Source organism: Micromonospora reichwaldensis (genome assembly GCF_031845925.1).
Lineage (GTDB): Bacteria > Actinomycetota > Actinomycetes > Mycobacteriales > Micromonosporaceae > Micromonospora > Micromonospora reichwaldensis.
Genome location: NZ_JAVRFL010000016.1, coordinates 1 through 113,094, shown reverse-complemented (window position 1 = coordinate 113,094; position 113,094 = coordinate 1). Strand labels below are relative to the sequence as shown.

The 113,094-nt window shown below is 72.9% G+C and carries 104 protein-coding genes (1 of these 104 only partly in view); 36 read left to right on the top strand and 68 right to left on the bottom strand.

Annotated features, from left to right (window positions below; translation table 11 throughout):
* From RM555_RS15785 to RM555_RS15765, 5 genes are all read right to left on the bottom strand, one after another.
* Positions 1-35, bottom strand: the 5' portion of a protein-coding gene (locus tag RM555_RS15785) for a LamG domain-containing protein (protein WP_311412480.1). 3,433 nt of this gene lie to the left of the window's left edge; only the first 35 of its 3,468 coding nucleotides appear in the window; it begins with the start codon at positions 33-35; its stop codon lies off the left edge, out of view.
* Between the two features lie 113 nt (positions 36-148).
* Positions 149-3,289 carry a DNRLRE domain-containing protein gene (locus RM555_RS15780; protein WP_311412446.1) on the bottom strand — a complete coding sequence of 1,047 codons (3,141 nt, stop codon included), beginning with the start codon at positions 3,287-3,289 and terminating at the stop codon, positions 149-151.
* 1,000 nt (positions 3,290-4,289) lie between these two features.
* Positions 4,290-5,255, bottom strand: coding sequence for a golvesin C-terminal-like domain-containing protein (locus RM555_RS15775; RefSeq protein WP_311412445.1), 966 nt, complete (start codon positions 5,253-5,255; stop codon positions 4,290-4,292).
* The gene (locus RM555_RS15770) at positions 5,255-5,419 is read right to left on the bottom strand and encodes a hypothetical protein (protein ID WP_165947736.1); all 165 of its coding nucleotides are present in this window, start codon (positions 5,417-5,419) and stop codon (positions 5,255-5,257) included. Before RM555_RS15770 ends, RM555_RS15775 begins: the two co-directional genes overlap by 1 nt.
* Before the next feature lie 177 nt (positions 5,420-5,596).
* Positions 5,597-6,385 (bottom strand): aldo/keto reductase, encoded by a 789-nt coding sequence (locus tag RM555_RS15765; protein ID WP_311412444.1) that lies wholly within the window; start codon positions 6,383-6,385, stop codon positions 5,597-5,599.
* Positions 6,386-6,478: 93 nt separating this feature from the next.
* Here RM555_RS15765 and RM555_RS15760 point away from each other — a divergent pair, with 93 nt between their 5' ends.
* The gene (locus tag RM555_RS15760; protein WP_311412443.1) at positions 6,479-7,540 is read left to right on the top strand and encodes a DNA polymerase ligase N-terminal domain-containing protein; all 1,062 of its coding nucleotides are present in this window, start codon (positions 6,479-6,481) and stop codon (positions 7,538-7,540) included.
* Between the two features lie 16 nt (positions 7,541-7,556).
* A complete protein-coding gene (locus tag RM555_RS15755) occupies positions 7,557-8,750 on the top strand; it encodes a threonine synthase (protein WP_311412442.1) in 1,194 nt (397 codons plus the stop codon).
* 64 nt (positions 8,751-8,814) lie between these two features.
* Here RM555_RS15755 and RM555_RS15750 read toward each other — a convergent pair whose 3' ends face one another.
* The 3 genes from RM555_RS15750 to RM555_RS15740 all read right to left on the bottom strand — a co-directional run bounded on the left by RM555_RS15750 (position 8,815) and on the right by RM555_RS15740 (position 11,778).
* A complete protein-coding gene (locus RM555_RS15750) occupies positions 8,815-10,611 on the bottom strand; it encodes a glycoside hydrolase family 15 protein (RefSeq protein WP_311412441.1) in 1,797 nt (598 codons plus the stop codon).
* A 45-nt stretch (positions 10,612-10,656) separates the two neighbouring features.
* Complete coding sequence (locus tag RM555_RS15745) at positions 10,657-11,049, bottom strand: cupin domain-containing protein (protein ID WP_121399025.1); 393 nt, start codon at positions 11,047-11,049, stop codon at positions 10,657-10,659.
* A gap of 243 nt (positions 11,050-11,292) precedes the next feature.
* Positions 11,293-11,778, bottom strand: a complete 486-nt coding sequence (locus RM555_RS15740; protein WP_311412440.1) for a septum formation initiator — start codon at positions 11,776-11,778, stop codon at positions 11,293-11,295.
* 102 nt (positions 11,779-11,880) lie between these two features.
* On the opposite strand from RM555_RS15740, the gene RM555_RS15735 reads away from it, so the two are divergent.
* The 4 genes from RM555_RS15735 to RM555_RS15720 all read left to right on the top strand — a co-directional run bounded on the left by RM555_RS15735 (position 11,881) and on the right by RM555_RS15720 (position 15,767).
* Positions 11,881-12,576 (top strand): response regulator transcription factor, encoded by a 696-nt coding sequence (locus RM555_RS15735; RefSeq protein ID WP_151453606.1) that lies wholly within the window; start codon positions 11,881-11,883, stop codon positions 12,574-12,576.
* Positions 12,573-13,850 (top strand): sensor histidine kinase, encoded by a 1,278-nt coding sequence (locus RM555_RS15730; protein WP_132233814.1) that lies wholly within the window; start codon positions 12,573-12,575, stop codon positions 13,848-13,850. Before RM555_RS15735 ends, RM555_RS15730 begins: the two co-directional genes overlap by 4 nt.
* 114 nt (positions 13,851-13,964) lie before the next feature.
* Positions 13,965-14,504 (top strand): PepSY domain-containing protein, encoded by a 540-nt coding sequence (locus RM555_RS15725; RefSeq protein WP_311412439.1) that lies wholly within the window; start codon positions 13,965-13,967, stop codon positions 14,502-14,504.
* Between the two features lie 159 nt (positions 14,505-14,663).
* A complete protein-coding gene (locus RM555_RS15720; protein ID WP_311412438.1) occupies positions 14,664-15,767 on the top strand; it encodes a beta family protein in 1,104 nt (367 codons plus the stop codon).
* A gap of 43 nt (positions 15,768-15,810) precedes the next feature.
* Here the strand turns inward: RM555_RS15720 and RM555_RS15715 are convergent, their stop codons facing one another.
* Together RM555_RS15715 and RM555_RS15710 are read right to left on the bottom strand one after the other, a co-directional pair.
* Positions 15,811-16,092, bottom strand: a complete 282-nt coding sequence (locus tag RM555_RS15715) for an adhesin (protein WP_132233810.1) — start codon at positions 16,090-16,092, stop codon at positions 15,811-15,813.
* Between the two features lie 180 nt (positions 16,093-16,272).
* On the bottom strand, positions 16,273-17,346 hold the full coding sequence (locus RM555_RS15710; protein WP_311412437.1) for an NAD(P)-binding domain-containing protein: 1,074 nt from the start codon (positions 17,344-17,346) through the stop codon (positions 16,273-16,275).
* Positions 17,347-17,480: 134 nt separating this feature from the next.
* On the opposite strand from RM555_RS15710, the gene dacB reads away from it, so the two are divergent.
* Positions 17,481-19,064, top strand: a complete 1,584-nt coding sequence (gene dacB / locus RM555_RS15705) for a D-alanyl-D-alanine carboxypeptidase/D-alanyl-D-alanine endopeptidase (RefSeq protein ID WP_311412436.1) — start codon at positions 17,481-17,483, stop codon at positions 19,062-19,064.
* Between the two features lie 38 nt (positions 19,065-19,102).
* Here dacB and RM555_RS15700 read toward each other — a convergent pair whose 3' ends face one another.
* From RM555_RS15700 to RM555_RS15680, 5 genes are all read right to left on the bottom strand, one after another.
* Positions 19,103-19,429, bottom strand: a complete 327-nt coding sequence (locus RM555_RS15700; RefSeq protein ID WP_311412435.1) for a hypothetical protein — start codon at positions 19,427-19,429, stop codon at positions 19,103-19,105.
* A gap of 161 nt (positions 19,430-19,590) precedes the next feature.
* Positions 19,591-19,935 (bottom strand): DUF1330 domain-containing protein, encoded by a 345-nt coding sequence (locus RM555_RS15695; protein ID WP_311412434.1) that lies wholly within the window; start codon positions 19,933-19,935, stop codon positions 19,591-19,593.
* A 115-nt stretch (positions 19,936-20,050) separates the two neighbouring features.
* Positions 20,051-20,482 carry a nitroreductase family deazaflavin-dependent oxidoreductase gene (locus RM555_RS15690; RefSeq protein WP_311412433.1) on the bottom strand — a complete coding sequence of 144 codons (432 nt, stop codon included), beginning with the start codon at positions 20,480-20,482 and terminating at the stop codon, positions 20,051-20,053.
* Positions 20,483-20,580: 98 nt separating this feature from the next.
* Complete coding sequence (locus tag RM555_RS15685) at positions 20,581-21,540, bottom strand: hypothetical protein (RefSeq protein WP_311412432.1); 960 nt, start codon at positions 21,538-21,540, stop codon at positions 20,581-20,583.
* A 201-nt stretch (positions 21,541-21,741) separates the two neighbouring features.
* Positions 21,742-22,335 carry a pentapeptide repeat-containing protein gene (locus tag RM555_RS15680; RefSeq protein ID WP_311412431.1) on the bottom strand — a complete coding sequence of 198 codons (594 nt, stop codon included), beginning with the start codon at positions 22,333-22,335 and terminating at the stop codon, positions 21,742-21,744.
* Positions 22,336-22,414: 79 nt separating this feature from the next.
* Here RM555_RS15680 and RM555_RS15675 point away from each other — a divergent pair, with 79 nt between their 5' ends.
* Complete coding sequence (locus RM555_RS15675) at positions 22,415-23,647, top strand: serine hydrolase domain-containing protein (RefSeq protein ID WP_311412430.1); 1,233 nt, start codon at positions 22,415-22,417, stop codon at positions 23,645-23,647.
* Positions 23,648-23,713: 66 nt separating this feature from the next.
* Here the strand turns inward: RM555_RS15675 and RM555_RS15670 are convergent, their stop codons facing one another.
* Positions 23,714-24,592 carry a hypothetical protein gene (locus RM555_RS15670; protein WP_311412429.1) on the bottom strand — a complete coding sequence of 293 codons (879 nt, stop codon included), beginning with the start codon at positions 24,590-24,592 and terminating at the stop codon, positions 23,714-23,716.
* Positions 24,593-24,772: 180 nt separating this feature from the next.
* Between RM555_RS15670 and RM555_RS15665 the strand changes: the two genes are divergently transcribed.
* Positions 24,773-25,414, top strand: a complete 642-nt coding sequence (locus tag RM555_RS15665; RefSeq protein ID WP_311412428.1) for an NAD(P)-dependent oxidoreductase — start codon at positions 24,773-24,775, stop codon at positions 25,412-25,414.
* Between the two features lie 47 nt (positions 25,415-25,461).
* Here RM555_RS15665 and RM555_RS15660 read toward each other — a convergent pair whose 3' ends face one another.
* A complete protein-coding gene (locus tag RM555_RS15660; protein WP_311412427.1) occupies positions 25,462-25,926 on the bottom strand; it encodes a PPOX class F420-dependent oxidoreductase in 465 nt (154 codons plus the stop codon).
* Positions 25,927-26,035: 109 nt separating this feature from the next.
* Positions 26,036-26,677, bottom strand: a complete 642-nt coding sequence (locus RM555_RS15655; protein WP_311412426.1) for a DUF6642 family protein — start codon at positions 26,675-26,677, stop codon at positions 26,036-26,038.
* Positions 26,678-26,982: 305 nt separating this feature from the next.
* On the opposite strand from RM555_RS15655, the gene RM555_RS15650 reads away from it, so the two are divergent.
* Complete coding sequence (locus tag RM555_RS15650) at positions 26,983-27,771, top strand: D-Ala-D-Ala carboxypeptidase family metallohydrolase (protein ID WP_311412425.1); 789 nt, start codon at positions 26,983-26,985, stop codon at positions 27,769-27,771.
* Between the two features lie 189 nt (positions 27,772-27,960).
* Here the strand turns inward: RM555_RS15650 and RM555_RS15645 are convergent, their stop codons facing one another.
* The 3 genes from RM555_RS15645 to RM555_RS15635 all read right to left on the bottom strand — a co-directional run bounded on the left by RM555_RS15645 (position 27,961) and on the right by RM555_RS15635 (position 30,437).
* The gene (locus RM555_RS15645; protein WP_311412424.1) at positions 27,961-28,395 is read right to left on the bottom strand and encodes a hypothetical protein; all 435 of its coding nucleotides are present in this window, start codon (positions 28,393-28,395) and stop codon (positions 27,961-27,963) included.
* Positions 28,396-28,494: 99 nt separating this feature from the next.
* Positions 28,495-29,205: a response regulator transcription factor gene (locus RM555_RS15640; RefSeq protein ID WP_311412479.1), complete on the bottom strand. Its 711-nt coding sequence runs from the start codon at positions 29,203-29,205 to the stop codon at positions 28,495-28,497.
* A complete protein-coding gene (locus RM555_RS15635; protein WP_311412423.1) occupies positions 29,184-30,437 on the bottom strand; it encodes a sensor histidine kinase in 1,254 nt (417 codons plus the stop codon). Before RM555_RS15635 ends, RM555_RS15640 begins: the two co-directional genes overlap by 22 nt.
* A gap of 133 nt (positions 30,438-30,570) precedes the next feature.
* On the opposite strand from RM555_RS15635, the gene RM555_RS15630 reads away from it, so the two are divergent.
* From RM555_RS15630 to RM555_RS15615, 4 genes are read left to right on the top strand one after another with little or no spacing between them, the layout of a single operon-like run.
* Positions 30,571-31,467, top strand: coding sequence for an ABC transporter ATP-binding protein (locus RM555_RS15630; protein ID WP_311412422.1), 897 nt, complete (start codon positions 30,571-30,573; stop codon positions 31,465-31,467).
* Entirely contained in the window at positions 31,464-32,261 is a 798-nt protein-coding gene (locus RM555_RS15625) for an ABC-2 transporter permease (protein ID WP_311412421.1), read from the top strand. The genes RM555_RS15630 and RM555_RS15625 overlap by 4 nt, the downstream gene beginning before the upstream one ends.
* A gap of 2 nt (positions 32,262-32,263) precedes the next feature.
* On the top strand, positions 32,264-33,007 hold the full coding sequence (locus tag RM555_RS15620) for a YqeB family protein (protein ID WP_311412420.1): 744 nt from the start codon (positions 32,264-32,266) through the stop codon (positions 33,005-33,007).
* 39 nt (positions 33,008-33,046) lie between these two features.
* Positions 33,047-33,589: an SOUL family heme-binding protein gene (locus RM555_RS15615; protein WP_311412419.1), complete on the top strand. Its 543-nt coding sequence runs from the start codon at positions 33,047-33,049 to the stop codon at positions 33,587-33,589.
* A gap of 51 nt (positions 33,590-33,640) precedes the next feature.
* Here the strand turns inward: RM555_RS15615 and RM555_RS15610 are convergent, their stop codons facing one another.
* The 5 genes from RM555_RS15610 to RM555_RS15590 are packed head-to-tail and all read right to left on the bottom strand — an operon-like array spanning position 33,641 to position 37,753.
* Positions 33,641-34,324 (bottom strand): 4Fe-4S single cluster domain-containing protein, encoded by a 684-nt coding sequence (locus RM555_RS15610; RefSeq protein WP_311412418.1) that lies wholly within the window; start codon positions 34,322-34,324, stop codon positions 33,641-33,643.
* Positions 34,317-35,429 (bottom strand): ComEA family DNA-binding protein, encoded by a 1,113-nt coding sequence (locus RM555_RS15605; protein ID WP_311412417.1) that lies wholly within the window; start codon positions 35,427-35,429, stop codon positions 34,317-34,319. Before RM555_RS15605 ends, RM555_RS15610 begins: the two co-directional genes overlap by 8 nt.
* Complete coding sequence (locus tag RM555_RS15600; protein ID WP_132233770.1) at positions 35,413-35,625, bottom strand: DUF2997 domain-containing protein; 213 nt, start codon at positions 35,623-35,625, stop codon at positions 35,413-35,415. The genes RM555_RS15605 and RM555_RS15600 overlap by 17 nt, the downstream gene beginning before the upstream one ends.
* Positions 35,625-36,077: a hypothetical protein gene (locus tag RM555_RS15595; RefSeq protein ID WP_311412416.1), complete on the bottom strand. Its 453-nt coding sequence runs from the start codon at positions 36,075-36,077 to the stop codon at positions 35,625-35,627. Before RM555_RS15595 ends, RM555_RS15600 begins: the two co-directional genes overlap by 1 nt.
* A 32-nt stretch (positions 36,078-36,109) precedes the next feature.
* Entirely contained in the window at positions 36,110-37,753 is a 1,644-nt protein-coding gene (locus RM555_RS15590) for an AAA family ATPase (protein ID WP_311412415.1), read from the bottom strand.
* Positions 37,754-37,897: 144 nt separating this feature from the next.
* On the opposite strand from RM555_RS15590, the gene RM555_RS15585 reads away from it, so the two are divergent.
* Entirely contained in the window at positions 37,898-38,830 is a 933-nt protein-coding gene (locus tag RM555_RS15585) for a ParA family protein (protein ID WP_311412414.1), read from the top strand.
* A complete protein-coding gene (locus tag RM555_RS15580; RefSeq protein WP_311412413.1) occupies positions 38,827-39,273 on the top strand; it encodes a Rho termination factor N-terminal domain-containing protein in 447 nt (148 codons plus the stop codon). Before RM555_RS15585 ends, RM555_RS15580 begins: the two co-directional genes overlap by 4 nt.
* Before the next feature lie 242 nt (positions 39,274-39,515).
* Here RM555_RS15580 and RM555_RS15575 read toward each other — a convergent pair whose 3' ends face one another.
* Positions 39,516-41,519 carry an endo-1,4-beta-xylanase gene (locus RM555_RS15575; protein WP_311412412.1) on the bottom strand — a complete coding sequence of 668 codons (2,004 nt, stop codon included), beginning with the start codon at positions 41,517-41,519 and terminating at the stop codon, positions 39,516-39,518.
* A 288-nt stretch (positions 41,520-41,807) separates the two neighbouring features.
* Between RM555_RS15575 and RM555_RS15570 the strand changes: the two genes are divergently transcribed.
* Entirely contained in the window at positions 41,808-42,347 is a 540-nt protein-coding gene (locus RM555_RS15570; RefSeq protein ID WP_311412411.1) for a DUF1697 domain-containing protein, read from the top strand.
* Between the two features lie 85 nt (positions 42,348-42,432).
* On the opposite strand, the gene RM555_RS15565 is transcribed toward RM555_RS15570, so the two are convergent.
* Both RM555_RS15565 and RM555_RS15560 read right to left on the bottom strand, forming a co-directional pair.
* Positions 42,433-43,407, bottom strand: a complete 975-nt coding sequence (locus tag RM555_RS15565) for an MBL fold metallo-hydrolase (protein WP_311412410.1) — start codon at positions 43,405-43,407, stop codon at positions 42,433-42,435.
* A gap of 154 nt (positions 43,408-43,561) precedes the next feature.
* Entirely contained in the window at positions 43,562-44,485 is a 924-nt protein-coding gene (locus RM555_RS15560) for a serine hydrolase (RefSeq protein ID WP_311412409.1), read from the bottom strand.
* A gap of 411 nt (positions 44,486-44,896) precedes the next feature.
* Here RM555_RS15560 and RM555_RS15555 point away from each other — a divergent pair, with 411 nt between their 5' ends.
* The 4 genes from RM555_RS15555 (at position 44,897) to RM555_RS15540 (ending at position 48,666) form a co-directional block, all read left to right on the top strand.
* Positions 44,897-45,853, top strand: coding sequence for a LysR family transcriptional regulator (locus tag RM555_RS15555; RefSeq protein ID WP_311412408.1), 957 nt, complete (start codon positions 44,897-44,899; stop codon positions 45,851-45,853).
* Positions 45,854-46,223: 370 nt separating this feature from the next.
* Positions 46,224-46,778 (top strand): NADPH-dependent FMN reductase, encoded by a 555-nt coding sequence (locus tag RM555_RS15550; RefSeq protein ID WP_311412407.1) that lies wholly within the window; start codon positions 46,224-46,226, stop codon positions 46,776-46,778.
* A gap of 29 nt (positions 46,779-46,807) precedes the next feature.
* Positions 46,808-47,818 carry an ATP-binding cassette domain-containing protein gene (locus RM555_RS15545; protein ID WP_311412406.1) on the top strand — a complete coding sequence of 337 codons (1,011 nt, stop codon included), beginning with the start codon at positions 46,808-46,810 and terminating at the stop codon, positions 47,816-47,818.
* Positions 47,815-48,666, top strand: coding sequence for an ABC transporter permease (locus RM555_RS15540; RefSeq protein ID WP_311412405.1), 852 nt, complete (start codon positions 47,815-47,817; stop codon positions 48,664-48,666). The genes RM555_RS15545 and RM555_RS15540 overlap by 4 nt, the downstream gene beginning before the upstream one ends.
* 60 nt (positions 48,667-48,726) lie before the next feature.
* Here RM555_RS15540 and RM555_RS15535 read toward each other — a convergent pair whose 3' ends face one another.
* The 6 genes from RM555_RS15535 to RM555_RS15510 all read right to left on the bottom strand — a co-directional run bounded on the left by RM555_RS15535 (position 48,727) and on the right by RM555_RS15510 (position 55,538).
* Positions 48,727-50,034, bottom strand: coding sequence for a hypothetical protein (locus RM555_RS15535; RefSeq protein ID WP_311412404.1), 1,308 nt, complete (start codon positions 50,032-50,034; stop codon positions 48,727-48,729).
* Positions 50,031-50,555 (bottom strand): SigE family RNA polymerase sigma factor, encoded by a 525-nt coding sequence (locus tag RM555_RS15530; RefSeq protein WP_132233744.1) that lies wholly within the window; start codon positions 50,553-50,555, stop codon positions 50,031-50,033. The genes RM555_RS15535 and RM555_RS15530 overlap by 4 nt, the downstream gene beginning before the upstream one ends.
* Before the next feature lie 94 nt (positions 50,556-50,649).
* The gene (locus RM555_RS15525; protein ID WP_311412403.1) at positions 50,650-54,048 is read right to left on the bottom strand and encodes an ATP-binding protein; all 3,399 of its coding nucleotides are present in this window, start codon (positions 54,046-54,048) and stop codon (positions 50,650-50,652) included.
* Between the two features lie 128 nt (positions 54,049-54,176).
* Positions 54,177-54,578 carry a hypothetical protein gene (locus RM555_RS15520; protein ID WP_225852145.1) on the bottom strand — a complete coding sequence of 134 codons (402 nt, stop codon included), beginning with the start codon at positions 54,576-54,578 and terminating at the stop codon, positions 54,177-54,179.
* Complete coding sequence (locus RM555_RS15515; protein WP_132233740.1) at positions 54,575-54,835, bottom strand: hypothetical protein; 261 nt, start codon at positions 54,833-54,835, stop codon at positions 54,575-54,577. Before RM555_RS15515 ends, RM555_RS15520 begins: the two co-directional genes overlap by 4 nt.
* A gap of 16 nt (positions 54,836-54,851) precedes the next feature.
* A complete protein-coding gene (locus RM555_RS15510) occupies positions 54,852-55,538 on the bottom strand; it encodes a hypothetical protein (protein WP_311412402.1) in 687 nt (228 codons plus the stop codon).
* A gap of 213 nt (positions 55,539-55,751) precedes the next feature.
* Here RM555_RS15510 and RM555_RS15505 point away from each other — a divergent pair, with 213 nt between their 5' ends.
* Positions 55,752-56,651 (top strand): cellulose binding domain-containing protein, encoded by a 900-nt coding sequence (locus RM555_RS15505; protein ID WP_311412401.1) that lies wholly within the window; start codon positions 55,752-55,754, stop codon positions 56,649-56,651.
* A gap of 62 nt (positions 56,652-56,713) precedes the next feature.
* Here RM555_RS15505 and RM555_RS15500 read toward each other — a convergent pair whose 3' ends face one another.
* From RM555_RS15500 to RM555_RS15490, 3 genes are all read right to left on the bottom strand, one after another.
* Complete coding sequence (locus tag RM555_RS15500) at positions 56,714-57,619, bottom strand: hypothetical protein (RefSeq protein WP_311412400.1); 906 nt, start codon at positions 57,617-57,619, stop codon at positions 56,714-56,716.
* Positions 57,620-57,861: 242 nt separating this feature from the next.
* On the bottom strand, positions 57,862-59,238 hold the full coding sequence (locus tag RM555_RS15495; protein WP_311412399.1) for a M23 family metallopeptidase: 1,377 nt from the start codon (positions 59,236-59,238) through the stop codon (positions 57,862-57,864).
* A gap of 123 nt (positions 59,239-59,361) precedes the next feature.
* The gene (locus tag RM555_RS15490; protein WP_311412398.1) at positions 59,362-60,687 is read right to left on the bottom strand and encodes an AAA family ATPase; all 1,326 of its coding nucleotides are present in this window, start codon (positions 60,685-60,687) and stop codon (positions 59,362-59,364) included.
* Between the two features lie 55 nt (positions 60,688-60,742).
* Between RM555_RS15490 and RM555_RS15485 the strand changes: the two genes are divergently transcribed.
* Genes RM555_RS15485 through RM555_RS15475 form a run of 3 tightly spaced genes read left to right on the top strand, consistent with a single transcriptional unit; the run spans position 60,743 to position 62,892 of the window.
* Positions 60,743-61,027 (top strand): hypothetical protein, encoded by a 285-nt coding sequence (locus RM555_RS15485; RefSeq protein ID WP_311412397.1) that lies wholly within the window; start codon positions 60,743-60,745, stop codon positions 61,025-61,027.
* Between the two features lie 33 nt (positions 61,028-61,060).
* Positions 61,061-62,233: a sensor histidine kinase gene (locus tag RM555_RS15480; protein WP_311412396.1), complete on the top strand. Its 1,173-nt coding sequence runs from the start codon at positions 61,061-61,063 to the stop codon at positions 62,231-62,233.
* Entirely contained in the window at positions 62,230-62,892 is a 663-nt protein-coding gene (locus RM555_RS15475; RefSeq protein WP_311412395.1) for a response regulator transcription factor, read from the top strand. Before RM555_RS15480 ends, RM555_RS15475 begins: the two co-directional genes overlap by 4 nt.
* A gap of 51 nt (positions 62,893-62,943) precedes the next feature.
* Here the strand turns inward: RM555_RS15475 and RM555_RS15470 are convergent, their stop codons facing one another.
* Positions 62,944-63,291 carry a DUF6223 family protein gene (locus tag RM555_RS15470; protein WP_311412394.1) on the bottom strand — a complete coding sequence of 116 codons (348 nt, stop codon included), beginning with the start codon at positions 63,289-63,291 and terminating at the stop codon, positions 62,944-62,946.
* 223 nt (positions 63,292-63,514) lie between these two features.
* Between RM555_RS15470 and RM555_RS15465 the strand changes: the two genes are divergently transcribed.
* A complete protein-coding gene (locus tag RM555_RS15465; RefSeq protein WP_311412393.1) occupies positions 63,515-63,835 on the top strand; it encodes a GYD domain-containing protein in 321 nt (106 codons plus the stop codon).
* A gap of 85 nt (positions 63,836-63,920) precedes the next feature.
* Here RM555_RS15465 and RM555_RS15460 read toward each other — a convergent pair whose 3' ends face one another.
* A complete protein-coding gene (locus RM555_RS15460; protein WP_311412392.1) occupies positions 63,921-65,648 on the bottom strand; it encodes an HNH endonuclease in 1,728 nt (575 codons plus the stop codon).
* A gap of 159 nt (positions 65,649-65,807) precedes the next feature.
* Here RM555_RS15460 and RM555_RS15455 point away from each other — a divergent pair, with 159 nt between their 5' ends.
* The 3 genes from RM555_RS15455 to tmk are packed head-to-tail and all read left to right on the top strand — an operon-like array spanning position 65,808 to position 68,714.
* Positions 65,808-66,611, top strand: a complete 804-nt coding sequence (locus RM555_RS15455; RefSeq protein ID WP_311412391.1) for a DNA glycosylase family protein — start codon at positions 65,808-65,810, stop codon at positions 66,609-66,611.
* Positions 66,544-68,058 carry a B12-binding domain-containing radical SAM protein gene (locus RM555_RS15450; protein ID WP_396888783.1) on the top strand — a complete coding sequence of 505 codons (1,515 nt, stop codon included), beginning with the start codon at positions 66,544-66,546 and terminating at the stop codon, positions 68,056-68,058. The genes RM555_RS15455 and RM555_RS15450 overlap by 68 nt, the downstream gene beginning before the upstream one ends.
* Positions 68,055-68,714, top strand: a complete 660-nt coding sequence (gene tmk, locus RM555_RS15445; protein WP_311412390.1) for a dTMP kinase — start codon at positions 68,055-68,057, stop codon at positions 68,712-68,714. Before RM555_RS15450 ends, tmk begins: the two co-directional genes overlap by 4 nt.
* Here tmk and RM555_RS15440 read toward each other — a convergent pair.
* The 5 genes from RM555_RS15440 to RM555_RS15420 form a co-directional block, all read right to left on the bottom strand.
* Entirely contained in the window at positions 68,672-69,229 is a 558-nt protein-coding gene (locus tag RM555_RS15440) for a class IV adenylate cyclase (protein WP_311412389.1), read from the bottom strand. The genes tmk and RM555_RS15440 overlap by 43 nt on opposite strands.
* A 203-nt stretch (positions 69,230-69,432) precedes the next feature.
* Positions 69,433-70,266, bottom strand: coding sequence for a peptidase (locus tag RM555_RS15435; RefSeq protein ID WP_311412388.1), 834 nt, complete (start codon positions 70,264-70,266; stop codon positions 69,433-69,435).
* Positions 70,263-71,573 (bottom strand): VWA domain-containing protein, encoded by a 1,311-nt coding sequence (locus RM555_RS15430; protein ID WP_311412477.1) that lies wholly within the window; start codon positions 71,571-71,573, stop codon positions 70,263-70,265. Before RM555_RS15430 ends, RM555_RS15435 begins: the two co-directional genes overlap by 4 nt.
* Positions 71,574-71,622: 49 nt before the next feature.
* Positions 71,623-72,804: an FAD-binding oxidoreductase gene (locus tag RM555_RS15425; protein ID WP_311412387.1), complete on the bottom strand. Its 1,182-nt coding sequence runs from the start codon at positions 72,802-72,804 to the stop codon at positions 71,623-71,625.
* Positions 72,801-73,094: a cell division protein SepF gene (locus RM555_RS15420; RefSeq protein WP_311412386.1), complete on the bottom strand. Its 294-nt coding sequence runs from the start codon at positions 73,092-73,094 to the stop codon at positions 72,801-72,803. Before RM555_RS15420 ends, RM555_RS15425 begins: the two co-directional genes overlap by 4 nt.
* Positions 73,095-73,541: 447 nt before the next feature.
* On the opposite strand from RM555_RS15420, the gene RM555_RS15415 reads away from it, so the two are divergent.
* Positions 73,542-75,017 carry a helix-turn-helix domain-containing protein gene (locus tag RM555_RS15415; protein ID WP_311412385.1) on the top strand — a complete coding sequence of 492 codons (1,476 nt, stop codon included), beginning with the start codon at positions 73,542-73,544 and terminating at the stop codon, positions 75,015-75,017.
* On the top strand, positions 75,014-75,937 hold the full coding sequence (locus tag RM555_RS15410) for an aminoglycoside phosphotransferase family protein (protein WP_311412384.1): 924 nt from the start codon (positions 75,014-75,016) through the stop codon (positions 75,935-75,937). Before RM555_RS15415 ends, RM555_RS15410 begins: the two co-directional genes overlap by 4 nt.
* A 677-nt stretch (positions 75,938-76,614) precedes the next feature.
* On the opposite strand, the gene RM555_RS15405 is transcribed toward RM555_RS15410, so the two are convergent.
* Positions 76,615-80,592 (bottom strand): NACHT domain-containing protein, encoded by a 3,978-nt coding sequence (locus tag RM555_RS15405; protein ID WP_396888782.1) that lies wholly within the window; start codon positions 80,590-80,592, stop codon positions 76,615-76,617.
* Positions 80,593-81,101: 509 nt separating this feature from the next.
* On the opposite strand from RM555_RS15405, the gene RM555_RS15400 reads away from it, so the two are divergent.
* A complete protein-coding gene (locus tag RM555_RS15400; RefSeq protein WP_311412382.1) occupies positions 81,102-84,176 on the top strand; it encodes a DUF3427 domain-containing protein in 3,075 nt (1,024 codons plus the stop codon).
* 10 nt (positions 84,177-84,186) lie between these two features.
* Here RM555_RS15400 and RM555_RS15395 read toward each other — a convergent pair whose 3' ends face one another.
* The 6 genes from RM555_RS15395 to RM555_RS15370 form a co-directional block, all read right to left on the bottom strand.
* Complete coding sequence (locus RM555_RS15395) at positions 84,187-85,005, bottom strand: hypothetical protein (protein WP_311412381.1); 819 nt, start codon at positions 85,003-85,005, stop codon at positions 84,187-84,189.
* Entirely contained in the window at positions 85,002-86,012 is a 1,011-nt protein-coding gene (locus RM555_RS15390; RefSeq protein WP_311412380.1) for a helix-turn-helix domain-containing protein, read from the bottom strand. Before RM555_RS15390 ends, RM555_RS15395 begins: the two co-directional genes overlap by 4 nt.
* A 61-nt stretch (positions 86,013-86,073) precedes the next feature.
* Positions 86,074-86,379, bottom strand: coding sequence for a helix-turn-helix domain-containing protein (locus tag RM555_RS15385; protein WP_311412379.1), 306 nt, complete (start codon positions 86,377-86,379; stop codon positions 86,074-86,076).
* A gap of 47 nt (positions 86,380-86,426) precedes the next feature.
* Entirely contained in the window at positions 86,427-92,039 is a 5,613-nt protein-coding gene (locus RM555_RS15380) for an AAA domain-containing protein (protein WP_311412378.1), read from the bottom strand.
* A gap of 415 nt (positions 92,040-92,454) precedes the next feature.
* Positions 92,455-93,660, bottom strand: coding sequence for an aminoglycoside phosphotransferase family protein (locus tag RM555_RS15375; RefSeq protein ID WP_311412377.1), 1,206 nt, complete (start codon positions 93,658-93,660; stop codon positions 92,455-92,457).
* Between the two features lie 40 nt (positions 93,661-93,700).
* Complete coding sequence (locus tag RM555_RS15370; RefSeq protein ID WP_311412376.1) at positions 93,701-94,930, bottom strand: multidrug effflux MFS transporter; 1,230 nt, start codon at positions 94,928-94,930, stop codon at positions 93,701-93,703.
* A 133-nt stretch (positions 94,931-95,063) separates the two neighbouring features.
* Here RM555_RS15370 and RM555_RS15365 point away from each other — a divergent pair, with 133 nt between their 5' ends.
* Both RM555_RS15365 and RM555_RS15360 read left to right on the top strand, forming a co-directional pair.
* Positions 95,064-95,453 carry a MarR family winged helix-turn-helix transcriptional regulator gene (locus RM555_RS15365; RefSeq protein ID WP_311412476.1) on the top strand — a complete coding sequence of 130 codons (390 nt, stop codon included), beginning with the start codon at positions 95,064-95,066 and terminating at the stop codon, positions 95,451-95,453.
* Between the two features lie 44 nt (positions 95,454-95,497).
* Positions 95,498-95,974, top strand: coding sequence for a VOC family protein (locus RM555_RS15360; protein ID WP_311412375.1), 477 nt, complete (start codon positions 95,498-95,500; stop codon positions 95,972-95,974).
* A gap of 4 nt (positions 95,975-95,978) precedes the next feature.
* Here the strand turns inward: RM555_RS15360 and RM555_RS15355 are convergent, their stop codons facing one another.
* From RM555_RS15355 to RM555_RS15340, 4 genes are all read right to left on the bottom strand, one after another.
* Positions 95,979-96,467 (bottom strand): WapI family immunity protein, encoded by a 489-nt coding sequence (locus tag RM555_RS15355; protein ID WP_311412374.1) that lies wholly within the window; start codon positions 96,465-96,467, stop codon positions 95,979-95,981.
* Between the two features lie 95 nt (positions 96,468-96,562).
* Entirely contained in the window at positions 96,563-96,982 is a 420-nt protein-coding gene (gene yidD, locus RM555_RS15350) for a membrane protein insertion efficiency factor YidD (protein ID WP_311412475.1), read from the bottom strand.
* A gap of 71 nt (positions 96,983-97,053) precedes the next feature.
* Positions 97,054-98,199, bottom strand: a complete 1,146-nt coding sequence (locus RM555_RS15345; protein ID WP_311412373.1) for a hypothetical protein — start codon at positions 98,197-98,199, stop codon at positions 97,054-97,056.
* A gap of 291 nt (positions 98,200-98,490) precedes the next feature.
* The gene (locus RM555_RS15340; protein ID WP_311412372.1) at positions 98,491-100,869 is read right to left on the bottom strand and encodes an acylase; all 2,379 of its coding nucleotides are present in this window, start codon (positions 100,867-100,869) and stop codon (positions 98,491-98,493) included.
* Between the two features lie 172 nt (positions 100,870-101,041).
* On the opposite strand from RM555_RS15340, the gene RM555_RS15335 reads away from it, so the two are divergent.
* Entirely contained in the window at positions 101,042-102,589 is a 1,548-nt protein-coding gene (locus tag RM555_RS15335) for a gluconokinase (RefSeq protein ID WP_311412371.1), read from the top strand.
* 68 nt (positions 102,590-102,657) lie between these two features.
* Here RM555_RS15335 and RM555_RS15330 read toward each other — a convergent pair whose 3' ends face one another.
* From RM555_RS15330 to RM555_RS15280, 11 genes are all read right to left on the bottom strand, one after another.
* Positions 102,658-102,942, bottom strand: a complete 285-nt coding sequence (locus RM555_RS15330) for a putative quinol monooxygenase (protein ID WP_132233662.1) — start codon at positions 102,940-102,942, stop codon at positions 102,658-102,660.
* 26 nt (positions 102,943-102,968) lie between these two features.
* Positions 102,969-103,727 (bottom strand): MerR family transcriptional regulator, encoded by a 759-nt coding sequence (locus tag RM555_RS15325; RefSeq protein ID WP_311412370.1) that lies wholly within the window; start codon positions 103,725-103,727, stop codon positions 102,969-102,971.
* Between the two features lie 49 nt (positions 103,728-103,776).
* Positions 103,777-105,243, bottom strand: coding sequence for a hypothetical protein (locus RM555_RS15320; RefSeq protein ID WP_311412369.1), 1,467 nt, complete (start codon positions 105,241-105,243; stop codon positions 103,777-103,779).
* Positions 105,244-105,298: 55 nt separating this feature from the next.
* On the bottom strand, positions 105,299-106,408 hold the full coding sequence (locus RM555_RS15315; RefSeq protein WP_311412368.1) for a hypothetical protein: 1,110 nt from the start codon (positions 106,406-106,408) through the stop codon (positions 105,299-105,301).
* Between the two features lie 103 nt (positions 106,409-106,511).
* On the bottom strand, positions 106,512-106,931 hold the full coding sequence (locus RM555_RS15310; protein ID WP_311412367.1) for a hypothetical protein: 420 nt from the start codon (positions 106,929-106,931) through the stop codon (positions 106,512-106,514).
* Positions 106,932-107,042: 111 nt separating this feature from the next.
* Entirely contained in the window at positions 107,043-107,216 is a 174-nt protein-coding gene (locus RM555_RS15305) for a hypothetical protein (RefSeq protein WP_192581430.1), read from the bottom strand.
* 8 nt (positions 107,217-107,224) lie between these two features.
* Positions 107,225-107,458 carry a zinc-ribbon domain-containing protein gene (locus tag RM555_RS15300; RefSeq protein WP_311412366.1) on the bottom strand — a complete coding sequence of 78 codons (234 nt, stop codon included), beginning with the start codon at positions 107,456-107,458 and terminating at the stop codon, positions 107,225-107,227.
* A 92-nt stretch (positions 107,459-107,550) separates the two neighbouring features.
* On the bottom strand, positions 107,551-108,429 hold the full coding sequence (locus RM555_RS15295; protein ID WP_311412365.1) for an SRPBCC family protein: 879 nt from the start codon (positions 108,427-108,429) through the stop codon (positions 107,551-107,553).
* A complete protein-coding gene (locus tag RM555_RS15290) occupies positions 108,422-108,979 on the bottom strand; it encodes a helix-turn-helix domain-containing protein (RefSeq protein ID WP_311412364.1) in 558 nt (185 codons plus the stop codon). The genes RM555_RS15295 and RM555_RS15290 overlap by 8 nt, the downstream gene beginning before the upstream one ends.
* 87 nt (positions 108,980-109,066) lie before the next feature.
* On the bottom strand, positions 109,067-110,410 hold the full coding sequence (locus tag RM555_RS15285) for a class I SAM-dependent methyltransferase (RefSeq protein WP_311412363.1): 1,344 nt from the start codon (positions 110,408-110,410) through the stop codon (positions 109,067-109,069).
* A complete protein-coding gene (locus RM555_RS15280; protein ID WP_311412362.1) occupies positions 110,407-111,807 on the bottom strand; it encodes an FAD-binding oxidoreductase in 1,401 nt (466 codons plus the stop codon). Before RM555_RS15280 ends, RM555_RS15285 begins: the two co-directional genes overlap by 4 nt.
* Positions 111,808-111,916: 109 nt before the next feature.
* On the opposite strand from RM555_RS15280, the gene RM555_RS15275 reads away from it, so the two are divergent.
* Positions 111,917-112,201, top strand: a complete 285-nt coding sequence (locus RM555_RS15275; RefSeq protein WP_132233640.1) for a DUF427 domain-containing protein — start codon at positions 111,917-111,919, stop codon at positions 112,199-112,201.
* A gap of 65 nt (positions 112,202-112,266) precedes the next feature.
* Here RM555_RS15275 and RM555_RS15270 read toward each other — a convergent pair whose 3' ends face one another.
* Entirely contained in the window at positions 112,267-112,731 is a 465-nt protein-coding gene (locus tag RM555_RS15270; protein ID WP_311412361.1) for a hypothetical protein, read from the bottom strand.
* Between the last annotated feature and the right edge of the window lie 363 nt (positions 112,732-113,094).

Sequence of the window (113,094 nt, the reverse complement as noted above, 5' to 3'; positions counted from 1 at the left end):
GGTTGCTGCGGCTCGACGAACGCCCCGGCGGACATCAGCCCGGCCAGGCCGAGCGTGAGGCCGAGCGTGAAGAGCCGGCCCCGCTTTCTCCTACGACTGGCCACCCTCAGGTCCTCCCCCGTTGAGCTGTGCGAATCCATGTGTGTCATCAGCTGACCGCCACCCCGAACGTGCTCTGGCCGGTGGGCAGGCCGCCCTGGCCTGGTTGCAGCGTGATGCTCGGAACGCGGTTACCGGCGGCGAGGTCGGCCCAGGTGAAGCCGTACACCGCGTCGAGGCCGTAGGGCGTGCCGACGTACAGGCGCTGCGCGGTCGCGCCGAGCGAGGTGCCGACGAGTTCCTGCGCCCGTACGGAGCCCGGCATGCTCGCGCCACCGCGCTCCAGGGTGATCGGGGTACCGATCGGGTTGGCCAGGGCGGGGAAGATCCGTACCCGGCCGGAGTCGGCCGTCGTCTCCCCGGCGTCGTCACCCGGTGCGCCGATCGCGATGAACATCGTCGCGTTGGTGCCCTCGCTGGCCGGTGCGGTGTTCGTCACCGCGACCTTCTCGCCGAGGTAGTTGCCGTCCTTCGACGCGTAGGTGATCGCCGGCAGTTCCGCGGCGGCGTTGGCGGCGGTGATGTGGAAGCGGTGCACCAGGCCGGCGTCCGTCTCCAGCTTTCCGGTCGCCGCGACGGTGATGTCCTCCCCCGGCACGCCGACGACCAGCAGCGAGTCCCGCTGCCCGGTCGGCGATCCGACCGGACGGTACGGCACCAGGGCGATGGACTTGCCGAAGTTGTCGTCCGCCTGGGAGACGTTGGAGACGTTCGCCCCGTTCAGGATCGCCGCGTCCTGGGTCAATCCGGCGGCGAGGGTGGGCAACCCGTTGGTCAGGGTGTGGCCGAAGACGTTCACCGAGCCGGCGAAGGTCTCCGTGCCGATCGACTCGCCCGGGGAGCTGACCGCCCAGTGGTGCTTGGACGCGGCGACGGCGTAGCCGGTGCGGTCGTCGATCTCCGCCGTGTCGGGGATCCCGTTGCCCTGGCTGAGCATGAGATTCAGGTTGCCCCGCAGGTAGTGCACGGTGCCGGCGAGAGCGCCGGTGGGCAGGCCCTCGCCGGGCGCCCCGATCACCAGGTACGGCTCGCCGCTGGCGGTTCGGCTGCCGGCCACGGCCTGGCCGAACCAGTCGTTGGCCTCGGCCGCGTCCGGGACGTTCGTGGAGTCCTGGTGGTAGACCAGGGACGTCTGTGTCTGCGCTAGGCCCGCCGGTGAGCCGAACAGCACGTAGACGGCACCGGCATAGGGCTGGCCGCTGATGTTCTGGAACGGCACGCCGACCGCGAGGTCCGTACACCCGTCGTTGTTGGCGTCGTAGGCGGAGATGGACATGCCGAACCGGTCGCCCGCCTCGGCCGAGCCCGGCACCTTGGCGGCGCCCTCGTGCAGGCTGTGCACGGTCGCGCTGCCGCCGTACGTCACGTGGATCCGGCCGGCGCGGACGGCACCGCCCACCACGGCCTCCGGGTCGGCGACCGCGATGTCGGTCGTGCCGTCGCCGTTGAAGTCGCTGTCGGTGCCGCCGGTGCAGCCGGTGACGGGGGCGGCGGTGGTGTACACCTGCATCTCGCAGAACGAGGACCAGACGTCACTGCCGGCGACGCCGTCGGCAGCCTTGACCCGCCAGCGGTAGATGCCGCCGTCGACGAAGGCACCCGCCGGGACGGTCGTCGCGGCGGTGGCGCCGGAGGCGACGTTGCTGAAGGTGGCGGAGCCGATCGCCACGTCGGCGTTCATCGCCCACCACTCGAAGGTGACCGTCATCGCGGTGTTGTCGGCGTCGGCGACGGTCGCCTTGAGCTGCGGGGTCAGGGTGTTGACCTGCGGACGGGCCGAGCCGGTCGCGCAGCTGGTGGCCGGGACGGTGACCCGGGAGGTGACGGTCGGCCAGGAGTTGTACGTGACCGACGCCTTCGGGTCCTCGGTCGCCGCGGCGCCCTCCCGGGACCGGAACTGCTTGAACCCGGCGGGGACCGTCTCGTCGGTGGCCCGGACACCCATGCCGGCGCGGGTCTTGTTCGCGCTGGCCGCGCGCTGGAAGAAGCTCTTGCCGTCGATGTTCGCCCACGCGTCGGCGCAGCTGGTCGAGCCGTGCGTGGCGGTCGACGTCGCCTCGAAGTGGTCCCAGGACGGCTGGTTGGTGAACGTCGTGGTGTAGGTCGACGCGCCGGTGGACCAGATCTCCCAGGACGTGGGCGTGCAGGTGTGCGACCAGAAGTTGAAGAACGACACGGTGGCGGCGGTGATCTGCTTTCCGGCGAGGACCGTGGTGTCCCAGGTGAGGAACGAGCGGGTCAGCGTGGCCGGCGTGGTCGCCAGCAGGCCGATCTGCAGGTCCGGTTCCTGGTTCTGGTCGGTGGTCACCGTCTGCCGGACGTACGTGTCGAACGTGGTGGTCAGCGGGTTGACCGTCGGGTCGATGGTCACCGGGAAGGTGGTGGACTCGCTGGCCAGCCAGCGGGCGTCCGGCGTGAGCGTGAGTTCGACGCCGCCACCCCGCCGGGCGAGGTCGGTACGCACCGGCCTGCGCTGGGCCGGAGCACCGGTGATGGTCTTCTTCGCGTCCCACATCAACGGGGCCGGGATCCGGGCGGTCTGCTTTCCGGAACGGCCGGTCAGGGTCACCGCGCCGTCCGCACCCCGCGCCGACGACGCCACGCCGGGGCCGGTGAACGGGAAGCTGATCCGCTCGACCTGGGCGACGGCGGACCGCGTCTTGACGACGAGGAACTGCTCGAAGCCGAGCCGGGTGGCCTCGACGACCAGGTCCACGCCCGGCCGGGCGTCCACGTAGGTGGCCCGGTTGCCGGTCAGCACCGGCGTGGGCAACGCCCCCGACCAGCCCATCGCGACCCGGTCGTCGCCGGTCCCGACGGCGGCCAGTTCGTGCTCGCCGGCTCCGGCCGGCCCGGAGATCTTCAGGTCGTTGGGGTGCGCGACGGGCGCGACCGCGCCGTCGGGAGCCGCCTTGAGGGTGAGGTCGACGGACACCCATCCGCCGTCCCGCTTGAACCGCTGTATCCCGGCGGCGATCTCCGCCCGGAACTGCCCGTCCGGTAGCGCGAAGACCTCGGCCGTCTCTGAGGTGAGGCTCTTGACCTGCACCGGCTTACCGCTTTCGCGTGCCGTGCGCAGGGACACCGCCTCATCCGATTTGCCCTGAACGCCACCTGTCACGCCGTCCGGGCCGGCGGCGAGAAGCTCCGCCGGCTCTCCGGAGATACCAAACAACGCGACCGCTGTCATGACCGCGACGCCTGCCGCAAGGCATGAACGAACGGTGGCCGTCATCCGACGGTCCACGAACCCTCCCCCGTGTGTATCCATCTGTGCGAGCCGGGACTCTATGAACCACATGGCAGAGAGCACAAGTCCGGTCACAAACTGTAAGGACGCATGCTGGCGAAGCGGACATCTCCTCGATGGATCACCACGCTGTGCGACCGCGATTCAGGGGTCAGCCGGTCCGGCGTGGAGTCTCCCGGACCCACGCGCATCGCCGGGCCGGCGCCGCCCGCGCCGGCGCAGGGCCGATGGATGTACGGAAACCAGCAGCTTAAGCCCAATGGTCGGCTGATTGGCCAATCAGGATTCGAAACGACCGAGCACCACTGCGGACAGCACGCCCGGCCCTTTCGACTTCCTTCTATTTAACCGAAGGTGACCGTCGGCCCTCGAAAGTCGGCCATCCCCCGATCAACCCCCGCGCGAGCCGCACGGGTGCCCGTCCGTCGCCATTCGGACGGAACGACACAGCGGACGCGGGAAAGGGACGTCGAACCGACCTGAAACGTTTTCAGCTTGGCCGTCGACGGGCTCGACCCCTACTCAGGGGGCCGAGGCCGGCCGACGAGACAGCCTTCGGAAGCGACCGGGAGGCGATTCTCGGCGCAATCCCCGGATGTCGCTCGGGACACTTCTCCCCACCCCGTCCACTCACACCGGAACAGCTGCCGGAATTCCCCCACGACAGGGTGCGCCACGGTCCCCGGAATGGCACCGCGACCATGGCACGGTCGCACTCCCGCGCGCCGCGGGGAACGACGAACCGACAGGTCGGAGCCGAAGTGAGGCGGACGGCACCGGCCACCGTGGAGGCTACGGTGATCGCCGTCGCCCTCGTCGGCCACGCTTACGCGACCCGGGCCGGCAGGGCGACCGCCCCTCGGCACCCCGCCCCTCAAGACGTGCGTACGGCGGCTCCCCGTCCCCCGGGAGCCGCCGTACGCGAGGGGTCGTCGGCCCGTCAGACCCGGGTGAGCCGGACGGCGTCGGCGATGACGAGGCCGGCGGCGGAACTCCACCGGCTGACCGCGACCCGGTTGGCGTCCCCGGCCGGCAGCGTGAACGTGCCGAGGGAACGCCACTGCCCGCCGGTCGCCGCCTGGTTGACGATGACCGTCCGGTTGCCGGTGGTGGTGGCCACGATGTACGGCGTCGCGGTGTTGTAGCCGGAGACCGCCGGCCACCAGGCGTCGACCCGGTAGTTCGCGGTCGCCGGCACGTTGAACTTGTACCAGGCGGCGTCGCTGGCGGCGACGGGCTGGGCGAAGCGGTAGTCGGTCCCGTAGCGCTGGGCCGAGTACGCCGAGGTGCCCCAGCTGGCGCTGGCGGTGAAGCGTCCGGCGGTGGAGTTGTCCACCACGGAACTCCAGGTGTTGCCGCCGCCCGCCATCTTCGCGGCGACGTCGGCGCGCATCGTGTTCAGGTCGATGAAGGACGGGTCGATCTTGCCGCTGGTGCTCGTCTCGCGGTGGCCCCGGGCGTAGCTGGCGTCCTTGCCCAGCCGCTTGAGCACGGCGGCGGTGGCGGCGATCGACGCGTTGTACTGCGCCGCCGTCATCTCCTGGTTCACGCCGTTGTAGTCGATCTCCCACCCGATCATCAGGGTGTTGCCGTCGCCGGCGGGGATCGGCCCGCTGCCCCGGCTGACGCCCGCGTGGTTGCAGCGCCCGGCGGAGATGACGTGGAAGACGCCGTGGTAGTCGACGAGGGCCTGGCAGAGCGGGCCGGGCAGGTCGGACCGGCCGTTGATGCAGACGTTGAGCGCCGGGTGCGGGTTGCTGGCGCTGGAGGTGGCGGCGGTGTGGTGCCAGAGCACACCGATCGGGTCGAACGAGCCGGGACGCATGCGGTTGACCCAGTCGCCGTGGGTGACGACCTGGACGCCCGCTCCCCGCAGGACGTCCACCAGCCAGGGAATGGTGGCCATCAGGACTCCCCGAGCAGGTCGGCGAGGCACTCGGCCTTCGGCGCGGCGAGCGGCGCGGCGCTCGCCGTGGCGGGCTTGGCGGCTACGGCCACCGCGGTGGCCACCAGGGCCGACATGCCCAGCACCCCGCGTCGGGGGAGGCGGGCGGGTCGTGACGCGTTCATGGCGCTCCTTCAGACAAGGGCGGAGGGGTTCCGACTCATCGATGAACTGGTGACGCGCACGGTATATCGTCACGAGCATCTATGTCGATACCCTTCATCGCCCCTATTCAGGCTGAAGGAATTTGGCAAAGACGGACCCCGGACCGGGCCTTCGCTCCGGGTGCCGGAAGGGGTTCGTCAGGGGTTGCCGAGAGCGTCGATGTCGCGCATCTCCTCGGCGGTCAGCGAGAAGCGGAAGATGTCGGCGTTGACGCGGATCCGCTCCGGGGTCACCGACTTGGGGATGACCACGATCTCGTGGTCGACGTGCCAGCGGAGCACCACCTGGGCCGGGGAGACGTCGTGCGCGGCGGCGATGCGGGTCAGCACCGGGTGGGCGAGGTCGCTGGTCTTGAACGGGCTGTAACCCTCCAGCACCACTCCCCGGTCCCGGTGCTCCTTGTGCCGCTGCCGGTCGTACAACGAGGGGCTCCACCGGATCTGGTTGACGGCCGGGTTCTCCTCGGTCGCCTGGATCAGCTCGTCGAGCTGGCCGGTGCCGTAGTTGCTCACCCCCACCGCGCGCGCGAGCCCCTCGTCCCGGGCGGCGAGCAGCTCGCGCCAGACGGGGATGTTGTCCGCCGGGTTCTCCGGCGGCCAGTGGATCAGCCACAGGTCGACGTGGTCGGTGCCGAGCGCGGTCAGGCTGGCCTCGAGCGTCTCCCGCTCCCGTCCGACCCGGTCCGGCGGCAGCTTGGTGGTGACGAAGACGTCCTCGCGGCGCAGCCCGCTCTCCTGGACCGCCCGGCCGACCTCCTCCTCGTTGCCGTACATCGTGGCGGTGTCGACGTGGCGGTAGCCGGCGTCGAGCGCGGCGAGCACCGCGTCGTACCCGGCCTGGCCGGTGGCCTGCCAGGTGCCGAAGCCGAGCAGGGGCATCCGCACCTCGCCCGGGAGCGCAACGGTGGGCTGGTCCTCGTGGTCCATGCCGCCGTCTACCCGTGATGACCCACGACATGCCCGGGCGACCGGACACCCGGGCGGCCGGCGGGCCGGCGCGGATTGCCGGAGAATGCGGAGGTGGCTGACCCGCTGGAGGAGTACCGGCGCAGACGGGACGCGGCGCGCACCCCGGAGCCGGTGCCGAAGCGCCCCCCGGGAAGGAAGCGGCCCGCCGACGGCACGGCCCGGTTCGTGATCCAGCAGCACCACGCCCGGAGCCTGCACTGGGACCTGCGCCTGGAGCACGAGGGGGTGCTGGCCTCCTGGGCGGTGCCGCGCGGGCTGCCCCGCGACACCGGCCGCAACCACCTCGCCGTGCACACCGAGGACCACCCGATGGAATACCTCGACTTCCACGGCGAGATCCCGGCCGGCGAGTACGGGGGCGGACGGATGACCGTCCACGACCGGGGCACGTACCACTGCGAGAAGTGGCGCGACGACGAGGTGATCGTCGTGCTGGACGGCGAGCGCACCTCCGGGCGGTACGTCCTCTTCGCCACCGGCGGCAGGAGCGGGCGGGACTGGATGGTCCGGCGCACCGACCCGCCACCGGAGGGCTGGACGAGCATGCCGGAGCTGGTCCGCCCGATGCACCCCACCCGGGCGGCCAAGCTGCCGGCGGACGAGCCGGAGTGGGGCTACGAGCTGCGCTGGGACGGGGTGCGTGCGGTCGCGTACGTCTCGGGTGGGCGGCTGCGGCTGCTCGCGGAGGACGACGAGGACGTCTCCGGGACGTACCCCTGGCTGCGGGAGCTGGCCGAGGAGCTGGCGCCCACGGAGGCCGTGCTGGACGGCGTCCTGGTGCGCATCGACCGGGCCGGCCGGGTGCGGCCGGCGCGCGGCGGACGCCGGACCCCCGACGCCCAGTACCTGATCTTCGATCTGCTCTGGATGGAGGGCGTGACCAGCCTCGACCTGCCCTACGCGCAGCGCCGGGAGCTGCTCGACGGCTTGGCGCTCGCCGGCCCGCACTGGCAGACTCCGCCGTGGTTCCCCGGTGCCGGCCGGGAGGCGCTGCGGACCGGGCGGGAGCAGGGGCTGCCCGGGGTGGTGGCGAAGCGCCTGGACTCGGTCTACGAGCCGGGCGGGCGCAGCCGGCGCTGGCTGAGCATCGACGCGAGCCGAGACACGAGCTGAGACGGCGAGGAGCATCGTGTACCTGACGCACCTGGAGTGCCCGCGCTGCGGGCGGGAGCACGACGCCACCAAGCTGACCAACCTCTGCGACTGCGGATCCCCGCTACTGGCCCGCTACGACCTGGCGGCGGTGGCGAAGGTGCTCACCCCGGAACGGTTCCCCCTGCGCCCGGCCGACCTGTGGCGCTACCGCGAGCTGCTGCCGGTGGCCGACCCCCGGCACGAGACCACGCTGGGCGAGGGCTGGACGCCGCTGCTGCGCACCCCGACCTACGGCGCGGAGATCGGCGTCGCGGACCTGCTGGTCAAGGACGAGGGGCTGACCCCGACCGGCTCGTTCAAGGCGCGCGGCGCGGCGGTGGGCGTCAGCCGGGCCCGCGAGCTGGGCGTCACGCGCATCGCCATGCCCACCAACGGCAACGCGGGCGCGGCCTGGGCCACCTACGCCGCGCGGGCCGGGCTGGGCGCGACCATCGTCATGCCGCTGGACGCGCCGGCCATCTGCCGGCGCGAGTGCGTGGCCGCCGGGGCCGACCTACGCCTGGTCGACGGGCTGATCGGCGACGCCGGGCGGCACGTCGCGGGGCTGGTCGCCGGCTCCGGCGGCGCGATCTTCGACGCCGGCACGCTGCGGGAGCCGTACCGGCTCGAGGGCAAGAAGACGATGGGGTACGAGATCGTCGAGCAGCTCGGCTGGCAGGTGCCCGACGTGATCATCTATCCCACCGGCGGCGGGGTCGGCCTGATCGGCATCCACAAGGCGCTGCACGAGCTGCGCGAGCTGGGCTGGATCGAGGACAAGCTGCCCCGCCTGGTCGCGGTGCAGTCGACGGGCTGCGCGCCGATCGTCCGCGCCTTCGCCGCCGGTGAGCAGCGGGCGCGGCCCTGGGCCGACGCGCACACCGTGGCGTTCGGCATCACCGTGCCCGCCCCGCTCGGCGACGAGCTGATCCTCGACGCGCTGCGCGCCAGCGCCGGCACCGCGATCGCCGTGGACGACGCCGAGATCCTGGCCGACCTGCGGAACTTCGCCGCCCGCGAAGGGCTGCTGCTCTGCCCGGAGGGGGCCGCCTGCCTGACCGCCGCCCGGCACCTGCGCGCCGGCGGCTGGATCCGGGCCGGCGAACGCGTGGTGGTGCTCAACACCGGGGCCGGCGTGAAGTACCCGGAGACGGTGGACGTCACCGACGTCCCGGTCCTCCCCGCCTGAGGTGTAAGGAGGGGACCCTTCCTATACAAATAGCGATAGTAGGGGGCCCTTCCTTTCACCCTCGTCAGTCCGTGGTGGGGTCGGTCAGCCGCCAGGCGGCGCTGACCAGGCCGATGTGCGACAGCGCCTGCGGGGTGTTGCCGACCTGCGCGCCGGTACGCGGGTCGATCTGCTCGCTGAACAGGCCGATGTCGTTGGCGTGCCCGAGCAGCCGCTCGAAGAGCGCCTCGGCCCGGCCCTGCTCACCGGCCAGGACCAGGCACTCCACCAGCCAGAACGAGCAGGGCAGGAAGCCCGCCGGGTCGGTGTCCCAGCGGCGGACGAGTCCCTCCCCGGCGCCCAGCCCGCTCTCGACGGCCTCGATGGTCGCGCGCATCCGCGGGTCGGTCGCCGGCAGGAACCCCACCAGCGGCAGCAGCAGCACGGAGGCGTCCAGCTCCGGCGAGCCGAACGCGCCGCCGTACGCGCCGGTCCGCTCGTGCCAGCCGTCGCGCAGCACGGTGGTGCGGATCTCGTCGCGGATCCTCGCCCACCGCCGGGCGTCGGCCCGGCCGCCGAGCCGGGGCGCGAGCCGCACCGCCCGGTCCAGCGCCACCCAGCAGAGCACCTTCGACGTGAGGTAGTGCCGGTCGGTGTCCCGGGTCTCCCAGATGCCCCGGTCGGGCAGGTGCCAGGTGGCGGCGACCTGCTCGGCCAGGCCGAGCACCATCTCGCGCAGTTCCGTGTCGAGCGCCTCCCCCAGGTGGTCGCGCAGCTGCCAGACCGCCGAGAGCACCTCGCCCGGCACGTCGAGCTGGCGCTGCCGCCAGGCGTCGTTGCCGACCCGCACCGGCAGGCTGCCGCCGTAGCCGCGCAGGTGGGCGCACTCGTGCTCGGAAACGTCCCGCTCCCCCTCCAGGCCGAAGAGCACGGGCACGGGATCGGGGCCGACCCGGCCGATCGAGCGGGCCGCCCAGGCGAAGAGCCGGGACGCCTCGGACGGGCAGGCGGCCACCCAGAGGGCGCGCAGCGTCATGGCGAAGTCGCGCAACCACGAGTAGCGGTAGTCGTAGTTGTGGTCGCCGCCGATCCGCTCCGGCAGCGACGTGGTCAGGGCCGCGGCCACCGCGCCACTGCGGGCGTACGTGAGGCCGGTCAGCACGGTCGCGCTGTGCCGGACCTGCTCCCGGTAGCGGCCGTCGTAGTGGTGCGACTCGCGGTAGGCCTGCCACGCCTGCACCGTCTCGGCGAGCGCGGCCACCGGCTCCAGCCGGGCCGGCACCGTCCCGTACGCCTGCCCGTACGCCACGTCGAAGCCGACCACCTGCCCGGCGGAGACCTCGAACTCCTGCCGGACCCGGTCCCGGTCGACGTGCGGCGGCACCCCGTCGGTGTGCAGGACCAGCACCACCGGGCCGGCCGCGGCCAGCACCCCGCCGTCGGGCTGCCCGTGCAGGTACGGGGTGAGCAGGCCGTACTCCGGGCGGGGGCGGAAGTCGAGCGACATCCGCACCCGCCCGGCCAGTCCCTCCACGACCCGCAGCAGCACCGCCGGGGAGTTCATCCCCAGTTGGTGGCCACGGGCGCCGAACTCGGCGGCGAGCGCGTCGGTGACCGCGACGCTCCCCTCCGGCGTGTGATGCACGGTGCGCAGCACCAGCGTGTCGGCCACGTACGCCCGCTCCACCCGGTGCCCGGGAAGCCCGGCGGCGGTGGGCGCCAGCCGGAAGTGCCCGGCCTCCGGGTCGAGCACGCGGCCGAAGACCGACGGGGAGTCGAACCGGTCCGGGCACCACCAGTCGATCGAGCCGTCCCGACCGACCAGGGCACCCGATCGGCAGTCGGAGAGGAACCCGTAGTCGGAGATCGCCAGTTGGTCCACCCGCTGCGGGTACCCCGTTGCGGCCGCCTCAGGCGGCACCGACGGTCAGGAGGTGGGCGGCTCGTCCTCGCCGGCGGCCTCGGCCGCGTCGGCCTCCTCCTTGGTCCGGTGCACCGCCTGGTCGGCGTGCTCGGGCGGGCCGTAGACCGTGTAGAGCACCAGCGGGTTGGGGCCGGTGTTGACGAAGTTGTGCTTCGTGCCGGCCGGCACCACCACCAGGTCGCCCTGCACGACCTCGCGCTTCTCCCCCGCCACCTGCGCCTCGCCCGTACCGCTGACGAAGGTCAGGATCTGGTCGATGTCCTCGTGGACCTCCTCGCCGATCTCGCCACCCGGCGGAATCGTCATGATCACCAGCTGGGTGTGCTCACCGGTCCACAGCACCCGCCGGAAGTCCGGGCTCTTCTCGGCGACGGTCGCGATAGTGAAATGCTCCATGCCGACGCACATACCCGCTGCGGCCCGACGCCACGCCGGGACTCGCAGATGGTGGAATTCGCCACTCCTCGGGGGTTTCGATCCCCGATGGACGGGGATCGAGGGAGTAGCCGGCGCACGATGGCCGGTCGAGCCAGGTCCCCGCCGGCGTACCGCCGTACGGCTGCGGTGGTGGGAGACGGCCAGAGCGCGGCGACGTTCCGATCCCCGGGATCCGAACGGCGCCGCGCGCTCGTGTCCGGCTCAGTCGTCGTCCTCGACCGACACCGGCTCCAGCCCCACGCAGCGCAGCTTCAGCTCGAACTCCCCGGACGGGCCGGCGAAGGCGACCTCCACGTCGTCGTCCGGCCCCGGCTCCGCGTCCGAGACCCGGTAGCCCGGCGCGGGCGTCCAGGAGACCAGCCGTACCCCGCCCGGGCCGCACTCGACCACCGCGCTGCCACCCGTCGTGGCGAAGGCCCGACGTGCTCCCGCCGGGGTCGAGCCCGTCGCTCCCGGCGACGGCGGCCCGCCGGTCCCGCCCGCCGCCGGGGACGACGGTCCGCCGGCCCCGGGGACGGTGGGCCCGGGCGAGGCCAGGGCGCGCTCGATCTCCTCCTGGCTGAGCACCCCGCCGGGGGTGCCGGCGATGCTCTCCCCCACCCACCGGATCGCGGCCACCCCGATCAGGGTGGCGAGGGCGGCGGTGGCCAGCCACCCGGCGACGGCGAGGAACGAACGGCGGCGCATGCCCCGAGTCTGACCGATCCGAGGTTGGGACGAGCACCGGACGAGGCTAAGGGAGGGTTAACGTCCGGGCCGGCGCGCCGCGTGGCGGCTAGCCTGCCACCTGTGGCCCGCCTGCTGCTCATCGAGGACGACCTGACGATCCGTACGCCGCTGCTGCGGGCACTGCGCGAGCGGGGGCACGCGGTGGCCGCCGCCTCGACGGCGATGACCGGCCTGCGCGACGCGCTGGACGACCGGCCCGACCTGGTGGTGCTCGACCTGGGACTGCCCGATCTGGACGGCCGCGAGCTGCTGCGGATGCTCCGCGCGGTCAGCGCCGTGCCGGTGATCGTCGCCACCGCCCGCGACGACGAGACCGAGATCGTCGGGGTGCTCGACGCCGGGGCGGACGACTACGTGGTGAAGCCGTTCACGGCCGCGCAGCTCGACGCGCGGATCCGGGCGGTGCTCCGGCGCGGGAGCGGGTCCGCCCCGGAGGAGGACCCGGCGCTGGTGGTGGGCGGGCTGCGGGTCGACCCGCGGTCGCGGCAGGTCACCCTGGACGGCGCGCCCGTCGAGCTGACCCCGCGCGAGTTCGACCTGCTGCACCACCTCGCGGGCCGGCCCGGCCAGGTGGTCACCAAGCGGGAGCTGCTCGCCGAGGTGTGGCGGGTCCCGTACGGCGGCGCCGACAAGACCGTGGACGTGCACCTGTCCTGGCTGCGGCGCAAGCTCGGGGAGAGCGCGCAGGCGCCCCGCTACCTGCACACCGTGCGGGGCGTCGGGGTCCGGCTCGAAGCGCCGGGGAGCGCCGGATGAGGGCCCGGTTGGCGCTGCTGGTCGCCGCGGTCAGCGTGCTCACCCTGGTCGCCTTCCTGGTGCCGCTGGCGCTGCTGGTGCGTACGGTCGCGGCGGACCGGGCCACCGTGCGGGCCACGGCCGACGCGCAGAGCCTCGTCACCGTCGTCGGCACCGCCGACACCGCGACGATCCGGCTGACGGTCGACCAGCTGGCCACGGAGTCCGCGCGGCCGGTGACGGTGTTCCTGCCCGACGGCACGGTGCTCGGCGCCCCGGCCCCCCGTACGGCCGCCGTGGCGCTGGCGGAGCGGGGGCAGAGCCTCACCGCCGAGTCCGGGCGGGGTCGGGAGGTGGTGATCGCCGTGCAGGGGCGTCCGGACGGCACCGGCGTGATCCGTACGGTGGTCCCGCCCGCCGAGCTGACCGCCGGGGTGACCCGCTCCTGGCTGGTCCTGGCCCTGCTCGGCGTGCTGCTGGTGCTGATCGGGCTGGCCGTCGCCGACCGGCTGGCCCGCACCCTGGTCCGGCCGATCGGTGAACTCTCGGCGGTGTCGCACCGGCTGGCGAACGCGGAACTGGCGGCGCGCGTCACGCCCGCCGGGCCGCGCGAGCTGCGCGAGGTGGCCGGCGCCCTCAACCACCTCGCCGGCCGGATCCAGGTGCTGCTGGTGCAGGAGCGGGAGGAGGTCGCGGACCTCTCGCACCGCCTGCGTACGCCGCTGACGGCGCTCCGCCTGGAGGCCGAGGCGCTGCGCGACCCGGAGGACGCCGCCCGGGTGACCGCGGCCGTGGACGGGCTGGAGCGGGCGGTCACGGGCCTGATCCGACAGGCCCGGTGGCGGGTGCCGACGGCCGGGGCGGCCAGCGCCGACGCGGCGGCCGTGGTGGCCGAGCGGGTGGCGTTCTGGTCGGTGCTGGCCGAGGACACCGGGCGTGCCGTGACGCTCGACCTGGCGCCGGGACCGCTGCCGGTGGGCGTGCCCGCCGACGAGCTGGCGGCGGCGGTGGACGCCCTGCTCGGCAACGTCTTCGCGCACACCCCGGACGGCACCGCGTTCGCCGTCCGGCTGACGGCGGAGGAGGCGGGCCGGGCGGCGCTGGTCGTGGCGGACGAGGGTCCGGGGATGCCGCCCGGCACGATCGGCCGGGGCGCGAGCACCGCCGGCTCGACCGGCCTGGGCCTGGACATCGCCCGCCGCGCCGCCCAGTCCAGCGGTGGCCGCCTCACCCTGCATGCCGCGCCCTCCGGGGGCGCCGAGGTACGCCTCGAACTGGGCCCACCCCCGTCCTGACCCGTCCTCCGGTCCGGCCCGGACAGGCTTAACCCGGCCTTAGCGTTCGGGCAGCGTGGCGCTATCCGGGCGGGCGCGATCCTGGGAACCAGCAACCGAGGAAGGGTGAACGAGATGAAGCGCAAGTCCCTGATGCTGGCGTCGCTCGGAGGCGCGGCCGTGCTCGTCGTGACCGGTGCGACCTTCGGCGTCGCGGCGGCCGACAACGGCGCGGCCCGGGCGACCACCCTGGCCGCCGCCACCACCGCCCCGACGACCCCGGCCGCGCCGGGCACCCCGAGCGGCACCGGGAGCAGCGCCCCGGCGACGAGCAGCGCCCCGACCACCAGCGGCACCCCGGCGGTGCCCGGCTCCCCGTCGGGCAGTGGTGCGCCGACCACCGGCGACGACGCGGTGAGCGAGCAGCGGGCCGGCGAGATCGCGCTGGCCCGGGCGGGCGGCGGCAAGATCGTCGAGGTCGAGCGCGAGGACGAGGACGGCCGGGCCGTGTGGAGCGTCGAGATCGTGGCCGGGCAGACCGAGCACGAGATCGACGTCGACCGGGGCGATGGCACGGTGGTCAAGGCCGAGCAGGAGCCGGTCGACGACGACGATGACGACGACGACCGGGACGACGACGATGACGACTCGGACGACGACGGCGACGACGACTGACCCGTCGCCGGTAGCGCCGCCGTCCCGCAGTGCGGGGCGGCGGCGTCGTCGTTGCGGGCTGCACGGCGACGGTCTGCGCCGCCGGATGCGGCCCGCCCCGGCAGGCGGGACGGGCCGGTCGGCCCTGTGACCGACACCGATGTCTGGCTACATTGGGGTATGGTGCCCGCCCACGAGGGCCGGGCGGCGGAACCGGTCTACCGCCCCATCCTCGCCAACCGGCGGGGCGAGCTGGAGGCGCTCGGTCATCTCGACGACGTCGTCGCCCCCCTGCTCGCCCCGGTCCTCCAGGTGTCCGTCCTCGACCAGTTCACGCTGGACGTGCTCCGTCGGCTGCCCGACGGGCTGCTCACGGCCGTCGACGTCACCGGCCTGCCCGACGCCCCGGAGGCCGAGCTGGTCCGTTGGGGCGTACCGCTGGTGCCGGTGATCGGGCTCGCGGACAGTGACCGGCGCCTGGTGGCGCACGGTGCCGCCGCCCGGGCCCACGCCCAGCGGGCGGTCGTCCGGCTGCGGGTCGGCCACGATCGCGCCGGCCCGGACGCGGCCACGGCGGCGGCGGAACGGGTCTGGCGGCTCACCGGCCTGGTGCCCGAGCAGTGCGACCTGCTCCTCGACGCGGGCGACGTGTGCTGCCGGGCCGACGTACGGGTGGCCGAGCCCCGGGTCCGCCGGTTGTCGGAGTGGGCCCGCCGGCACGCCTGGTGCTCCGTGAGCGTGGCGGCGGGCGGGATGCCCCCGGCGGTGTCCGCCCTGCCCACCGACGAACCGGTGCGCGTCGACCGCTGGGACTGGCAGCTCTGGCAGCGGCTGGCCGACCTCGGCGTCGGGTACGGCGACTACGGCGTCGGCTCCGCGGTGCCCGGCGCCGACCAGGCGGGAGACCGGCTGCCCACGGTCCGCTACACCACCGACGGCGCCTGGTGGGTGTACCGCTGGTCGCGGCGGGGCGGACGCGGCGACGACCGGTTCGCGGACCTGTGCCGCACCGTGGTCTCGGCGCCGCACTGGCCGGCCACGGGCGCGGCCTTCTCCTGGGGTGACCACGAGATCCTGCGGCGGGCCCGCCGGGGCGCCGGCGCCGGGTCCGCCAGCAACTGGGCGGCGTGGAGCACCTCGCACCACCTGGCGCACGTGCTGGCCGCGCTGCGGCAGCGAGGGCGGGAGTCCCGACCGGGACCGTGGCGGTCCGGTCAGGCGCCGCCGGAGCGGGGCCGTCCCGCCCGGCCGCACCGCAACGGGGAGACCCGCCGGGCCGGCTGAGCGCCTCCCCGCCGGGCACCGGCGAGGAGGCGGCGCCCGGCCGTCACTGCTTCTCGGTGAACCCGAACTGCACGATGCCCTCGTCGTCGACGCTCGCGTCCACCGACGCGTCGCCGAGCAGTTCGGCGGCGTCGGAGTCCAGGAAGATGCGGGCGCCCTGGTTGTCGACCACGTGGTCGCCCTCGATCGGTTCGGCGACCAGTTCGACGGTGAGCGACCCCGCGTCGGTGTCGGCGGCGATCCGCACTCCGCCGTCCTCGGCGACGTCCTGCTGGTTGGCGAGGTCTCGGATGACCAGCACGGCGTTGTCGGTCATGGTGAGCATGGCGGAACTCCTCGTGGATTCTCGGATTCGCGGTGCGGGACCGGGCTCGGCCCGCGGGCGAGCACACGTGGGAGGCGATGGAAGGGCGACACGCACATCGCCGTCGCGCTTCGGGGCAGCTCAGGGCCCCTCCACGGCCTACGGTGCCCCCTGTCGGGGCATCCGTCAAATAGAGCGGGGTCAGTGCGCGGCACGGGCCGGGGCGAGCCGGGCCCGGATCTCGCGTACCGCCGCGCGGCCCGCCCGGTTGGCGCCGATCGTGCTCGCGGAGGGGCCGTACCCGATCAGGTGAATCCGCTCGTCGGCGACCACCCGGGTGCCGTCCATCGTGATACCGCCGCCCGGCGCGCGCAGGCGCAGCGGCGCGAGATGGTCCAGCGCGGCCCGGAAACCGGTGCACCACAGGATCACGTCGGCGGGCACGAACCGCCCGTCGTCCCAGGCCACCCCGTCCGGCGTGATCCGGTCGAAGACGGGTAACCGGTCGAGCACGCCGCGCTCGCGCAGCCGGCGCAGTTCCGGCGTGAGCGGCAGCCCGGTCACCCCGACCACGCTGTCCGGCGGGCGGCCCGCGCGTACCGCCGCGTCGACCAGGGCCACCGCCGCGCGCCCGCGCTCGGGGGTGAACTCCTCGTCGCGGAAGTCGGGCGGGCGCCGGGTCACCCAGGTCGTGCCGGCGGCCACGGTGGAGACCTCGGCGAGCAACTGGACGGCGGACGTCCCGCCGCCCACCACCACGACCCGCCGGCCGGCGAACTCCGCCGGTCCCCGGTAGTCGGCCGTGTGCAACTGCCGGCCCCGGAAGCTCGCCCGGCCGGGGTAGTGCGGCCAGAACGGTCGGGTCCAGGTGCCGGTGGCGTTGACCAGGGCACGGGTGGTCCAGGAGCCGTGGTCGGTGTGCACGGTCAGCCGGCCGTCGGCCCGGTCGCGCACCTCCCGGACCCGCACGGGCCGCCGCACCGGCAGGTCGAACTCGCGCTCGTACGCGGCGAAGTAGGCGCTGACCACCTCGGCCGCCGGCCGGTCGGGCCCGGCCACCGGGAAGGGCAGGCCGGGCAGGTCGTGGAAGCCGTGCACCCGGTCGAGCCGCAGCGTGGGCCAGCGGTGCCGCCACGCCCCGCCCGGCCCGTCGCCCCCGTCGAGGATCACGAAGCCGTCCCCGGGGGCGAACCCGGCGCGGCCCAGGTGGTGGCCGGCGGAGAGGCCGGCCTGCCCGGCCCCGATCACCAGCACGTCGACGGAGCGCTCGTCCATGCCGGGTACAACACGGACGGGCCCGCCCGGCTGCCCGCCGGGAGCGTCTCGCCGGTCACAGCCCGCCGACCCACGGAAAATATCTTTCCATCGACGCTCTTTTCTGGCAGATACCTGCATGGCAGCATCACCCCATGCATCGTCGTCTCTTCCCCCGGACGCTCGCGCTGGTGGCACTCGTCGCCGCGGCGGCCACGGCGGGCGCGCCCACCGCCACCGCCGAGTCCCCGACCCCCGCGGCGACCCGGCTGAACGCCACCATCGACGCGATCCTCGCCGACAGCCGGCTGGCCGGGGCCCAGGCCTCGGTGGTGGTCAAGGACGCGGCCACCGGAGAGACGGTCTACCACCGCAACGGCGACCGCCGCCTGGTGCCCGCCTCCAACACCAAGCTGCTGACCTCGGCGGCGGCGCTGGAACTGCTCGGGCCGGGCCACCACTTCAGCACCGAGGTGCGGACCAGCGGCGCCCGCCGGGCGGGCCTGGTCTCCGGCAACCTCTACCTGCGCGGCGGCGGCGACCCGACCATGCTCGCCGCCGACTACGACGCGCTGGCCGCGCGGGTCGCCGCCGCGGGCGTCCGGGTGGTCACCGGCAACCTGGTGGCCGACGACACCCGCTACGACAGCACCCGCCTCGGCCCCGACTGGACCTGGGACGACGAGCCGTACTACTACGCCGCGCAGGTCTCCGCCCTGACCGTGGCACCGGACACCGACTACGACGCGGGCACCGTCATCGTCCACGCCGCCCCCGGCGCTACCGCCGGCGCGCGCCCGGTCGTCACCACCACCCCGGCCACCCGGTACCTGAAGATCGACAACCGGGCCGAGACGGTCGCCGGCGGGGAGACGTCGGTCTCCTTCGAGCGCGCGCACGGCAGCAACACGATCGTGGTGACCGGGCAGATCGCGCTCGGCGCCGCGCCGGCGGGCGACTGGGTCAGCGTCTGGGAGCCCACCGGCTACGCCGCCGACGTCTTCCGCTCGGCGCTGCGCCGGCACGGCGTACGGGTGCTCGGTCGGACGGTGCTCGGCCAGGCCACTCCGGAGGGCGCGGCCGAGGTGGCGCGGCACCGCTCGATGCCCCTGGCCCAGCTGATGGTGCCGTTCCTCAAGCTGTCCAACAACGGGCACGCCGAGGTGCTGACCAAGGAGATCGGCCGGGTGCTCTCCGGCTCCGGCACCTGGTCGGCCGGGCTGACCGCGATCAGCGAGTACGTCGCCGACGCCGGGATGGACACCGGCACGCTGCGCCAGCGCGACGGCTCGGGGCTCTCCCGGCGCAACCTCATCCCCGCCGACGAGTTCGTGGACCTGCTCACCGCCGTGCGCGACGAGCCCTGGTTCGACACCTGGTACGCGGCCCTGCCGGTCGCCGGCGAGGCGGACCGGTTCGTCGGCGGCACGCTGCGCAGCCGGATGCGGGGCACGGCGGCGGCGGGCAACGTGCACGCCAAGACCGGCAGCCTGACCGGCGTCTCCGGTCTCTCCGGCTACGTCACCGACGCCGACGGGCGGGTGCTGGCGTTCTCGATCCTGCTCAACAACTACCTCGCCTCCTCCGTGAAGACGCTGGAGGACCAGATCGCGATCGCCCTGGCCTCGTACACGGGCAGGGGCGTGACCGGCGCGCGGGCCGCGGCCCCGACGGCGCCCGACGCCCCCCGGGTCCCGGAGGGCCTGGAGTGCGCCTGGGTCAAGCCGAACGCCTGCTGACCGGCCGGCGGGGCCCGGTGCGGGGGCCCCGCCGGCACTCAGGCGCCGGGGCGGTGCGGCAGCTCGGCCGCCGGATCGCCGCGCTCGATCAGCGCGGCGATCTCGGCGGGACGCAGGCCGCGCTGCGCCAGCACCCGGGCACCCCAGCGGTGCAGCCGGCACGGGTGCGGGCTGGCGTCGTTGCGGCAGACCGTCCCGCCGGACCAGTGCCGGGGCGCGTGCACCACGACCGCCCGCACGGCGAACTGGGCGTCCTCGACGGTCACGTACGGCGGCAGCGGGATCTCCCGGAGCACCTCCCCGGACGGCTCCCCGGCGCCCCGGGGGGCGGTCGGACGGACGGTGCGGGCGGTGACGCTGCTCATCGGTGAGGCCTCCACAAGGGATGGTCGGAGATGGACAGCAGAAAGTTACGACAGGCGCGACGCGGCGCGACGGACAAACTGTCCCGCAGGGTGGACACGGACCCGCCCGCCGGCACCGGACGGCGGTCCGGGCGGGACCGCCGTCGAGGCGGAGCCACCGGTCAGCCGGCCGCCCGCGCCCGCAGCCGGGCGGCCGTCCGGCGGGGGTCGTAGTCGTCGGCGACGCCGTCGACGATCAGCGCCGTACCCGGGATGTGCCGGGTGCGCAGCGGCAGGATCTCCTGGTACGCCGGCGAGTCGTACCAGGCCCGGGCCCGGTCCAGGTCGGGGAACTCGATGACGACCACGGTGCCCGGCCAGTCGCCCTCCCTGACCTCCACCTCGGCGCCGTGCACCCGGAACCGGCCGCCGAACGGGTCCAGCGTGGCCTGGATCCGCTCGATGTAGGTGAGGATGTCCTCGTGGGCCGGGGTGTCGTACAGGTGGGCGAGCGCGAACGCGGGCATGGTGCCTCCCGGGAGCCGGTCCGCCCGGCCGGACGACCGGGGCGGTACGCCGAGTCTCCCGCCGGCGCGTGTCGGCGTCGATTACCCGTGGGGTAACGGCGGCAGCTCGCCCCGCTCAGACGCGGTCGAGCACGACGACGGGGATCTCCCGGTCGGTCTTCTCCTGGTACTCGTCGTACGCCGGCCAGATGGCGGCCATCGTGGACCACATGCGCGGCTTCTCCCCCGCCGTCGCGGTACGCGCCCGCGCGGTGAACCGCTCGGCACCCACCTGCACCTCGACCAGCGGCTCGTCGAGCAGGTTGAGGTACCAGGCCGGGTGCTTCGGGTCGCCGCCCTGCGAGGCGACGACCAGGTAGGCGTCGCCGTCGCGGCCGTAGATCAGCGCGGTGCGCCGCAGCTTCCCGCTGCGCCGGCCCCTGGTGGTCAGCAGCAGCGTGAAGACCCCGGGCCGCCACTCGTGCCCTTCGGCGCCGCCGGTCTCGACGTACCGCCGGATGTGGTCGGCCACCCAGCCCTGCGGGCTGTCCAGCACATGCTCGCCCATCGGCCCTCCCGTTCGCCCTCGCGCACCCGGTCGTCGCGATCACGCTACTCCGGGCAGCGGACGGTCGCCGGGCGAACGGGGCCGCCCGGGCACCCGGGTCAGCGCAACGCGACCGCCTGGACGCCGACGTTGCCGCAGTCGTCACTGAACGCCTGTTCCACCGTCCAGGTCAGCACCAGCCGGCTGCCCTTCGGCGCCTGGAACCGGATGGTGAACTCGGTGGACCGGCTGGTGTGCCGGTCCTCGATCCGCAGGGTCCGGCTCGGACCGCCGACGGAGAGGCGGGCGTCCAGCCGGCCCCGGGCCATCCACACCCCGCCGTACAGCCGGACGGTGCGCGCCTGGCCGTCGGCGGCCACCGCGAGCGTGAAGCCGCTGCCGGCGCCGCACCGGTAGACCCCGTGCGGCGAGCCGCTCGCCGACGCCACCGGGCTGCCGTCGCGCCAGCTGAAGCTCTCCTGGTTGTCGTCCCAGCCGCCCCGCCGGCCGGTGCCGCCCTCGTCGCGGATCTCGCCGGAGCCGCCGCGCTTGCGGACCGTCGACTCCGCGCCGCGCAGGCCCCAGTGGACCCAGTCGCGGCGGCCCACCGCGGTCAGGTCGACCTCGCCCGGCGCCTCGGCCATGCTGGCGGCGAGCACCGCCCGCACCGGCGTCGCCGACGTGGGTGGCGTGGGTGGCGTGGGTGGCGTCGGGGACGGGCTCGGCGGACGCTGCCGGGGCCGCAGCCCGGGCGAGACCAGGCCGGCGTCGAGGTCGCGCCCCTCCACCCCGGGGAAGCCGCTCGGCCGGCCGGCGTCCGCCGGTACGCCGCCAGCGGTCTCCCCGCCCGGCTCGGGGTCGCCGGCGGTCAGGTACGACACGAGGGCGACCAGGCAGGCGACCACGGCGATCCCCTCGACGACCCACCGGCGGCGCTGCCGTGCCCGGGCCAGCCGCCGCAGGCCGGTGCGGGTGTGCCCGGCCTGCGGGAGGGGCGGATGCCGGGTTCCGGGCGGGGCTGCCGGGTCGCCGTATCCCGACGGCCGGATGTGCTGTCGGGTGAGGTCTTCCTCCGCCACCGGCCCTCCACTCCCCACCGGCCCCGGCCGGACGCGGCCGTCCGTTGTGGACGACCCGCACCCGCACCGACTCGTCCGTCGCGCCGGACGGACGGGCGTGTCCAGTTCGTCACCGGACGGTAGCGGACATCGATCAGGACGGTGGTCGCGGGTCGGTGCCGCTGGCCCGGCAGGCGATCCGGACGCCCCGGGTCGACTGTCTCAGCGGATCTCGAAGCCCAGCGCCTGCGCGATCACCATGGCCTGCGTGGCGTCGACGATCGCCCCGGCCCGCTCCACCGCCGTCGGGTCGAGCGCGGTGAGGTCGCTGCCGCGCAGGTCGGCCCCGGTCAGCCGGCAGCGGTGCAGCTGCGCGGCGGAGAGGTCGACGCCGGTCACCGTGGCCCCGGTCAGGTTGGCCCCGGTCAGGTCCGCCTCGCGCATCCGCACGTCGGTGATGCGGACCCCGCGAAGGTCGGCGCCGGGCAGCGCGACGAACGACCAGTCGCCGCCGGCGACCGTCAGCGGTCGCAGGTCGCACTGGGCGAAGGTGCTGCCCACGAGCTTGCAGCCGGTGAACTCCGCCTCGAAGAGGTTGCACCGCTGGAAGGTGCAGCGGGTGAAGGCCGAGTCGGTGTGCCGGGAGGCGTTGAAGCGCGTGTTGCCGAAGGTGCAGCCGTCGAAGACCGCGCCCCGGCTCACCGCCTCGGACAGGTCGACGTCGAAGAACGTGCAGCGGACGAAGTGCCGGTCCACCAGCTCCTCGGCGTACCAGTCCTCGTTGCGGAACGTCGCGTCCTCGGTCAGCTCGGGCATCGGACCAGGCTATCGAGGGGGTGGGACAACGGCGGGCAGCCCCTTCCGGCGGGGCGTACCGGCTAGTAGTTTCGGCGACGTGAGTGTGGCACGCAGCATCGACCCGGACCAGATCGGCTTCGACCCGGCGCGGTTGGCGCGCATCGACGAGCACTTCGGCAGGTACGTCGACGACGGTCGCCTCGCCGGCTGGCAGGTGCTGGTCACCCGCCGCGGCGAGATCGCCCACTCGTCGACGTACGGGCTGCGCGACGCGGAGGCGGGCAGGCCCGTCGAGGCGGACACGCTCTGGCGCATCTACTCGATGACCAAGCCCGTCACCTCCGTCGCCGCGATGCTCCTGTGGGAGGAGGGCCGCTTCGAGCTGACCGACGAGATCAGCCGGTGGCTGCCCGAGTTCGCCGACCTGCGGGTCTACTCGAAGGGCTCGGCGCTCAAGCCCTTCACGGTGCCGGCGGTCGAGCCGATCCGGGTGTGGCACCTGCTCACCCACACCGCCGGCCTGACGTACGGCTTCATGCAGACCTCGGTGGTCGACGGCATCTACCGGGCCGCCGGCTACGACCTGTACCCGCCGGCGGACGTCGACCTGGCGACGGCCTGCCAGGCGTTCGGCGAGCTGCCGCTGCTGTTCCAGCCCGGCACCGCGTGGGGCTACTCGGTCGCCACCGACGTGCTCGGCCGGCTCGTGGAGGTGGTCTCCGGGCAGAGCCTGGACGCCTTCTTCGCCGACCGGATCTTCCGCCCGCTGGGCATGACCGACACGCACTGGTGGGCCGAGGGCGACACCGCCGACCGGCTCGCCGCCCTCTACGCGCCCGACCCGCGCACCGGCCGCGCGTTCCGCTACGACAAGCTGGGCGCCCTGGCGTACGAGAAGCCGCTGCTGCTCTCCGGCGGCGGCGGCCTGATCTCCAGCGCCGCCGACTACCACCGGTTCACCCAGATGCTGCTGCGCGGTGGCGAGCTGGACGGGGCACGCCTGCTGGGGCCGCGCACGGTGCGCTTCATGACCCGCAACCACCTGCCCGGCGGGCAGGACCTGGAGACCCTCTCCGCCGGTGGCTTCGCCGAGACCACCCTCGACGGGATCGGCTTCGGGCTCGGCTTCGCCGTGGTCGACGACCCCGTGCCGAGCCGGGTGCCGAGCAGCCCCGGCGAGTACTACTGGGGCGGCGTGGCGAGCACGGCCTTCTGGGTCGACCCGGCCGAGGAGGTCACGGCCCTGTTCTTCACCCAGCTCATGCCGTCGAGCACCTACCCGATCCGGCCGCAGCTGCGGCAGCTCGTCTACTCCGCCCTGGTCGACTGAGCCGGCTCCAGACCCGGCCGGCGAGGGGGACGGCGGCGCGGTGCCGGTCCGCCCCCGGTCGCCGGGTCACCGCCGCCGGCACTCCTCCATCCCGTCGGGGTACGTCCAGCACTCCGTCTGCACCCCGGCCGTGCCGGTGACCCGGAAGGGACGCCCCGCGTCGTCGACCGTGACGGTGCCGGTGCGTCCCCGCGACGCCCAGTCCACCTCGACCGTCCAGTCGCAGTCGCAGTCGACCGTGTGGCCGATGACGAGGAAGGTCTCGGCATCGGTCAGGGACACCCGGTACGGGAAGCGGATCTCTTTGCGCTCGTGTTCGGGGAGGCTCGCCCCGCCCTCGTCGAACAGGCCGGCGGTGAGCACCGGAGGGTCCTCGTCCAGGTTCGCCTCCACCCAGCGGTAGGCGGTCGGGCCGCCTCCGCCCGGAGCGGTGAACACGCCCCGCAGGGCGGGGCGCCGCGTCATCACCCGCACCCGCAGGTCGGTGAGGGTCACCTGCGCCTCGTCGACCCCCTGGACCGTGAAGTAGACGTACTGCCGGGAGGCGGGCGTCCCGGCGGCCTCCCGGGCCCACCGCGACCAGTCGCCCGCCCAGGCCGGTCGGGCGGGGACCTCCGCCAGCGGCGGCGCGACCACCCAGCCGTCCGACGCCTCGTGGCCGACGCGGACCGCGACCGTGAACGGCAGCGCGTCGGGGTCGGGCGGAGGCGGCGGGGGCCTGCCGGGAAGGAGTCCCCAGGCGAGGAGCCAGGCGGTCAGCATCGCCGTGACGACGGCCGCGAGGACCCCGGCGAACCAGCGGCCGGCGGGCGGCCCGGCGGGCGAGAGCCGGCGCACCAGTGCCCGTACCCGATCGGACCGGGCCGGCCTCGGCTCCTGCGCCGGTTCCGTCGACGCCTCCGGGGGCCCGGGCGTCCCGGCGGACGCGTCACGTTCCTCCGTCATCGCGCCCACCCCCGCCCTTCAGCGGTCACGGTCCGATACCAGTGCACCCCGAAGCGTGCGACGACGCAAGGGGCGGTTGCGCCGCGCGGGATCCACGGTCCGCCAGCGCGCGATGTCGCCGGTCAATAGCCTGGAGACGAGCCACGTCCGCCGGGCCGGACGGGCCTGGCGGGAGGCGGTATGAGCAACATCGTCGTGTTCGGCGCGGGTGGCACCGCGGGGTCGCGGATCACCGCCGAGGCGGTGGGCCGTGGGCACCGGGTCACCGCGGCGGTACGCCGGCCGGAGGCCACCTCGTACCTGCCGCCGGCGGTCACGGTGGTGACCGGGGACGCCACCAGCGAGCGGAGCGTACGGGAACTGGCGCCCGACACGGACGCCATGGTGGTGGCGATCGGCGGCGGCGAGCACGCCCTCTGGCTCGACGCGGCGCGCAACCTGGTCGGCGCGCTGCGTGGCATGCCGGCCGCGCCCCGGATCATCCACGTGGGCGGCGGTTCGACCCTGCTCACCCCGAAGGGCACCCGCTACCTCGACGAACCGGACTTCCCCGAGGAGTACCGCGAGGCGGCGCGGGGGCAGGCCGAGGCCCTCGACTTCTACCGCTCCTCGGCCGACGGGGTGACCTGGACGTACGTCTCCCCGCCGCCGCTGGAGTTCCACCCGGGCGAGCGCACCGGGCACTACCGCACCGGCGGCGACCAGCCGGTGACCGACCACGAGGGCCGCTCGGTGCTCAGCTACGAGGACCTGGCGGTGGCGATCGTGGACGAGATCGAACAGCCGCGCCACGAGAACGCCCGCTTCACCGCCGCGTACTGAGCGGCGCGGGGCGGCCGCACCGCAGCAGCGGTGCCGTGGGCGCGGGATCAGTCGGCGAGGCGGGCGGGGAAGCCGCCGGTGGCGATCGGGCCCCAGGCGTCGATGGTGACCCGGATCAGCGACTTGCCCTGGCGGACCATCGCCGCCCGGTACTCGTCCCAGTCCGGGTGCTCGCCCGAGATGCAGCGGAAGTACTCCACCAGCGGCTCCAGCGCCGCCGGCAGGTCCAGCACCTCGGCGGTGCCGTCGAGCTGCACCCACGGGCCGTTCCAGTCGTCGGAGAGCACGCACGCCGACACCCGTGGGTCGCGGCGGATGTTGGCGACCTTGGCCCGCTCGGGATAGGTGGAGATCACCAACCGGCCCTCGCCGTCCACCCCGGCGGACACCGGGGACGACTGCGGTCGACCGTCGGCGCGGGTGGTCATCAGCACCACCCGGTGCCGCGGCCGGAGGAACTCGGTCAGCCCGGCCCGGTCGACCCGGGTGTTCGTCGCGATGCTGCGTGTCATCGTTCGTTCCTACCAGGGCTTCCGTCGCACGGCGACCGCACCGGACGGAACGGGCTCGACGCACACGGACCGCGCGTCGGCGCGGCGGCCGGATCGCGGCGCGGCGGCCTCAGCGGGGTCGCGGGGCGGCGCGGCCGGCGGCGGGCTGGGCCGGCACCCGGGGGCGGACCGAGGGCCGCCAGGCGCGGCCGTTGGCGTAGATCACCCGGAAGCCGAGGTACGAGGCGAGGGGCGCCCAGTGCGCGGAGCCCATCCGCAACTCGGCGGCGTTGTGGCGCTGCCCGTTGGCCAGCACGTCGAGCAGGACGGTTTCGAAGGCGGCCGACTCGACCCAGTCCACCTCCCGGGTGTATCCGCAGATCAGGGCCGCTCCGGTGGCGTCGAGGAAGTCCCGCAGCACCGCGTCGGAGGCCCGCAGCACCGAACAGCTGCCGAAATAGAGCCGCCGGCCCTCGCAGCGGCCCGCCATCAGCTCGGCGACGTCGGCGAGCGCCACCGATTCCCAGTCGGTGAGGCAGAGCCGACTCGGCTCGCCGTGCATGGCGAAGAAGCCGACCCGGTGGTCGGCGTACTGCTTGAGCAGCCAGCGGTCGACGAAGTAGAAGAGTTCGTCGCGGGTGGCCGCGTCCTTGTGGATGAAACGGATCTTTCCGAGCCGTTCGAGCAGTTCGAGGGTGGGCAGGACGGAGCCGCGCTCGTTGAGGTCGCGGTGCCACTGGCCCTCGATGCAGAAGACGCCACCGCGTGCCATGTCGCCCCCTCCCCCGGTCCCGGCCGGCGCTGACGTTACCGGGTCGGGCCGGCGGGAGAACATCACCCGGCGCGTGCCGGGCTGCGGCTTTGCGTGCCGTTCGCGCTTTCCTGTGGCCTGTTGCCGATCAATGGGCGTTTCGCAATTCGCGTAATGCCCAGGCAACGCTCAGGAACGGCGAATCGTGAGGACAATTCTCGTTAATCGCCGCGAACCATCCGTCGGCCTGCCAGGGTGGAAAAGCGGGACGGGCAGGCCGATGTCCCGGATGCCACCCCATTCCCACTCCTATCGGGAGGACTTCTGTGCGCGTTAACACCCTGAAACGGGCCGCTGTCGCATTCGCCCTGGCGTTGCCGGCAGCCGCTGTCGCCACGGTGGCCGCCGCGCCAGCGGCCCACGCCGACGGCTGCTACACGTGGAAGCGCAACCTCTACCAGGGGCGCTCCGGCGACGACGTCCGCCAGTTGCAGATCCGGGTCGCCGGGTGGGCCGGCAACCGGGACATCGTGGAGAACGACGGCCGCTACGGACCGAAGACCGCCGCCGCGGTCAAGCGGTTCCAGGCCGCGTACGGGCTGCGCGCCGACGGCATCGCCGGACCACAGACGTACGGCAAGCTCTACGACCTCCAGGACAACGACTGCACGCCACGGCACTTCAGCTACAGCGAAATGGACGACGGCTGCGGTCGCGGGGGCTGGAGCGGCGGTCCGCTCTCCGCCGCGCAGACCCGGCAGAACGCGCTGCGCACGATGTGGAAGCTGGAGGCGTTGCGGCGCAGCCTCGGCGACAAGCCCCTCCTCGTCAGCAGCGGTTTCCGCAGCCGCACCTGCAACGACCAGGTCGGCGGGGCGTCCGACAGCCAGCACCTCTACGGCAACGCCGCCGACGTGGTGTCGCGCACCAGCTCGCTGTGCCAGATCGCCCGCGACGCCCGCAACCGGGGCTTCAGCGGGATCTACGGTCCCGGTTACCCGGACCACGACGACCACGTGCACGTGGACTCGCGGCGGGAGAACAACAGCGACGACACCCCGAACACCACCAGCTGGTCCGCGCCGGACTGCGGGATCGGCGCCGGCCGCGACTGAGCCGGGCGGACAGGCCACGCGCCGAGCCGGTCGGACAGGCCACGCCGAGCCGGGCGAACGGCGACGCCGGTCCGGTGCGCGGGTGCCACCCCGCGCACCGGGCCGGCGTCGTGTCCCCGGGTCCGCCGAGCGGGCGTACCTCCGCCCGGTGTACCGGGGAGCAGCGGTCCCGCCGGCGGACGAACCCGCTCAGCTCGCCCGGGGCCAGCGCGGCGCGGTGGCGGGGGGAGCCACCGGCCGGGCGGGACGGGCGCCGGGCGCGACCGCGCGCGGGCCGCCCGGGTGCCCGCCGGTGGCACGTGGTGCGCGGGTGGCCGGCGCGGGGCCCGTCACCGTGAACGGGAACGGCACGTGCACGAAGGGGTTGCCGTGCCGTACCAGGGCGTCGATCTGCCGCTCGTTGAGCCCGTGCCGCGCCAGCACCCGCCGGCCCCAGCGGTGCAGCCGACACGGGTACGTCGCGCCGTCGTTGCGGCACAGCGGCCCGGCCGGCCACTCCTCGGCGGCGTGCACCACCACCGCCCGGACCGCGAGCCGGACGTCCTCGGGGGTCAGGGGCGCCGGCACCGGCACCTCGCCCAGGATCTGGTCGATGGGATCCGTCGACTGCTCACCAACCCGCACGGCAGGCCTCCCGCGGCTCCGGCAGCAGTGCGGCTGACCCGCCGCACCGCATCCTCGGCGACTGGTACGGCCCCCGCCCCCGGAAGGTTCAATCGCGCCTCAGACGAGGCCGGCGTCGTGCACCAGCAGAGCCACCTGAACCCGGTTGTTCAGGCCCAGCTTCACCAGCAGCCGCGACACGTACGCCTTGACGGTCGCGACGCTCATGAACAGCTCGGCGGCGATCTCCGCGTTCGTCCGGCCCTGCCCGAGCGCGACCGCGACCTCGCGTTCCCGGTCGCTGAGCCCGGCGAGCTGCCGCAGCGCCCGCTCCCGGCGCGGGTCGGGGCCGCCCGCCGCGCCCGGCGCGGTCACGTGGTCGATCAGCCGGCGGGTCACCGCCGGGGAGAGCGTCGCCTCGCCCGCCGCCACCCGGCGCACCGCCCGCACGATCTCGGCCGGCGGGGTGTCCTTGAGCAGGAAGCCGCCGGCCCCGGCCCGCAATGCCCGGAGCACCTGCTCGTCGGCATCGAAGGTGGTCAGCACCAGCACCTCGGGCGGGTCGGGCGACGCACGCAGCGCCTCGGTGGCCGCGAGACCGTCGAGCCGGGGCATCCGGATGTCCATCAGCACCACGTCCGGCGCGCAGGCGGCCACGGCGGCGGGCACCTCGCTGCCGTCGGCGGCCTCCCCGACCACGAGCAGGTCCGGCACCCCGCCGAGGATCATCGACAGGCCGGCCCTCACCAGCGCGTCGTCGTCGACGAGCAGCACCCGTACCGGCCGGCCGGGTTCGGGGCCCGGCCCGCTCACGCCGGCCACGGCAGCCAGGCGGCCAGCCGGAAGTCGCCCGCGTCGTCCCGCCCGTACTCCAGCCGGCCGCCGGCCAGGCTGACCCGCTCCGCGATGCCGACCAGGCCGGTGCCGGCGCCGGGGATCTCCGGGCCGGCGATGCCGCCGACCGGCCACCGGTTGCGGATCTCCACGGTCAGCCCGTCGCCGGGGGCGCCGGCCACGTCGACGGTGACCGCCGCGCCGGCGGCGTGCTTGCGGGCGTTGGTGAGCCCCTCCTGCACGATCCGGTAGACGCTGCGCCCCACCGCCGCGGGCACCCGTTCCGCCGAGGTGACCAGCTCGCGGACGCCGATCCGCGCCCCGGCCGACCGGGACTCCTCGACGAGCGCCGGCAGATCGCCCAGGGTGGGCTGCGGGCGCTCGGGATCCCCCTCGGCGGTGGTCTCCGCGCGGAGCACCCCGATCACCTCGCGCAGATCCTGCAACGCGGCGTGGGCGCTGCCCCGGATCACCCCGGCCGCCCGCGCCACCTCCTCCGGCGGCGCGTCCGGCCGGAACTCCAGCGCCCCGGCGTGCAGGCTGAGCAGCGAGATCCGGTGCGCCAGCACGTCGTGCATCTCGCGGGCGATCCGGGTGCGCTCCAGGTGCCGGGCCTGCGCCACCCGCAACTGCTGCTCCGCCTCGGCCCGCTCGGCGCGCTCGCGCAGCGACACGACGAGCTGCCGCCGGGCCCGGACGAACATCCCCCACGCCAGCACGGAGAGGCTGAGCACCATCCCCCAGACGGTGGTCGCCCAGTACGGCATCTGGGGGTCCGGGCGCAGGTAGCTGAAGGCGAAGTTGGTGACCAGGCCGGCGGCGGTCAATCCCAGCGCAACGGCCGTGCGCCGGTGCACCACCACGGTGAAGTAGATGATCAGCAGCGGGATCGCCGCCGCCATCGAGAACAGGGTCAGCGGCACGGTCGCGACGGCGAGCCCCACCGGCCACCGGCGCCGCAGCCAGATCAGCGCGCAGCAGGCGAGCCCGAGCAGGGCGTCGGCCGGAACCATCCAGCGCTGCGGCAGCGGCGTGGCGAACTCCGGGTCGGCCGAGGCCGCGTCGGCCGTGGCGAGCAGGACCCAGCCGAGGGAGAGCAGGAAGCAGAGGCCGTCCACCACCCAGTCGCGGGTGGTGCGACGCGGCCCCCGCCCCACCCGCGCCGCCGGATCGACGCTCAGCGCCCCCGGCAACAGCCAGGGGTGCTCCGGTACGGCGGCACTGGTCACGCGACCATGCTAGGCAGCCGCCCGGCGGGCCGACCAGCTACCAAAGTCGAGACCCTGGCGTCGACCAAGGTAGCCGCCGGCCGAGACCGTCGGCCGCAGCGCGCGACCGGGTGGCTCCGGCAGCGTGGCCGGCATGATCAGCGTGGAACACCTCACCAAACGGTACGGGCGGCACACCGCCGTCGACGACGTGTCGTTCCGCTGCGAACCGGGCACCGTCACCGGCTTCCTGGGACCGAACGGCGCCGGCAAGTCCACCACCATGCGGATGATCTGCGGACTCACCCCGCCCAGCGGCGGCGGCGCGACGGTCGGCGGCCGGCCGTACCGGGAACTGCCCAACCCCGGGCGGGAGGTGGGCGTGCTGCTGGACGCCTCGGCCCAGCACGCCGGGCGCACCGGGCGGGAGGCGCTGACCGTGGCCGCGGCGACCATGGGCGTGGACCGCCGGCAGGTCGCCACCAAGCTCGACCTGGTCGGGCTGAACGAGGTCGCGGCGAAGCGCCGCCTCCGGGCGTACTCGTTGGGGATGCGGCAGCGGCTCGGCCTCGCGCACGCGCTGCTGGGCGACCCCCGGGTGCTGATCCTCGACGAGCCGGCGAACGGCCTGGACCCGGAGGGGATCTTCTGGATGCGCGGCCTGCTGCGCGACTTCGCCGACCGGGGCGGCACCGTGCTGCTCTCCTCCCACCTGCTGCGCGAGGTGGAGGCGGTCGCGGACCGGCTGGTGGTCATCGGGGGCGGCCGGATCGTGGCCCAGGGCGACAAGGCCGAGTTGCTGGCCGGCGGCGGGACGCTGGTGCGGGCCCGCGACGGCGGGGCGCTGCGCGGCGCGTTGGAGCGGGCCGGGCTGGCGGCCACCGAGGGCACCGAGGGGCTGCTGGTCCACGCCGACGCCGAGGCGGTCGGGCAGGCCGCCGCCGACGCCGGCGTCGCCCTCACCGAACTGCGGTCCGCCGGCAGCGGCGGCCTGGAACAGCTCTTCCTCACCCTGACCGCCGGCGCGTCGACCCAGGAGGCCGTCCGATGACCACCGCCACCACCGCCAGCCCGCCCGCCACCGCCGCGCCCCAGCGCCATTCCGACGTACGCCGGCCGTCGCTGCTCCGGCTCACCGGCGTGGAGCTGCGCAAGCTCGTCGACACCCGGGCCGGGCTCTGGCTGCTGATCACCATCGGGCTGCTCGCCGCCGCCCTCGTGGTGATCCAGTTGATCTGGACGGACGACGCCCAGCAGACCTTCGCCAACTTCTTCCTCTCCTCGCTGCTGCCGATCGGGCTGCTGCTGCCCGTGCTGGGCATCCTGTCGATCACCGGGGAGTGGTCGCAGCGCACGGCGCTCACCACGTTCGCCCTGGTGCCCCGGCGGGGCCGGGTGATCGTCGCGAAGCTGGTCGCGATGGTGCTGGCGGCCCTGGCGTCGGTGCTGGTGAGCCTCGGCGTGGCCGCCGTCGGCACGCTGGTCGCCGGGGCCACCGGCGGCGCCGGCACCTGGCGCATGGAGTGGGCCCTGGTGCTGCACGCCGTGGTGCTCCAGGTGGCCAACGTGCTGATGGGGGCCGGCTTCGGCCTGCTGCTGCTCAACACCCCGGTGGCGATCGTCGCCTTCCTGCTGCTGCCGACCCTCTGGTCGATCCTCGGCGAGATGATCCGGCCGCTGCGCGGCCCGGCGGACTGGCTCGACACGGGCCGGACCATGGAGCCGCTGCTCACGCCCGACGTGACCGCCGGGCAGTGGGGACGGTTCGCCGTGTCGCTGCTGGTCTGGCTGGCCGTGCCGCTGGTCGCGGGGCTGGTCCGCACGCTGCGGCGCGAGGTGTCCTGACGGTGGACGGCTACGGTGCCCCCACCGTAATCGACGGCGGCGCGGCGGAACTGGCGATCCTCTGGGGCGGGTTCCCGGCACTCGGCGCGGGCGCCGGGTGGCTGCTCGTCGCCGGCGCGGAGTGGGTCGCCGGGCTGTCCTGGGCCCCCGCGCAGGACCTGTTCGAGCTGGTCGCCCGGCTGCCGGACCCGCAGGCCGGCATCGGCGGGCTGGCCGTCGGCACGCTGGGCGGCCTGCTGGTCGCCGCCGTCGGCACCGCCGAACGGCTCGCCGTCACCGTCGACGCCGAACGGGTCCGGCTACGCCGCGACCGCACGGACCGGCAGGTCGGGCGGCGACCGGTGCGCGCCGTCTTCGTCGACGGCAAGGACCTGGTGCTGCTCGGCGCGGACGACGAGGAACTGGTCCGGGAGCGGTCGGACCTGGCCGTCGACCGGCTGCGCGACGCCTTCCGCGCGCACGGCTGGCCGTGGACCGACGGCGACCCGCACCGGGACGCGTACCGGCGGTGGGTGCCGGGCCTGCCGGGGCTGCCGACCGGCGCGGACGCGCTGCTGCGCGCCCGGCAGCGGGCCCTCGACGCCGACCGGGGCGGCGAGGCCCGGGAACTGCGCGGCGAACTGGGCCGCACCGGGGTGGTGCTCCGCGACGACGGCCGTCGGCAGTACTGGCGGCTGACCCGTGCCGCCCCGCGCCCCCGGCCGGAGGACGCGACTTCGGCTGAGCCGGAGGTCGAGGGCCGGTAGCGTTGCTCCCGACGGGGCCCGCGGCACGGGGAGCGCGCGATGACCGAGCAGCAGCCGTACCGGGTGGTGGCCCGGCACCCCGGCTTCGAGCTGCGCCGCTACCCGGCCCACCTGGTCGCCGAGGTGCGGGCGGAGGGCGCGTTCGAGCAGGCCGCCCGGGACGCCTTCCGGCCGCTGGGCGCGTACCTGCGCGGTGCCAACCGCGCGCGGCGGTCGACCGCCCGGGAGACGGGCCCGCAGACGATCGCGATGACGGCCCCGTTCGTGCAGGAGGAGGGGGACCGGCCGGGCCACTGGCTGGTGTGGCTCGTGATGCCGGCGGGCCTCACCGCCGACACGCTGCCCGAGCCGGCGGACCCCCGGGTGCGCACCCGGGTCGTCCCGGAACAGCTCGCCGCCGCGACGCGCTTCGCGGGCCGCTGGACGGCCCGGGCGTTCGACCGGCGGGCGACCGCGCTGGGCCGGGCGGTCACCGCGGCCGGGCTGCGCCCCACCGGCGCGGTCCGGTACGCGCGCTTCGATCCGCCGTGGATGCCGTGGTTCCTGCGCCACAACGAGGTCGTGCTGCCGATCGCCGAGTAAGCCCCGGGTGCCGCGGCCCGGCACGGGGCGCTCCCGGCCGGACCGGCGCGGCTATCCCCGTCGGGATGCGCCCGCGGGCCGGGGCCGGGGGGTGGTCACCGACGCCAGCAGTTCGTCGAGGGCGTCGACCTCGGCCCAGCCGTTCACCGCGATCCGGCCGGCGGCGTCCACGGTCACCTCGACCCGGTCCGGGCTGTGCGACACCTCGTCGAGCAGTCCCGGGAAGCGGTCGCCGAGCAGCACGAACTCCTGGTTGGTGGAACCCACCCACGGCCGCCGGGTGTCGATCCGATCGGCCAGGAACGGCCCGGCGACGAGGAGGTCGGTCGCCGCCAGCAGCGCCGCGACGTCGTCCCGGCCGACGTCGACCGCCCGGTGCAGCTGCGCCCGGGTGTAGCCGGTGAAGGTCATCACCGAACGCCCGGCGGCGCGTACCCCGTCGGCGACGGCCGCCAGCGGGGCTGCCTGGTCGAAGGGCTCGCCGCCCAGCAGGGTCAGCCCCTCGGTGCCGGCGTCGAGCGCCCGGCGCACCAGGTCGGCGGGGGCGACCCGTTCCCCGCCGCGGAAGCTCCACAGGTGCGGGTTGAAGCAGCCGGGGCAGCGGATGGCGCAGCCCTGCACCCAGACGGCGGTCCGCTCGCCCGGGCCCTCGGCGCGGGTGGCGGCCAGGAACCGCGCCACCGCCACCGTCTCCACCCCCACCGGCGGGCGCGGCCCCGGACCGTCGTCAGACATCGAGGACCCGGCCGGGTGGCGGCCGGTCGGGCGCCGGCCCGGCGGGCGGGACGCACTCCACGGCGTCGCGCAGGCGCGCGTACTCGTGCGGGGCCAGGTTGGCGGCGGCGGCGAACTCGGCCAGGCTGCCGAAGGACCCGCGCCGCTCCCGCTCGGCCAGCACCTGCCGGGCGCGCTGCGGGTCGAAGCCGGGCAGCGCCGCGAGGTCGCCCGGCCCGGCCGCGTTGACGTCGATCGGCGAACCTACCGGCGGCCCGGAGGCCGGCGCGTCCGGCTGCCCCGGGGCCGGCGCGTCCGGCTGCCACGCGAGGGACGTGATCGGCCCGGTGGGAAAGGGGTCGACGGCCGGCGCCAACGTCGGGTCGGCCGCCAGCGGTGCATACCCCGTCGACGTGGGCGGATGCCCCGCCGGCGTCGCGGGCGGGTACGCCGGCGACCCCGACGGATAGGTTGACGACGCGGGCGGATAGGCCGGCGACCCTGGCGGGTAGGACGACGACCCCGGTGGGTAGGACGACGCGGGCGGGTAGGACGACGGCCCCGGCGGGTACGCCGGCGACCCCGGCGGATAGGCGGGCGACGCGGGCGGGTACCCCGGCGGGTAGGTCGGGGACGGGTAGGCCGCCGTCGAGCCGGGCTGATACGTCGGGGACATGCCCGGGTAGGGATGGGGGTTCGGGCCGCCGGGAGCCGCCCCGGGCAGCGGGGCCAGCGGGTACGCGCCGCCGGGCCACGGCGTCGCCGCGAACCTGGCGCGGCGGTCCGTGAGCCAGCGCAGCCACGCCGGATTGATCAGCGCGGCATGCAGGATGCTGGCGATCCACACGGCCAGGAGCACGCCGACCGCCCAGTCGCTGAGGGCGCTCTCCTGGTCCGACTCGCCGACGACGAGGAACGCCGCCGAGCCCACCACGGTGTAGAAGATGCCGGGGAGCCACCACGCCGCGCGCTGGGCCCGCAGGCCCACGTAGATGAATCCGAGGCCGCCGAGGCAGCTGCACCCGAGCACGGGCAGCAACAGCCACCAGCTCTGCAACACCTGCCACGTCGCGCTCGGCCGGGGGACGGCCGGTGGCGGCCAGCCGGGGCTAGGCGCGCTCGACATCGCGCTGCTCCTGCCGCTCGGGCACGGCGGCGCGGTCGCGGTCGGCGGTGTACGCGCTGCGTACCGTCCGGGCCGCCAGCAGGTCCTCCAGCACGGCGATGTAGTCGAGGCAGCCGTCGCCGAGCACGTCCCTGGTCTCGGCGCTCACGACGCCCTCGCTGGTCACGGTGACCACGATCCGCGGCTGCCCGCCCATCACGACCTGCCCTCGACGGCGAACACCAGGCGGACGCTCGCGTCCTCGGTGACCTGTTCGGACTCCAGCCGCAGCCCGGCGGCGGGGGCCTGCTCGCGCAGCCGCTCCAGCACGGCCCGCTGGACCTGCCGCCCGTACGCGGCGTCGATGGCCCGGACCGCCTCGACGGCCCGCGGCTCGTCGACCTCGCCCGTGAAGTGCGCCGACCAGATGCCGTCCTCGCCGCGCCGGAAGCCGGCCCGCACGTCGGCCCAGTCCGCGATGATCGCGTCCGGTTCGGTGGTGACCACCGCGCCGGTGTCGCGCAGCGCGGTGACGAGCAGCGTCTCGTCCCGCATCCGGGTCTGCACCTGGCAGACGACGCGCCCCTGTCCGTCCCGTCCGGCGGTCGCGGCGTGCGTCGCGGCGACGGCGGCGACGGCCAGCGGCAGGAGTATCAGTGAGACGCTCATCGGGGCCCCCTCCCTCGGTGTCGACCCACAGACTAGAACTCGACCGCTCGCCCGCCCTGCCCCCGTTGCTGTCCCGGACCGCCGGGGCGGGAGCCGCCCGGGCCGGCGGGACGACCGCCGAGGTCCCAGTCCTCGGCGGCCGTGGCGGCGACGGCGCGGGCGTCGGCCCAGGAGCGCACGGCGTCGATGCGTTCCGCCTGGGTGACGCTGAGCGGCACCATGCTGACCAGGGCCCGGACCAGGTCGTCGCGGCGCAGCGGACGCCGTTCGGCGAAGGCGTCGAAGAGCCCGCCGACGACGGCCTGCTCGATCTCGGCCCCCGAGTAGCCCTCGCTGAGCCCGGCCAGCTCGCCGAGCAGGGCGTCGTCGGGCGTCAGGGCACCGGCGACGGCCGGGTTGCGCAGCCGCCGGGCGAGGTGGACCCGCCAGATCGACGCGCGCTCCGCGCGGGTCGGCAGGTCGACGAAGAAGATCTCGTCGAAGCGCCCCTTGCGGAGCAGTTCCGGGGGCAGCCGTTCGAAGTCGTTGGCGGTCGCGATGACGAAGACGGGCCGGGACTTCTCCTGCATCCAGGTCAGGAAGGAGCCGAAGACCCGGGCGGAGGTGCCGGAGTCGTTGGCCCCGCCGACGAAGCCCTTCTCGATCTCGTCGACCCACAGCACGCAGGGCGCGGTCGCCTCGGCGGTCCGGATGGCGGTGCGCATGTTCTGCTCACTCGACCCGACGAGCCCGGCGAAGACCCGGCCGACGTCCAGCCGCAGCAGCGGCAGGCCCCAGGCCGAGGCGACCGCCTTCGCGGTCAGCGACTTGCCGCAGCCGGGCACGCCGGTGATCAGGACGCCCCGGGGCGCGGGCAGCCCGTACGCCGCCGCCTCGGCCAGCCAGGAACCGTCCCGCTTGGCCAGCCACCGCTTCAGGTTCTCCAGCCCGCCGACGTCGGCGAGGTCGACCGGGGGGTCGACGAACTCCAGCAGCCCCGACTTGCGTACGGTCTGCCGCTTCTCCTCGTGCACGACCGCGAGGTCTCTGCCGTCGAGCACGCCGTCGTTGACCATGGCGCGGGCGAACGCGTTCTCCGCCTCGTGCAGGGTGAGCCCGAGGGCCGCCTTGGCGAGCCGTTCCCGGCCGAGGTCGTCCAGCGCGATCCGGATCCGGCCGCCGGCGGAGTTGGCGGCGATCATGCCGTCGAGCACCCGCCGGATCTCCGTCTCGGTGGGCAGCGGGAAGTCGACGATCGTCACGTCCTTCTCCAGCTCCACCGGGATGTGCAGCACCGGCGAGACCAGGACGAGGGTGCGCGGCACCGGGCCGGCCTTGAAGGCCGCCACCACGTCCCGCAGCCGGCGGACCACGCCGGGGGTGCCCGGCCGGTCGCTGCTGCCGTGCGCCGGGTGCAGATCCTTGAAGATCAGCACGCTGGGGTGGTCGAGGCGCAGCACCGCGGCCAGCGCGTCGTCCGGGTCGGTGGTGCCCTTGCGGGCGACGCCGTCGGGCTGCACGAGCCCCGTCGTCAGCGACCAGGTCCACACCGCCCGGGGCGTGCGGACGAGGGTGGCGTCCCGGGCGACGGCGCAAACCTCGGCGACCACCCGCTGTTCCTCGGACGACTCGACGTAGAGGACCGGGAAGCGCGCCTTGAGCATCTGCGACAGTGCGTCGCGGAACGGCACCACCACCGTCGCCCCCCTCCCACCCCCGACCCAAGAGCAGCGCAGACTCTAACAGCGGTGCCGGTGCAGGTACGTGTGAAGGCGGACCGCCGGAGCGGGTGTCGCGCCGCTTCACCCGCCCGCTACCGTTCCCGGTCTGGGGAGGTGCCGGTGTACGTCGTATCAGTTATCAACTACAAGGGCGGGGTCGGCAAGACCACCGTGACCGCCAACCTCGGTGCCGAGCTGGCCAACCGCGGGATGAAGGTGCTGCTCATCGACCTCGATCCGCAGGCCAGCCTCACCTTCGGCTTCTACGATCCCGACGACTGGCGGGACCGGCTGCGCGACGGCCGGACGGTGAAGCGCTGGTACGACGGCCTGCGCGGGGACACCCCCGCGACGACCCTGGGCGAGCTGGTCGTCTCCCCCGGCCCGGCCAACGCGCGGCTCAGCGGCGCCGGCCGCCTCGACCTGATCGCGTCCCACCTCCAGCTCGTCGACATCGACCTGGCGCTGGCCCGGGCGGTGGCCGACGGCGACGAGTACGACGCCGAGCTGTTCCGGGTGCGCGGCTCCCTGGCCGAAGGGCTGCACGACGACGCGCTCGGCGGCTACGACATGGTGCTGATCGACTGCCCGCCGAACTTCAACGTGGTCACCCAGTCGGCCATCATCGCCAGCGACCACCTGCTCATCCCGGCGAAGGCCGACTACCTGTCCACGCTGGGCATCGACTACCTGCACGGCAACGTCCGGGAACTGGTCGACCAGTACAACGCCGACGCCCGCCGGTTCGCCACCACCCGCCGGCACCACAAGGTGGCCCCCGACGTGGCCGGCGTGGTGTTCACGATGATCCAGCTCATGGCGCAGCGGCCGATCGCCGCCCACCAGGGCTACATGGACCAGGTCCGGGCGCTCGGCCTGCCGGTCTTCCCCACCCCGCTGCGGGAGAACGTCACCGTGTTCGCCACGAACACCCCGCGCGGCGTGCCTGTGGTGCTCCGCGACCGGATCGCCACCCCGGCGGTCCGCGACGAGCTGCGCCGGCTCGCCACCGAGTTCCTCGACCACCTCCAGCCCGAGCGGACCGGGGCGTGACCGACCCGACCCGCGACGTCGCCTCTCTGGTGACCGCGCTGCTCCGGGGGCTGCCCGCCGCCGACCTCGCCGCCCTGGCGGAGGGGCGGGCCCGGCTCGCGGTGGTACCGGTCGACCCGGCCCCACCGCCCGCCGGAACCACCCCCGCCGGGCACCCGGCCGCCGCGTCCACCGGCCGGGGCGGGGCCCCCGCGCGCCCGTCGGCCCGGCGGGCGGCGTCCGCGCCGGACCCGGTGGCGGCCCGGGCCGCGCTGGCGTCCATGTCCCGCCGCGACGACGGTACGGCGTACCTCTCCGGCTGGACCGCCCGCGACCTGCGGGTGCTCGCCGCGAGCCTGGAGTTGCGCGGCGTCGCCGGGCTGCGGAAGGCGGACCTGGTCGCCCGCATCGTCGACCGCACCATCGGCTTCCGCCTCGCCTCCGCCGCCATCCGCCGGCTCTGACGGCGGACCGGAGCGGACGGCGTCGCCGGCATCCGCGGGATCCCGGCCCGGCTCCGCCGCGCCGTCCGGGCACCGGGCACGGCGATGGCCGGACCTGCCCGGCCCGGCCATCGCCCACCGTCCCCCCGCTGACGCCTCGGGTACGGCCCTTCCATCAGACACGGTGACCATTGCGCTGGTACGGCGGCTGGCCACCGACCGGAGGCGGGCAGGTCGGGTGGCGGCACGACGGGCCTGGTGGGTCAGCCGGTCGTGCAGGCCAGTCCGTCGAGGGTGAAGCCGACCGGGCGGTCGTTGCTCGTGGACCAACCGGCGAGGAAGCCCAACTCGACCGTCCCGCCGGCGGGCAGGGCGGAGTTCCAGGACGTGGGGGTGACCGACACGTCCGCGCCGTCCTGCCGGACCGTGCCGTTCCAGAGTTGGCTGATCCGCTGCCCGTCCGGGAACCGCCAGCGCACCGTCCAGCCGTCGTGCGCCCGCCCGCCCGTGTTGGTGATCCTGACGCTCGCCTGGAAGCCGTCCGGCCACTGGTTGGAGACTGTGTACGTCGCCCGGCAGGCGTCCGGCCCCGTGGTCGGCGTGACCGTCGGCGAAACGGTCGGGCTGACGGTCGGCGAGACCGTCGGGCTGACCGTCGGCGTCGGGGTCGGGTTGATCCGGGTCGGGTCGACGATCCCCCAGTACGCCGGCTTGGCCTGGAGCTCCGTGTCGAACAGCAGCGGCGCGTCCTTGCGGGCCACCGGGAAGGTGTCGAGCCAGGTGTCGTCGTCCGCCAGCCCCCACAGGGTCACCGAGGTCAGCTCGTCGGCGTAGCGGCGGTAGAGGGCGAACAGGTCCCGGTAGCGGTACGCCTGGGTCAGCAGCCGGTCGGCCGGCGGGGTGGGGAAGGACTCGTTGTTGTTGACGTAGATGCTGACGTCCATCTCGGTGACCTGCTGCTCCACCCCGAGCGGGACGAACGCCTGGAGCATCGCCTCGGTCTCGGCGATCGAGGGCCACTGGACGTTGACGTGCATCTGGTGCCCGACGCCGTCGATCGGCACCCCTTCGGCGCGCAGCTGGCTCACCAGGTCGCGCAGCTTGTCGCGCTTGGCCGGCACGTTGGTGTTGTAGTCGTTGATGTAGAGCTTGGCCGTCGGCGCGACCTCCCGGGCCACCCGGAACGCGGTGCGCAGGTAGTCCAGCCCGCTGATCTCGTGCCAGCGGCTGCGCCGCAGCCCGTCGGACTGGTTCTCGTCGATCACCTCGTTGGCGACGTCCCACACCCCGATCGCGTCGCCGTAGCGGCCGACGACCGCGCGGATGTGCGCCTCCAGCCGGGACAGCAGCAGGGCCTTGTCGGCCGGGTCCGAGGTCAGCGGGGTGCCGTCGGTGTCGGTGAAGACCCAGGCGGGAGTCTGCTGGTGCCAGACGAGGGTGTGTCCGCGTACCGCCAGGTCGTTGTCGGTGGCGAAGCCGACCTGCGCGTCGGCGTCGGCCCACCGGAAGGTGCCCTCGGCCGGCTGGGTGGCGTCCCACTTGAGCGCGTTGCCCGGGGTCACCGTGTCGAAGTGCCGGCGCAGCAGGGTGGCCTGGTCGCCGATGATCTGCCGGTTGCCGATCGCCGCCCCGATCGGGAAGTCGGCGGCCAGCACCTCACGCAGGGCCGGGATGTCGGTCTGCACCGGCTTGGTCGGCTGGTACGCCATGGTGAAGTCGTCGATGTGCAGGTCGGCGGTGCCGCTGGCGGTCTCCACGTACGCCGACAGCCCGTCGACGTCGTGGGCGAGCACGTACGTGCCGGTGAGCCGGACCCAGGCGTCGGCGGTGACGGCGGTGTCGCCCACCACCTGGTCGTAGGCGGAGGTGCCGCCGGAGTCGCGTTGCACGCTGAGCCGGACCTGGCAGGGCGACTGGCCGGCGGCGAGCCGCACCCACACCGTCAGCGTGTAGCGGGTGCCCTTGACCATCTCGTCGAGCAGGTCGAGGGCGGGGCCCTGCCAACTCGCGGTGCGGCCGGAGGCGAGCAGGCTGCGGGTACCGCCGTGGGCGACGGCGGTGCTGACCGCGACGGTCTCCCCGGCCCGGGGCCGGAAGCCCTGGGTGGTGCCGTCCTCGAAGGTGGCGTCGAGCACCACGACGGGGTCGGCGGCGCGGGCGGGCGGGCTGGTCAGTGGAACGGCGGCGGCCACGGCGACGGTGGCGAGGCAGGCCAGGGCCAACAGCCCCGGCAGAAGGCGGTGACGGCGCGTCCAGGGAGCGCGCATGGCGGTGTCCTTCCGGTACGGATGGGTGCGCGCGGACCGCTGGGCGAGGTTCTCGCGGAGGCGGTCGCACGCCGGTCGACCGGCATGAGCCCGCATGCCGGTGTCCGTGGTCCCGCTCCGCTCGCGGCACCCGTTGCCGGGGGCCGCTGTCGAGAACCGATGGTACGGATCACGGACCCGGCACTCCAGCGCGATGTGCGGAGCATCGGGCCCGCCCCGGCGACGACGGCCGCGACCGACGTCGACCACGCCCTAGGCTGGCCCGTACCGGCGGGTCGAGGAGGTCGTGTGGACAGGTGGGTCGCGTTGCTGCGCGGGGTCAACGTCGGCGGCGCGAAGGTCGCCATGGCCGACCTGCGCCGGCTGGTCACCGGCCTCGGCCACCAGGACGTGCAGACGTACCTGCAGAGCGGGAACGTGGTCTTCGGCAGCACGGTGCGCGACGCCGACGCGCTGGCCCGGGGCATCGAGCGGGCCATCGCCGACGAGCTGGGGCTGACGGTGCCGGTGCTGGTGCGCAGCGGTCGGGAACTGGCGGCGGTGGCCGGCGGCAACCCGTACGCCGGGCGGGAGGACGACCCCACGCGGCTGCTGGTGGTCTTCCTCGCGACCGCGCCCGACCCGGCCGCCGTGGCCGCCCTGACCGTGCCCGACGGCGAGAACCTGGCGTTCTCGGTCGCCGGTCGCGAGGTCTACCTGCACTATCCCGACGGCGGCTACGGCCGGTCGAGGTTCACCAACAACCACCTGGAGAAGAAGCTCGGCGTGGTGGCGACCACCCGCAACTGGCGCTCGGTGCGGGCACTGGCCGGGATGTCGACGGGCTGAGCCCTCTGCGCCCGGTCCCGCGTCGGCGGCCGGCCGGGGCGCGACGACGGGCCGGGGCTGCTGCCCGCGGCCCGCCGCGCGTTGCTCAGAAGTGGTACGCGGTGTGGTACTCCGGCACGATCACCCGGCTGCGCGGGGAGACCCGGCGGATGGCGGCGAGGAACGCATCCAGCCGCTCGCGGTCCGTCGGCGCCATGGGCACGGGGTTGCGCAGCTCGGTCTCGAAGTTGTCGAAGTGCACCGGCACCACGACCTTCGGCCGGTCCAGCGCGTCAAGCAGCCGTTCCGCGTAGTCGGCGGTGACCGTGGTGCTCGGCAGCGCCAGCATGGCCACGTCGGGGGCCAGCCCGGTCAGGTTCCGCTCGGCGAAGTCGCTGGCGCCCATGAAGAAGACCGACGGGCCGCCGGGCACCCGCAGCTGGTACGCGAGGGTGTCGCCCTCGGGCAGGTCGGCGATGGTCTCCGGCTTCGCCGGCTGGCTGACCCGTACGCCGGGGAAGGCCATCGAGTACGACTTGTTGCGGCTGTGCAGGGAGCTGACCACCTCCACGGTGTACGCGCCGAAGTCCAGCACCTCCCCGCCGCGCACCGGGCTGAGCTGCCCCGACGGCAGTCCGTACGCCAGCCCGAGGTGGTAGGCGGTCAGCGTGCCGAAGACCCGGGCGCCGGTGCGGCCGGCGATGTGCGGCACGTCCATGTAGTGGTCCCAGTGGGTGTGCGTGACGAGCACCGTCTCGGCCCGGTCCACCAGGGAGTCCACGACGTCGGTGCGGACCTCCAGCTTCCTGGTCTGGTCAAAGGCGCCCCTGAACAGCCCCGTGTCGATCCGGCTGAGGAAGGGGTCGACCAGGACGGTCCGGTCGCCGACATCGATGCGCCAGGCGGACGTACCCCACCAGCGGAAGCTGACCGGGCCGCTGCGACGGCCGGCCGGTGCGGCGGCGACCGGCGCGGCGTGTGCCGGGCCGGTCAGGGCGGCGCCGGCGAGCCCGCCGGCGGATACCAGCGCGGTGCTGGCGGCGGCGTCGCGGAGGAAGCGACGGCGGTCGATGTTGGGCATGCGGAACTCTCCCCGTCGTGGTGCTGATCGGTCGGTGCCGAGCCAATCAGCTCGGCCCGGGCCCGGTCCAAGATCCTCGGCCGACACGATCGATACCCGCCGGCATATCGGGCCAGCTCAGCCGGGTCGGCGGCAGCACCTCGCGCCCGAAAGATCAGCCGGCACGCAGGGCCTCGACGGCCGTCCGGGCCGCCTCCCCCATCGCCAGGTCCACGTCGATGCGGCGGGTGGCGAGCTGCGTGGCGCGGACGAAGACGGCGACGGCGTACCGCCCGCCGTCGGGGTACTCGGCCACGCCCGCCTCCAGGTGCAGGCCCGGCAGGGTGCCGGTCTTGCCGGCCACCCGCACGCCCGGCGGGAAACCGGCGGCCAGCCGGGTCCAGAAGAGCTGCCGCGCCATCCAGCCCCGGACCATCGCGCACGCCTCGGGCGGGCCCGCCTCGTCGCGCCAGATGAGGCCGAGCAGTTGGGTGATCTCCCGGGCGGTGCTCGACGTGGTGTGCGCGGGATCGAACATCCGCATCGCGCGGACCCGCTCGGGCGGCAGGGTGGGAAAGATCCGGGCGAAGTCCGCCTCCGTACGCGCGCCGACGTCGGCGAGCATCGTCTCGACCAGCTGCCGGGGGCCGCCGACGATCCGGGTACGCGCCAGCCCCAGCTCGGCGGCGAGCATCGGCAGCACGTCCGCCCCGACCCGGCGCAGCAGCAGGTCGGCGGCGGTGTTGTCGCTGACCGACATGGCGAAGTAGGCCAGGTCCCGCAGCGACACCTCGGCGTCGTCGGCGCAGCCGGCGATCCCCCACCCGCCGAGCCGGTCGTCGGCGGTGACGAGGACCCGTTCCCGGGGGTCGAGCTGGCCGGCGACGGCCTGCCGGGCGAACTCCAGCACCAGCAGCACCTTGAAGATCGAGGCGATCACCACCTGTTCGTCCGCCCGGACCGCCACCTCCCGCCGGCCGCCCGGCTCCCCCGTACCGGCACCGCCGTCGACCGCGTCGAGGTCGACGACGTGCAGACAGCCGGTGACCCCGGCCCGCTCGAAGATCTCCACGATCCGCTCCGCCACCACACTGCGCACGGTAGCCGCTCCCCCGTCCCCGCCGACGCTCGACGCCCGACGCCCGACGCCCGACGCCCGGCGCCCGACGCCCGACGCCCGACGCCCGACGCCCGGCGCCCGGCGCCCGACGCCCGACGCCCGGCGCTCGGCGCTCGGCGCTCGGCGCTCGGCGCTCGGCGCTCGGCGCTCGGCGCTCGGCGCTCGGCGCTCGGCGCTCGGCGCTCGGCGCTCGGCGCTCGGCGCTCGGCGCTCGGCAGATCTTGGTAGAAAAGTGCCCCCCGAGGGGCGCTTCGGTACCAAGATCTCGCCGCGTCGCGGTTGCGGTCGCGGACGCGGACGGTGGACGCGGACGGTGGACGCGGTCGCGGTCGCGGTTGCGGACGTGTTCGCGGTTGCGGGCGCGGGCGGGCGCTGGCGTAGGGTCCGGCCGTGGACCTGCTCCGGCACCTACGGCACTTCGTGGTGGTCGCCGACGAGCTGCACTTCGGGCGGGCGGCCGAGCGGCTCGGCATGGCCCAGCCGCCGCTGAGCCAGTCGGTGCAGCGCCTGGAGCGGGAGTTGGCGGTCGAGCTGTTCGACCGGTCCCGGCGGCAGGTGCGGCTGACCACCGCCGGCCAGTTGCTCCTCGGCGAGGCCGAGGAACTGCTGGCCGGTGAGGGCCGGCTGCGCAACCTGATGCGGCAGGTGCGCGACGGGGTGTCGGGGGTGCTCCGGGCGGGGGTGCCGCCGGAGACACCCGCCGTGACCCTGCGCGAGCTGCTCGACCGGCTGGTCGAGCGCGCCCCCGGGCTCGACGTGGACCTGCACGAGCTCACCAGCGGCGAGCAGGAGCGGATGCTCAGCGAGGGGCGGCTGGACGTCGGTCTACTGCACCATCCCGTCACCGACGACGGGCTGCGCCTCGGCGCCGCCGTCGACGTACCGCTGGGGGTGCTGTTGCCGCGCGCCTCGGCGCTGGCCCGGGGACGGGAGGTCGAGCTGGCGGCGCTGGCCGGGCTGGACCTGGTGACCGCGCCCCGGGCCACCGCGCCCGGCTGGCACGACCACCTGCTGGAGGTCTGCCGCCGGCACGGGTTCACGCCGGGGCGGGTCCGCCCGGCGCGAAACCCGGAGTTCCTCTTCGGGTTGGTGCTGGCGGGCGGCGGGGTCGCCGTCGAGCCGGCGGCGACGGCGCGCCGGGAGCCCCGGATCGCCTGGCGGCCGGTCGCCGGGTCGCCGCTGGTCCGGCGCACCTCGGCGGCCTGGCCGCGCCGGGCCGCGCACCCGGCCGCGCCGATGTTCGGGCAGCTCGCGGCGGAGGTGCTGGCCGACGGGTCGGAGCCCCCGGCGCCGCCGCCCGGGCCGGCGCCCCGCCCCTGGCCGGTGCTCTTCGACGAGCCGGCCTGACCACCGGTATGGCGGCCGCCCTGATCCCACCCGCCGGGACCGGCCGAACCGACAGAGGTCGACCACCCCGCTGCGGATCGAGGAGAACTTCCGGATCTTCGACTTCGCGCTGGACGACGCGACGATGGAGCGGATCACCGGGCTGGACCGGGGCGAGGCCGGCCGGCCGGGACCGAACCCGGACACCTTCGACTACATCCCGGCCTGACGCCTCCCCGCCGGCGCGCCCTGTCACCCCGCCGGACCGCCCCTCCCCTGGCGCCCGGGGCAGCACCCGCCGCCGGCATCGCGCCCCGCCAGTTCAGATCTGGCGGGGCGCTGGCCGCCGTCTCGCGCCCGACGGGTGGAACCGGAGCCGGGAGGGGGAGCCATGACGCCACTGCGCCTCGCCGTGATCATCGGCAGCACCCGGGAGGGACGGGCGGGCGACCGGATCGGCCGCTGGTTCGTCGACCGGGCGCGGCGGCGCGACGAGGTGGCGGTGACGGTCGTCGACCTCGCCGACCACGACCTCCCCCCGAGCTGCCCGGCTGAGCCGACTCCCGCGATCGACTCGTTCGTCGCGCAGGTCGGGCGGGCGGAGGCGTTCGTCGTGGTCACTCCCGAGTACAACCACAGCTTCCCGGGCTCGTTGAAACAGGCGATCGACCACGCGTACGACGAGTGGCAGGCCAAACCGGTCGGCTTCGTGTCGTACGGGTGCGGTTCCATCGGCCTGCACGCGGTCGAGCAGCTCCGGACGGTCTTCACCGCACTGCACGCGGTCACGATGCGCGACGTCGTCGGTGTCGACCTGCTCGACGGCGCGCCGTCACCCCCGACGGCCGACCGGTGCGAGCGGGCAGCCGACGTCCTGCTCGACCAGCTCCACTGGTGGGGCCTGGCCCTGCGCGAGGGCCGCGCCGCGCGCCCGTACGTCTCCTGAACGTGTGACACATGAGGAAGGTAGGGAGCATGACACGCACCACCGGCCTGGCCATCGAGGCCGAGGGCCTGACGCGGTCGTTCGGGGACACCCGGGCGCTCGCCGGCATGGATCTCCAGGTCCCCGCCGGCACCGTCTACGGGCTGCTCGGCCCGAACGGCGCCGGCAAGACCACGGCGGTACGGGTGCTGGCGACGCTGCTGCGCCCCGACGGCGGACGGGCCCGCGTCTTCGGGCACGACGTCGTCACCGAGGCCAATACCGTGCGCGCCCGGATGAGCCTGACCGGCCAGTACGCCTCCGTGGACGAGGACCTGACGGGGCTGGAGAACCTGATGCTCCTCGCCCGCCTGCTCGGGCACCGCAAGCCGGCCGCCCGGGAACGGGCGGAGGGCATGCTCGCCGCGTTCGGCCTGACCGACGCGGCCGACCGGCAGGTCAAGAAGTACTCGGGCGGCATGCGGCGGCGCATCGACATCGCGGCGAGCATCCTCAACACCCCCGACCTGCTGTTCCTCGACGAGCCGACGACGGGACTGGACCCGCGCAGCCGCAACCAGGTGTGGGAGATCGTCCGGGCCGTCGTGGCACACGGCACGACGGTGCTGCTGACCACGCAGTACCTGGACGAGGCCGACCAGCTCGCCGGCCGCATCGCGGTGGTGGACCACGGCCGGGTGATCGCGGAGGGCACCCCGGGCGAGCTGAAGTCCTCGGTCGGCTCCGGCACCGTCCACCTGCGGCTGCGCGACCCCGGGCGGCGGCCGGAGGCGGAGAGGCTGCTCCAGGCGGCCCTCGGCGTGCCGGTGCAGCTCGCACCCGACCCGGTCGCGCTGACCGCGCGGGTCGGCGGCGCCGGCAGCGACCTCGACGCCAGCGAGCAGGCGGCCCGCGCGCTCGGGGACCTGGCGCGCGCCGGCATCGTCGTCGACGACTTCTCCCTCGGTCAGCCGAGCCTGGACGAGGTCTTCCTGGCCTTGACCGACCACCCCGCCGTCGCGGCCGACGAGCGGGACGACCAGCTGGAGGCAGCCCGATGACCAACGCCACCACGACCGGGCGGGCCCCGTCCGTCTACGTACCCTCGACGGAGGCGCTCTCCACCGTCCTCGCGCCCGGTGCGCGACCGCCCAGGCCCGGCGCGCTGTCGGCGTCGCTGACGTTCGGCTGGCGCGCGCTGCTGAAGATCAAGCACGTGCCGGAGCAGCTCTTCGACGTGACGGCGTTCCCGATCATCATGGTGCTGATGTTCACGTACCTGTTCGGTGGCGCCCTCGCCGACAGCCCGCGCGACTACCTCCAGTTCTTCCTGCCCGGGATCATGGTGACGAGCGTCGTGATGATCACCATGTACACCGGCGTCGGGCTGAACACCGACATCGAGAAGGGCGTCTTCGACCGGTTCCGGACGCTGTCGGTCTGGCGGCCCGCCCCGCTGGTCGGCATGATCTTCGGCGACGTGCTGCGGTACGTGCTGGCGGCCGTGGTCATCCTCGGCGTCGGGCTGGTGCTGGGGTTCCGGCCCGACGGCGGGCTGCCCGGCGTGCTGGCCGGGATCGGCCTGCTGGTGGCCTTCTCGTTCGCGTTCTCCTGGGTCTGGACGTTCTTCGGGCTCGTCCTCCGCAGCGAGAAGTCCGTGATGGGCGCGAGCATGATGGTGCTGTTCCCGCTGACGTTCCTCAGCAACGTGTTCGTCGAGCCCGCGACGATGCCCGGCTGGCTCCAGGCGTTCGTCAAGGTCAACCCGATCACGCAGCTGGTGGCCTCGGTACGCGCCGTCATGTCGGGAACCTCGGACGCGTCGGCGATCATGTGGACGCTGCTCTGGACCGCCGGCTTCCTGGTGGTCTTCGGCACGCTGACCATGTACCGCTACAACCGCCGCTGATCCTGCCGACGACGGGCACCGCCACGGAGGTGGTGGTGCCCGTCGTCGTGCGGCGGCCGGCTAGGAGTCGACCCGGACGGTGCTGGCCGTGCCGCCGGTAGCGGTGACGCGTACCTCGGTGGCGTCGGCGGGTAGCAGCGCCGCGCCGCGCCCGGCGTCGTGCCACTCCCCCGCGCCGACCCGGTAGCTCAGCGCCGCGCCCTCGGCGGCGACGAGGACACCCTGCCCGTCGGGCAGCCGCAGCCGTACCGGCAGCGGCGCGTTCCAGTCGATGAATCCGCTGGCCACCGGCTGGAAGGGCGCGCCGGCGTGGGCGAGCAGGGCGATCGCGCGGGTGGGATCGTCGTCGTACTGGTGGCTCTCGAGCAGCAGCTGCCGGCCATCGGGGGTCGCCCCGTAGACGACCAGGTGGGGAGATTCCCCTTCCCGGTGCATGCCGCCGGGATCGACGTAGGCGGCGAGCGCTTCCGTTCCGTAGACGTTCCTGCCGACCTGCGCGGCGGGGCTGTCGCCCCACACCCGTTCCGCGCCGGGCAGCGTGTAGGTGACCGACCGCTGTGGGCTGGCCTGCCGGTCGGGCAAGAGGATGTCGTGCGCGTTGGCGATGTGGACGGCGGTCGTCGCGCTGACCGGCTTCCTGACCAGGGCGACGGTCACCCTGTCGCGCTGCGGCGGCACCGACAGCACAGCGGCCCCGTCCCGGAACTTCACCCGCTGGAAGGTGCGCTCGATCCGGCCGTCGGCCGCGTACCGGAACGTCGGCGAGAACTCCACCGGCTTCCCGGCGTCGAGCACGACCAGCACGTCGCGTCGCGGCCCGAGCAGCGCGGCCTGCCAGCTGCCGTAGCTGCCGGCATCGGTCACGGTCTCCCGCGTCATGACCCGCGGCCCGTCGGCGGTGGGCTCGACGAACGCGGCATAGCCGATCATCCGCTCACCGGCCGGCTCCCACACCTCGCCGGTGGCAGTGGCCCGCTGCGCGACGTAGGCGGCGGGCCCGGCCGGCGTGTTTCCCGCCCAGACCACGTGCGGATCGCCTTCGACATCGGAGCCGGTGTCCCCCGCCCCGTCCCGCCACGCCTGCCGGACCTGCCGCAGATACCTGCCGTCGCCAGCCAGATCACCGCGGGTAGGTCCGTCGAACAGCGGCGAGGCGACCTCCGCCACGGCCCCGCCGTCCGCGAGGTGGAGCGCACCGCCGACGGGCACCGCCACCACGACCGCGCACACGGCGGCCAGGACGGCGCGACGGCGCCGCAACCGGCGACGCCCACCCCGTCGTACGTCGTCGAGCAGGGTCGGCGGGCCGACGAGGTCATCGGTCACCCGACGCAGGACGCCCCGCACGTCACGCTCTTGGATGGTCATCGCGCACTCCCGGTGTGGGTCGGGGCGGACAGGACGAGGCTCGACCCGGCAAGCGCCACCCGGAGGTGGGCGAGGCCCCGGGAGGCGTGGCTCTTCACGGTGCCCTCGGAGCAGCGCAGCGCCCCGGCGACCTCGGCGACCGACAGGTCCTCCAGGTAGCGCAGCACGACGGCGGCGCGCTGCCGGGGCGGCAGGGTACGCAGCGCCGCGACGACCGCCTGGCGCAGCGCGATGTCGTCGGCGTGGTCCCGGGCGACCCCGTCGTTGTCGCCCAACGCCTGCTCCGGCCGCCGGGACCGCCACCGCCACCGGTTGATCGACCGGTTCACCAGGGCCCGCCGGGCGTACGCCTCCGGGGAGGTGCGCAACCGACGCCAACGCACGTACATCTGCTCCAGTACCTCCTGGAGCAGGTCCTCGGCCGCGTGCCGGTCGCCGGTCAACAGGTAGGCCACCCGCAACAGCGCCACCGACCGGGTACGGACGAAGTCGTCGAACTCCGTGGCATGCGCCTCTCGCATCTGGCCCCTCCCGGGTCTCTCAGTCAGCAAGACACCGCGGGAGGCTGCGGGGTTTACCGGCCCTCGCCGACGACGAGCGACCGGCGCCCGGGGGCTAGAGGCGCCAGGGCAGCGGCTCGGGCGGGAGGTAGCGGCAGGTGCTGCCCGTGGAGACGGTGTCGCGCAGGTGGGCGGCGAGGCCCGGGTGGCGCTGGTCGAGCTTGCGCAGCGCGTCCCGGATGCGGGCGGTGACCGTCTTGCGGGCCCGCTCGGCCTCGTCGCCCAGGCGTCGGCTGCGGCCGGCCAGCCCGGCGGCGGCGCGCAGCTCGGCGAGCAGGGCGCCGCGCTCGGCGTCGAGGTCGGCCAACCTCCGCTCGTCGCCGCGTTCGGCGGCCCGGTCGATCTCGTCGTCGAGCCGTTCCAGGTGCCGCCGGTAGCGGGCCTTGGCCTCGTCGTCGAGGACCGGGTCGCCGCCCATCCGGCGGGCCGCGACGAGTTCCGGCCCGGCGGCCGGGTCGAGCAACTCGACCGCCGGGACGTCGACGCCCGGGCGGCTGAGCAGCACGTGCAGGTCGCGCAGCCCCTTCGCGTCGGGCAGGTGCACCACCACGCCGGCGTAGGCGAGCTGCCAGACCGGCCCGTCGCGGCGGAACCCGTACGCCTGGCGCTCCACGGCGGACGGGTGCGGCCCGGCGGCGACCGCCGGCACGGCGGCCGACCCGGTCCCCACCGCCTGCGGGCCGGCGGTGACGGCCCGCGCCGGAGTCGGGCCGGCGATCGGAGCGACGGCCGACGCCGGGCGCGAACCGGCGACCGCGGCGACGACCCCCGGCCGGCCGGCGGGCGACGCCTCGGCCCCCGTCCACGGTGCGCCTACCAGGCGGCGGGCCGTCCGGTGCATGCCGAGGTCGTCGGCGTCGCGGGCGGTGGTGGCGCGCAGCGCGGCGGCGGACGCCGCGTCGCCGGGACGGTCCCGCCCGGTCAGCGCGTCGGCCAAGGCGGCGCGGGCCAAGACCGACCACGGGCGGGCACCCAGCCGGTCGGCGGAGGCGCGGGCGGCGGAGAAGCCGGCCACCGCGTCGTCCCAGCGTTCCTGCGCGGCGTCGACGACCGCCAGCCAGTGGTCGACGGGGCCGCTGAGGTCGCAGCCGAACAACGCCGACATCCACTGCCCGCGGTGCGGTCGCAGCGCGTCGCGGGCCTCGGCGCAGCGCCGGGGGTCGCGACTGACGGCGGCGACGCCGGCGCGCAGCCGCAGCCACAGCGGCGACACCGATCCCGGGTACGTCGTGCCGGCGGACTCGATGCCGGCGACCACCCGTTGGGCCGTCTCGGCGTCGCCGCGCTCGGCCGCGGTGATGCCCCGGACGAGTTCCGGATGGGGGTAGCCGGTCGAGGGCAGCTCGTCGAGCAGGGCGTCGACCTCGTCGGCCCGGCCCTGCAGGTGCAGCCGCGACCAGCGCAGGTGGTGGCCCATGAAGGCGAAGTCGGAGTGCTTCCACTCGGTGAGGGCGGTCAGCTCGCCGACCAGTTCGTCGGACCGGGCGAAGTCGCCACGGAAGGCCGCGATGATGGCGTCGTCCATCGTGGCGGCGGCCCGGTGCCGGGCGTCGCCCTGACGGGCGCCGGTGACGAAGGTGGCGAGTTCGTCCTGGTAGCGGGGGTCGCCCAGCTCCAGCAGGGCGACCCAGCGCAGCGCGGTCGCCCAGCGCGTCGTTTCCAGGTCGCCACCGCGGCGCGCCACGTCCCGGATCTCGGCGGTGATCGCGGCCCGGTCGCGGGCCGAGCCCAGCCCCCAGGTGGTGTCGTGGCGGGCCCACAGGCTGAAGGTGAGCGCCTCGTCGTCGTGTCCCCGCCGGGCCAGGGATTCCGTGGCGGCGATCAGGTCGGTGACCATCGTGCCGACCGGGACGGTGCCCGCGGACCCGCCGATCAGCCGCCGGTACGCCTCCCGCAGCACGTCCTCCGGATCGGCGAGCTGCCCGGGACCGTCGGCATGGCGGCGGTGGACGACGAGGGCGACCCGGGCCAGCACCACCGGATCGTCGGCCGCCACGGCCAGCGTGGTGGCCTCGGCGAGCAGCCGCCGGGCCTCGTCGCCCGCGCCCGAGTGGTGCAGCAGCTCGCCCAGCTCGATCATGATCCTCACGCGCCGGGCCGGGTCGTCGGCGACGTCGAGCGCCCGGCGGAAGTGGACCACCGACTCGTCGATGGCCAGCCGGCCGGCCGCGGCGCGGGCCGCGGCGACCAGCAGTTCGGCGGCGCGGGACGGGTCGAGGTGGGTGCCGGCGAGGTGGGCGTGCCGGGCCAGGTCGGCGGGGATCAGCCGCTCGGCGAGCGTCGGCGCGCCGTCGACGGCCCGGACGACCGCCGCGTGCCGGGAGCGCCGGTCGTCGTCGGGCAGCGCGTCGTAGAGGGTCTCCCGCACGAGGTCGTGGACGAAGGCGAACCGGCCGCCGCCACGGGACACCACGAGCCGGGCGGTCACCGCCCGGTCGAGCAGCCGGTCGGCCTGCGCCGCCGGGGTGCCCGCGCAGGCGGCGAGGACCGGACGGTGGAACTCCCGGCCCAGCACGGCGGCGACGGTGAGCGCCTCGACGACCGCCGCCGGCAACTGGGCGAGGCGGCCCCGCACCGCCTCCCGTACGCCCGGGGGGATCGTGCCGATCCGGCCGTCGGCACGCCAGATCCGGGCGGTCTGCTCCACGAAGAACGGGTTGCCGCCGGTGCGCCGGTGCACCTCGTCGAGGAGGTCGGCGTCGGGCGCCCGGCCGGCCGCCCGGGTCATCAGCGCGGCCACCTCGTCGCGGGACAGGCCGGTGAGGGTGAGCGTGGTCGCCTTCGCCACCAGCGGCATCAGCAGCCCGCGCAGCGGGTGCTCGGGTGACTCGACCTCGGCGTCGCGGTAGGTGCCGATCAGCAGCAGCCGCTCGAACCAGGTGTGCTGGGCGACGAAGCGCAGCAGCCGCATCGAGGCGGGATCGGCCCAGTGCAGGTCGTCGAGCACGACCACGACCGGCCGGCGCTGGGACACCGCGACCAGCGCGGTGGTCACCGCGTCGTGCAGCGCGAACTCCTCCTGCTCGACGCGGTCGTCACCGCTCCGACGGCCGGCCGCCTCGCCGGCCGCGCCGTCGACCGCGCCGGCGACGCCGTCGACCGCCCCGGCGGTGCCACCGGCCGCCTCGCCGAGCAGCGCCGCCAGGGCCGGCTCGGCCGACTCCCGGGCCAACGCCCAGTCGTCGGTCGAGCGGCGCAGGCCGCGCAGCACCTGCACCCAGGGCCAGTAGCCGGGGGCACTGTCGGAATCCCAGCAGGCCGCGCCGAGCACCAGCGCGCCTCGTCGGCGGGCCTCGCCGGCCGCCGCCGTGACCAGCGTCGTCTTGCCGATGCCGGGCTCCCCGGCGACGAGGACCAGACCGCCGTGGCTGGTGGTCACCCGGTCGATCTCGGCGCGCAGCAGACCCGCGGGATGCTCCCGCCCGATGACGTCCCCGTCGTACCGCGGATCCATGACGCCCAGACCGTAGCGGAACGGTGGGACATCGCGAGCCCTTTACGCGCGGCGACGCCGCCGCCCGGCCTGTGTGCGCGGGTCCGCCCGGCGGGCGGTCGCCCACGAGCAGTCGGGCGGTCGGGTGCTCAGCGGGCGTCGGTGACCACGTGGGAGCAGGCGGCGCAGGCGGCCCGGCCCTGCTCCGCGTACCACCGGCAGGTCCGGCGGATCGCGCAGCGCGGCAGGTCGTCCTCCGCCGGACCGGCGACCTCCTGGAACGACGCCGCCACCCGTTCGCCGAGGCCGCAGTGCGCGCCGGTCCAGAAGCCGCACTTCGACGTGACGCACGGGCCGGCCAGCCGGTACCGGGACTCGACCGGGGTGTCCGTGCCGGCCTGGGCGAGGGCGACCTCGGCGGGGAGCGGGGGCGTCACGTAGGCGACCCGCCCCGCCGGAGTGATCATGCCGAGGAACACCGTGGCGTTGGCCGCGGGGGTGCTCGGGCACATCCGCTCCGGCGGGTCCGGCCGGTGGGCGGTGTCCGTCACCGCTGCATCCAGAAGCCGATGTCGTTGATCTTCTGGCCCAGCTCCTCGGCGAACGGGCCGTCGATGACCCACAGGCCGTACCACTCGGGGCGGAGCTTGATGTTGGCGTGCCCGACGGCGAGCGGGTTGGTCAGCCTCTTGCCGGCGGTGGAGAGGGCGTTGAGGCCGGCCTTCTGGATCTCGCTCGCGATCAGGCTCTGCTGTTCGACGGTCAGGTCGACGCCGTCGACGACGAAACGGAACTCGCTGCGTGCCATGTCCTACCTCCGGTGGTCAGTACGAATCGGTCCGCAGCCCGCGCCGCAGACTCGCCCTGGTGAATGCCGCCCAGCCGGAGCGGGAGGTGGGGTCGCCCCCGTGCCCGGCCCGGCTCAGGTGCTCCCGCCAGTCGGTCGCGTCGGCGGCGCGCAGCCCCCACAGCTCCCGACAGGCGGTGGTCGCGAACGCGACCTGTCCGGCCGAGCCGGTCCAGCCGGCGGGGCCGTCGGCCACCCGCAGCGCACCGCCCGCCTCGACGCGTACCGACGGGAAGTGGTGGTGCAGGCTGGCGAGGGTGGCCAGGTGAGCGGCGTCCGGGCGCCCGGCGGCGAAGGCGTCCCGCGTCTCGTCGTCACGGGTGACCCGGATGGCGTGCAGCGTGAACGCGTCGCCGTCGCCACCGACCTGACCCTCGACCTCCGTCGGAGTGCTCCAGATCCGGGGCGAGTTGGCCGACCAGAAGGCCAGCCAGGCGCCGAGGCGTTCGTGGAAGTCCGCCTGGAAGCGGGCCGGTCCGCCGGCGAGCCGGGCGGTGGCGAGCCGGTCCCGGACGACGGGACGCCGGGCCGGTCCTGCCGGGGGCGCTCCCCCGGCGGGTGGCGCGGCGTGTGCGGCGCTGGCTCCGGCGACGGTGGCCGCCGAGGCCGCGGCGGCGCCGAGCAGGATCCGGCGCCGGGAAAGTGGGGAATGGGATTCGTTCATGGCCCGCCTTTCATGGACGGCCTTTGCCACGACACGCTATCGACAGACGTAGATCAAGAGAGACGTCGCTCTATCGGTGAACCGACATGAAAACCGGTGATCGACGGCGGCGGAATCCCGCGCACTGTGCTGTCAGCCGGCACTACGCTCCCGCCGGCCGGATATCCACCTAACGATTGATAAGCATCCATCCGCACTCGTAGCATCGCCACCATGCGTGCCCGTCGCGTCACCCTTGCCGTCGTCCTCGCCGCGTTGCTGAGCCCGTTCGCCGTCGGCGCCGCGCGGGCGGACGACGCCCCGGCGCTCACCACCCCCGGCAGCCCCGTCGTCGTGGTCGACGAGCCCCACCGCCTCACCCTCTCCTGGACGCCCTCGACCTGGGTAAGCGAGCCGGCCGGCGAGGAACCGATCACGTACGAGGTGCGGGCGCGGCTGGGCCCGTACGTCTACCGGAGCCTCGGCAGCACCACCGCCACCACCCTGACGCTGACCAACCTGGCGCCGGGCAGCGAGTACCGGCTCGTCGTCAGCGCCTACACCCTCGGCGGCTACTCCGACCCGTCCCCCGTCACCCCGGTCCGCACGGCGTACGGGCGGGCCAAGGTCAGCTACCTCAACCTCGACTGGTCGGCGACGGACAACCAGATCCAGCACGTCCTGAAGGTCACCAACACCGGCACGGGGCCGCTCGATCTCACCGCCGTGCGGGTGCGCTACCACCTGACCTTCGAGGGCGGCGACACCTCGCTGGTGCTGAACTGCGACTGGGCGGCGCTGGGCTGCGACCGGATCCGCCGGGACGTGACGTTCTTCCCGCCGCCCCTGCCGCCCGGCGGCCCGCCGACGCCGACGCCCACCCCGACGCCGACGCGGTACCCGCTGCCGGGCACGCCGGTCCCCGGCTGGGTGGAGCTGACCTTCACCGGGGGCGTCCTCGCCCCGGGCGCGTCGTCCGGGCCGATCCAGCTACGCCACCACCGGCCCGGGTGGACCGACATCGACGAACGCGACGACCCGAGCTGGCGCGCCGCCACCGGCCAGTGGACCGACAACAGCCGGATCACCCTCGACGTCGACGGCGTACGCGAGTTCGGTGACACGTTCGCCTGACGAACACCGGCCGGTGACACCACCCCCGGATCGGGGCGGCGCCACCGGCCGGCGCCGGTGAACTACGCCGTGGCGCAGATGGCATACGCGGTGCTGGTCCAGTTGCCGGTGAACGTGTCCTCCTCGTACGCGCCGACGGTGGCGGTGGCCGGCGCGACGGCCGGGCCGCCATTGGGGCGGAAGTCGTCGACGACGCCCTCGCCCATGATGCCGTCGAGCGCGTAGCCGGCTCCGGTCAGCACCTTCCCGAGCGGGCAGGCCGCGGCGACGCTGTGGAAGTCGTTCGAGTCGCTGGGGCTCACCGCGGAAATGCGCACCAGGCCGGCGAGGGGGTTGGCGCAGATCGCGTACGCCGTCGCGGACCAGTTGCCGGCGAAGGCGTCGGCCTCGTACGCGCCCACGAAGACCGAGGTCGGCGCGGCGGCCGGGCCGCCGTTGGGGCGGAAGTCGTCGACCACGCCCTCGCCCATGACGCCGTTGAGCTCGTAGCCCGTCCCGGTCAGCACCTTGCCCACCGGGCAGGTCGCCGTGACACTGCGGAAGTCGGCCGAGTCACTGACGCCGGTCGCGGCGATCCGCACCAGACCGGCGACGGGGTTGGCACAGATCGCGTACGCGGTGAGGGACCAGTTGCCCGCGAACGCCTCCGCCTCGTACGCCCCGACGGTGACGGCGGTGGGCGCGGCGGCCGGGCCGCCGTTGGGGCGCAGGTCGTCGACCACCGCCTCGCCGGTCGCCCCGTTGAGCTCGTAGCCCGTCCCGGTGAGCACCTTGCCCACCGGGCAGGTCGCCGTGACGCTGCGGAAGTCGGTCGAGTCGTTGGCGCTCGTCGCGGCGATGCGCACGAGGCCGGGGACGGCGGCCGAGGCGGGAGCGGCGGGGACGACCACCCCGGCCGCCACGGCGACGCCGAGGATGAGGGTGAACGCGTGGGGTCGGAGCCGGCGGGCGGCTGCCTGAGCTGACATGGGGACTCTCCTGTCTGTCGCCTCGGCGGTGACCTCCCGCAGATGTCGGGGGGCGACCATGACGAGGCGCTGCGATTGACGCGCTCACGCTATGTAGTCACGTGACCAGGCATTATCCCCAAGCCGACTACGTCGGGTAATCGACTGATCGCCCTCGCCCGGGCCGCCACGCCCGCCGGCTTCTCTGATCACCGGCGGGCGGGCGGTCGGCGGGCGGTGCCCCCGACACGGTCCGGTCGCCGTCAGGCGGTGTAGAGGATCTTCACCCCGTTGAGGCTCGTCGCCGAGACGGTCGTGCCGCGGACGCCGGAGTTGAGGTTGCGCCAGCCGGTGTTGCTGGCCGCCTCGTGGACCATGCCCCCGGCCACGGTGTAGACGTGCTTGACGCCGTTGACGTCCATCGCCGCCAGCGCGTCGGGGCTGATCCCGGAGATGCCCGAGTTCAGGTTGCGCCACCCGCTGTTGCTGGCCGCCTCGTGGACCGTACCGCCGGCCACCGTGTAGACGATCTTCACACCCTGGTGACTGATCGCGGCCAACGCGTTCGGGCTGACCCCGCCGATGCCGGAGTTGAGGTTGCGCCAGCCGTTGTTGCTGGCCGCCTCGTGGACCATGCCCCCGGCCACCGTGTAGATGATCTTCACGCCGTTGAAGTTGATCGCGGCCAACGCGTTCGCGCTGACCCCCGAGATGCCGGTGTTCAGGTTGCGCCAGCCGTTGTTGCTCGCCGCCTCGTGGACCATGCCCCCGATCACGGTGTAGATGTACTTGACGCCGTCGACGTGGATCACGGCGAGCGCGTTGTTGCTGACCCCCGAGATGCCGGTCCACAGGTTGCGCCAGCCCGTGTCGCTGGCCGCCTCGTACACCCGGCCGTCGTTGACCGTGTAGAGCAGCTTGTTCGTGCCCATGACCATCGACGCGGTGGTCGAGCCGGTGATGCTGTTGACCGGCAGCATCTGCCAGCCGCTGTGGCTGCCGGACTCGTACACCTGGCGGTTGGAGCTGACCTGCCCGCAGTTCCGGCTGGTCATGTTCCGGGCCGACGAGACGGGACCGGAGACGTAGAGCGGCCCGGTGTTCGGGCTGCCGTCGGAGGTGATGCCGGAGGGCACGCCGTTGAAGTACGCCTCGCTCTTGACGCCGTCGCGCGTCTGCTCGTAGTGCAGGTGCGGGCCGGTCGAGTTCCCGGTGCTGCCGACCCGGCCGATCTGCTGGCCGGTCGACACCCACTGCCCGGCGCGCACCGGCGGCGACTCGATCATGTGCGCGTAGCTGCTCCTCCAGCCGCCGCCGTGGTCGATCACCACGTACCAGCCGCCGCCGTTGGTCCAGCCGGCGAACGTGACGGTGCCGGCGTACGAGGCGAGGATTGGCCGGCCGTTGCTGGCCCCGCCGGTGAAGGTCATGTCGATGTCGTAGTCGTCATGCCCGTAGTAGGTGGCCATCCGCCAGGTCTCGCCGCAGGGGAACGGCATCTGGAAGTTCGGCCGTGGGCCCGCAGCCTGGGCCGGTGCGGCCACGACAGCGATGGCGCCCACCATGGCGAGCAGCACGGCGCCGACGCCGGCGAGTGCCAGGCGGGCCGAGGTGAGGACACGGGCGGGTAGACCCGTCATGGGAAAGTTCCCTCCGGAGCCGGATTTGATGTTGATGGATGTTAGGACAGCCATCACCATCCGGCGAGAGGGGGCGGACGGTTCCGTCCGGCGGGCGGAACCGGCCGGCGGCGGGGGGCCGGGTCAGCCGGCCACCGTCGTGCCGGCGAGCAGGGCGAGGATCGTCTGGTTCGCCTCCCAGCCGTCCGGGAACTTGACCGGCACGTCGAGGTGCACGGTCTCCGTCGACGGGTGGGCGTCCAGCAGCTCCCCGATCCCGGCGCGCGCCACCACGATGCACGCCTGACGGTGCCGCGACGTCAACACGCAGAGCCGCCCCGACTCCAGGTGGAACGCGGTCGCGTCGCGCCGCCCCGACAGCGGGTGCAGCACGATCGTCACGTCGTACTCCCGGCCCTGGAGCCGGTTGGCGGTGTCGACGGTGATGCCGACCCCCGCCGGCCCCAGGTGCGCGCGGATGGCGGCGGCCTGGTCGCGGTGGGCGGCCCCGACGGCGATCCGGTCGGCGGTGACCGGCGCGCCCGCCGGCGCGTGCTCGGAGACGGCGACCGCTCCCCGCCGGAGCACCCGCAGCGCCAGGGCCGCGCAGGCCGAGGCGGCCTCCGCATCGGTACGCAGGGTCTGCCGCGCCGGCAGCTCGTGCAGCGCCCAGCCGGTGGCCGCCGCGAGGTCCACCGTCCGGTCCAGGGCGTCGCCCGCCCCGGGCTCGCCGAGGCGCAACGCCCGGTCGGCCGGGCCGGTGCCGGCGCGGAACCCGGTGAACGGGTAGAACGCCGCCGCCACCACCGGCGCCGCCGAGGCGGGCAGCCGCCACGACACCGGCAGCCGGTGCACCGGCAGCTCCGGATTGTGCCGCAGCAGCACGGCCACCGCCGACTGCATCGGATCCCAGGTCAGGCCCGTCCAGCGGCCCGTCTCCACCGTCGAGAACGGGTCGAGCTGACCGGGATCGCCGACGAACAGCGCCCGCTCGAACCGCCGGGCCACGCGCAGCAGGGCGTCCGAACGCATCTGGTACGCCTCGTCGACGATCGCCCACGGCCAGGAGCCCTCGGCGACCGTGGCCCACTTGGCGGCCGTACCGATGATGACGGCCGGACCGCCCAGGTCGGCGACCTTGGCGGCGACCCGGACCGTCTCGTGGCCCCTGACCCGCTCGGACGGCCGGTAGTCGGCGGCGGAGAGGCGCCCGATGCGCAGCTCGGGCGCCTTGCGCGCCAGGCGGTCGATGAGGTCGTCGACCTGCTCGTTGGTCTGCGCGATGATGATCAGCGGTTCGCCGGCGGCGGCCAGCTCGACGGCGGCGCGCACCACCAGGGTCGACTTGCCGGCCCCCGGCGGCGAGTCGACCACCACGCCGCGATGGTGGCCGGAACGCAGGTCGGCCAACACGGCGGCGATGACCCGTTCCGCCTCGACCGCCGGCGGCACCTCCAGCCCGGAGCGCATCGATTCCCCCTCCCCACCGATCACCGGGACACTACGCCTGCCCCACCGCCGAGCGGTGACGCCGTGCCCCGGTCAGGCCCCGCGCGACGGCCGGCCCCTCGACGGCCAGCCCGGCTCCACCTGCATCGACGACTGCCCGTTCCGGCTGTGCCCGCTGCCACCGAAGGGCGACGAGCTGCCGTACCAGATGGAGGAGGTCTTCTGCGCCCACCAGATCGACCTCGTCGGGCACTGGTTCCGGCCGGGCGCGCCGGCCGACTGGCAGGCGGTCAACCGCAGGGACCTGCGCGCGTTCTGGCACGAGATGTCCGAACGGATGGCCCCCGCCTGGCGCAAGTGAGCCGTACGGGCATCCGGCACTAGGCTCCGACGCATGTGGACGTCGCGATGGCACGGCCTGGCGGCGAAGATGGCCCTGGTGCCGGCGGTCGGCCTCGTGGCCGTCGTCGGCCTGGTGGTGCAGGCGTCCGGCATCGACACCGACGCCGAACGGGCGGCGCTGTTGGCGGTGCTGGCGTCCTCCGGTGCGCTCTACCTCCGCCGCCGCCATCCGGTGGCGGTGGGCGTGGTGGCGCTGGCTGCCGTCGGCGCGTACGGCGCGCTGCTGCACCGGCCCGGGCCGATCATGCTGGTGTTCGTCGTGGCGCTCTACACCGTCGTCGACGAGGGGCATCTCGGGGTCGCCGTCGGGCTCGGTCTCGCCTCGGTGGTCGCCTTCGCCGTCGCGGACAGCTACAACCGGACAGCCGAGAGCGTGAACGGGGCGACGCTGCTGCACGCCGGTTGGCTCGTCGCGGTCATCGTGGGCGTGACCCGCAACCGCCGGGCCTACCTCGCCGAGGCGCAGGCCCGGGTGCTGGCCGCGGAGCAGGGCAAGGAGGAGGAGGCCCGGCGACGGGCCACCGAGGAGCGGCTGCGCATCGCCCGTGAGCTGCACGACGTGCTCGGTCACCACCTCTCCCTGATCAACGTGCAGGCCAGCGCCGCGCTGCACCGGCCGGATCCCGACCGGTCGACGCAGGCGCTCGCCGCGATCAAACAGACGAGCAAGGAGACGCTGCGGGAGTTGCGCACCACGCTCGGCATCCTGCGGCGGGAGGAGGCGGCGCCGACCGGGCCCACACCCGGCCTCGACCGCCTGTACGAGCTGGTCACGACTGCCGGACGGTCCGGGTTGGAGATCCGCACCGAGCTGGCCGAGACCCGCGCGCTGCCACCGGAGGTCGACCTGGCGGCGTACCGGATCGTCCAGGAGGCGCTCACCAACGTGACCCGGCACGCCGGTGCGACCGCCGTGGTGATCCGGGTCCGACCGGACCGCGACGACGTGCTGCTGGAGGTCGAGGACGACGGCGTCGGCACGGCGGGCCAGCCCGGCAACGGGATCCTGGGCATGGGCGAGCGGGCCCGGGCACTGGGCGGCTCGCTGACCACGGGCCCCGGCGTCGACGGCGGCTTCCGGGTACGCGCCCGCCTTCCGGTACCGCCCGAACCGGTGCCGGCGGCCAAGCCCGCGCCGCGACCGGAGCCGGGGGACGTGGCGTGATCCGGGTGCTGCTCGCCGACGACCAGACCCTGGTGCGCGCCGGGTTCGGGTCCATCCTGGGCGGCGAGGACGGCATCGAGGTGGTCGGCGAGGCCGCCGACGGTGCCGAGGCGGTGCGGCTCGCCCGGCAGCTGCGGCCGGACGTCGTCCTCATGGACATCCGGATGCCCCGGCTGGACGGCCTGGCCGCCACCCGGGAGATCGCCACGAGCTCCGACGTCCGCGTGATCATCCTGACCACGTTCGACCTGGACGAGTACGTCTACGGCGCGCTGCGGGCCGGCGCGAGCGGTTTCCTGGTCAAGGACACCGAGCCCGCCGAGCTCATCCACGGCGTGCGGGTGGTGGCGCGCGGTGACGCGCTCATCGCGCCGTCGATCACCCGCCGGCTGATCTCCGAGTTCGCCGCCCGGGCCACGCACCCGGATCCGGGGCCGCGGCTGAACGCGCTGACGGAGCGGGAGCGGGAGGTGCTGGTGCTGGTCGCCGCCGGCCTGTCCAACGACGAGATCGCGGCGCGGCTGGTGCTGAGCCCGGCCACCGCGAAGACGCACGTCAGCCGGATCATGACCAAGACCCGGGTCCGGGACCGGGCCCAGTTGGTGATCCTCGCGTACGAGTCCGGCCTGACCGTTCCCGGCTGGCTCACCCGCTCCTGACGGCGACCTCCGCGGCACCGCACCGACCCGGCGCCCCTGGCCGGTCCACGATCAGGCGGTGCGCCGGGAACGCACCAGGGCCAGCCCACCGAGGACCACGGCGACCAGCCCCAGCACCAGGGCCACGTAGGCCCCGCCCCGCCCGTTTCCGGTGCCGATACCGCTGTCGGAGGTGACCACGACCAGCCCGCCGAGGGCGATGCCGATCAGCCCCGCGGCCAGCGCCACGGTGGCCCCGAGCCGGCCGGAGCCGGTGCCGAACCGACCGGCGGGGCGGGCCAGAGCCAGCCCGCCGATGATCACCCCGGCCAGCCCCAGCAGGGCAGCGACGGTGGCCCCGAGGCGCCCGGCGCTCATGGTGTAGGCACTGGTGGCGGCAAGCAGGTGACGGACGTTCATCGAGGATCCCTTCGCTCTCATGACGAGTACAGCCGGCAGCGTATGTACCGGCGTGGTCACGGGTCGTCATGCCGGAGTTGGCGATGGGCCTACCACCCGGGTTGCGCGCGCTCGAGGCGTCGTACCCCCCTGGTTGTCCCGCGCCCTCGTCAATGGCGGGGCGGGCAGGACTAGTCGCCGGCACGTCGGGTACCCGCGGCCGGGATACGGAGGTGACGCCCGGATGACGAAGTTCCTGTTCATGGCGACCTACACGGTCGAGGGAATCAACGGGTTGATGAAGGAAGGCGGGACGAGACGCGCCGAGGTGATCCGGGCGTTGGTCGAGAACACCGGTGGCCGGGTGGAGTCCTTCCACTTCGGGCTCGGCCCGCACGACGCGTACGTGATCTGCGATCTTCCCGACCAGCAGACCGCCGTCGCCCTGGCCACCACGATCCGGGCGGCCGGCGGCCTGGACACCCGGGTCAACCCCCTGCTGACCCCGGAGGACATGGACGGGGCGCTCCAGCTGAACATGCCCTACCGGCCGCCGGGAGGCTGACCCGTCGACCCGGCCGCCGCAGTGGTGCACGGTCCGGGCCGGCAGCGACCCCACCCCGGCCCGGGAACACCCAGGCCGAGGGCCGTCACGGCATTCCGGCCACCTCCCGGCGGTGGGCACGCAGCGCGGCGGGATCCGGGCGGTCCGCCGTACGGGCTGGGGGACGCAGTTCCCGGTCGTGCCATTCGGCGTAGTGCGCGGCCTCCGCCTTGACCCGGACGCGGAGCTGCTCGTCGACCCAGATCAGGCCACGGTCGAAGAGGTTGTGCACGTCGGCCCGGAGCAGCAGACCGTTGGTGACCCTGTTCGTGGCGGGCCCGTCGTACGGCGAGATGTGGGCGGCCTGGAGCGCTGCCTCGGTGTCGCAGCCGGTGATCGCGCAGCGCCGCCCGTACGCCTCGATGAGCCTGCGCCGGAAGTCGGCCTGCCCCTGGCGGGCGGTGACCTCCACGAGCCGGCGGCGACGCCCCTCCGGCAGGGCCTCGGGCTCCGGCGCCCCGCTCGCCTCCAGCGCGTCGACGACGCGATCGAGCTCGGTCGCGCTCATCTCCCGCACCCCACGCACCGAACCCGCCGGCAGTACGGGCACGTCCTCCTCGCTGTCGAGGAGGCGCCGGGTCAACTCGGCGTCCCACCGGACCGCCACCCGCCACTCCAGCCCGTTCTCCGTCGCCCGCTGACGAGGGTCGTCCCAGGCGACGCCCGCCGCGACGAGGCGGGCGGGCGGCTCGGTGGCGTACGCCCAGGTCCGGTCCCCGGCGGCGATCTGGTGGTAGCCGGCGGAGAGCTGCCAGTCGACCACCGCGTCGCTGTGGAAGTACTCCCAGACGTCCTCCCCCGACGAGCTGTTGCCCGCGTCCACCGGGCAGAGCCAGTCGGTCTGCTCGTGCCGGCCGAGCACCGCGTCGGCGAGCGGCTGGTTGTGGCCCCGCGCATGCAGGGTCCGCGACCGAAGCAGCGGTTCGGTGAGGGCACGGGCGGCCGGGACGACGCGCTCGTCCCCGAGCGCCGCGATCAGGTCCTCGACGTCGCCGGCGAGGACCTCCTGGTCCGGCCCGGCATCGACGTAGTCCGACGGCCACCTGGTGATGCCGGGATGGGCCGCCCGGAAGCCTGCCGGCGTCCAGTGCCCGTCGAGCACCGACTTGCGGACGACCAGGAAGCCCTCGGCCGGGGCACCGGCACCCGGCTCGGTCGGCTCGTGCAGCACGAACGTCTCCATCGTCTTCATGGAGACCGCCGACAGCCGTGGCGGATCCGTCCGAGTGCCGGGCAGGCAGGAAAGCGCCCAGTACTCCCGCTCGGTGGCCGCCGCGTCCGGCACCACCGCGTCGAGGTAGGCCCGGTTGGCCGCCACCACCGAGTCGAGGTACGGGCCGCCCGCCAGCCGCTCGAAGCGGCTCACGGGATCCGTGGACGCGGTCCGCAGCCCTGGCAGCAGCCGATTGAACCGTGGATTCATCAGGGTGAGCAGGGCCTCCTTGAGCGCCTTCGGGTCACCCGTCTCCCGCCACCTGATCTCGCACCGGCCAAGCCACGCGGCGATCTCGGCGGCGGTCGCCTGCCGGCCGAGTTCCCGGTCGAGCAGCTCGCCGACCTGCTTGTGCAGCACCGACGAGCCCCGGTTGCCCCGCAGGTGGGCGCGGAGTCGTTCCCGCAGGGTCCGCCCCGTCTCGCCCACGTAGATGATATCGCCGTCGAGGAGGACGACGTGTGTCCCCGGCGCGAGGGGCGCACGGGCCGCGGTGTCGGGTGTGAACGGCTTCGGTTCGGTGAAGGGTTCGAGCAGACCGTCGAGAGTGGAGTCCGGCATCCGGGGAGGCTACCGACGGCAACGCCTCTCCGCCGTCCGAGCCGAAGCGCTTCGGGACCGGCATTGGCTCGATCGTTGGGCTCGCACGCGGCGGGGCACCCCAGCAGTTGCAGGCATGGGTGCAAGAATCGCGAGCTTGCGGATCAGTGAGGAGGCGGCGTGGGCTTCGACTACCTCATGACGGACCACCCAGCCTGGCAGCCGGACGGCGACAGCTTCCACCGCCTGATGACGGACGACGAGAACAGCGCCTGGCTGCTCAGCGTCCGCGGCTCGCAGGCGAGTTTCCGGGCCGTGTCCGGTGACGCTTTTCCACCGCTCGTCGCCGCGTTCGCCGTGCCACCGCAGGCCCCGCCGCCGGCCGCGCCGATCCACCAAGCCCTGTCCGACCTCGGAACAGTGGGACGCCCACGCAACCCCAGCCTGTGGGACGCCATGGCGACAGCAATCGTCCGGCAGGTCATCCGGGCCGGACAGGCCCGTCGGCTCTATCGCGACTTCTGCCTACGCTTCGGCTCCCGGGTCGCGCTATCCGGTGAGAAGGACATTCACTCTTTCCCATCGCCGGAACGTGTGCTAACTCTGAGCGATGACGACTTTACCCACAGTGGTATGGCGTTCAAGCGGCGGCCCTTGCGGCACGCGGCACGGGCGTTCCTCGCGCAAGGCGAAAGCTGGTCGAAACTCTCGCCCTCCGTGCTGGTCAAGGAGCTCCAGACCATCCCTGGTATCGGCCCGTGGAGCGCGGGCGCGGCGGTGGCCGACTGGAGCAACGACTGGGCGCTCTATCCGTACGGCGACCTCGCGGTTCGCACCTGGGCGCGGCGCGCCAACCCGGACCATCACTGGCCCGCCGACGAACCATCGTTCGCGCGAACATGGCGGCGCGTGACCGGTGACAGCCTCGCCACATACACCGTGCTCACCCTCGCCCTCGGTTGCCGACACAGCGGATCGATCTGACTTCCCGATCCTCGGCGCTCGGCCGGACGCACGGCTCGACCTACTGCTGATCAACGCACCACTGCGCGACTACGACCTACGGCCGCGACTCAACGAGTTCACCTTGCCCGTCCTCGGAATGGGCTACATCGCGACCTATGCCGCAGCCCAGGGGTTCCATGTCGGTGTGCTTGACGGTGAGGCCCTCGGCCTCAGCGTCAGCCGGATCTGCGCCATCGCCAACGAGGCCACACCACGCTGGGTGGGTTTCAACCTTCTGGCGCCGACCTACGAGCTCAGTGCACGCATCGCAGCCGGGCTCGATCCGGCGATCCACATCATGGTCGGCGGTCATCAAGCCAAAGCCATGCCCGCCATGGTCGTCAACGACGTCCGGTTCGGCCGCCTGGAAGCGCTCGTCATCGGTGAAGGCGAGACGCGGGTCGCGGAATTGCTTCATGATCGTCACCGTCGAGCTGCGCTGCCCGGAGTCATGTGGCGCGACCCCGTCCTACGTACGCCGGTCACGGGAGGTGTGCCCGGCACCGGCGGCCATTTGGCTCCGGACATCAACCGCCTGCCGTTCGTGGACCGACGCTACTTCGCGGCCGACCCGTACCGCCCCGGCACGGGGCCGTTGGAAGCAGCCATGGTGGGTGCCCGAGGCTGCCCGTACGACTGTTCGTTCTGTGGGGCCGCCGTCAGCGCGAATCCGGATGTCACGATCCGCACTCGTGAGCCGGAAAACATCATCGCCGAGATGGACGAGGTCCACGCCCGGTACGGGGTGACGGCGTTCCGCTTCGTCGACGACCTCTTCCTCGGCTATGAGCGGTTCATCCGTCGCTGCATGGCCGCGTTCGGCGCGGCCGGGGTGGGGACCCGGTACGTCTGGGACGCCACTGGGCGGATCAACGTACTCGCCCGAGCCGACGACAGGTTGCTTGCGACCCTGGCCGAGAACGGCTGTCGAGAGGTGGCGCTCGGCATCGAGTCCGGCAGCGCACGGGTGCTGGGTCACATCGGCAAACGGATCAATCCGGAGCTGACCCGGCAGGTCGTACGTCGACTCACCGGGCTCGGCATCAGCGTCAAGGGCTACTTCATCCTCGGCCTGCCCACCGAGACCCGCGCCGAACTCGATGCGACCGTCCAGCACGTCTACGAGCTGTGGAGCCTTGCCGACAGCCAGCCTGGCTCCTTCCGGGCCAGTGTGTTCGAGTTCCGCCCGTATCCAGGAACGCCGGAATGGCACCGGCTTCTGGCCACCGGTCGTTACGACCCAGCCCAGCTGCTGGATTACGGCGCGGTCGACCTGACCAGCGACGGATTGGACGAAGCGATGCGGGAACGCGACGAGTTCAACTTCTCGGTGAATCTCCAGTTCGGCGAGGTCGAGCTGCCGTACGTGCGGCGCAAACTCGTCGAGCTGGCCCGCATCCAACACGACCGATCGGCGTTGCTGTGACCGGCCGGTTCATCGTCGTGGACGGTCCGAGCGGCGTCGGAAAGACCACGACCACCGCGCTACTGGCCGACGCGCTAGCTGCTGAGGGCTGGCAGGTGTACCCGACGAAGGAGCCGACCCGTACGAAGTTGGGTGAGACGGCACGGTACGGGACCGACGACTACCACGGCCTGACCCTCGCCTGCCTGGTCGCCGCTGACCGCTATCACCACCTGGAGGCCGAGGTCCGACCGGCGCTTGCCGCCGGGATGATCGTGTTGTGTGATCGCTACCTCGCGACCTCACTGGTGTTGCAGCGGCTGGACGGGGTCGACCCGGCCTTCATCTGGGACATCAACCGTTTCGCCGACCGCCCGGACCTGACCGTGATCCTCACCGGCGACCCGGCCCGCTCCCGTGAGAGAGCCGCCGCGCGGGGGATCCACAGCAGATTCCACCGTGGCGGGCCCGAGGCGGGTCGGCGGGAGATGGAACTCTACGTCCGGGTCTCGGAAGAACTGAGCAGGGCCGGCTTCGCGGTGCACGTCCACCACGTGGGCGAGCAGTCACCGGACGCTGTGGCCACGGCGCTCCTCGGCCCGGTCCGGGCGCTGCTGAGCGCGGGGAGCGACGGTCAGACCCCGACGGGCAGCGCCGCCCGGAGCAGCGAATCGTAGGTCTCGGTGCTCCGTTCCAACTCCACGTCCAGTGAGCGCGCGAACCGGTCGAGGTCACGCTGCACCTCGGAGGCCGGGCGCTGCCCGCCGACCATCGCCTCGATCTCGAAGAAGGCGCCCAGACCGCTGACCTCATCAAGGCAGAGCGACATGTGCCCGAGCCGGGCGGTACGGCGAGTCTTCACGATGCGCACCGTCGGATAGAAGCCCATCGCCAGGATCGCCGCGTGCATCTGATCCCGGCCGAGCACCTCTGTCTCGTGCTCCTGGCAGGCCAGCTCGTTGTCGAGCGGCCTCTTGACACAGAAGACGTGCCGCCCGTTCTCCGTCCGTAGGCGGGCGAACACCGCGCCCGCCTTGCTCTGCCCGTACGTCCAGCCGACGGCCGCGTACGCCTGGTCGTCCTGGTGCACCGGCTTCGAGAAAGTCGCTCCCCGGGCTTCGAGCGCGTCGGCCAGCACATCGGGATCGTTGACCCGGTACTTGACCTCGATTTCCCGGAGCCCGTCGGTCATCACATCTCCATGGCTGCGTAGTCGTGGACCCCGGTCACTCAACCACAGGGCCGGACCGTTCCGGTCTCGACACTCTGCTATCCGGTCGAGTGGGTTGGAAGCTGTGTTTCCTTCGCAAAGCTGCCGAGTAATCCACGTGCGCAGCCTGGCTGGGGGCAGGGCGAGGATGACCCGTTCAGTCATGCCCGCCCTGCCATCATCGGTCAGCCGACGCGCTGGCGGGGGCGGGTCAGGGCGAAGCCGACCACGCCCGCGACGGCGGCCAGGATGCCGCCGCCGATGGTCCAGTACCAGCGGGACGACAGGCCCGGCCACCGCACCCAGTCGAACCAGCCGTCCTCCTCGTCACCGGCCGCCCCTGGGGCCGGCGTGCTGGCGGTCGGATCGCCGGCGAGCACCTTGCCCGGGTTCACCGCCGGGACCAGGGGCTCCTTCAGGTCGCCGCCCTCCGGCTCGGTGTCGCCGTCGGACTCCACCCCGACCAGCAGGCTCACCTCGATCGGCAGGCCCAGCTCCTGCTCCGGCAACTCGATGCCGGACAGCCGGACGTAGTAGGTGCCCGGCAACGGGTCACCGGACCACGGCTCGGCCCACGAGCGCACCTGGCGCAGCTCGCAGTCGAGTTCGACGGTGGCGGCACTCTTCGACGCCACCGGGGTCTGCGCCCCCGCCACACACGCCTGCCGGCGGCGCAGCCCGTCGAAGACCTCGACCGTCCAGGTGGAGTCGCCCTTCCGGCTCGCCGCGGCGGGCAGCGACACGGTGGCCGCCACGTGATGGGTGTCCCCCGCCGCAGCCGTGAACGACCAGTACAGGTAGTCGCCCACGGAGGCACCGACCCGTACCGGCTGGCCGGGGCTGATCCCGGCGGCGGTGAGGAACGAGGTGCCGGCCTTGTTGATGGTGGCGGCCCCCGGCGACGGGGTGGGCGTGTCCGCGCCGGCGGCGGCCGGCAGCGCGACGGCGATGCCGGTGGCGGCGAGCAGCACCGCCGCCCGGTGGGCCGAGGTCAGGGCCGGAGCCTTCCGCATCGTCATCGGGTCCTCCAGACCGCTACCCACCAACGGGTCAGCCAACCAACGATCAACCCACTGAGCAGGCCCGCGAGCATGAGTACGCCCAGCAGCACCCAGCCCCGGCCGAGGCCCGGACTGTTCGGGGCGGGCGACGCGTCGACCAGGTCGATGGTCAGTTCGAGCGGCATGCCCGGAGCCTGACCGGCGCCCGCCTTCGCGGAGAAGGAGTTGCTGACCACCAGGCAGACGACAGTGGGCTCGGGAGCCTTCTCCGTCGACTCCGTGAAGACGCCGCCCTTGTCGTCGTCCTCCGACTCCTCCTCGTCCTCGTCATCCGCCGCCGACCAGCGCACGCCGGTCGACAGCACGTCGGTACGGCCGCTGCCGGCGTCGTTGCCCCGGACCAGTTCCCGCCCGTCGGTGGCGGTGGCCCGCAGCAGTACGCCGTAGTCCCGGTTCAACGGCCGGTCCAGGCCGATGCTCACCGAGGCCCGAAGCTCCTGCCCCGGCTGGACCGGGATCCGGTACCACCGGTGCTCCTCGAAGCGCTCCCGGTCGGTGTAGACACCGGGGGTGAGCACGGGCGCCTTGGCGCAGACGTCGGTGCCGGCCACCTTCGCCGGCGTCTTCGTGTGCGTGTCCTTGGCCCGTTCCACGATCTGCTTGATCCGCCGGGTCAGGTCTTCTTTGCTCTGCGCCGAGGTGTAGGTGCCGCCGGTCGCCGAGGCGATGCAGACGAGCTGCTTGCGTACCTTCTCGTCCGGGATGAGGCCGAGCGTGTCGACCACCAGTTTGGTGCCCTGGGCGGCCAGCTCGCGGGCCACCTCGCAGGGGTCCGGCGGCGCGCAGGTGTCCTCGCCGTCGGTGATGAGCACGATGCGTCGGGTGGTCTCGCCGGTGCCGAGGTCCTTCGCCGCCTCGCGCAGGGCCAAGCCGACGGGGGTGAAGCCGGTCGGGCGCAGGGTGGCGATGGCGTTCTTGGCCTTCACCCGGTCGACGGGGCCGACCGGTACGAGCTGCTGGGTGTCCTGGCAGCCGACCTTCTTGTTCTCCCCGCCGTAGGTGGCGCCGAGCACGCGGATGCCGAGATCCGTCGTCTCGGGCAGGGCGTCCACGACGTCGTTGAACGCCTCCTGGGCCACGGCGATACGGGAGCGCCCGCCGATGTCCTTGGCGCGCATCGAGCCGCTGACGTCGAGGACCAGCTCCACCTTGGGTGGCTCGGCGGGTTCGGTCTCGTGCTCGTCGGCGTAGGCGGGAGGCACGCCCAGTGTCGGGAAGGCCACCAACAGTCCTAACAGGACCGCCGGGAGCCGTCGTTTGATCATCACGGCGCCGATACTAGTGATCACCAAGCTTTCGGCCGACCCGGCGGCATCACCGTCGTCCATTCAGGATCGATTGGATCCATCGACAGCCGACTCGCTTTCCCGGTGGTCGTCGCGACTCCGACGCGGCGGCTTCGGAGGGTCGCGCAGGAGCTCGGCCGTCGGGGCGCGGCTCCGCCGGCAGGTGGATGCGGTCGGCGGGCACCCCGGCGGCGAGCAGCCGCAGCCGCGCGCCGGCGAGCATCGGGGGCGGGCCGCAGACGTACACGTCGTCGTCGGGGCGGCGGTGGTCGAGGGCGATCGTGAGGGCGTCGCCCTGCTCGGCGGGCTCGGCGCCGGGATCGTGGCTGAAGGCGGGCACGACGGTCAGCCAATCGTGGGCATGATGGAGCTTGTCGAGGGCCGTCGCGTCGTACAGGTCCGCGAAGGTGCGCGCGCCGACGACCAGGGTCACCCGCCGGCCGTCGGGCGCGGCGGCGACCTGCTCGACCAGGGCGCGCAGCGGCGCCAGCCCGGTACCGCCGGCCACGAGCAGCAGGTCCTGCCGCGCGGACGGGTCCAGGCACAGCCCGGCGTCGCGCGGCGGGCCGAGGTGGAGCAGTTCGCCGGGGCGTACGTCGTGGACGAGGCTGTGGGCGACGGCCCCGGCGGCAACGGCGCGGACGTGCAGCTCGACGGTGCCGTCGGGGCGCGGGGCGTTGGCCGGGGAGAGCCAACGCCAGCGGCCGGGCCGGCGCGGCGTGCAGACGGGAACCGCCTGGCCGGGCCGGAAGGGCAGGCGCTGCCAGGGGCGTACGGTCAGAATGGCGATCGTGTCACACGGCCGGTCGTGGCCGATCACCTCGGCGGGGCACCAGGCCGGGCCGTCCTCGGTGCGGGCGGCGGCTCGCCGCACGGCCACATCGGCGCGACGGCTGGCGCGCTCCCAGGCGTCGGCGAGCCGCAGCGTCCACAGTGGGCGGGCATGGCGGGCGACGGCGGCGAGCAGTGCGTCGCCGATCGTGGCGGCGTGCGGCAGCAGGCCAAGCTGGCGGTACGCGCGGCCGAGCACCGCCAGCAGCGCCGCCCGCCCGGCCGGGTCGTCGCCGCCGACGGTGAGGCGGCCGAGCGCGGCGAAGATCAGCGGCGCGTCCCGTTCGGGCAGCAGGCCGGGGCGGCGGTCCTCCAGCGTGCACCAGAAGTCGTCGGCGCCCCGCTCGACGGCTGTCTCCCAGGCGGCGGCGATGGTCACGCGCCCACCTCGCCGGCGAAGGCCCGGCGGGCGCGGGCGATCCGGTCGTCGGGCTCGTCGAGCGCCCAGAGCACCCCCGCCAGGTAGTCGACGATGCGCCGGTGCTGCTCCTCCGACAGGCCGAACCCGCGCCACGGGTCCGTCGCCGGCTGGCCTTCGACGGCCGCGGTGAGGCCCGCCGCCAGGTGCGCGCCGAGCCGCTCCAGGTCGACCCCGATGAGGTACGGCGACAGCTCCGCGCCCGCCACCACGAGCCGCAGCCACTGCCCGACCGCCTCCTGCACGCTCACGCTCAACTCCTCGGGGGTGTAAGGAAGGTGCCCTTGTTAACGGATTCGGTAGAGGAAGGGCCCCTTGCCAACGGTTGGAGTGGCGCCGGGGCGGGCGGGAGCGGAGCTGTGTCGTTCGGGGATCGACGCAGTTCCGGAGCCAGCACCCGCCCCGGGCCATGCGTCCACCCTCACCTCCGGCCAGGGCTCCCGGTATGCCGCGATGATCGTGAGGGCGATACACGCTGCGCATCCGACAAATCACTCTCCGCCTGAGGCTTCGAGTCGCTCGCCTCCCTACGCGTTCGGCCCTGTCGAGCTGCCCCGTCCATGAGGGCATGTCCTTGCCGGACGAGCGACGAGCGGCGTGGACGACCGCGCGAATATGCGCGCTGCGTATACCGAGCCTGCACGGAGTGGCTTGAATGGATAGGCTCGACGAGGCGGAACGGACGGAGCCACTTGCGCATGGCGAGGTTGCCGGTAACACACGCGAACTGCCCCCGGTGCGGCGGACGGCTGGCCCGCGACAACGACAGCGGGCGCTGCGCGCCGTGCCAGGCCGCCGAGCGGGACAGGCTGAGCGCGCCACCGATGGTGCCGGCAAGCTTCTGGGAGCACGAGCCGGTGCGGCGGGCGCTGGCGGAGCGGCATCTCGGGCGGGCGATCCGGGCATACCGGTGCCATCCGTACCACGGGCGGGCCGCGCTGCCGCAGACCGTGGTGGCGGGGTGGCTGGGGATCACGCAGGCGCAGCTGAGCCGGGTAGAGAACGGACCACCGATCATGCATATGGATCGACTCACGCACTGGGCAAAGGTGCTTCGTATCCCCCTGGCACATCTGTGGTTTGCATTGCCGGGCAAGACCCACCACGCCGGTGACAACGCTGTAGATGTCACTCCTCTGTCTAACCAGCAGTCCTCGGGACCGGACGAGGGCCGGCGGGCACTGCTGGCCGGCATCGCCGCCGTCGCCGCAGGCGCTGGGCTTGTTGGCGGCGTCGGCTTCGTCGAGCCCCGACGAATCGGCGCTGCGGATGTCGCTCGGCTGAACGCCGTACTGGAGCTATATCGCTCAGTCGACTACGAGTGCGGCGGCGGGCTGCTGTACCAGGAGGTGACCCGATTCGCCGAGTCGGTGTACCGCATGCTCGACTGGTCCCACCCAGCCGGGCTGACCCCACGCCTTGTCGCAGCGGTGGCGGCATCTCGACAACTGGCCGGTTGGACGGCACTCGACGCGGTTCAGCACCATGACGCGCAGCGGCACTTTGTGGCAGGCGAGCGGGCCGCGCTGACGGCTGGAGATGCTCCGCTGGCCGCGATGATCCGCTATTCGCAGGCCAAACAGCTCCAACACCTCCGACACAATCGGGACGCGCTGGCGACGCTGCAACTCGCTCACGCGCAGCTCGGATCGCACGCCACCCCGGCGATCAAAGCCCTGCTCTGGGGCGCAGAAGCCGCCTCCGTCGCGGCACTCGGCGACCACCGGTCCGCGGTGACCACCCTCGGCAAGGCGAGCGATCAGTTCGAGCGCATCAACAGCGAGCGCGAGCCGGGCTGGTTGGGCTTCTACGACCGTGGGGAGTTGTTCGCCCAGTATGGCCGCGTGTACCGGGACAGGGCGCGGGAGGATCGCAGACATGCTCCCGAGGCGGTGCGCTGGGTCCAGGACGCCATTGCCGCCTTCGGGCCGGCGAACGTGCGGAGCACAGTGCTCAACGAGGCCGGGCTGTGCAGCGCCTTGTTCCTCGCCGACGAGCCCGAGCGGGCGCTTGCCGTAGGTACCCGCGTCGTGGAGCAGGCGCGAACGATGAGTTCCAAGCGGGTGATCGATCGGGTGGTCAACCTGCGCCGCGACCTGGGACGACATCGAGGGCTTCCGCAGGTTGCTGAGTTCGAGCGCCGCCTCACCACTCACGCCTCGAGGGCGAGATGAGGCGGTTCTCCGAGGAGGCGATGACGGCGGCAATGCGACAGATCGCCACGATCTTGGACGTCCCTGCCGACGACGCCCAGCTGCTACGACTGACCAACAACGCTGTATTCGCCCTGCCCCGATCAGGAATCGTCATCCGGATTGCGCGCACCCATCGGCTCCGGGACCGAGTGACGAAGGTCGTTCAGCTCGCACGCTGGTTCGCTGAGATGAACGCGCCGACGGTCCGCCTAGCGCCCGGCGTCGAGCAGCCAATAGAGGTCGGCGACCTGGTGGCCTCAATCTGGACTTACGTTCAGCCACAGTCGCCTACCCCGTTCGTGGAGGATCTCGGCTTGGCGTTGCGGGCGTTTCACGACCTCGAAGTGCCCCCCTTTCCGCTTCCCGTTTGGGATCCGATCGAGGATGCGCGCCGGCGGCTGGCCGATGCCGAAGGGCTCGACAGTCATGACCGCGACTTCCTGGTGGAGTGGTGCGACCGCCTCGCGCCTCGGCTCAATGCCCTGAACCAGCGCGCAGAGCCAAAGCTCATCCACGGTGACGCTCACGTTGGCAACCTGCTTCGAGAATCGTCTGGCCTGGTCGTAACGTGTGACTTCGATGCCACGTGCGTCGGTCCCTGGCAGGTTGATTTGGCAGCGGTTGCCGTCGGCGAGGAGCGATTCGAACGCATGGGGGCACACCGTGCATTGGCTGCCGCCTACGGCTTTGACGTCGCCTCCGATCCGTTCTGGCCGCTCCTCCGCGAGGCTCGCGAGCTGAAGATGATCGTCGCTGCTGTGCCGCTGCTGGACACCTCGACGCACGTCGCTGCCGAATTCGCTATCCGTATCCGTTCGGTCCAGGAGAATGACCACAAAACGCGTTGGAGACCGTTCGCCGAACTCCCGCCTTCGACCACGAGAGCCAGACTCATCTAAGCACTCTCCTGGCGCCGATAGCTTCACCGGCATATCGAGGTGCCCGTCACCGTCGAGAACGGGGGCATCCAGCAATCCGCCGATGCCCGCTCGCGCCATCACCAGGCAGCGCCGGTGCCGGGACGTCAGACGCAGGACTGTCCGGATTGAAGGTGGAAGGTCGCACACCCGGCCGTTCCGATAGCGGCAGTTTCACCGTCACGTCACACTCCCGGCCACGGAGACCGTTTGCGCTGTCCAACGTGATACTCGCTGAGGTGCGCGTAGATCGCCACGGCCTTATCACCGTGCGCGGCCCCCGGTCGATGACCGGCGCGTCCGCCAGACCGAGTGCCAGCAAACGCAGCCAGATCGCGTCGCCCGGTGGCGTTCTCGGCCAACACTTGACCAAGAACGCCACCGGGTGCATGTTGAATACTGACGCCGCCGACGTAACGCGGAGCATCATTCCCGCATATCGCTATCACCATTCGGCCGCTGGCCCCGCAGCCACCCGAGGGCCCAACCGCCAGCAGTTCGCGTATCGGCAGCCTATAATGGCGAGGCGGACTCGACTGCACAGATACCCCATCGCCCGAATAGCGCCTCCTTGAGTTTCAGCCCGGGGGTTCAAGCAAGGACCACGCATTCTATCCTCTCGCCTAGTCGCCGCGACGCCACGCTATAACCACAAACAATTAATCCTCAATAGCAGCTTCCTGGACATGGGCCCTGAGCCATGCCAAATCAGACAAAGCCTTCGCATGATCAACACCCCCGGCTCTAGCAAGTAGGTCCTTGATCGATTCGAGCATTAAGGAATGAGAAAAGTCGCGATCCCGCCCAACAGCCCAGCGGCGCTCATCGTCCAACATAAGGATGCTGCCAAGGATCAGCATCATCCCCCGCGGCTCTCTCCAACGACGCGCGGCACGAAGCAGTACCGAAACGATGCCCCCGAGTAAGTCGTTGCCGCCCCCGAATAACACTCTGTTTTCTCGCACGAATAACACTCTATTTTCTCGGATAACTCCACTGCGGTGCCATGCGGACGCATCCAAGGCGAGCGCCGTCACGGACGCCCGAGAGGATAAGCCGCGAAATCCAAGCTCTTGGCCGCTGGCTCGAACTAGCCCGGCAGCCGTTCGAGGGAGCCGAGTGCGACTGGCGCCCGCTGCCCATAGAAGGGAGACCCACGACAGAGCGGGAACATCTGCCATGTCGTCCCACGAAGAAAGCCTGGAGGATAGGACAATATCTGCCAGACCGGTCATTTTGTCATTCCCCTCCACGCATGCAAGAACAAGCTCGACCGCCGTCTCCACATCTCTCACCGACTCGAATTCGGCCTTCTCCAAGGCATCAGTTAGCCAGGAGCCACAAGCGTGATGATTGGTGCGTGCGACACGCAGTAGCGGAGCCCCAAGCGGCAGCGCCAAGAAGTCTGGAGTACTTCGCGACAGGTCCCGCAAAAGGTCGCGCAGCCACAAGGGCTCGAGCTGAGATTTAACCTCAATAACGAGAGTAGCCTCGTACCGAGAGAGAGTCCTAAGCCTGCGAGGAGCGTCTTTGCTTTTTACCGGCCTTAGGCGTTCTAGAGACTCTGGGAGTCCGCTTAGTCGTAGTGCAGCCAGAACCTCGAGCGCCGCACCAGGCATCAGCCCCTCCGGACTCCTCGCCAAGAATCCTACAACATCGCGAAGACGGTCCTCCCAGACGGCAAGTTTCTTCTCATCATAGCGGGCAATCTGAGCTAGGCTCTCGAGATCAACATTGACATCACTTTTTCCTAGATCGGCCAAAGCCCTCTCTGCCTGGCGTCGAGGTAGCCCCTGAAGCCGGGCCAAACCTAAACCACTTAGGCCTCCGGCAAGGTCTTCGGCCAACGCGGTGTTCACGTTAAAGAGCGTCTCGGCGGATGAACGGCTCGCCTGAAGCGAGAACTCCGGTCGAGCCAAGACTCGGACAAGACCCACTTTTCGCTCGGCGTAAACTATCGCTGCGATCCCGGCCATATCATTCAAATCGAACCATGACCGCCACAGGTTCACCAAACGATCCCACGACTTGCATGGGCCGCCATCATCAACACCCGACGCATCCAAAAAATCGTATCCTGGTTCATTAAGCACTGCAGCCAGTAGCACCAGGTTCACAGTGTAGGTTGATAAGTGACCTAGTAGTGGCAGCCGCTCAAATGGCGTCTTATCTTTTCCTTGCAAGAACCAGGCAGGCGGGGTGGTATTCAGGATCTCGTCCAGTTGTCGGTTTATTATAAGGCCGAGAGAGACATAGAAATCAGACGCGTCCTGTCTCAATTCAGCAAGCCGATGCGGCAGCCATTCACGAATCATATTCAGTACCACCGGGCGGCTATGCAGCACCGAGTAAGAGAGGCACGCGAACCAGTGTTTGTCGAGGAGCGTCAGTTGCTCGTGCAGCGCCGCCGCCAGACGTGGGTTGGCTCGGAGCCCGGCGATAAGGTCGGTTAGGACCAAGATTCGACGCAGGATGAAGTCTGCCGCGAGGAACTCTCCAAAGGTATTGTGCAAGAATTCGAAGGCTGCGGCCTCACCACGAGAGAAGTCGTCTGGATCGCCCGACTTGCTTCTTGACTCGTGGATAAAGAAAAAGCTTCCTAGCAGAAGGTCGGCTTGCGTGAGAGCAACGGCGCCTGCCTTGACCGGGAACGCCTGCCCCGTCTCGAAGAAAGCGATGTCCGAATCCAGGTCCTTACGACTTATGTGCAGAGACTTCCTGTTGAACATCCCGATTGCAGCCACGCCGAGCCGTTGTAGATCAACGTCTACCTGAGCCCTCCGCTCCGCTGGAGACAATGCATTGAAGTTCGAGCCATTATCGCCCTTGGCTCGTTCTCGCTCGATAAATCGCTGCAGCAGACTGTGGTATAGCAGCGTTTGATCAAGCTTGGCATCCCTGAGCTGGTTTGATTGGGAATCATACAAAGCAAGCATCAGCAGTAGAAGCGGCTGTTGCGCCAAAGCCAGCAATCTAGAGTTTTTAGGCAAACTGAAGGGCTGAATTTCAGAGGCAGCATAATAGCTATGATTTAGGTCATTCCACCGCGCGATCCATCGCTGCTGCCGACTGCTATCGAATTCATCTAGACGCATGATCGACGAGCCAATCGGTATCACCGCTTTATCGATCAGCGTGATCCGACTGGTCACCAAGACTCGCACGGGACGGCCAACTGCCGATTCCCGTCGCTGGAACTTATGAACCTGCTCTAAATAATTGCTGAATATTCGGCCATTAGCTTGAAGCAGCTCGTCGTAACCGTCAAGGATGATCACCAACGGATTGTCGGTCAAACTCTCGGCGTAGGTAGCCCAGTTGATTTCGAATCCAGAATCTTGAAGAATCTGATCCTCAATCTGACTTTGAAAGCTCGTCTCCGGGTTGATGTCTCTCAGCTCAATCCGAACGACATTGAAATTTGGCGGAGCAAGCCTCGCGGCAACCACTTCCGTTAGTAGTGACTTGCCAGAGCCAGGGTGACCGAGAACCAACAGAGGTGCTTCTGTACTATACGGCGAGCTTAGGTAGCTAACCATGAAAGCCGCCAGATCGTTCCTTTGCCTGATTGCCTCCCACAATCGCTCGTCTTCTAGGTTTACACTTCGACTCTCGTATCGCAACCTGCGATACGATTGAGGAATGAAGGCTTCAACTTTACTAGGATAACGCAGTGTTGTTTTGCCAACCTCCTCAGCGTAGTCATCCTTGATGACCAGTTCGTTAATCCGGGCCGAATAGGTTCTGGCGAGGGCCTCGGCCACCCGGTTAGCTATATTCGCCAGGTTATCAACGGTTGAGCTCGCCCTAACCGCTTCCAGCCCGGCTTCCAATCGACGCAACCCGATGTCGATTCCTTCGTTGGAAGATAACACTGCATTCAGCTGGGCATTAAGATTGATAGAATTTTCGATGACTAAGGACTGCGTTTTGGCATGCTCATACACCGCAGCCCAGGCAAAGAACTCTCGACTTTCTAACATGAGGTCGAGATACTGGGCATAGTAAAAACGCATAGCGAGGTCTGGCAAGCCACTTATTCCGCGCCTGAACGCCTCGCGCTTAGCTTTCGGTAGAACCTTCCAAGAATCAAGCTCTCCCACAATACGGGCAAGCTCTTTCGCCATCCCTAGATATAATATGCGTCGCTCGTCGTCCTCATTGGCGAAATTGGCAGCCGGGTGCGGCAAGGATACCGGCGGTAAGCCCGCATACGGGTCATGCATTGGCTGGTCCTGCAAGAACGTCGGGGTGACGGTGGCGGTACGCCTTACCACAGCCTCTCGGTCCTCACCCGAGAGCTTTAGTGACGACATAATTGGTCCGATTGAGTCGTCCAAGGCAGAAAAGAATGCTGTATAGCTAATCAGCATATGCCCTGCAGCTAGAGATCCACTTCGGTCCAGGAAACTCTCCCCCTTCCCAACGAGGGCACGTGCAGCATCTCTAACCTGGAGTATAAGCTCGCTCTTCATGTCAAATAGAGCGAGAAGAGGGACTGCGGCAGGGCCTAGCAGTACAGGAGAAATAATTAATCCCGCAGAGAAGAGTCGATCGACGAAGGTGATAGCTTTTGAGCTCGAGCTCGCTGCCGCAATAAGTCGCCTAACCTCGGCATAGGTCGGGTTCGTGGTCATTAGAATATTTTCTCCAGATTGTTTGAGCTGTCCGCGCCAATAGTCCCGCTTTACATCTCTCGAAAAGGCGCGAGGGTTTCGTCGACGGCGACTTTGGTGGCAAGTTTACGGCTTACACGTTCACAGACACGGCTACTCCAAGGCACTCCAGTTCCATTCTGAAGGAACCCGGCCCTTGATACACATCAGCCACTCTCTAGAAGGGTCTCGGGGCCTGCTAATGGAAGCCGGGGATCGGAGCGAAGTCAACCACCATCCGTCCCATCTACAGTCTTCGCTCCTTTACGGATCTCTGGAGCGGTGTTGCTTCAGCGGCAACTCGGCAAGGCTCCCGTTTCCGCACTTCAAGCAGTAGCTGCCGTAGCAACCACAGACAGTGGTTACCAGCAAAGATGCCGAGCCATGCACGTACTGGAAAGAGGTAAGGTAATCCTGTCGTTAATCCGACAGCTCAAGTCAATCTGCCTGGGGACGGCGCTACAAAGCCCACGATCAGCTACTTTGCCCGGGTGACGGATCTTGAGCAGGGCATCTACGAGCACCTCATCACCCATAACCTGGCGGACCACCTCCAGCACGTCGACCCCGCCCTCATCCAGCACCACAAGCTCGACCCCGCTGACGCCCCCGATGCCCTCGCCCGTCACATCGCCACCCTGGCCCACCGCGCCCTACAAGCCGTCTCCAACGGCGATGACAAGCTCCACCGCCAGGTCCAACTCGCCAACCGCATCGCCGACGCCATAGCCGCCGAGAGCCCGCAGGCGTCGACACCACAGGACCAGGTGACCGACGCCAGGCACCTCCTGCACGCCATCGCCGCCCCACCTACCCCACCCGCGCAACCAGCCTTCCCCCAACGCCCCACCACCCCGCTCTCCACCGGCGCCCTGCTGGTCAACGGTCGCCACCAGCCCCGCATCGGCCACGAGGTCACCCACGAGATGGCGTCGGCAGAACAGGTCGACCTGCTCTGCGCGTTCATCAAGTGGTACGGCCTGCGCATCGTCGAGCCCGCCATCCGCGAGCTGATCGCCCGGGGCGGCAAGCTGCGCGTCATCACCACGACCTACCTCGGCGCGACCGATCAGCGGGCCCTCGATCGGCTCGCCGAGTTGGGCGCCGAGATCAAGGTGTCCTACGAGACCAGGACCACCCGCCTGCACGCCAAGGCGTGGCTGTTCCGCCGGCGCAACGGCATGACTACCGCGTACGTCGGATCGTCCAACCTGTCGAAGACCGCTCTGATCGACGGCGTGGAGTGGAACGTGCGCGTCTCCAACGTCGAGCAGCCGCACGTCATCGACACGTTCACCGCGACCTTCGAGGACTACTGGAACGACCCGGCGTTCGAGGGCTACGACGCCAGCAGGGACGCCGAGCGGCTGCGCAACGCCCTCAGCGGGGAGCGGCGCGAGGACTCGCCCACACAGATCGCCAACCTGGACGTGCGGCCGTACCCGTACCAGGCCGAGATCCTCGCCGACCTGGACGCGGAGCGGCAGGTGCACGGCCGGCACCGGAACCTGGTGGTGATGGCGACCGGCACCGGCAAGACGGTCGTCGCGGCGCTGGACTTCCGGCGCCTGCACCGCAAGGGCCATGTCGACTCGCTGCTCTTCGTCGCCCACCAGGAGCAGATCCTCACCCAGAGCCTGGCGACGTTCCGGCAGGTGATGCTCGACGGCAGCTTCGGCGAGACGCTGGTCGGGGGCAAAACCCCGACCAGGTGGCGGCACGTCTTTGCCTCCATCCAGTCGCTGCACCGGCGGGAGATCGACCCCGAGGCGTACGACATGGTGATCGTCGACGAGTTCCACCACGCGGAGGCACCGACGTACGCCCACCTGTTGGAGCGGCTTCGGCCGCGCGTACTGCTGGGGCTGACGGCGACCCCCGACCGGGCCGACGGTCGGGATGTGCGGCGGTGGTTCGACGGCCGCGTGGCGGTGGAGCTGCACCTGTGGGAGGCATTGGAGCGGCAGTTACTCGCGCCGTTCCAGTATTTCGGGCTGCACGACGACGTGGACCTGTCGCGCCTGCGCTGGAAGCGCGGCCAGGGGTACGACCTCGGCGAGCTCGACGGCCTCTACACCGGCAACGACGCGCGGGCGCGGCTGGTGTTGAAGGCGGTACGCGACACGGTCGACGTGGACCGGATGCGGGCGCTCGGGTTCTGCGTGAGCATCGCCCACGCCCGGTTCATGGCGGAGTGGTTCACGCGGCACGGCGTGCCGTCTGCGGCGGTGACCTCTCAGGTGGACCGGCCCGTACAGCAGGATCTGCTGCGGGAGTTCAAGGCCGGCAAGCTGCGGGTGCTCTTCACCGTGGACCTGTTCAACGAGGGCGTCGACCTGCCGATGGTCGACACGATCCTGATGCTGCGGCCCACCGAGAGCGCCACGATCTTCCTTCAGCAGCTCGGCCGGGGGCTGCGCCTGGACGACGACAAGCCCTGCCTGACGGTGCTCGACTTCATCGGCGGGCAGCACGCCAACTTCCGCTTCGACCTGCGCTGGCGCGCCCTGACCGGGGTCAGCCGCAGGGAGATCAGGGACGCCGTCGAGCAGGACTTCCCGTCGCTGCCCAGCGGCTGCCACATCCAGCTCGACCCGGTCGCCCGCAAAGTCGTGCTCGACAACCTGCGTACCGTCATGCCGACGTCGAAGAACGGCCTGCTGGCGGAGCTGCGGCACCTCGGGGACGTCAGCCTCGCCGAGTTCCTGCGGGAGACCGGCGTGGAAATCGAGGACGTGTACCGGTCGGCGACCATCGGCGGATGGACCGGGCTGCGCCGGCTCGCCGGGCTGGAGTCATCGACGCCGGGGCCGGACGACCGGGAGTTGGGCCGGGCCATCGGGCGGATGCTGCACCTCGACGACCCGGACCGCCTGGACCTGCTGACCCGGGTGGCGACGGGCCAGCGGCCGGACGCCGGGCGGCTGTGGGACATGCTGCACTTCGACCTGTGGGGGCCGAACGCGCCGCTGGCCTCGCGAAACGAGCGGCTGGCGCGACTCTGGGCGGAACCGGCCCGTTGCACCGAGCTGCGGCAGGTGGCCGAGGTGCTGCGCGACCGGATCCACCGGGTCACCCCGCAGCCGCTGTCGGCTGAGGTGCCGCTGCGGGTGCACGCCCGCTACAGCCGCAACGAGGCGTGCGCCGCCTTCGGCATGCCGAACCCGGGCTCGCTGCGCGAGGGCGTGAAGTGGCTGCCCGACGCCCAGGCCGACCTCTTCTTCGTCACCCTGGTCAAGTCGGAGGCGCACTACTCCCCCACCACCATGTACGCCGACCGGGCCATCACCGACAGCCTGTTCCAGTGGGAGTCGCAGAGCACCACGTCGTCGGCCTCGGCGACCGGCCAGCGCTACATCCATCACGCCTCGCGCGGCTCGACGGTGCACCTCTTCGTGCGGGAGACCCGGGTCGCCGACCGGGACCTGGGCGCGCCCGCCTATCTCTACGCCGGCCCGATGACCTACCGCGAGCACACCGGCGACCGACCCATGCGCATCATCTGGCGACTGGCACACGCCCTTCCCGCCGACGTGTACGCCACCGCCCGCACCATCGCCGCCTGAGCCTGTGAAGCTATCCGGCTGGCACTATCTCTCGGACCAACGCCCGCATCCGGGTGCGGTCGGCGATGCTCGACGACATCTGTTTGAGGCCTGCCGCGTCGGGCGTGCCGAAGAAGCGGTGCAGTACATCTGCGGCCTGACGCCCCGTGATGCTCACCGGCCAATCAGCGGTACGTAACCCGGCCGCATGTGCCGCATGGATCAGGCGCCAGAGATCGACTGCATCTTTCGGGGCGAAACGTCCGCGGTAAGCGAGCGCTTTCAGGCATAACGCCGACGTTACGTCCGGGAGTGCGACGCACATGCTCAGATGGCCTTTGTTGGTGAGTTGAACGTCGACATCCAGCAACTCAGCGGGCCGGTGCAGGGCGAGGACGAGACCAGGGACCTCGTCGACCACCAGGTCGCCGTGCCGTTGGTTGGGCACCAGCGCGCCCCGATAAGACGGCGCAAGTATGTCGATCACCAGGCTGAGCTGCCCATATTCGTCTGCGCTGTCACGGGTGAACCGGTTCGCGGCCTCCCGTGATCGGTAGCCACGCTCGAGGAGAGCGCCTGGTAGGCGAGGGTCAGCGATGACGCTCGGCAGTGCGGCGAAGTCAGCGTCAGCCGTCTCACGCAGCGGCACCTGCTCGGAAACGCCATGGAGCGCCACAAGCAGCGTGACCATGTGCCCGCCAACAATCCGGTAGTCCAGACCGAGAGCGGTAGTGATCTGCGCCAGGTCGGCAAGAGTCAGGAAACCCGTATCCGCGGCCCGGCTGGTCGAGACGACCGAAACCGGTTTCGGTGCCTTCGGGTCCGCGCTCGACGATGTCGGCCCGGTCATGCCACATCCCTTCGGTCACGATGACGACGGCGTAGAACGTCCCACACGCGATGCGCCGCTTCCTCGCTGTCGGGGCCCGGCGAACGCCGCACGTCCCACAGGATCTGCAGCGGGTCGGCCAGCGGGAGGCTGTTCGTGACTGGCGTCGCCGAGCCGGAAGGCTGCCACAGGCCCGGGTCCCTCGGGACGTTGAACTCCAGGGTTGCCTCATCGCCCCCGGCGGGGACGAGGCCGGCGTCCTCCAGATTCGCTCCGGTTCGGCCATAGAGAACCGCACGGATGGGGGCGCGCCAGGGAGCGATGACGTCTGCACCGACATCGCCGGAGACCACGACGGCAGTCGGTTCGGTTGCCCCGACCAACGCGACAACCCTCCGAGCCTGCTCAACTGCTGGCGCCATCCCGTACCACCGGGTGCTGATCCCGCCCGGCCCGGGATAGGACTCCAACCACCAACGTATTGCCTCATCGATGTCCCGCACGATCCATCCATTGGGGGTACGACGGACGAGTTCTTGGTCAGCCAGGGCGTTCAGGGCCTGCGAGACGCGCGGCTGGGAGACGCCGGCGAGGGCGGCCAGTTCCCGCTGGCTGGCGTACGGGCGCTGGATCATTCTGCGGACCAGGGTGAAGGTCCCCCACGGCACCGGACCCCGCTTAGCGGATCGCGTGGCGGCTTGCGGCGGAGGGCGCAGCACGATTTTCGCTCCGTCGATGCGTACGGTGCCGGTCACCTGCTGCCCGGTATCAACCAACCATGACCATTCGGCTTCATCGACTGCTTGCCGCACGGCCGGTGAAGCCGCCGGGACAACGATCAGACACGGTTCTGGATGACGGCTGGTCAACGACGCGATGTTGCTGGGGCTCAGTGGCGTCGGCGATGAAACGACAGTCAGTTGGGCACGGGCGCCCGCGTAGCTCAGTTCGACGCGGTCGGCACCACGAGGGACCAGCGTGACCCCAGCTTCGGTCAGGGCTTGCCACACAGATGCCGATATAAGCATTACCCACCCTCCTTGAGTAATACTTATACACCTCCTGACCTCAAGACATGGCAGGGAACACTCAAACAGCGTCGGCCTTCGGAGCGAACCTGACGTCCAGCTTCCTGTTGAGCGCCCGTGCGAGGCGCTCCAGTACCGGCAGGGTCGGCACGGTGCCGCCTGCCTCGAACCGGGCCACGGCGGACTGGGTCATGCCGGCGGACCTCGCCAACTGGCTCTGGCTCCAGCCCTTGTGTTCCCGCAGGTGCCGCACCTCCTGCCCGAGCGCGAAGGCGATGCGCGTCGCCTCGTACGCCTCGGCGGCTCCGGGCTCCGCCATCCGGCGGTCACGCAGGTCGCTCCAGTCGACGCGATCACTCATCGTCATAGCGCTGATGCTATGCCGTGGAGTCCCCGACCTGCGCGAACCTGATGTCAGGACGCGTGTGCGGAGGCGTCCACCACGCGGTTGCTGGCGATGGCCAATTCCTCGTCGGTGAACAGCGGCCGGAAGCGTGGCCGGATCACCACCGCCTCGGCGGTCAGGTCCACCCGCCCCCGCTCCCAGAGCGCCGTGAACCCGTCGGAGACCAGCGGGTGGTGCAGGAGCTGCCGGGCGGTGGCGAGGCCGCCCTTCTCCGTCACCATCCGCAGCAGCAGGCTGGCGTGGTAGTTCGCCTCGTCCCGGGCCCGCTCGTACGTACGCACCATCGCCTCGTGGAACGCCGCTTCGAGCGCCCGGCGGTCGGCCGAGGCCTCGACCGGCTCGTCCGCCGGCTCGGCCTCCTGGTCGTACGCCCGCACCATCGCCTGGTGCAGCGTCTCCTCCAGCTCCCGGCGGGCGGGCGTCCCCTGCCCGGCCGGTGCGGGCCGTGACTCGCCCGGGCCGCACGGCTCGGGCGCGGGCCGGACCGGCGGCGCGGCCGGGCGGGCGTCGCGGCTCTCGCCGCCCGACAACCGCAGGAACCGGGTGACGCTGCGGAAGCGCACGGCGGCGGGGCTGGCGGCCGGGAAGTACTGGACCAGGCCTGCGTGCCGGCCGCGACTGTCCTCCACCGGCATGTCGCGCTTCATCGACGCCGCGGCGATCACTGCCTTCGCCTCGTGCGGGCGCACCCAGCAGACCAGCCGCGCTCCGTTCGGATGTGCCCGCTCGACGCGGACGTTGGCCCGGTACTTGCGCGCCTCGGCGGAGGCACTGTCGTAGTAGCGGGCCCACCCCAGCACCTTGCCCTCGTGCCGCACCGGCACGTCGCGGCAGTGCTGGTAGCTGTCCAGGGCGGCCACCGCCTCGTACGGCCGCAGCCAGGCCACGTTCCGGTAGCCGGCGGGCACGGGCACCATGCCGTCGTCCGGCGTCCCCGCCGACTCGTCTGCCGGCGGTGCGACTGCGGTCGGCGTGGGCCTCGCCGGGGGAACTGCGGCCCCGCGCGGCTCCTTGTCGCCGCTGCCCCTCGGTTCGGCGCGGGCAGCCGGCATCGGACGGACGGGCTCGACCTCGACGGGCTCGGTCGCCACCGACGGCGGCACGGTGCTGACGGGCTCGGTCGCCGCCGACGGCGGTTCGGTGCCGACGGAACCATCGCCGCCGGTCGTCTCCGCCAGCGGCCGGACGTCATCGACCGGCTCGGCGGGCACCGGGGCGGGCGCGACGAAAGACGTCGCGCGGGTTGGTTCCGTGCTGACCGGCGCATCCTCGCCGACCTCCGCGTCGATGACCGGCGCCGCCTCGACTACCTCCGCGTCGATGACCGGCGCCGTCGTTGGGGACGCGGTCTCGATGCCCAGCTCGGCGATCCGCTCCCACAGTGGCTCCAGGGCCGCCTCCGGGTCCCGGCTGAACACGCTCCCCCGGATGCGGACGAAGACGCAGTTGCCGACCCGCTCCAGCACGGCCTGCCGGCGCATGTCGCTCTCCCACTGGTCCGGCCCGTGGTAGGCGTCGCCGTCGCACTCGATGGCGAGCCGCCGCCCGTCGGGTGCGGGGAGGACGAAGTCGATCCGGTATCCGCCGATGCGGTACTGCGGCAGCGGCCGGTATCCCCGGGTCAGGATGCGCCGCAGCACCGCGCGTTCGAAGTCGCTGTCGCAGCGCTTCTCCAGGTCGTCGTACGCCTCGTCGGCGGCGGTGACGTTCTGGCAGTAGGTGAGCAGCAGCCCCCGGGCGTCGTCCTCGCGCAGGTCGGCGGGCTGCACGGAGTGGAAGACCCAGAGCTGGTCGCGGGCGCGGGAGGCGGCGACGTTGACCCGCCGGTGGTGGTCGCGCTTGGTAAAGGCGGAGACCATGCCGTTGTGCGGGGAGACGACCGTGGAGACGAGCACGATGTCGCGTTCGTCGCCCTGGAAGGTGTACGGGTCGCCGACGCGCAGCCGGCGTCGTTCCATCTCCTCCTCGCCCACCACCTCGCGCAGGCGGGTGAGCAGGTAGATGGCCTGCCCGCTGGTGCTGAGCAGGCTGACCACCCCGATGGTGCGGCCCTCGTAGGCGGGGTCGGCGACGATCGCGGCGACCCGCTCGACGAGGGCCTCGGCCTCGGCGACGTTGACGTTGCCGTAGGTGGGCAGGTCCTGGCGGATGCCCTCGGGCACGTGCACGGCGATGACCGGGTCGCCGATGCCGGCGGGCCGGTCGGTGCGCAGGGGCTCGATCTCGCCGCCGTAGTACGTCTGGCTGGAGAAGCCGATGATCGCCGGTACGGAGCGGAAGTGCTCGGTCAGCAGGATGCGCTCCGGCGAGCGCCGTACGGCGTGGTCGTAGAGGCTGCTCTCCGGGTCGAAGTGCTCGGCGGAGGGCACGTCGACCAGGTGCGAGTTGATCAGGCCGGTGACCGTGCCGACGAACGACAGCTGCGGGCCGATCTGCTGGTCGTCGCCGACGACGACGGCCCGTTCGGCGAGGCTGAGGATCGGCAGGGAGAACATGTCCGCCTGCGACGCCTCGTCGACGATCACGACGTCGAAGTGGGCGCCGCCGGCGAACTGCTCGATGGCCCGGTCGACGGACATGACCCAGACGGGCACGGCGTCGACGGCGGAGTTCATGGCCCGCTGGGCGTGCGCCTGCCACTGGGCGGCGTTCTTGCCCGTACCCTTGCCGATCTTGCGCAGGGCGGTGGTCCAGTCGGCGAGCGCGGCCCGGCGCCGGTCGTCGAGCGCCTTGGACACCTCCAGCCAGGACGAGGCGACGACGAGTTCCTGGGTCAGCCGGCGGATCCGCTCCCGCGTCTGCTCGATCCGGCGGCCCAGCGCGACGGGGTCGACGCTGCCGACGACGGTGTCGAACCAGGTCTGCGCGCGGCGCCACTGCCAGCGGTGCGGGCAGTCGGCCCCGGTGCCGCCGATCGCGACGGCGGTGCCGTCCTCGATCTGGGCGGTCCAGCCGGGCGCGACCGGCCGCAGCCGCTCGGTGAGCTGCGCGAAGCGTTGCGCGTCGGGGCGCAGGGCGGCGAGCCGGCGTACCTCGTCGAGGATGCCGTCCCACCCTTCGAGGTCGGCGCGCTGGCGGCTCTGGTCGAGCAGCCGCCACAGCTCGCTGGCGTCCGTGCGCGACATGCCCTCCTGGAGCACCGTGCCGAGGGCCCGCTCGTCGGCGACGAGCCGGTCGTACTCGAACACGGTCGCGCACCGGGTGACCAGGTCGGCGAGGGCGGTCAGCCGGCGTACGTCGACCGCCTGCTCGGCCCGGGGGACGAGGCGGCGGACGGTGGCGTGCAGGGTGGGCCAGCGGCGGCGGTCCCAGTCGAGCGCGGTGGCGGCGTCGGTGAGCAGCCGACCCACCCACAGGTCGGGCTGGTCGCCGAGGTCGGCGGGGAGGTTGAGCAGTTGCCGCCACTCGGCCCACCGGGTGTTCAGCTCCTGCCGAAGCCGCAGCCGGGTGACGTACGCGACGACGATGTCGACGTCCTCGGTGGTGCGCAGGGGCTCGCTGTCGATGCGGCATTCGGCGGCGAGCCGGGCGAGGGTGCTCTGGAAGAGCCGGTTGACGCCCTTGCCGGTCGCGAACCGCTGCCGCAGCTCACCGAGCTGGGCCAGGAGGCGGCGGGGCTCGGCGAGCTGCGCCTCGGGCACGCTCACCTGGTGGCCGGCGAGGGTCCGGGTCGCCGCGGTCAGCTCGGTGAGCGCACGCTGGCAGGCCGCGACGTGGTCCTGCCACATGGTCTGCCAGTTCGGGTCGGCCTGGAGCAGGGTGGCCAGCCGGTCGGTCCACGCCCCCTCGCGGCCGGCGAGCAGGGTCAGCGCCTGACGCAGTTGCCCGACGAGGTCGTCGAGCGCCGGCCGGCCGAACGCGCGTACCTCCGGCAGGACGGCCCCGGCGGCGGCGAGCCGGTCGAGTTCCTCGCGGGCGGCGGCGAGTTCGCGCCGGCCGGCGAGGACGGCGGCCTCCGCGGGCAGTTCGGCGGCCGTGGGCAGGTGCCGCAGCGCCTGGGTGCGGTCCTGCCGGACGGTACGCCGGGCGATGTCGAGCAGCTCGGTGAACTCCTCCACGCCCAGCGGCGCGGCCACGTCCGGCGCCAGGGCGTCGGGGATGTCCCCGTAGCGGTCGGCCCGCTCCCGCAGCCAGTTGCCGACGTCGCTCGGCGACAGCCGGATGCCGTCGATCTCGTGGTGCGCGGACTCGTTCTCGGCCATGGTGCGCAGGCCGCCGAGGGCCTGGCCGAGGTCCCGCTCGGCCTCCTCCAGTTGCCGGCGCAGCCGGTCGACGCGCTGCTGCTCGCCCCGCTTGTCGAGGGTCGCCCCACGGTCGGAGAGTTCGCGGGCGGCCAGTTGGAGCTGCACGAGCTGGTCGGTGGAGCGGCCCAGCACCGCCAGGCACAGCGACTGGATCTCCTTCGGCAGGCCGTCGCGCAGGACCCGCAGCGGGTCCTCCTTCTGCGCCACGACGAGCACCCGCTTGCCGTGCGCCATGAGGTGGCAGATCAGGTTGCGGATGGTGTGGGTCTTGCCGGTGCCGGGCGGGCCCTGCACGGCGACGTTGCGGTGCTGCGCGAGCCGGCGCGCGATGGACTCCTGTGCCTCGTTGGTCGGCAGCGGCATGAGCAGCCGCTCCCCCAGCGGCGCCCACCGCGCCGGCTGGTCCTGCGGCATCTCCAGCCTGCTCGGCTCGTGCGCCAGGATGGCGGCCAGCGAGCCGATGCTCGCGGTGTCGCCGGCGAGCAGCCGGGCGCGCAGTTCCTCCAGGAAGCGGCGCAGCATCCGCTGCCGGGGCCGGACGAAGAGCACGCCGGTGTCGTGGACGTGCGGGCCGGCCGGGGCCGCCGCGCCGCTGTCCCGTACGACGGGGTCGTGCCCGAGCCGGCGCAGCGCCCGCTCGAAGAACTCGACGCGGTCGAGGTCGTGCCAGACGTCGAGGTCGAGCTGACCGCCGGAGCCGGCCAGCGCGAGCAGTTGACTCAGGTAGCGCTCGTCGAGGCCGGTCAGCGGGTCGGTCTGGAGCCGGGGCGCGCCCTGCGGCGCCACCGTGACCATCGACCGGTCGGCGTCGAACTCGATGGCGACCGGGGTCACCACCAGCGGGTACTGCACCCTGTGCCCGGCGACGTCGGTGCGGATGACGCCGTGGCCCCACACCAGTTCGTGGGTGGCGGCGTCCATGTCGACGCGGTGCTTCAGGTCGAACAGGCTGCGGTGCAGTTGCCGCGTCGCCTCCGTACGCCGGGTCTGGTCGGCCCAGGGGCGCCACTCCCGCTCCCGCCACTGCGCGAACCGCTCCTGGAGCCGCTCGACCGTCTCCTCGTCGCCGACGAGCCGGGGTTCCACGGCGTATGACGGCGCGCCGGTCAGGTACGGCGTGAACTCCGTGGGCGTCCTGATCGGTCTCGTGGGGGCGGGCAGGCCGACGCGCAGCCAGCTGGCGCCGTCGGTCGAGACGCCCACCTCGCAGGCGGCGTGCGCGGGGAAGTCGTGCTGCCAGAAGGCGTCGGCGGTGGGAACCGTCCGGGCCGGCTTCTCCAGCTGCGCCCGCACGGCCATCAGGTACTCGACCAGCGAGGTGGCCCGGTCCCGGATGAGTGCGGGCGATTCGGTCGAGGACGTGGAGCGGGAAAGCATGCGGCACCTTTGGTTCTGCTGGGTGGACCGGCCAGGACGGGACGGATCGACCTGTCGTCAGGAGATCGGCAGGCGGGCTCGTCGTACGAGCAGTCGGTCACCTCCGCGCTGACGCACGGCTCCCACCTCCCCACTGGCGGTCCCCGGACCCTACCCACAAGAGTCCTACCAGCGGGACCCCCCGAGGTTCCACCGATCGGCCGGCCTCGGCTCACCTGTTCCCGCCGTCAATTACCTACGGAGTCGATATTGCGCACGCGCAACTACTTGCCGGCGATCCGGCGTTTGCCCTGCTGAGCGGAAACAGCGGCTCCGGCGTCGACACCCGGCGCGGCGCCCGTCCCGAGCGGGCTGAGGCACCCGGGCGGATCGGCAGTGTCAGACACGCGACAGTCGACGCGAAGCCAGCGCGGTGCTACCTGACGGCGTAGCCGTCGCTGGGGGTCGCCGGCCCGAGTTGCGCGAGCGCCTGCGCGAAGTAGGTGTCGACGTCCGTGGCGTGGTAGACCCGCTCGCTCGCCTCGATGCCGTCGAGGAACATCGCGTACACGGCCGCCAGGCGTAGCGCCGCGACCGGCCGCAGCAACTCCACGGCCCGCTCCGGCTCGCACCCCGGCACCTCGGCCCGCCACCGCGCGCACCACTCGGCGAGCACCGGGGCGGCGACGTCGTCCGCAAGGCCCTCCACCAGCCGCAGCGCGTCGAACGCCGGGTGGCCCACGAACGCGTCGCCCCAGTCGATGACGACGTGCCGCCCATCGCAGGCGCGTACGTTGCCGGGGTGCAGGTCGCCGTGCACGAGGGTGTCCGGCAGCCCGCACCCGCGCACCTCGTCGAGCCGCGCCGCCAGCCCCGCCAGCAGGGACCGCACCGGTGAGGTGTCCCAGCCGACCAGCCGGTCGCGGATCCAGCCCGGCAGGGCGTCGGCGCGCAGGTCGGGCACGCCCGCCGCGACCAGGTCCGCCACGTCGCGGACGGAGCGCACCTGCACCGGGTGGAAGTCGGCGGCCATCGCCAGCCGCTCCTCGACGGGTGCGCCGTAGCGGTCCTCGCCGGGCACGTGCTCGATCAGCATCCGGCCGTCGCCGTCGTCGGCGAGCAGCGTCGACGTCTTCCCGGGCGCGGCCCGGCCGAGCCAGCGCAGCACGGCGGCCTCGTGCCGGAAGAACACCGGCACCTGCTTCAGCCAGGCCGTGCCGCCCGGCCCGTCGAGCCGCCAGACCGCCGACAGGTTCCAGGTGCGCTGCTGGACGACGGTCCGCGCCGGGCGGCCGAGCCGCCGCAGCTCGGCCGTCGCCCAGGCGAGGCTGCGCGCCGGTCCGCCGGGCTCGGCGTAGGGGGCGCGCAGCGGGTCCGCCGACAGGTCCACCTTCGCCAGTACGAGCGGCGTGGCCGGCGGCCCGTCGACCTGGGCGAGGTACGTGACCGTGCCGCCCATCGGCTGCGGCGCGTCGCCGGTCAGCAGGCGGAGCACGACCACCTCGACGCCGTACCGCCGGCGGGCCTCGGCCACGACGGGGCCGACCTCCTGCCACCAGGGCGACGGGACGTCGAACGGCGGCAGCGCGCCCAGCGCAGCGCCGGCGGCATCGACCAGGACGAGGGTGACGGAGCGGGACACGCCGGCACGCTACCGCCGACCGCCGGACCCGGGCGAGGGGTTAACGGCGGGTGCGGGCGAGGGTGCCGACGACGGCGAGGGAGGCGGCCGCCGCCCCGGCGAGCACCACGGCCATCGGGACGGCGCTGCCCTCGCCGCCCAGCCCGACCAGTGGCGCGGCCATCGCCCCCACCAGCGACTGGATGGTGCCGAGCAGGGCGGCGGCCGTGCCGGCGTGGGCGGGGTGCCGGTCCAGGGCGAGCGCGGTGCCGTTCGGCATCACCATGCCGAGGGATCCCATGAAGACGAAGAGCGCCACCGCCACCAGCGGCAGGCTGCCGAGCAGCGCGCCGGCGAGCAGGACGGCGGCGGCCAGCAGCCCCACGCCCAGCGGGCGCAGCAGCAGGGTGCGGGGCGCGAAGCGGTCCAGCAGGCGGGCGTTGAGCTGGCCGGCGGCGACCAGGGCGAGCGCGTTGACGCCGAAGATGAGGCTGAACGCGCCGGCCGAGACTCCGAAGACGTCCTGGAAGACGAAGGACGACCCGGAGATGTAGGCGAAGAGCGCGGCGAAGGCGAGGCCCTGCGCCAGCGCGTACCCGAGGAAGATCCGGTCGGTGAAGAGCGAGCGGCCGGCGGCGGCCGTGGCGGCGAGGCCGCCGGTGCTGCGCCGCGCGGCGGGCAGTGTCTCCGGCAGCCGCCACGCGACGGCGGCGGCGAGCAGCGCGCCGATCACGGCGAGGGCGACGAAGACGGTACGCCAGTCCCCGAAGCGCAGCACCAGGCTGCCGAAGGCGGGCGCGGCCATCGGGGCGACGCCGAAGACCAGGGTGAGCCGGGAGAAGTACTTCGCGGCCTCGCGGCCGGCGTAGAGGTCGCGCACGACGGCGCGGGCGACCACGACGCCCATGCCGCCGGCGAAGCCCTGCGCGAGCCGCGCGGCGGCCAGGGTCTCGGCCGACGGCACGGCCGCGCACACCAAGGACAGCAGGGTGTACGCGGCGACGCCCACCAGCACGGGCCGGCGCCGTCCGAAGCGGTCGCTGAGCGGGCCGGTGACGAGCTGGCCGAGGGCCATGCCGACGAGGCAGGTGGTCAGCGAGAGCTGGATCTGCGCCTGGCTGGCGGACAGGTCGCGGGTCATCTCCGGGAACGCCGGCAGGTAGGTGTCCAGGGAGAGCGGCCCGAACGCGGTGAGCGTGCCGAGCAGCACCAGCAGCACGACGGCGGCCCGCCCGGTGGGCGCGGCGACGCGCTCGTCCGGTCGGACGGGCGGCGCGGTGGCGTGCGGCATGGCGGTCCCCTCACTGACGGCTCGGCCCGGCTACGATAGCTCTGACTACAGAGCTATTTCGGCGTCGGAGGGCCTGACTGTGACGGACGAGACGGTCGACCAGCTCGGCGGAGCGCTCGGTGACCTGCACCGGATGCTGCGCCGGACGGCCATCCAGCGGGTCGGCCGCACCGCCCTGCCGGACGCCCAGGTGGAGGTGCTGCGGCTGGTGCAGCGGCACCCGGGAATCGGCGTCCGCGAGGCCGCCGGGCGGCTGGGCACCGCGCCGAACACGGTCAGCACCCTCGTCGGCGAGCTGACCGCCGCCGGGCTGCTGCACCGGGAGCGGGACCCGGCCGACCGGCGCACCGCCCGGCTGGAGCTGACCGACGCGGCGCGGGAACGGATGGCCGCGTACGGGCGGCACCGGCGCGACCTGCTCGGCGCCGCGCTGGCCGAGCTGGACGCCCCGGACCGCGAGACGCTGCTCGCCGCCGCCCCGGCGCTGCGCCGCCTCGCCGACCGGATGACGGGACGGGGCTGAGCCACCGGAGCCGGAACGGCCGGCGGTTCGACGCTACGGTGGCGGTGGACGGTGCCGGGTCGTACGTGGAGGGTCGTCGGGTGATGGAACAGCGGATCAGCCTCGTGACGCTCGGCGTCGCCGACGTGGCCCGGGCACGCGCCTTCTACGAGCGGCTCGGCTGGCGCGGCCAGGAGGTCGAGGAGACCGTCTTCTTCCAGGCGGGCAACCTGGCCCTGGTGTTGTGGAGCCGGGAGAAGCTGGCCGCCGACGCGGGCGTGCCCGACCGGGGCGCGGGCGGGTTCGGCGGGACGACGCTGGCGCAGAACGTCCGCTCCCGGGGCGACGTCGACGAACTGCTGACGGCGGCGGCCGACGCCGGGGCGGAGGTGACCGTGCCGGCACGCGAGACCTTCTACGGCGGCTACGCCGGCTGCTTCGCCGACCCCGACGGGCACGTCTGGGAGATCGCCTGGAACCCGGGCTTCCCCCTCGGCCCGGACGGCTCACTCACCGTCCCCGACCTCACCCCACCGGACTGAGCGGTCAGGAGGCGACGCGACGGGGGTACGCGTCGGCTTCGCGCGCCCACTGCTCGGCGGCCGTGGAGAGGGCGTCGGCGGAGACGGTGAGCGTCAACAGGTAGACCGCGCCGGGCGGCTGCCGCCGCATCCACGGCGGCAGCGACTCGTACGAGAACTCGACCGTCAGCGCCAGCCGGCGCCGGCGCAGCACCCGGGTGCGGAAGGCCAGGTTCGGCTCGGTGAAGCGGGCCACCGCCGAAGGTTCCGCCGGGTCACCGGTCGTCTCCGCCTGCTGCCGCAGCCAGCCCGCCAGCGCGTACGCCTCGGCCACCGTCAGGCAGGGTTCGAGGTGCGACCAGGCCTGCCCGTCGGCGGTGCGGGCGTCGGTCTCGACGAGCAGCCAGTCGTTCCAGTCCGCCGCCTCGTCCGGGTCGTCCGGCGGCTCGACCCCGGGCTGGTAGCCCACCGGCCGGATCCTCACCCGGGCACCGTCGTCGGAGCGGATCTCCATCCTGCCATCATGACCGATCCCGAGGCACGTGATGGGGGCATCCCCGCAGCTCAGGGCGCCCCGGCAAACAGCGGTCCGGGGCGCCGGCGCTCCGGTCAGCGCACCGGGTCGGGGGTGCCGTGCGGCACGTCGGGCCGGCAGCGGCGCACCCGGTCGGCCGCCATCCGCCCGCCGACGGCCAGCCCGTGGCGCTCCACGGCGGCGAGCCCGTACGCGCTGCACGTCGGGGTGAAGCGGCACTGCCCGGGCCAGCGGTGCGACAGCCAGCGCCGGTAGCCGAGGATGGCGGCCCGCCCCGCCCGGTCCACCAGCGGCGCCCGCCCGGCGGCGACGGTCGGCGGTGCCGAGGCCCGGCCGGGCGACACGAGCCGGGCGCCCAGCGCGCCCAGGGTCAGCAGGGTGGAGAAGAGCCCCAGGTCGCAGCAGGGAATGTCGCAGTTGCAGGCGTCGCAGTTGTCGAAACGGCTCTTCTTCTTGCGACGCTGGTTGCTCGGGAGGTAGATCACAGGGAACATCATGCGACTTCCGCGCCACCCCGGATCCCTCGGATGGCGTTCCATCGCCCCGGTGGTGGCCGGCCCGGTGGTCAGCGCCAGACCGTGCGGCGCACTCCGTCGTGCCGGGCGCAGGCGTCGCGCCGCCCGCCGGTGAGGCTGACCGAGCCGTCGCCGCACTGCACCAGGTGGCCCCGGCCGGCCCAGAACTCGGGTACGCAGTCGAACCAGTCGCAGATTTCGACGGCCGGCCTGCGGATGCGCTCGCCGCCGCAGAAGTCGTACCCCATCGGGTTGGTCGGGGCGCCGCAGAGCCGCTCGCGGGCGGGCGTCGGCGTGGGTGCGGTGGTGCCACGTCGCGGCTTCGAGGCGGCGGGCGGCGCCTTCGCCTGCGCGGCCGGGAGGGCGACCGGCGGGGCGACGAAGGTCGGCGCGGGGGTCGCGGCGACGGCGACCTCCGAGCCGGTCGGGTCGGCGGGATCGGTGTCCAGCAGGGCGGCGGGCACCAGCAGGGCGATGCCGGCGGCGACGGCCACGGTGCGCCGGCCGCCGGGCACGAACGCGAAGGGCTGGGCCTGCGCCGGGGTCGCGATCTGCGGCCGGAACGGCTTGAGCTGCGCGTGCTCGGCGATCGCCTCGTCGAGCTGGTCGAGCACCGCGCCGCGCTGCTCGATGGCGTCGGCGAAGGCCAGGGTCAGCTTGAACCGGAAGTCGGCGGCGACGTCCGCCGGGAGCATCAGCCCGGAGGTGCGCCGCCGGTCCAGCACCTGCATGAGGGTGACGGGCGCGTGCGGGTCGTGGGCCAGGCCGGTCATCCTCCCGTACGCCCAGTCGCGCCGGCCGCGACCGCCGAGCAGCACCAGCCGGCGGTTGGTGATCACCGCCATGCCGGCGTCGGCGACCCGGACGCCGTCCGGTCTGCGGGGCCGCGGCGGCGCGGCCGCCGGGGCGACCGTCAGGTCGGGCGCGGGCAGCACGGTGGTGTGTCGCACCTCCACCAGCTGCGCGGCCGGCAGCACCCAGAACACCACCTCGTCGGGCGCGAGCTCCAGCGCCAGGCCGGCGCCCGCCGCGGCCGAGCCCTGGAACTCCTCGGCGAGGGTACGCAGGCGGCGCAGTTCGTCGTCGCGTCGTCGCCATGCCTTGTCGGCGCTGCGGAACTCCCGCCGCCGCCGTTCGTTCTGCCGGTGCACCCACCGGTACCGCCACGTGGAACCCGTCGAATCAGTCCTTGCCATGCCGACTCCTTCGCCGTGCAGGCCACCAACCGGGGTGTCACCACTGTCAACGGTGACAACGGCCGACAGGGACACGCCGCAACGGGCAAAATGGCCGAACGACGGGTGAAAACGGACGATAGGTGGATTTCGTCGAGTCGATTCGCGTCGTCGGGCGTGTCGACGGCGCGCGGGGCATGCCCGACGGCGCGTCGGGCGCCGACCGACGGCGGCCGGGACCGGCTGCCCCGGCCGTGAACGCGTTCGCGCCCGCCCGGTCGCGGTGACCGGACGGGCGCGAACGATCGCGGGTCAGTGGCGGCGGCCCTCCCCCACCCGGTAGGTGCGCAGGTTCGGGTCGGCCTTGATCTGCGCCTCCGTGTATTTGATCGTGTCCCAGCCCTTGCCCGAGTAGAGCCGGGTCTGGTCGCCGTACCAGGGCGAGTTCGGGTTGCTCGACTGCGAGTAGGTGAGGATCTGCCGCCCCGAGGGGCCGTTGCGGCCCAGCTCGACGGCCATCACGAAGGACGAGCCGTGCACCACCTTCGGATAGCCGACGCCGGGCGCCAACGGACCGATGATCATGTTGAACACGCCGGCCTCGGCGCGTCCGCCGTGGATCGGGACGCGCCGGTCGCCGCGCGGCTCGGTCTGGATGTCGCCCAGGCGCGCGTCGAGCGGGATGCCGGCGAGCTTGCGGACGGCGTCGGCGAGCGCGGTGAGCACGCGCGGGTCGGCGGTGTTGAGCCGGCTCGGGGTGCGCACCGGGTCGGCGGCGTCGAACGCGTCGGCGAACCGGATGCCGCCCGACAGGGCGAACTCGGTGAACAGGTGCGCGCCGCGGCTGTCCAGGTCGACGCGCAGGTCCCAGCCCTTCAGCGCCGCGCAGGCCTCCCGCAGGTCGACAGTGGTCCCGTCGGAGGCGGTCGCGGTGGGCTGTGCGGCGCACAACGCCACCAGGTCGTCGCGCAGCAGTTCGCCGCCGTACGCGCGGTTGCCGAAGACCGTCTGCCAGAGCCGGGACGTGGTGTAGCCCCGCCCGGGCAGCCCGTCGGTGCCGGCGAGCCGCTCCCGCACCTGCTCCACGCCGAGGCGGGTACGCAGGCTGCGCTCGGTGCGCTCGTTGCCGACGATGCGCGGGAAGCCCTCCAGCGGCGCCTCCGGGTTGGCCAGCCAGTGGCTGTCGTTGGAGTTGGTCACGTAGTCGGCGCGGAACCGGATCGGCAGGTTGGCCGGGCCGAGGATGCCGGGCACCGCCGCGTCGCGGTCGCGGCCCAGCGCGCAGGCCGACCGGGAGCCGTCGAGGACGGCCTGGCCGCTGCTGGCGTAGAGCGGCTGGAACGGCGCGGGGATGCAGGCGGCGGCCAGCTCGTCGGTGACCCGGGGCACCACCGAGTGGTCGGCGTAGAGCGCCTCGCCCCGGGCGTCTGCGGCGATGACGTTGACCCAGGGCAGGAACTGGTGCCGGTCGAGCACCTGCTTCAGCTCGCGGACCGTCTTCGCCCGGCCCATCTCGAGCCAGCCGTCGAAGGCCCGGTTGTTTGTCGCGTTGACGTCGGTGATCGCGTACGCGGCAGTGGTGGTCCAGTCGAAGGTGCCGGGGACGACGACGACCGGACCGAAGTGGGTGTCGTGGAAGGTGCGGCTGACCGGCACCGTGCCGCCGCCCGGGGCGGGCACCTGGACGGTGACCGTGCGGGTGGTCATCTTCCGGGCCCGGCCGTCCACGTAGTACGACGTCGGGTCGCCGGGGACCAGCGCGAGCCGGTGCCAGACGAAGCGGCGGGCGGTGGAGACGGTGTGGCTCCAGGCGAGCGTGCGGTTGTGCCCGATCTCGATGATCGGGTCGCCGATGAGCGCCGCGCCCTCCACGTCGTAGCGGCCCGGGACCTTCAGGTGCATCCGGTAGAAGCGTTCCGCGCCCTCCCACGGGAAGTGCGGGTTGGCCAGCACCATCCCGCCGCCGTGCGTGGTGGCCCGCGCGCCCAGCCCGTACGCGTTGCTGCCGACGCCGGCGGGCGCGCCGTCACGGGCGGCGACGACCGCCGCGGCGCCCGGCGCGTCGAGGGCGGCGGCCGGGCCGGTGGCCGTGGGCGGGGCGGCGGCGACGATCCCGTCGAGCACCGCCCGCGAGCCGGCCCGCACCATGCTGGCCCAGCTCGCGCGCCACATGTCCAGCTCGGTCAGCGGACGCACCCACGGCTTGCCCCGGCAGGCCGGGTCGGTGAGGTTCGCCGCGCCGGTGCGGCGCAGATAGCTGTTGTAGCCGGCGACGAAGCCGCGGATCTGGTCACGGACCTCGTCGGACGGGGAGTGCACGCCGTCGCGGGGCCCCTGTAGCAGCCGCTCGGCGGTGCGGTCGTCGATCGCCTTGCGGTGGAAGAGATCGCTGCGGACGTTCGCGTCCGTGGGGCTCGTCGCTCCGAAGTAGCGGGACCGCTCGGCGTTGACCGTGACGGTCTTCTCCGCGATGACGCAGATGTTGTCCTCGGCCTGGACGTGGCCGACGCCGAAGCCGAGGCTGGCGAAGGTGCGGGCGGTGATGTGCGGGACGCCGTACGACGCCCGGCGGATCTCCGCCGAATAGCCGCCGTCGTGGTGCCGCGCGACGGCCGGCGGGACGCCGGCGACCGCTGTGGTGGCGACCGTGGCGAGGGCGGTGACCAGTGCGCAGAGCGGCCTTGGCCTCATCGGGACTTCCTCCCGTCCGGTGGACGTGTGAGAAGTTCACACGACCGGCATTCTCGCCGGGCGCGGGCGTGCCGAGGAAGACCCGACCGGGAAACCGGGTTGTTCCCCCTACGGACCCCCCGGACGCTGGGTAACGTCGGCGGCAGCCAGGGCCGACGAGGGGGTGGGACCGGTGGGCGACCCGCTCCGCCCGGTGGTGATCGGCGTCGACATCGGCACCACCAGCACCAAGGCGGTCGCGTACGACCTGGACGGTGCCCAGCTCGCCCACCACTCGGTCGGCTACCCCCTCGACGAACCCTTCCCCGGCTACGCGGAGCAGGACGCGCGGCACATCCACGCGGCGGTGCTGGAGTCGGTGCGCGTGGTCGTGGCGGAGCTGGACCGGCCGGTCGCCGGGCTCTCCTTCGGCACGGCGATGCACAGCCTGATCGGCCTGGACCCGGACGGCCGCCCGCTCACCCCGTCGGTCACCTGGGCCGACTCGCGGGCCAGCCGGCAGGCCGAGCGGCTGCGCGCGGTCCCGTCCGGGCTGGCGCTGCACCGCCGCACCGGCACCCCGGTCCATCCGATGGCGCCGCTGCCCAAGCTGCTCTGGTTCGCCGAGCAGGAGCCGGTGCTGTTCGGGCGGGTGGCGTACTGGGTGGGCATCAAGGACTGGGTGCTGCTGCGGCTGTGCGACGCGCTGGTGACCGACCACTCGGTCGCCTCCGCCACCGGGCTGATGGACATGCACCAGCTCTCCTGGGACGAGGAGGCGCTCGGTGTCGCCGGGATCACCGCGGAGCAGTTGCCGGAGCTGGTCCCCACCACCACCGTGCTGCCCGGCCTCACCGCCGAGGCCGCTGCGGCGACCGGGCTGCCCCGGGACACGAAGGTGGTCGTCGGCGCCGGGGACGGCCCGCTGGCCAACCTCGGGCTCGGCGCGGTCGCCCCGGGCGTGATGGCCTGCACGATCGGCACCAGCGGCGCGATGCGGGTGATGGTGGAGCGCCCCGGCGTCGACCCGCTCGGCGGGGTGTTCTGCTACGCGCTGACCGAGCAACGCTGGGTGGTCGGCGGGGCGATCAACAACGGCGGCGTGGTGCTGGAGTGGACCGGCGACGCGCTCGCCCCCGAGCTGGGCGAGGACGCCGAGGAGGAGCTGCTGGCGCAGGCCGCGCTGGCGCCGGTCGGCTCCGGTGGGCTGATCATGCTGCCGTACCTGCTCAGCGAGCGCGCCCCGCACTGGAGTGCGCTGCCGCGCGGCGCGTACGTGGGGCTGACCCACGGGCACCGCCGGGCGCACCTGGTGCGGGCCGCGCTGGAGGGCGTCTGCCAGCAGTTGGCGCTGGTGCTGGCCTCGGTGCGGGCCGCCGGCAACGAGGTCCGGGAGATCCGGGCCAGCGGCGGCTTCGCGCGCAGCCCGCTGTGGCGGCAGATGCTGGCCGATGTGCTCGGCGTGCCGGTGCACTTCCCCGCCACGCGGGAGGGCTCCGGCTTCGGCGCGGCGATGCTCGGCATGGAGGCGCTGGGGCTGATCCCCTCCATCGAGGTCGCCGCCCAGCTGGTGCATATCGAGGAGACGGCACGCCCGGATCCGGCCGCCGCCGCCACCTACGCCGCCCTGCTGCCGCTCTTCGCCGGGCTCTACGACGCGCTGGTCCCCACGTTCACCTCGCTGCGCCGCCTCGCCCCGGGCCTGACCCCGGCACCGGCGCCGGCCCCACCGAAGCGGTAGGGCGCCGCCTCACCCCGGGGCCTGACCCGCCGGGGCCGGCCGGACGCCGTGACGACCGGCCGGCCCCGTCAGGGAGCCTCGACCCCGGAGATCAGGTAGCGGTGCACCTCCGCGCCGCGGATCGCCACCGCCTGCTCCGTCGAGGGTCCGGAGCCCCGGAAGTCGAGCAGTTGCTCCTCGGACTCCCAGCGCTCGTAGACGTTGATCCGCCCCGGCTCGACCAGGTCCGCGCCGATCGCGAAGTCCACGCAGCCCGGCGCGGACCGCGCCTGCCGGACGACCTCCACGCAGTCGGCCAGGTAGGCGTCCCGCTGGTCCGGGTCGACGTAGAGACTGCCGGCGACGATGAACACTGCTGACCTCCGGGTACGGCCGCGCGTCAGGCGCGGGTGATGGCGTTGGCGTGGATGGCCTCGCCCAGGTACGCGGCCATCCCCGGCCTGATCGTCTCGAAGTACGCGGTGAACCGCTCGTCCGACACGTACATGTCGGCCAGACAGGCGTGCAGCTCGAACGGGCAGTCGTAGAACCAGCGGCTGATGAGCTGCCGGTGCTCCTCGGCCAGGTCCATGGCCGCCGGCCCGTCCGCGGGCGCCCCGGATGCCATCACCTCGACGAACCGCCGCGCCCAGTCCTCGTTCTCGGCCTTGTTCCGCAGCCAGTCGTCCTTGGTGTAGCGGGCGACCCGCTCGTTCGACTGGCGGTACGCGTCGGTGTCGCCCCAGCGCTGCTCGACCTCCTCGGTGTGCGCGTCCGGGTCGAAGTCGCCGAAGACCTCGAACCGCTCCTGCGGGGTGAGTGGAATGTTCAACTTGCTCGCCTCCATCGCGAACTCGATCGCCGCGACCATCTCCTGGAGCTTCCTGATCCGTACGGACAGCAGCTCGTGCTGGCGACGCAGGTGCGCCGCGCGGTCACTCGCCGGGTCGTCGAGGATCGCGGCGATCTCCTCCAGCGGGAACCCCAGCTCCCGGTAGTAGCGGATGTGCTGCAACCGGTCCAGGTCGGCGTCGTCGTAGCGCCGGTAGCCGGTGCTGCTGCGGCCACTGGGCGAGAGCAGTCCGATCCCGTCGTAGTGGTGCAGCGTCCGCACGGTCACGCCGGCCGCCTTCGCGACCTGTCCCACCGTGTAGGCCATGGTTCCCTCCCTTCCGCCACCGAGGCTCCCGCCTGCCGTTACGTGAGGGTCAAGCCAGATCCGGCGGTCCACCGTGCGTCCACGGTGTCTCCTCGACCGCCGGGAACGCCCCCGCCGGCATGAACGCGTCCGACAGGGTGGTGTAGCAGAGCCGCTCCCCCACCTCGGGCACGCTGCCCGGCGGGGCGGTCAGCCCCCGGCCCATCCCGCCGGAGAGCTCCAGCACCACCTCGGTCTTGCCGTCCGCCGCCGGGGTCACGAAGACCACCCGGGCCTTCTGCGCCGGCCGGGCCGGCGAGTACAGCGTCGCGCCGGTCGACACCGACACCGGCTCGGTGGTGACCAGCTGGATCCGGGGGCGCAGCACCGGCCGCTTCCCGGTGTCGTCCACCCGCTTCGGGTCCGCCAGGGTCACCTCGCCGACGAACGCCTCCCCGGTCAGCCGGTGCTCCGCCATCACCAGCGGGTCGTCGTAGGCGCGCTGCACCGCGTAGGAGGTCAGGGCCCGTTCCAGCCGGTGCAGCCGCTGGGCGGCGGCGACCGCCCCGTCCCGGCGGGGCTGCGGCGCGCCGCCCGCGTCGACGTGCTCGGCGTAGCCGGTGAAGGCGTCCTTGTCGCCGTCCCACCGGCCGGCCACCCGGGCGCCCGGAGGCAGGCCGCGCAGCAGCCCCACGCCGCGCCACATCAGCTCCCAGGTGGGCGCGAGCTGATCGCGCAGCAGCCGTTCCAGCTCCGCGTACGCCCCGGCGCGCGCGACCGGGTCGTCCCCGGCGGCGGCGTACGCGGCGATGGCCGGGGCGAGCGACCGGTTGTCGAAGTCCGGGTCGGTGGCCGGGCCGGCGGGCGGGCAGGTCGCCGGGTCCTCGGCCCGGGCCGCCGCCTCGGCGCCGGTGAGCCCGGCGGGCGGGTCGATCCAGCCGAGCAGCGCCGGCAGGTGCAGGTCCTCCACCACGCTCTGCCCGGTGGCCCAGTGCAGGGCCAGCGCGTCGGTCATCGCCAGCAGCGCCGACGAGCCGGGGTGCTCGGCCCGCTCGGCGAAGAAGGTCAGCCAGCGCCCGAGCACCGGCACCGACGGGTGCACCGGATAGTCCCCGTCGGGCCGGCGGAAGCGGGTGGAGCGGCCGAACAGCCGCAGGAAGGTGATCCCGGCGGGGTTCGGCACCAGCAGCTGCGGGGCGTCGACGTGGCGGTACCGCACGTCCCTGCCCCGGTCGACCGGCACCGCCTCGGAGACGCCCCGGAACCCGTCCAGGTAGGGCAGCACGATCCCGGCCAGCTCGGCGGCGAACGCGAACCGCTGGTCACGGTTGCGGGGCTGCGGCACGATCAGCAGCCGCGCCGCGTCCGGGGCGTCGCCGACCAGCGCCGCCAGCGGCGCGTTGGCCTCGCCGGCCATCGCCAGCGGCACCAGCACCAGCGGCCGCGCGGACAGGTGCAGGTGCCGGACGGTGGCCACCGGCTGGGCCACCCCGGCGGCGAGCGCCTGGGCCCGGGCGAACGCGCGGAGCGTACTCACGCGGGCCCACCCCGCCCGGTGCTCGGGGCGGCCGGGTGGGAGGCGCGGGGCGTACTCATGCGGGGTTCCCGGTGAGGGCGTCGGCGCGCAGCCGGGCGGCGGCGCGCAGCAGCGCGGCGGCCTCCTCCTGCCCGGGCTCCGGGGCGCGCTCGCCGGCGGCCAGCGCCAGCACGTCGTCGACCTCCGCGACCCCGCCGAGCGCCTCCCGGACCGGCCGGCCCAGCGCCCCGGTGTGCCCGCGCGCCTCGTGCCGGCAGAAGTACGCCAGCTCGCAGGCCGCCAGGCAGTCGGGCGCGTAGCGGGCCTGCACCTGCGACAGCGCGGCGAGCAGGGCCGCGGGCTCGACCGTCAGGTCGGCGGTGAAGTCCCCGGGCACGGCGGCCAGCAGCGCGTCGACCCGGGCCATCCGGTCGAGCTGGCGGCGCAGCACCAGCAGCTGCTTGCGCACGTCGACCAGGCTGGCCACCGGCTGGAGGGCGAAGTCGCGCGGGCAGACCAGCACCGCGTCGTGCGACACCAGTTCCGGGTCGTGGCCGGCGGCGGCGAGCAGCTCGCGCAGGGCCAGCACGTAGACGGCGGCCTGGATCGCGGCGCCGGACACCTTGGCCGGGTCTGCCTGGCCGTCGACCACCGGGAAGGACTTGATCTCGACGACGTGGAACCGGCCGGCGAGCCGGGCGGCGACCAGATCCGGCTCCAGGTGCACCCGGCGGCCGGCGACCTCCAGCCCGAGCAGCGGGTGGTCGAACAGTGCGGCGGTGTCATCCGTCCCGCCGGGGGTGGCGCCGGTCAGCAGCGCGGCGGAGCGGCGGTGCCGGGCGGCCGTGTCGTCCTCGACGCCGTCGCCGAGGTCCGTCCAGCTCGCCGCCGCCGGCACCGGTACGCCCAGCCGCTCGGCGACCAGCCGCAGCAGTTCGGCGCCGCCGTCGGCCTTGACCTGCGCCTCGAACGCCTTGCCCCGGGTGATGGCGAACCGGGACTGCCCGAACCGGGCGGGAAAGCCGATCCGCTCGGCCAGCTTCGGCTTGTCCACCCCCGCGCCGTCCAGCACGGCCCGCCGGGTGCAGCCCGGGTTGCCGGTCAGTGCGGCGATGGTGCGCGCGTTGTGCCGCCTCGGTGGCACGCCGCCGCGGATCGCGGCCAGTCGTTCCTCGGTGCTCGTCACGATCCGCCACGATAGGCGGTCGCCGCCGCCCGCGCCCGGCGCCGCCCCGGCCGGTGGCACCCGCCGCAGCCGTCAGCCCGGGGCCGGGCCGTGCGGAACCGGTTCAGAGCAGGGTGGTGAACGGCCCCAGGAAACCGCAGCAGATCAGCCCGAAGGCTCCCAACGTGACCAGCGCGATGCTGTAGTTCGACCAGAGCCCGAACTTCGTCACGTCGGTGCCGTACCCGTCGTAGGCGCGGTTGCGCCAGCCGCCGAAGCGGAACGACAGGTGGTAGGCCGCGCCGGGATGGGCGACCAGCGTGGTGGTGATCAGCGGCAGGCCCATGAAGTCGGTGTACCGCACGTCGAGTGACCCGGGAGGAATCACCACGTACCAGGTGCCCTCGCCGGGGATCGGCACCGTCTGGCCGCTGACCTTGAACTTGCTCGTGGTGGGGGCGGGCACGATGTACGGGCCACGGTTCACCGTGACGGCGAGCACCGCGTAGCCGGGCGGGGGCGCGATCGGGTGGGGGTACACCATCGGCGTCACGGGGCCCGGCATGTGCGGGTACGACGCATGAGGGGGGTACGACACCGCCACATCCTGGCACGGCCCCACCAGTCCGCCACGCCTCGGCGGATCACGAATCGGTCAGCGCCCGGCGGAGCGGTTCCAGGGCGAACGGGGCAGGGCGGTGCCGGCCAGCGGCCGGCGGTCGCGGCGACGACGGCGGCGGCCGGGGGTGCACGGCGGCCGGGAGACGGTGTGCACGGGCGCGGGCACGGCGGGCTGCCGGCCGATCAGCCAGCAGAGGAAACGGGCCATCGGTGGGCTCAGCCGACCGGGAGGCGCTCGGCCTCCGACCGGGAGATGTCGTACTGGACGCCGCAGAAGGTGCACTGCTGCACGTAGCGGGTGCGGATCGGGATGAGCGGCACGAAGAACAGGCTGAACTTCGTCGATCGGCGCGTGATCACCTGCGCGGCCTGGTTGTGGCAGTTGCGGCAGACCTGCTGCACCACGCCGGACTGGCTGACCTTGGTGCGGAGTCCGAAGATGAAGAACATCGCCCCCCAGTACCCACCAGAGACCCGACTATCACCTGCGACTTCCGACTGCCCGGGGCGCGCTCCGGCCGGAGCGCGCCCCGGGGCGTACGTCAGCTCGTCGCCTTCGCGGGCTCGGGTTCCAGGCCCGGCACCTCCGCGGGGAGCCAGATCGGCTGCCAGTCCTTCATCTCGTGGAACCGGCGCAGCTCGAACAGCCCCGAGACCGACCCGGCCCAGCCCGCGTACGGCGGGTTCTGCTCGTCGAAGCCGGACTGTACGAAGGTCAGCTTGGTCTTCCCCTGCGACTCGGCCAACTCCCAGGTGCTGACGCCGATCGGGCCCCAGTCGACCGAGAGCTTCCGGCCGGGTTCCAGGTCGACGACCTTGGCGGCGTGACCGGACTCGAAGCCACCCATGGCGTAGCGGCCGCCGACCCAGGGCTCGATGCCGATCGGGTAGCCGAACCAGGCGCTGGCCTGCTCGGAGTCGGTCAGCGACTCGAACACCTTCGCCGTCGGCGCGTCGATCAGCAGCTCGCCGCGCATCTCGGCGGAGCTGAAGTCGACCTTCGGCAGCAGCGGGTCGCCCTCCAGGTGGGCGGCCAGGTTGGCGAGCGACAGGCTCCAGAAGGTCTGGAGCACGCCGCGGATGCTGCTGCCGCTCATCGTCTCGGCAAAGTCGAAGTGGCTCTGACTCAGCGTCAGCACCGTGGTCTCGGGGCCCTCCGCGCGCAGGGCGAACTCGGTGGTGGTCTCCACCCCGTCGAGCAACCACGCGAAGCGCAGGGTGTCGTCGTCGACGTGCAGCAGCCGCTGGTGCGGCGCGTCGCCCTCGGGGGTGTGCCGGCCCCAGAACTCGTACCGGTGCGGCAGCTCGACCTCGGCGTGCTCGGCGAACCAGACGCGCAGTTCGGCCGGGTCGGTCAGGGCGCGGCGGACGGCCTCGGCCGGCGCGGCGAGACGGACGGGCAGCCTCATCGGTTCAGTCACGTTCTTTCCCCTTCGGGTAGCAGGCCACGGCGAGCTTGAAGGCGTCGCCCTCGGCGCCCCCGTAGCGGGTGAACAGGTCCTGCAGAGTGCTCTGCAGGTCGTGCAGGAACTGCTGGCGAAGCTCCGCCGGCACCCGGATCTCGCCGGCGACCCCGATCGAGGGGAGCTCGGGGGCGGCGCGGTCCAGCCCGGCGATGTCCTCCTGGACCTCCTCCATCAGGTCCAGCAGGTAGCCGAGGCTCAGCTCGTCGCGGGCCCGGCGCAGACCGATCCGGCCGACCAGCCGGGGGGACAGCCAGTAGGACCGGGCGGCGGCCTGGTAGATGCCCTCGGTGATGCCCCGGACCTTGCGTTCGCTGACCAGCTCGACCAGCCCGGCGGCGACGAGCTGCTTGACGTGGTAGTAGACGCGCTGCGGCGTCTGCTCCAGTCGGTTGGCGACCTCGGTGCAGGTGCGCGGCTCGGCCAGTTGTCGCAGCACCTCGACGCGGTGCGGCTTGAGCAGGACCTCGGCCTGCTCGATCTGTTCCAGGTACAGGACGTCTCTCATGGCAAAATCAGTTTGTACGTACAAAATTTGTTTGTCAATAGCTTCGGCGACAGCCGCGCCGACGGTCGGCGCGGCTGTCGGACGCGGTCAGGGCAGCCAGTCGGGGCGTAGCGGGTAGCCGCTCGCCCCCTCCGGACCGAGGCGGGTGGCCAGCACCTGGTGCAGCTGGATGCCGTTGCGCTCGAACGCCAGCCGGGACCCGGCCATGTAGAGGCCCCACACCCGGGCCGTGCCCGGCCCCACCTCTGAGACGCAGGAGTCCCAGTGCGCCACGAGGTTGCGGCACCAGCCGGCCAGCGTCAGCGCGTAGTGCAGCCGCAGGTTCTCCTCGTGCTGCACCTCCAGCCCGACGTCGTGGATCTCGCTGACCAGGCGCCCCGGGCCGGCCAGCTCCCCGTCGGGAAAGACGTAGCGGTCGATGAACGCGCCCGACCGGTGCGGCGCGCGGTTGTCGGCCCGCGTGATGCAGTGGTTGAGCAGCCGCCCGTCCGGCCGCAGCCGGTCCCGCAGGGCCCCGAAGTAGGCCGGGTAGTGACGCACCCCGACGTGCTCGGTCAGGCCGATCGAGGAGACCGCGTCGAACTGCTCGCGCGGCGCGTCCCGGTAGTCGAGGTGGCGCACCTCGGCCAGGCCGGTCAGCCCCTCCCGCTCGATCGCCGCCCGAGCCCACTCGGCCTGCGCCCGGGACAGGGTCACCCCGAGCGCCTTCACGCCGTACTCGCGGGCCGCGTGCCGGACCATGCCGCCCCACCCGCAGCCCACGTCGAGCAACCGCATCCCGGCCTTCAGCGCCAGCTTCTGCGCCACCAGGTCGTACTTGGCCGCCTGCGCCTGCTCCAGCGTGTCGTCGGGCGAGCGGAAGACCGCGCAGGTGTACGTCATCGACGGGCCGAGCACCTTCTCGTAGAAGGCGTTCGAGACGTCGTAGTGGTGGGAGATCGCGGTGCTGTCCCGGGTGCGGGAGTGCCGCAGCCCGTTCACCACGCGCTTCCAGCGCGGCAGCGCCTCCTGCGGCGGGGGCGGCGGCGGCATCAACCGCTCCCAGCCCAGCCCACGCACCAGGGCCAGCCCCTCGGCCAGCGACGGCGTACGCAGCCGCAGCTCGTCCTTGAGCACCCGCAACGCCTCGTACGGGTCGCCCGGGTGCACCCCCTGCAACGCCAGGTCGCCCCCGACGTACGCCCGGGCCATGCCGAGGTCGCCCGGGGCGGTGAGCAGGTACGTCAGGCCCCGCTCGGAACGGATCGACAGGGTGATGCCGGCGTCGGCCGGGCCGACCGCGCTGCCGTCGTACCCGGTGACCCGCACCGGCAGGGCACCGGTCGTCAACGCGCGGACGACGTCCGCCACGGTCGGACCCGGGCGCCGGCTCCCCGCCGGCGGGCTGGCGGGAGCGCTCGCCGCCCCCTGGTCTCGATCGGTCAGGCTCATGCTCTCGCTACCGCCTTCTCGTACAGTCCGGTGAGCCGGTGGTCCGGGTCGTAACGGTCCTTCACCGCGCGCCACGTCGCGCCGCCGTAGAGCCGGTCGAAGGATTCCCGGTCGTAGTACGCGTCGGAGTAGAGCGACTTGTGGCCGCCCGACTCCGACACCATGCGTTCGATCGCCCGGTTGACGTCGCCGTCGGCGGCCCCGGCCGCGATCGGCACGCTGCCCCAGAAGCCGACGTTCACGTAGTTCTGCCCGGCCCGGAGCGGATAGAGCGGCCAGGCCCGGGCCGATCCGGGACCGGACGGCTCGCGCAACCGCAACGGGCACAGCCAGACCGGGGTCATCCCGACCGTGCCGGCGAACCAGCGCAGGAACCCGGCCATCCGCTCCAGCGGGATCTCCACGTCCTGCACCACCCGCTCGCGCGCCGGCTGGCCCCGCAGGCGGTCGATCCGGGCGGCCACGCCGTGCCGGTGCTCCCACCGGACCAGCCGGTGGTAGACGTCGCTGCGCCGCCACCGCGCCGGCCAGACCCGCCGGAGTACCGGGTGCTGCACCCCGAACGCCGCCGAACACCAGAACCAGTCGGTGTCCCAGCGCCACAGATAGTCGTACGTGGTCAGTGCGTCGTGCGTGCGCCGGCGCAGCGAGCGGTAGTAGATGCCCTGTCCCGTGTAGTCGCTGGCCGGCAGCGCGTCGTCGGTGAAGGCGCCCAGCACCAGGTAGGCCTCCCCGGGGCTGAACATCACCCCGTCCATCGCGTCCACCGCCTCCCCCGCCCAGGACCGGGTCGCGCTGACCTCGGCGATCGCGTCGGCGAGCGCCTCCAGCCGGGTGAACCGGACGTTGCGCAGGGCCACGAAGCGGCGTAGCGGCTGGAGTTCGATGCGCAGCCGGGTGACGTAGCCGAGGCTGCCCAGCGAGTTGGGGAACGCCGCGAAGAGGTCGGCGTGCTCCCCCTCCGGGCGGGCGGTGACGATCTCGCCGGCCCCGGTGAGCACGTCCATCTCGATCACCGACTCGTGCGGCAGGCCGTTGCGGAACGAGGTCGACTCGATGCCGAGACCGGTCACCGCCCCGCCGAGGGTGATGGTGCGCAACTGCGGCACGACCAGCGGCATCAGCCCGTGCGGCAGGGTCGCGTCGACCAGGTCCTCGTAGGTGCACATGCCCTGCACGTCGGCCGTGCGGGCGACCGGGTCCACGGCGAGCACGCCCGTGAGCCCGGTGACGTCCAGGCCCGGCGCGCGCGGGGCGGACCGGGGACGGAACAGGTTGGAGGTGCGTTTGGCCAGCCGCACCGGCGCGCCCGCGGGCACCGCCGCGTAGGACCGTCGCAACTGGGCCACCGCACCGTCGTGGTCGACCGGATGATGATCCACACGGACCGCACACATGCGATCACTGTACGCGCTGTGGCACCCGTGACGGGGGACGTCCACTGGTGCGTCCGCGACGTGATCGGAGCACTGGCCGCCACCGGGTCGGCGACATAGCGTGGGAGCCATGCCGAGAGCCGTCTGGAACGACCTGGTCGTGGCCGAGAGCGACGACACCGTGCTGGTCGAGGGGAACCATTACTTCCCGCGCGCCGCCCTGCGCGACGACCTGCTCCGCGAGTCCGACACGCACACCGTCTGCCCGTGGAAGGGCACCGCGTCCTACTACACGCTCGAACACGACGGCCGGACCAGCGCCGACGCGGTCTGGTACTACCCCGAGCCGAAGCCGGAGGCGGAGATGGTCCGCGACCGGGTCGCCTTCTGGAAGGACGTCCGGGTCGTCGACTGACGGGGACCGCCGGCCGCTCCGCTCGCCCGGGTCGGCGCAGTTCCCGACCTGTTTCCAGCGGCGGCTCAGCCGGCGCGGAGCATGCGCAGTTGGGCCAGGTGCTTCGGCAGGTGGACGCGGGCGTGCAGGTCGAGGGTGCGGCCCCAGGGCAGCGGCTCGTCCACGACCAGGTCGAAGCCCTCCCGCAGATGGGTCTCGACCGGGGTCTGCGCCGCCGCGCCGAGCCGCTCGGTCAGCGCGCAGAGCCTCTCGCTGGTGGCCCGCAGCAGGGTGGCCAGCCCGGCCAACCCGCCGCACTCGACGACGAGCGCGTCCACCTGCGGACGGTGGATGGTCTCCAGGTCGTAGTAGGCGAACGGCGAGCCGGCGAGGACCGCCTCGGTCGCCTCGGTCATCAGCTCGTCGTTGGCGGCGAGGTGCGCGACGATCTGCTCGGCGCTCAACTGCCCGGCCGGCGGCGCCGCGAACCCGCCCGCCTCGACCTCGGCGAGCACCTCCGCGTACGCCCCCCGCAACGCCCCGCTGTCCATGTCCCCAGTCAATCCCGGCCCACGCTGTCCGGCCCGGAGTTCCCGCGAACGGTTCACCCGGAAGGGACCGGCGGAAACGCGTGCCGGGACGCCGGAGGCCGAAGGGTTGGTCGGACGCTGTCGAGCTGCCCCGTCGACAGGACCAGGAGCGGCGGCCGGAGGGGAACTCTCGCCGTCGCCGGCCACCCGCAGGTGAGCCCGCCACGCCGGCCACACAGGTTGGCCCGCCACGCCGGTGAGTTCCCCCCGCTTTGATGGAGCGGTGGTTACCTGCTGCCGGCTGGCGCAGGGGTGACGATAGTTGGTTCGGCTGGTTGCGTCTGGCGGCTGTGCCAGGCGGTCTCGTACTCGTTCGGGCTGAGG

What these genes read in the sequence shown, in the direction of transcription:
- RM555_RS15780 (WP_311412446.1), bottom strand. Translation starts at nt 3,289, where the DNA reads ATGACAGCGGTCGCGTTGTTTGGTATCTCCGGAGAGCCGGCGGAGCTT.
- RM555_RS15775 (WP_311412445.1), bottom strand. Translation starts at nt 5,255, where the DNA reads ATGGCCACCATTCCCTGGCTGGTGGACGTCCTGCGGGGAGCGGGCGTC.
- RM555_RS15770 (WP_165947736.1), bottom strand. Translation starts at nt 5,419, where the DNA reads ATGAACGCGTCACGACCCGCCCGCCTCCCCCGACGCGGGGTGCTGGGC.
- RM555_RS15765 (WP_311412444.1), bottom strand. Translation starts at nt 6,385, where the DNA reads ATGGACCACGAGGACCAGCCCACCGTTGCGCTCCCGGGCGAGGTGCGG.
- RM555_RS15745 (WP_121399025.1), bottom strand. Translation starts at nt 11,049, where the DNA reads ATGGAGCATTTCACTATCGCGACCGTCGCCGAGAAGAGCCCGGACTTC.
- RM555_RS15740 (WP_311412440.1), bottom strand. Translation starts at nt 11,778, where the DNA reads ATGCGCCGCCGTTCGTTCCTCGCCGTCGCCGGGTGGCTGGCCACCGCC.
- RM555_RS15730 (WP_132233814.1), top strand. Translation starts at nt 12,573, where the DNA reads ATGAGGGCCCGGTTGGCGCTGCTGGTCGCCGCGGTCAGCGTGCTCACC.
- RM555_RS15725 (WP_311412439.1), top strand. Translation starts at nt 13,965, where the DNA reads ATGAAGCGCAAGTCCCTGATGCTGGCGTCGCTCGGAGGCGCGGCCGTG.
- RM555_RS15720 (WP_311412438.1), top strand. Translation starts at nt 14,664, where the DNA reads ATGGTGCCCGCCCACGAGGGCCGGGCGGCGGAACCGGTCTACCGCCCC.
- RM555_RS15715 (WP_132233810.1), bottom strand. Translation starts at nt 16,092, where the DNA reads ATGCTCACCATGACCGACAACGCCGTGCTGGTCATCCGAGACCTCGCC.
- RM555_RS15710 (WP_311412437.1), bottom strand. Translation starts at nt 17,346, where the DNA reads ATGGACGAGCGCTCCGTCGACGTGCTGGTGATCGGGGCCGGGCAGGCC.
- dacB (WP_311412436.1), top strand. Translation starts at nt 17,481, where the DNA reads ATGCATCGTCGTCTCTTCCCCCGGACGCTCGCGCTGGTGGCACTCGTC.
- RM555_RS15700 (WP_311412435.1), bottom strand. Translation starts at nt 19,429, where the DNA reads ATGAGCAGCGTCACCGCCCGCACCGTCCGTCCGACCGCCCCCCGGGGC.
- RM555_RS15695 (WP_311412434.1), bottom strand. Translation starts at nt 19,935, where the DNA reads ATGCCCGCGTTCGCGCTCGCCCACCTGTACGACACCCCGGCCCACGAG.
- RM555_RS15690 (WP_311412433.1), bottom strand. Translation starts at nt 20,482, where the DNA reads ATGGGCGAGCATGTGCTGGACAGCCCGCAGGGCTGGGTGGCCGACCAC.
- RM555_RS15680 (WP_311412431.1), bottom strand. Translation starts at nt 22,335, where the DNA reads ATGCCCGAGCTGACCGAGGACGCGACGTTCCGCAACGAGGACTGGTAC.
- RM555_RS15670 (WP_311412429.1), bottom strand. Translation starts at nt 24,592, where the DNA reads ATGACGGAGGAACGTGACGCGTCCGCCGGGACGCCCGGGCCCCCGGAG.
- RM555_RS15665 (WP_311412428.1), top strand. Translation starts at nt 24,773, where the DNA reads ATGAGCAACATCGTCGTGTTCGGCGCGGGTGGCACCGCGGGGTCGCGG.
- RM555_RS15660 (WP_311412427.1), bottom strand. Translation starts at nt 25,926, where the DNA reads ATGACACGCAGCATCGCGACGAACACCCGGGTCGACCGGGCCGGGCTG.
- RM555_RS15655 (WP_311412426.1), bottom strand. Translation starts at nt 26,677, where the DNA reads ATGGCACGCGGTGGCGTCTTCTGCATCGAGGGCCAGTGGCACCGCGAC.
- RM555_RS15630 (WP_311412422.1), top strand. Translation starts at nt 30,571, where the DNA reads ATGATCAGCGTGGAACACCTCACCAAACGGTACGGGCGGCACACCGCC.
- RM555_RS15625 (WP_311412421.1), top strand. Translation starts at nt 31,464, where the DNA reads ATGACCACCGCCACCACCGCCAGCCCGCCCGCCACCGCCGCGCCCCAG.
- RM555_RS15615 (WP_311412419.1), top strand. Translation starts at nt 33,047, where the DNA reads ATGACCGAGCAGCAGCCGTACCGGGTGGTGGCCCGGCACCCCGGCTTC.
- RM555_RS15610 (WP_311412418.1), bottom strand. Translation starts at nt 34,324, where the DNA reads ATGTCTGACGACGGTCCGGGGCCGCGCCCGCCGGTGGGGGTGGAGACG.
- RM555_RS15605 (WP_311412417.1), bottom strand. Translation starts at nt 35,429, where the DNA reads ATGTCGAGCGCGCCTAGCCCCGGCTGGCCGCCACCGGCCGTCCCCCGG.
- RM555_RS15600 (WP_132233770.1), bottom strand. Translation starts at nt 35,625, where the DNA reads ATGGGCGGGCAGCCGCGGATCGTGGTCACCGTGACCAGCGAGGGCGTC.
- RM555_RS15595 (WP_311412416.1), bottom strand. Translation starts at nt 36,077, where the DNA reads ATGAGCGTCTCACTGATACTCCTGCCGCTGGCCGTCGCCGCCGTCGCC.
- RM555_RS15575 (WP_311412412.1), bottom strand. Translation starts at nt 41,519, where the DNA reads ATGCGCGCTCCCTGGACGCGCCGTCACCGCCTTCTGCCGGGGCTGTTG.
- RM555_RS15565 (WP_311412410.1), bottom strand. Translation starts at nt 43,407, where the DNA reads ATGCCCAACATCGACCGCCGTCGCTTCCTCCGCGACGCCGCCGCCAGC.
- RM555_RS15550 (WP_311412407.1), top strand. Translation starts at nt 46,224, where the DNA reads ATGACGCCACTGCGCCTCGCCGTGATCATCGGCAGCACCCGGGAGGGA.
- RM555_RS15545 (WP_311412406.1), top strand. Translation starts at nt 46,808, where the DNA reads ATGACACGCACCACCGGCCTGGCCATCGAGGCCGAGGGCCTGACGCGG.
- RM555_RS15540 (WP_311412405.1), top strand. Translation starts at nt 47,815, where the DNA reads ATGACCAACGCCACCACGACCGGGCGGGCCCCGTCCGTCTACGTACCC.
- RM555_RS15535 (WP_311412404.1), bottom strand. Translation starts at nt 50,034, where the DNA reads ATGACCATCCAAGAGCGTGACGTGCGGGGCGTCCTGCGTCGGGTGACC.
- RM555_RS15530 (WP_132233744.1), bottom strand. Translation starts at nt 50,555, where the DNA reads ATGCGAGAGGCGCATGCCACGGAGTTCGACGACTTCGTCCGTACCCGG.
- RM555_RS15525 (WP_311412403.1), bottom strand. Translation starts at nt 54,048, where the DNA reads ATGGATCCGCGGTACGACGGGGACGTCATCGGGCGGGAGCATCCCGCG.
- RM555_RS15515 (WP_132233740.1), bottom strand. Translation starts at nt 54,835, where the DNA reads ATGGCACGCAGCGAGTTCCGTTTCGTCGTCGACGGCGTCGACCTGACC.
- RM555_RS15510 (WP_311412402.1), bottom strand. Translation starts at nt 55,538, where the DNA reads ATGAACGAATCCCATTCCCCACTTTCCCGGCGCCGGATCCTGCTCGGC.
- RM555_RS15505 (WP_311412401.1), top strand. Translation starts at nt 55,752, where the DNA reads ATGCGTGCCCGTCGCGTCACCCTTGCCGTCGTCCTCGCCGCGTTGCTG.
- RM555_RS15500 (WP_311412400.1), bottom strand. Translation starts at nt 57,619, where the DNA reads ATGTCAGCTCAGGCAGCCGCCCGCCGGCTCCGACCCCACGCGTTCACC.
- RM555_RS15495 (WP_311412399.1), bottom strand. Translation starts at nt 59,238, where the DNA reads ATGACGGGTCTACCCGCCCGTGTCCTCACCTCGGCCCGCCTGGCACTC.
- RM555_RS15490 (WP_311412398.1), bottom strand. Translation starts at nt 60,687, where the DNA reads ATGCGCTCCGGGCTGGAGGTGCCGCCGGCGGTCGAGGCGGAACGGGTC.
- RM555_RS15480 (WP_311412396.1), top strand. Translation starts at nt 61,061, where the DNA reads ATGTGGACGTCGCGATGGCACGGCCTGGCGGCGAAGATGGCCCTGGTG.
- RM555_RS15470 (WP_311412394.1), bottom strand. Translation starts at nt 63,291, where the DNA reads ATGAACGTCCGTCACCTGCTTGCCGCCACCAGTGCCTACACCATGAGC.
- RM555_RS15465 (WP_311412393.1), top strand. Translation starts at nt 63,515, where the DNA reads ATGACGAAGTTCCTGTTCATGGCGACCTACACGGTCGAGGGAATCAAC.
- RM555_RS15460 (WP_311412392.1), bottom strand. Translation starts at nt 65,648, where the DNA reads ATGCCGGACTCCACTCTCGACGGTCTGCTCGAACCCTTCACCGAACCG.
- RM555_RS15440 (WP_311412389.1), bottom strand. Translation starts at nt 69,229, where the DNA reads ATGACCGACGGGCTCCGGGAAATCGAGGTCAAGTACCGGGTCAACGAT.
- RM555_RS15435 (WP_311412388.1), bottom strand. Translation starts at nt 70,266, where the DNA reads ATGACGATGCGGAAGGCTCCGGCCCTGACCTCGGCCCACCGGGCGGCG.
- RM555_RS15430 (WP_311412477.1), bottom strand. Translation starts at nt 71,573, where the DNA reads ATGATCAAACGACGGCTCCCGGCGGTCCTGTTAGGACTGTTGGTGGCC.
- RM555_RS15415 (WP_311412385.1), top strand. Translation starts at nt 73,542, where the DNA reads ATGGCGAGGTTGCCGGTAACACACGCGAACTGCCCCCGGTGCGGCGGA.
- RM555_RS15410 (WP_311412384.1), top strand. Translation starts at nt 75,014, where the DNA reads ATGAGGCGGTTCTCCGAGGAGGCGATGACGGCGGCAATGCGACAGATC.
- RM555_RS15405 (WP_396888782.1), bottom strand. Translation starts at nt 80,592, where the DNA reads ATGACCACGAACCCGACCTATGCCGAGGTTAGGCGACTTATTGCGGCA.
- RM555_RS15395 (WP_311412381.1), bottom strand. Translation starts at nt 85,005, where the DNA reads ATGACCGGGCCGACATCGTCGAGCGCGGACCCGAAGGCACCGAAACCG.
- RM555_RS15390 (WP_311412380.1), bottom strand. Translation starts at nt 86,012, where the DNA reads ATGCTTATATCGGCATCTGTGTGGCAAGCCCTGACCGAAGCTGGGGTC.
- RM555_RS15385 (WP_311412379.1), bottom strand. Translation starts at nt 86,379, where the DNA reads ATGACGATGAGTGATCGCGTCGACTGGAGCGACCTGCGTGACCGCCGG.
- RM555_RS15380 (WP_311412378.1), bottom strand. Translation starts at nt 92,039, where the DNA reads ATGCTTTCCCGCTCCACGTCCTCGACCGAATCGCCCGCACTCATCCGG.
- RM555_RS15370 (WP_311412376.1), bottom strand. Translation starts at nt 94,930, where the DNA reads ATGCCGCACGCCACCGCGCCGCCCGTCCGACCGGACGAGCGCGTCGCC.
- RM555_RS15365 (WP_311412476.1), top strand. Translation starts at nt 95,064, where the DNA reads ATGCTGCGCCGGACGGCCATCCAGCGGGTCGGCCGCACCGCCCTGCCG.
- RM555_RS15355 (WP_311412374.1), bottom strand. Translation starts at nt 96,467, where the DNA reads ATGGAGATCCGCTCCGACGACGGTGCCCGGGTGAGGATCCGGCCGGTG.
- yidD (WP_311412475.1), bottom strand. Translation starts at nt 96,982, where the DNA reads ATGTTCCCTGTGATCTACCTCCCGAGCAACCAGCGTCGCAAGAAGAAG.
- RM555_RS15345 (WP_311412373.1), bottom strand. Translation starts at nt 98,199, where the DNA reads ATGGCAAGGACTGATTCGACGGGTTCCACGTGGCGGTACCGGTGGGTG.
- RM555_RS15340 (WP_311412372.1), bottom strand. Translation starts at nt 100,869, where the DNA reads ATGAGGCCAAGGCCGCTCTGCGCACTGGTCACCGCCCTCGCCACGGTC.
- RM555_RS15325 (WP_311412370.1), bottom strand. Translation starts at nt 103,727, where the DNA reads ATGGCCTACACGGTGGGACAGGTCGCGAAGGCGGCCGGCGTGACCGTG.
- RM555_RS15310 (WP_311412367.1), bottom strand. Translation starts at nt 106,931, where the DNA reads ATGGTGTACCCCCACCCGATCGCGCCCCCGCCCGGCTACGCGGTGCTC.
- RM555_RS15305 (WP_192581430.1), bottom strand. Translation starts at nt 107,216, where the DNA reads ATGGCCCGTTTCCTCTGCTGGCTGATCGGCCGGCAGCCCGCCGTGCCC.
- RM555_RS15300 (WP_311412366.1), bottom strand. Translation starts at nt 107,458, where the DNA reads ATGTTCTTCATCTTCGGACTCCGCACCAAGGTCAGCCAGTCCGGCGTG.
- RM555_RS15290 (WP_311412364.1), bottom strand. Translation starts at nt 108,979, where the DNA reads ATGAGAGACGTCCTGTACCTGGAACAGATCGAGCAGGCCGAGGTCCTG.
- RM555_RS15285 (WP_311412363.1), bottom strand. Translation starts at nt 110,410, where the DNA reads ATGAGCCTGACCGATCGAGACCAGGGGGCGGCGAGCGCTCCCGCCAGC.
- RM555_RS15280 (WP_311412362.1), bottom strand. Translation starts at nt 111,807, where the DNA reads ATGTGTGCGGTCCGTGTGGATCATCATCCGGTCGACCACGACGGTGCG.
- RM555_RS15275 (WP_132233640.1), top strand. Translation starts at nt 111,917, where the DNA reads ATGCCGAGAGCCGTCTGGAACGACCTGGTCGTGGCCGAGAGCGACGAC.
- RM555_RS15270 (WP_311412361.1), bottom strand. Translation starts at nt 112,731, where the DNA reads ATGGACAGCGGGGCGTTGCGGGGGGCGTACGCGGAGGTGCTCGCCGAG.